The sequence below is a fragment of the Pseudomonas sp. Z5-35 genome, assembly GCF_051131945.1.
Taxonomy (GTDB): Bacteria; Pseudomonadota; Gammaproteobacteria; order Pseudomonadales; family Pseudomonadaceae; genus Aquipseudomonas; species Aquipseudomonas marvdashtae.
In genome coordinates this window covers 3,743,952-3,858,943 of the sequence record NZ_CP071640.1, presented here as the reverse complement: position 1 = coordinate 3,858,943, position 114,992 = coordinate 3,743,952, and the positions used below count along the sequence as shown (strand labels likewise).

101 protein-coding genes and 1 pseudogene (1 of these 102 only partly in view) are annotated in these 114,992 nt (G+C 58.3%); 63 read left to right on the top strand and 39 right to left on the bottom strand.

Annotated features, from left to right (window positions below):
* The 4 genes from J3P95_RS17550 to mnmC form a co-directional block, all read right to left on the bottom strand.
* Positions 1–569, bottom strand: partial view of an osmoprotectant NAGGN system M42 family peptidase gene (locus J3P95_RS17550; RefSeq protein ID WP_434558057.1) — the 5' portion only. The gene continues 622 nt to the left of window position 1, outside the view; the window shows 569 of its 1,191 coding nt (coding positions 1–569); the start codon lies at positions 567–569; its stop codon lies off the left edge, out of view.
* 179 nt (positions 570–748) lie between these two features.
* Positions 749–2,494 (bottom strand): N-acetylglutaminylglutamine synthetase, encoded by a 1,746-nt coding sequence (ngg, locus tag J3P95_RS17545; RefSeq protein ID WP_434580313.1) that lies wholly within the window; start codon positions 2,492–2,494, stop codon positions 749–751.
* A 4-nt stretch (positions 2,495–2,498) separates the two neighbouring features.
* Positions 2,499–4,271, bottom strand: a complete 1,773-nt coding sequence (locus J3P95_RS17540; RefSeq protein WP_434580315.1) for an N-acetylglutaminylglutamine amidotransferase — start codon at positions 4,269–4,271, stop codon at positions 2,499–2,501.
* 137 nt (positions 4,272–4,408) lie between these two features.
* The gene (mnmC, locus tag J3P95_RS17535) at positions 4,409–6,391 is read right to left on the bottom strand and encodes a bifunctional tRNA (5-methylaminomethyl-2-thiouridine)(34)-methyltransferase MnmD/FAD-dependent 5-carboxymethylaminomethyl-2-thiouridine(34) oxidoreductase MnmC (RefSeq protein ID WP_434580317.1); all 1,983 of its coding nucleotides are present in this window, start codon (positions 6,389–6,391) and stop codon (positions 4,409–4,411) included.
* Between the two features lie 150 nt (positions 6,392–6,541).
* Here mnmC and pap point away from each other — a divergent pair, with 150 nt between their 5' ends.
* Both pap and J3P95_RS17525 read left to right on the top strand, forming a co-directional pair.
* On the top strand, positions 6,542–8,053 hold the full coding sequence (pap, locus tag J3P95_RS17530; RefSeq protein ID WP_434580318.1) for a polyphosphate:AMP phosphotransferase: 1,512 nt from the start codon (positions 6,542–6,544) through the stop codon (positions 8,051–8,053).
* 104 nt (positions 8,054–8,157) lie between these two features.
* Positions 8,158–9,342 (top strand): thiolase family protein, encoded by a 1,185-nt coding sequence (locus tag J3P95_RS17525; RefSeq protein WP_434580320.1) that lies wholly within the window; start codon positions 8,158–8,160, stop codon positions 9,340–9,342.
* A 149-nt stretch (positions 9,343–9,491) separates the two neighbouring features.
* On the opposite strand, the pseudogene J3P95_RS17520 reads toward J3P95_RS17525, so the two are convergent.
* Positions 9,492–9,683: pseudogene (locus tag J3P95_RS17520) on the bottom strand (DUF6316 family protein); the annotation flags it as partial.
* Positions 9,684–9,871: 188 nt separating this feature from the next.
* Between J3P95_RS17520 and J3P95_RS17515 the strand changes: the two are divergent.
* Positions 9,872–10,834, top strand: a complete 963-nt coding sequence (locus J3P95_RS17515; RefSeq protein ID WP_434580322.1) for a DMT family transporter — start codon at positions 9,872–9,874, stop codon at positions 10,832–10,834.
* 58 nt (positions 10,835–10,892) lie between these two features.
* On the opposite strand, the gene J3P95_RS17510 is transcribed toward J3P95_RS17515, so the two are convergent.
* On the bottom strand, positions 10,893–12,287 hold the full coding sequence (locus tag J3P95_RS17510) for a class II fumarate hydratase (protein WP_434557991.1): 1,395 nt from the start codon (positions 12,285–12,287) through the stop codon (positions 10,893–10,895).
* 191 nt (positions 12,288–12,478) lie between these two features.
* Between J3P95_RS17510 and J3P95_RS17505 the strand changes: the two genes are divergently transcribed.
* The 5 genes from J3P95_RS17505 to J3P95_RS17485 all read left to right on the top strand — a co-directional run bounded on the left by J3P95_RS17505 (position 12,479) and on the right by J3P95_RS17485 (position 16,830).
* Positions 12,479–13,000 (top strand): DUF2059 domain-containing protein, encoded by a 522-nt coding sequence (locus J3P95_RS17505; RefSeq protein ID WP_030141033.1) that lies wholly within the window; start codon positions 12,479–12,481, stop codon positions 12,998–13,000.
* Between the two features lie 13 nt (positions 13,001–13,013).
* Positions 13,014–13,310, top strand: a complete 297-nt coding sequence (locus J3P95_RS17500) for a BolA family protein (protein WP_434580324.1) — start codon at positions 13,014–13,016, stop codon at positions 13,308–13,310.
* A 126-nt stretch (positions 13,311–13,436) separates the two neighbouring features.
* A complete protein-coding gene (locus J3P95_RS17495; protein ID WP_434580326.1) occupies positions 13,437–14,378 on the top strand; it encodes a rhodanese-related sulfurtransferase in 942 nt (313 codons plus the stop codon).
* A 36-nt stretch (positions 14,379–14,414) separates the two neighbouring features.
* Positions 14,415–15,017 (top strand): DsbA family protein, encoded by a 603-nt coding sequence (locus tag J3P95_RS17490; protein ID WP_434563881.1) that lies wholly within the window; start codon positions 14,415–14,417, stop codon positions 15,015–15,017.
* Complete coding sequence (locus J3P95_RS17485; RefSeq protein WP_434580328.1) at positions 15,010–16,830, top strand: ABC transporter ATP-binding protein; 1,821 nt, start codon at positions 15,010–15,012, stop codon at positions 16,828–16,830. Before J3P95_RS17490 ends, J3P95_RS17485 begins: the two co-directional genes overlap by 8 nt.
* A 40-nt stretch (positions 16,831–16,870) precedes the next feature.
* Here the strand turns inward: J3P95_RS17485 and J3P95_RS17480 are convergent, their stop codons facing one another.
* Positions 16,871–18,208, bottom strand: coding sequence for a deaminase domain-containing protein (locus J3P95_RS17480; protein WP_434580329.1), 1,338 nt, complete (start codon positions 18,206–18,208; stop codon positions 16,871–16,873).
* Entirely contained in the window at positions 18,199–21,414 is a 3,216-nt protein-coding gene (locus J3P95_RS17475; protein WP_434580330.1) for a hypothetical protein, read from the bottom strand. Before J3P95_RS17475 ends, J3P95_RS17480 begins: the two co-directional genes overlap by 10 nt.
* Positions 21,415–21,706: 292 nt before the next feature.
* Here J3P95_RS17475 and J3P95_RS17470 point away from each other — a divergent pair, with 292 nt between their 5' ends.
* Both J3P95_RS17470 and J3P95_RS17465 read left to right on the top strand, forming a co-directional pair.
* Positions 21,707–24,166: an EAL domain-containing protein gene (locus tag J3P95_RS17470; protein ID WP_434557986.1), complete on the top strand. Its 2,460-nt coding sequence runs from the start codon at positions 21,707–21,709 to the stop codon at positions 24,164–24,166.
* Between the two features lie 46 nt (positions 24,167–24,212).
* Entirely contained in the window at positions 24,213–25,016 is an 804-nt protein-coding gene (locus tag J3P95_RS17465) for a TenA family transcriptional regulator (protein ID WP_434557985.1), read from the top strand.
* An 80-nt stretch (positions 25,017–25,096) separates the two neighbouring features.
* On the opposite strand, the gene J3P95_RS17460 is transcribed toward J3P95_RS17465, so the two are convergent.
* The 5 genes from J3P95_RS17460 to J3P95_RS17440 form a co-directional block, all read right to left on the bottom strand.
* Positions 25,097–26,023 (bottom strand): GGDEF domain-containing protein, encoded by a 927-nt coding sequence (locus tag J3P95_RS17460; protein WP_434580333.1) that lies wholly within the window; start codon positions 26,021–26,023, stop codon positions 25,097–25,099.
* Between the two features lie 357 nt (positions 26,024–26,380).
* On the bottom strand, positions 26,381–27,121 hold the full coding sequence (locus tag J3P95_RS17455; RefSeq protein WP_186643084.1) for a YciK family oxidoreductase: 741 nt from the start codon (positions 27,119–27,121) through the stop codon (positions 26,381–26,383).
* Positions 27,122–27,159: 38 nt separating this feature from the next.
* Positions 27,160–27,831: an N-acetylmuramic acid 6-phosphate phosphatase MupP gene (gene mupP, locus J3P95_RS17450; protein WP_434557983.1), complete on the bottom strand. Its 672-nt coding sequence runs from the start codon at positions 27,829–27,831 to the stop codon at positions 27,160–27,162.
* A 4-nt stretch (positions 27,832–27,835) separates the two neighbouring features.
* Positions 27,836–28,534, bottom strand: coding sequence for a bifunctional 2-polyprenyl-6-hydroxyphenol methylase/3-demethylubiquinol 3-O-methyltransferase UbiG (gene ubiG / locus J3P95_RS17445; RefSeq protein ID WP_186610487.1), 699 nt, complete (start codon positions 28,532–28,534; stop codon positions 27,836–27,838).
* Positions 28,535–28,592: 58 nt separating this feature from the next.
* Positions 28,593–29,924, bottom strand: coding sequence for a TRZ/ATZ family hydrolase (locus J3P95_RS17440; protein ID WP_434557982.1), 1,332 nt, complete (start codon positions 29,922–29,924; stop codon positions 28,593–28,595).
* A gap of 106 nt (positions 29,925–30,030) precedes the next feature.
* On the opposite strand from J3P95_RS17440, the gene mtnA reads away from it, so the two are divergent.
* The 24 genes from mtnA to J3P95_RS17320 all read left to right on the top strand — a co-directional run bounded on the left by mtnA (position 30,031) and on the right by J3P95_RS17320 (position 60,677).
* Positions 30,031–31,107, top strand: a complete 1,077-nt coding sequence (mtnA, locus tag J3P95_RS17435; RefSeq protein ID WP_434557981.1) for an S-methyl-5-thioribose-1-phosphate isomerase — start codon at positions 30,031–30,033, stop codon at positions 31,105–31,107.
* A 375-nt stretch (positions 31,108–31,482) separates the two neighbouring features.
* Positions 31,483–34,137 carry a DNA gyrase subunit A gene (gene gyrA, locus J3P95_RS17430; RefSeq protein WP_186637058.1) on the top strand — a complete coding sequence of 885 codons (2,655 nt, stop codon included), beginning with the start codon at positions 31,483–31,485 and terminating at the stop codon, positions 34,135–34,137.
* Between the two features lie 338 nt (positions 34,138–34,475).
* A complete protein-coding gene (gene serC, locus J3P95_RS17425; protein ID WP_434580335.1) occupies positions 34,476–35,561 on the top strand; it encodes a 3-phosphoserine/phosphohydroxythreonine transaminase in 1,086 nt (361 codons plus the stop codon).
* Complete coding sequence (gene pheA / locus J3P95_RS17420; protein ID WP_003199233.1) at positions 35,561–36,655, top strand: prephenate dehydratase; 1,095 nt, start codon at positions 35,561–35,563, stop codon at positions 36,653–36,655. The genes serC and pheA overlap by 1 nt, the downstream gene beginning before the upstream one ends.
* Before the next feature lie 13 nt (positions 36,656–36,668).
* Complete coding sequence (gene hisC, locus J3P95_RS17415) at positions 36,669–37,781, top strand: histidinol-phosphate transaminase (protein ID WP_434580337.1); 1,113 nt, start codon at positions 36,669–36,671, stop codon at positions 37,779–37,781.
* 28 nt (positions 37,782–37,809) lie between these two features.
* The gene (locus tag J3P95_RS17410; RefSeq protein ID WP_186643322.1) at positions 37,810–40,017 is read left to right on the top strand and encodes a bifunctional prephenate dehydrogenase/3-phosphoshikimate 1-carboxyvinyltransferase; all 2,208 of its coding nucleotides are present in this window, start codon (positions 37,810–37,812) and stop codon (positions 40,015–40,017) included.
* A complete protein-coding gene (cmk, locus tag J3P95_RS17405; protein ID WP_030141014.1) occupies positions 40,014–40,703 on the top strand; it encodes a (d)CMP kinase in 690 nt (229 codons plus the stop codon). Before J3P95_RS17410 ends, cmk begins: the two co-directional genes overlap by 4 nt.
* A gap of 119 nt (positions 40,704–40,822) precedes the next feature.
* A complete protein-coding gene (gene rpsA / locus J3P95_RS17400) occupies positions 40,823–42,508 on the top strand; it encodes a 30S ribosomal protein S1 (RefSeq protein ID WP_016770920.1) in 1,686 nt (561 codons plus the stop codon).
* A 220-nt stretch (positions 42,509–42,728) separates the two neighbouring features.
* Positions 42,729–43,007, top strand: a complete 279-nt coding sequence (locus J3P95_RS17395) for a hypothetical protein (protein ID WP_434557977.1) — start codon at positions 42,729–42,731, stop codon at positions 43,005–43,007.
* A gap of 144 nt (positions 43,008–43,151) precedes the next feature.
* Positions 43,152–43,448, top strand: coding sequence for an integration host factor subunit beta (gene ihfB, locus J3P95_RS17390; protein ID WP_003199243.1), 297 nt, complete (start codon positions 43,152–43,154; stop codon positions 43,446–43,448).
* A 26-nt stretch (positions 43,449–43,474) separates the two neighbouring features.
* Positions 43,475–43,699, top strand: a complete 225-nt coding sequence (locus J3P95_RS17385) for a lipopolysaccharide assembly protein LapA domain-containing protein (RefSeq protein WP_434557976.1) — start codon at positions 43,475–43,477, stop codon at positions 43,697–43,699.
* A 189-nt stretch (positions 43,700–43,888) separates the two neighbouring features.
* Positions 43,889–44,932: an LPS O-antigen chain length determinant protein WzzB gene (locus tag J3P95_RS17380; protein ID WP_434557975.1), complete on the top strand. Its 1,044-nt coding sequence runs from the start codon at positions 43,889–43,891 to the stop codon at positions 44,930–44,932.
* Positions 44,933–45,219: 287 nt separating this feature from the next.
* Positions 45,220–46,503 carry an oligosaccharide flippase family protein gene (locus J3P95_RS17375; protein ID WP_434557974.1) on the top strand — a complete coding sequence of 428 codons (1,284 nt, stop codon included), beginning with the start codon at positions 45,220–45,222 and terminating at the stop codon, positions 46,501–46,503.
* Positions 46,500–47,666 carry an EpsG family protein gene (locus J3P95_RS17370; protein WP_434557973.1) on the top strand — a complete coding sequence of 389 codons (1,167 nt, stop codon included), beginning with the start codon at positions 46,500–46,502 and terminating at the stop codon, positions 47,664–47,666. Before J3P95_RS17375 ends, J3P95_RS17370 begins: the two co-directional genes overlap by 4 nt.
* Entirely contained in the window at positions 47,666–48,868 is a 1,203-nt protein-coding gene (locus J3P95_RS17365) for a glycosyltransferase family 4 protein (RefSeq protein WP_434557972.1), read from the top strand. The genes J3P95_RS17370 and J3P95_RS17365 overlap by 1 nt, the downstream gene beginning before the upstream one ends.
* Positions 48,869–48,879: 11 nt before the next feature.
* Positions 48,880–49,917: a polysaccharide biosynthesis protein gene (locus J3P95_RS17360; protein ID WP_434557971.1), complete on the top strand. Its 1,038-nt coding sequence runs from the start codon at positions 48,880–48,882 to the stop codon at positions 49,915–49,917.
* A gap of 3 nt (positions 49,918–49,920) precedes the next feature.
* Positions 49,921–51,036, top strand: coding sequence for a UDP-2-acetamido-2,6-beta-L-arabino-hexul-4-ose reductase (gene wbjC, locus J3P95_RS17355; protein ID WP_434557970.1), 1,116 nt, complete (start codon positions 49,921–49,923; stop codon positions 51,034–51,036).
* Between the two features lie 164 nt (positions 51,037–51,200).
* On the top strand, positions 51,201–52,331 hold the full coding sequence (gene wecB / locus J3P95_RS17350) for a non-hydrolyzing UDP-N-acetylglucosamine 2-epimerase (protein WP_434557969.1): 1,131 nt from the start codon (positions 51,201–51,203) through the stop codon (positions 52,329–52,331).
* Between the two features lie 17 nt (positions 52,332–52,348).
* Positions 52,349–53,548: a glycosyltransferase family 4 protein gene (locus tag J3P95_RS17345; RefSeq protein WP_434557968.1), complete on the top strand. Its 1,200-nt coding sequence runs from the start codon at positions 52,349–52,351 to the stop codon at positions 53,546–53,548.
* Positions 53,545–54,480: an NAD-dependent epimerase/dehydratase family protein gene (locus J3P95_RS17340; protein WP_434557967.1), complete on the top strand. Its 936-nt coding sequence runs from the start codon at positions 53,545–53,547 to the stop codon at positions 54,478–54,480. The genes J3P95_RS17345 and J3P95_RS17340 overlap by 4 nt, the downstream gene beginning before the upstream one ends.
* A gap of 92 nt (positions 54,481–54,572) precedes the next feature.
* Positions 54,573–55,541 carry an MraY family glycosyltransferase gene (locus J3P95_RS17335; RefSeq protein WP_434563877.1) on the top strand — a complete coding sequence of 323 codons (969 nt, stop codon included), beginning with the start codon at positions 54,573–54,575 and terminating at the stop codon, positions 55,539–55,541.
* A 94-nt stretch (positions 55,542–55,635) separates the two neighbouring features.
* Positions 55,636–57,645: a polysaccharide biosynthesis protein gene (locus tag J3P95_RS17330; RefSeq protein WP_434557966.1), complete on the top strand. Its 2,010-nt coding sequence runs from the start codon at positions 55,636–55,638 to the stop codon at positions 57,643–57,645.
* A 591-nt stretch (positions 57,646–58,236) separates the two neighbouring features.
* Positions 58,237–60,231 (top strand): polysaccharide biosynthesis protein, encoded by a 1,995-nt coding sequence (locus J3P95_RS17325; protein ID WP_434563875.1) that lies wholly within the window; start codon positions 58,237–58,239, stop codon positions 60,229–60,231.
* A 113-nt stretch (positions 60,232–60,344) separates the two neighbouring features.
* Positions 60,345–60,677, top strand: a complete 333-nt coding sequence (locus tag J3P95_RS17320) for a ComEA family DNA-binding protein (protein ID WP_434557965.1) — start codon at positions 60,345–60,347, stop codon at positions 60,675–60,677.
* A 110-nt stretch (positions 60,678–60,787) separates the two neighbouring features.
* Here the strand turns inward: J3P95_RS17320 and rffA are convergent, their stop codons facing one another.
* The 6 genes from rffA to J3P95_RS17290 form a co-directional block, all read right to left on the bottom strand.
* A complete protein-coding gene (gene rffA / locus J3P95_RS17315) occupies positions 60,788–61,927 on the bottom strand; it encodes a dTDP-4-amino-4,6-dideoxygalactose transaminase (RefSeq protein WP_434557964.1) in 1,140 nt (379 codons plus the stop codon).
* 247 nt (positions 61,928–62,174) lie between these two features.
* Entirely contained in the window at positions 62,175–63,137 is a 963-nt protein-coding gene (locus J3P95_RS17310; RefSeq protein WP_434580346.1) for a lysylphosphatidylglycerol synthase transmembrane domain-containing protein, read from the bottom strand.
* Between the two features lie 126 nt (positions 63,138–63,263).
* A complete protein-coding gene (locus tag J3P95_RS17305) occupies positions 63,264–63,500 on the bottom strand; it encodes an acyl carrier protein (protein ID WP_434557962.1) in 237 nt (78 codons plus the stop codon).
* 190 nt (positions 63,501–63,690) lie between these two features.
* A complete protein-coding gene (locus J3P95_RS17300) occupies positions 63,691–64,317 on the bottom strand; it encodes a hypothetical protein (RefSeq protein ID WP_434557961.1) in 627 nt (208 codons plus the stop codon).
* Entirely contained in the window at positions 64,317–65,213 is an 897-nt protein-coding gene (locus J3P95_RS17295) for a DapH/DapD/GlmU-related protein (protein ID WP_434557960.1), read from the bottom strand. The genes J3P95_RS17300 and J3P95_RS17295 overlap by 1 nt, the downstream gene beginning before the upstream one ends.
* 2 nt (positions 65,214–65,215) lie before the next feature.
* Positions 65,216–66,205 (bottom strand): glycosyltransferase family 2 protein, encoded by a 990-nt coding sequence (locus J3P95_RS17290; protein WP_434557959.1) that lies wholly within the window; start codon positions 66,203–66,205, stop codon positions 65,216–65,218.
* Positions 66,206–66,620: 415 nt separating this feature from the next.
* Between J3P95_RS17290 and J3P95_RS17285 the strand changes: the two genes are divergently transcribed.
* The 3 genes from J3P95_RS17285 (at position 66,621) to J3P95_RS17275 (ending at position 69,990) form a co-directional block, all read left to right on the top strand.
* Positions 66,621–68,264: a hypothetical protein gene (locus J3P95_RS17285; RefSeq protein ID WP_434557958.1), complete on the top strand. Its 1,644-nt coding sequence runs from the start codon at positions 66,621–66,623 to the stop codon at positions 68,262–68,264.
* Between the two features lie 203 nt (positions 68,265–68,467).
* Positions 68,468–69,121 carry a GntR family transcriptional regulator gene (locus J3P95_RS17280; protein WP_434557957.1) on the top strand — a complete coding sequence of 218 codons (654 nt, stop codon included), beginning with the start codon at positions 68,468–68,470 and terminating at the stop codon, positions 69,119–69,121.
* Between the two features lie 17 nt (positions 69,122–69,138).
* Positions 69,139–69,990, top strand: coding sequence for an urea carboxylase-associated family protein (locus J3P95_RS17275; RefSeq protein WP_434557956.1), 852 nt, complete (start codon positions 69,139–69,141; stop codon positions 69,988–69,990).
* A gap of 183 nt (positions 69,991–70,173) precedes the next feature.
* Here the strand turns inward: J3P95_RS17275 and J3P95_RS17270 are convergent, their stop codons facing one another.
* From J3P95_RS17270 to rfbB, 5 genes are all read right to left on the bottom strand, one after another.
* Positions 70,174–70,341 carry a DUF2897 family protein gene (locus J3P95_RS17270; RefSeq protein ID WP_003183831.1) on the bottom strand — a complete coding sequence of 56 codons (168 nt, stop codon included), beginning with the start codon at positions 70,339–70,341 and terminating at the stop codon, positions 70,174–70,176.
* A gap of 118 nt (positions 70,342–70,459) precedes the next feature.
* Positions 70,460–71,824, bottom strand: a complete 1,365-nt coding sequence (gene eat / locus J3P95_RS17265) for an ethanolamine permease (RefSeq protein ID WP_434580350.1) — start codon at positions 71,822–71,824, stop codon at positions 70,460–70,462.
* 220 nt (positions 71,825–72,044) lie between these two features.
* Positions 72,045–72,923 (bottom strand): dTDP-4-dehydrorhamnose reductase, encoded by an 879-nt coding sequence (gene rfbD / locus J3P95_RS17260; RefSeq protein ID WP_434557954.1) that lies wholly within the window; start codon positions 72,921–72,923, stop codon positions 72,045–72,047.
* Entirely contained in the window at positions 72,920–73,816 is an 897-nt protein-coding gene (gene rfbA, locus J3P95_RS17255) for a glucose-1-phosphate thymidylyltransferase RfbA (RefSeq protein WP_434563873.1), read from the bottom strand. The genes rfbD and rfbA overlap by 4 nt, the downstream gene beginning before the upstream one ends.
* On the bottom strand, positions 73,813–74,895 hold the full coding sequence (gene rfbB, locus J3P95_RS17250) for a dTDP-glucose 4,6-dehydratase (RefSeq protein WP_434563871.1): 1,083 nt from the start codon (positions 74,893–74,895) through the stop codon (positions 73,813–73,815). The genes rfbA and rfbB overlap by 4 nt, the downstream gene beginning before the upstream one ends.
* Before the next feature lie 280 nt (positions 74,896–75,175).
* Between rfbB and kdpF the strand changes: the two genes are divergently transcribed.
* The 6 genes from kdpF to J3P95_RS17220 all read left to right on the top strand — a co-directional run bounded on the left by kdpF (position 75,176) and on the right by J3P95_RS17220 (position 83,111).
* On the top strand, positions 75,176–75,265 hold the full coding sequence (gene kdpF / locus J3P95_RS17245) for a K(+)-transporting ATPase subunit F (protein WP_053155116.1): 90 nt from the start codon (positions 75,176–75,178) through the stop codon (positions 75,263–75,265).
* Between the two features lie 8 nt (positions 75,266–75,273).
* Entirely contained in the window at positions 75,274–76,968 is a 1,695-nt protein-coding gene (gene kdpA, locus J3P95_RS17240; RefSeq protein ID WP_434580353.1) for a potassium-transporting ATPase subunit KdpA, read from the top strand.
* A gap of 10 nt (positions 76,969–76,978) precedes the next feature.
* Entirely contained in the window at positions 76,979–79,033 is a 2,055-nt protein-coding gene (gene kdpB, locus J3P95_RS17235) for a potassium-transporting ATPase subunit KdpB (protein WP_434580354.1), read from the top strand.
* A gap of 88 nt (positions 79,034–79,121) precedes the next feature.
* Positions 79,122–79,667, top strand: coding sequence for a potassium-transporting ATPase subunit KdpC (gene kdpC / locus J3P95_RS17230; RefSeq protein WP_434580356.1), 546 nt, complete (start codon positions 79,122–79,124; stop codon positions 79,665–79,667).
* A gap of 45 nt (positions 79,668–79,712) precedes the next feature.
* On the top strand, positions 79,713–82,364 hold the full coding sequence (locus J3P95_RS17225; protein WP_434557950.1) for a DUF4118 domain-containing protein: 2,652 nt from the start codon (positions 79,713–79,715) through the stop codon (positions 82,362–82,364).
* A 48-nt stretch (positions 82,365–82,412) separates the two neighbouring features.
* Positions 82,413–83,111: a response regulator gene (locus tag J3P95_RS17220; protein ID WP_186636943.1), complete on the top strand. Its 699-nt coding sequence runs from the start codon at positions 82,413–82,415 to the stop codon at positions 83,109–83,111.
* A gap of 33 nt (positions 83,112–83,144) precedes the next feature.
* Here J3P95_RS17220 and J3P95_RS17215 read toward each other — a convergent pair whose 3' ends face one another.
* Positions 83,145–84,188 carry a patatin-like phospholipase family protein gene (locus tag J3P95_RS17215; protein ID WP_434557948.1) on the bottom strand — a complete coding sequence of 348 codons (1,044 nt, stop codon included), beginning with the start codon at positions 84,186–84,188 and terminating at the stop codon, positions 83,145–83,147.
* 208 nt (positions 84,189–84,396) lie between these two features.
* On the opposite strand from J3P95_RS17215, the gene J3P95_RS17210 reads away from it, so the two are divergent.
* The 3 genes from J3P95_RS17210 (at position 84,397) to J3P95_RS17200 (ending at position 86,507) form a co-directional block, all read left to right on the top strand.
* Entirely contained in the window at positions 84,397–84,687 is a 291-nt protein-coding gene (locus J3P95_RS17210; RefSeq protein WP_186636932.1) for a hypothetical protein, read from the top strand.
* A 108-nt stretch (positions 84,688–84,795) separates the two neighbouring features.
* Positions 84,796–85,557 (top strand): CHAD domain-containing protein, encoded by a 762-nt coding sequence (locus J3P95_RS17205; RefSeq protein WP_434580358.1) that lies wholly within the window; start codon positions 84,796–84,798, stop codon positions 85,555–85,557.
* Between the two features lie 152 nt (positions 85,558–85,709).
* The gene (locus tag J3P95_RS17200) at positions 85,710–86,507 is read left to right on the top strand and encodes an acyl-CoA thioesterase (RefSeq protein ID WP_434580360.1); all 798 of its coding nucleotides are present in this window, start codon (positions 85,710–85,712) and stop codon (positions 86,505–86,507) included.
* 14 nt (positions 86,508–86,521) lie between these two features.
* Here the strand turns inward: J3P95_RS17200 and J3P95_RS17195 are convergent, their stop codons facing one another.
* The 3 genes from J3P95_RS17195 to J3P95_RS17185 all read right to left on the bottom strand — a co-directional run bounded on the left by J3P95_RS17195 (position 86,522) and on the right by J3P95_RS17185 (position 89,314).
* Positions 86,522–86,884, bottom strand: a complete 363-nt coding sequence (locus tag J3P95_RS17195) for an Mpo1-like protein (protein ID WP_186610522.1) — start codon at positions 86,882–86,884, stop codon at positions 86,522–86,524.
* Between the two features lie 297 nt (positions 86,885–87,181).
* Entirely contained in the window at positions 87,182–88,399 is a 1,218-nt protein-coding gene (locus J3P95_RS17190; RefSeq protein ID WP_434580362.1) for a methyl-accepting chemotaxis protein, read from the bottom strand.
* 105 nt (positions 88,400–88,504) lie between these two features.
* Positions 88,505–89,314: a TatD family hydrolase gene (locus J3P95_RS17185; RefSeq protein ID WP_434580363.1), complete on the bottom strand. Its 810-nt coding sequence runs from the start codon at positions 89,312–89,314 to the stop codon at positions 88,505–88,507.
* A 233-nt stretch (positions 89,315–89,547) separates the two neighbouring features.
* Between J3P95_RS17185 and J3P95_RS17180 the strand changes: the two genes are divergently transcribed.
* The 3 genes from J3P95_RS17180 to J3P95_RS17170 all read left to right on the top strand — a co-directional run bounded on the left by J3P95_RS17180 (position 89,548) and on the right by J3P95_RS17170 (position 92,062).
* Positions 89,548–90,969 (top strand): transglycosylase SLT domain-containing protein, encoded by a 1,422-nt coding sequence (locus J3P95_RS17180; protein ID WP_434580365.1) that lies wholly within the window; start codon positions 89,548–89,550, stop codon positions 90,967–90,969.
* 97 nt (positions 90,970–91,066) lie between these two features.
* Positions 91,067–91,501 carry a DoxX family protein gene (locus J3P95_RS17175; RefSeq protein WP_434580367.1) on the top strand — a complete coding sequence of 145 codons (435 nt, stop codon included), beginning with the start codon at positions 91,067–91,069 and terminating at the stop codon, positions 91,499–91,501.
* Between the two features lie 252 nt (positions 91,502–91,753).
* Positions 91,754–92,062: a class I SAM-dependent methyltransferase gene (locus tag J3P95_RS17170; protein ID WP_434557942.1), complete on the top strand. Its 309-nt coding sequence runs from the start codon at positions 91,754–91,756 to the stop codon at positions 92,060–92,062.
* 157 nt (positions 92,063–92,219) lie between these two features.
* Here the strand turns inward: J3P95_RS17170 and greB are convergent, their stop codons facing one another.
* From greB to J3P95_RS17155, 3 genes are read right to left on the bottom strand one after another with little or no spacing between them, the layout of a single operon-like run.
* On the bottom strand, positions 92,220–92,717 hold the full coding sequence (greB, locus tag J3P95_RS17165; RefSeq protein WP_434557941.1) for a transcription elongation factor GreB: 498 nt from the start codon (positions 92,715–92,717) through the stop codon (positions 92,220–92,222).
* Positions 92,718–92,751: 34 nt separating this feature from the next.
* Complete coding sequence (locus J3P95_RS17160; RefSeq protein WP_434580369.1) at positions 92,752–95,256, bottom strand: ABC transporter permease; 2,505 nt, start codon at positions 95,254–95,256, stop codon at positions 92,752–92,754.
* Positions 95,256–95,939, bottom strand: a complete 684-nt coding sequence (locus J3P95_RS17155; protein ID WP_434557939.1) for an ABC transporter ATP-binding protein — start codon at positions 95,937–95,939, stop codon at positions 95,256–95,258. The genes J3P95_RS17160 and J3P95_RS17155 overlap by 1 nt, the downstream gene beginning before the upstream one ends.
* Positions 95,940–95,949: 10 nt before the next feature.
* On the opposite strand from J3P95_RS17155, the gene J3P95_RS17150 reads away from it, so the two are divergent.
* The 3 genes from J3P95_RS17150 (at position 95,950) to J3P95_RS17140 (ending at position 98,019) form a co-directional block, all read left to right on the top strand.
* Entirely contained in the window at positions 95,950–96,555 is a 606-nt protein-coding gene (locus J3P95_RS17150) for an arylesterase (protein WP_434557938.1), read from the top strand.
* A gap of 56 nt (positions 96,556–96,611) precedes the next feature.
* Entirely contained in the window at positions 96,612–96,905 is a 294-nt protein-coding gene (locus J3P95_RS17145; RefSeq protein ID WP_047226351.1) for a hypothetical protein, read from the top strand.
* Between the two features lie 142 nt (positions 96,906–97,047).
* Complete coding sequence (locus tag J3P95_RS17140; protein ID WP_434557937.1) at positions 97,048–98,019, top strand: L,D-transpeptidase family protein; 972 nt, start codon at positions 97,048–97,050, stop codon at positions 98,017–98,019.
* A gap of 124 nt (positions 98,020–98,143) precedes the next feature.
* On the opposite strand, the gene oprI is transcribed toward J3P95_RS17140, so the two are convergent.
* Positions 98,144–98,395 carry an outer membrane lipoprotei OprI gene (gene oprI / locus J3P95_RS17135; protein ID WP_003183784.1) on the bottom strand — a complete coding sequence of 84 codons (252 nt, stop codon included), beginning with the start codon at positions 98,393–98,395 and terminating at the stop codon, positions 98,144–98,146.
* A 635-nt stretch (positions 98,396–99,030) separates the two neighbouring features.
* Here oprI and J3P95_RS17130 point away from each other — a divergent pair.
* Positions 99,031–99,312, top strand: coding sequence for a GNAT family N-acetyltransferase (locus J3P95_RS17130; RefSeq protein WP_434557936.1), 282 nt, complete (start codon positions 99,031–99,033; stop codon positions 99,310–99,312).
* 85 nt (positions 99,313–99,397) lie between these two features.
* On the opposite strand, the gene J3P95_RS17125 is transcribed toward J3P95_RS17130, so the two are convergent.
* Positions 99,398–100,474, bottom strand: a complete 1,077-nt coding sequence (locus J3P95_RS17125) for a 3-deoxy-7-phosphoheptulonate synthase (protein WP_434557935.1) — start codon at positions 100,472–100,474, stop codon at positions 99,398–99,400.
* A gap of 218 nt (positions 100,475–100,692) precedes the next feature.
* On the opposite strand from J3P95_RS17125, the gene J3P95_RS17120 reads away from it, so the two are divergent.
* The 4 genes from J3P95_RS17120 to cysB all read left to right on the top strand — a co-directional run bounded on the left by J3P95_RS17120 (position 100,693) and on the right by cysB (position 104,251).
* Positions 100,693–101,646, top strand: a complete 954-nt coding sequence (locus J3P95_RS17120; protein WP_434563869.1) for a putative 2-dehydropantoate 2-reductase — start codon at positions 100,693–100,695, stop codon at positions 101,644–101,646.
* Positions 101,647–101,663: 17 nt separating this feature from the next.
* A complete protein-coding gene (locus tag J3P95_RS17115) occupies positions 101,664–102,569 on the top strand; it encodes a 5'-nucleotidase (protein WP_186636895.1) in 906 nt (301 codons plus the stop codon).
* A 95-nt stretch (positions 102,570–102,664) separates the two neighbouring features.
* Positions 102,665–103,171: a universal stress protein gene (locus J3P95_RS17110; protein ID WP_434557934.1), complete on the top strand. Its 507-nt coding sequence runs from the start codon at positions 102,665–102,667 to the stop codon at positions 103,169–103,171.
* Between the two features lie 105 nt (positions 103,172–103,276).
* Positions 103,277–104,251 carry an HTH-type transcriptional regulator CysB gene (cysB, locus tag J3P95_RS17105; protein WP_090284966.1) on the top strand — a complete coding sequence of 325 codons (975 nt, stop codon included), beginning with the start codon at positions 103,277–103,279 and terminating at the stop codon, positions 104,249–104,251.
* A 7-nt stretch (positions 104,252–104,258) separates the two neighbouring features.
* Here cysB and J3P95_RS17100 read toward each other — a convergent pair whose 3' ends face one another.
* Positions 104,259–104,741 carry a GreA/GreB family elongation factor gene (locus J3P95_RS17100; RefSeq protein WP_434580374.1) on the bottom strand — a complete coding sequence of 161 codons (483 nt, stop codon included), beginning with the start codon at positions 104,739–104,741 and terminating at the stop codon, positions 104,259–104,261.
* A 2-nt stretch (positions 104,742–104,743) separates the two neighbouring features.
* On the bottom strand, positions 104,744–105,127 hold the full coding sequence (locus J3P95_RS17095) for a hypothetical protein (protein ID WP_434580376.1): 384 nt from the start codon (positions 105,125–105,127) through the stop codon (positions 104,744–104,746).
* A gap of 121 nt (positions 105,128–105,248) precedes the next feature.
* Between J3P95_RS17095 and earP the strand changes: the two genes are divergently transcribed.
* Together earP and J3P95_RS17085 are read left to right on the top strand one after the other, a co-directional pair.
* Positions 105,249–106,382 (top strand): elongation factor P maturation arginine rhamnosyltransferase EarP, encoded by a 1,134-nt coding sequence (gene earP / locus J3P95_RS17090; protein WP_434557931.1) that lies wholly within the window; start codon positions 105,249–105,251, stop codon positions 106,380–106,382.
* A 48-nt stretch (positions 106,383–106,430) separates the two neighbouring features.
* The gene (locus tag J3P95_RS17085; protein ID WP_003199385.1) at positions 106,431–107,000 is read left to right on the top strand and encodes an elongation factor P; all 570 of its coding nucleotides are present in this window, start codon (positions 106,431–106,433) and stop codon (positions 106,998–107,000) included.
* 73 nt (positions 107,001–107,073) lie between these two features.
* Here the strand turns inward: J3P95_RS17085 and J3P95_RS17080 are convergent, their stop codons facing one another.
* Both J3P95_RS17080 and J3P95_RS17075 read right to left on the bottom strand, forming a co-directional pair.
* The gene (locus J3P95_RS17080) at positions 107,074–108,087 is read right to left on the bottom strand and encodes an alpha/beta hydrolase (RefSeq protein ID WP_434580378.1); all 1,014 of its coding nucleotides are present in this window, start codon (positions 108,085–108,087) and stop codon (positions 107,074–107,076) included.
* Positions 108,088–108,422: 335 nt separating this feature from the next.
* Complete coding sequence (locus J3P95_RS17075) at positions 108,423–108,884, bottom strand: MarR family winged helix-turn-helix transcriptional regulator (protein ID WP_434557928.1); 462 nt, start codon at positions 108,882–108,884, stop codon at positions 108,423–108,425.
* A 147-nt stretch (positions 108,885–109,031) separates the two neighbouring features.
* Here J3P95_RS17075 and J3P95_RS17070 point away from each other — a divergent pair, with 147 nt between their 5' ends.
* Positions 109,032–109,781 (top strand): sulfite exporter TauE/SafE family protein, encoded by a 750-nt coding sequence (locus J3P95_RS17070; RefSeq protein WP_434557927.1) that lies wholly within the window; start codon positions 109,032–109,034, stop codon positions 109,779–109,781.
* Here J3P95_RS17070 and J3P95_RS17065 read toward each other — a convergent pair.
* A complete protein-coding gene (locus J3P95_RS17065) occupies positions 109,771–110,625 on the bottom strand; it encodes a LysR substrate-binding domain-containing protein (RefSeq protein ID WP_030141879.1) in 855 nt (284 codons plus the stop codon). The two genes, J3P95_RS17070 and J3P95_RS17065, sit on opposite strands and share 11 nt — an antisense overlap.
* A gap of 97 nt (positions 110,626–110,722) precedes the next feature.
* Between J3P95_RS17065 and J3P95_RS17060 the strand changes: the two genes are divergently transcribed.
* Positions 110,723–110,944 carry a DUF1127 domain-containing protein gene (locus J3P95_RS17060; RefSeq protein ID WP_434557926.1) on the top strand — a complete coding sequence of 74 codons (222 nt, stop codon included), beginning with the start codon at positions 110,723–110,725 and terminating at the stop codon, positions 110,942–110,944.
* 64 nt (positions 110,945–111,008) lie between these two features.
* Positions 111,009–112,238, top strand: a complete 1,230-nt coding sequence (locus J3P95_RS17055) for a winged helix-turn-helix domain-containing protein (RefSeq protein WP_434580380.1) — start codon at positions 111,009–111,011, stop codon at positions 112,236–112,238.
* A gap of 54 nt (positions 112,239–112,292) precedes the next feature.
* Here the strand turns inward: J3P95_RS17055 and J3P95_RS17050 are convergent, their stop codons facing one another.
* A complete protein-coding gene (locus tag J3P95_RS17050; RefSeq protein WP_434580382.1) occupies positions 112,293–113,639 on the bottom strand; it encodes a class II 3-deoxy-7-phosphoheptulonate synthase in 1,347 nt (448 codons plus the stop codon).
* Positions 113,640–113,780: 141 nt separating this feature from the next.
* On the opposite strand from J3P95_RS17050, the gene J3P95_RS17045 reads away from it, so the two are divergent.
* A complete protein-coding gene (locus tag J3P95_RS17045; protein WP_434557923.1) occupies positions 113,781–114,536 on the top strand; it encodes a spermidine synthase in 756 nt (251 codons plus the stop codon).
* Positions 114,537–114,992: the final 456 nt, after the last annotated feature.

Sequence of the window (114,992 nt, the reverse complement as noted above, 5' to 3'; positions counted from 1 at the left end):
AGGTGCCGGGCGCTGATGTGGCCACTTTCGGTGAATTCGGGCAACGGGTCGAAGGCGACGTAATCGCCGATACCGACCCCCAGTGTTTCGCAATCGGCGCGGGTGGTGCAGTAGGCGTCCAGGCGCAGTTCGATGTGGTCCCAACTGATGGGCATTTCATCCACCGCGGTGTTGAACGCGTGCCCGGACGCCATCAACGGCAACACACTGCCGCGGATGACGCCTGTGTCGGTAAACAGGCTGACCCGGCTGCCTTCGGCAAACCGACTGGACCAGCAACCTACCGGGGCCAGCGTCAGGCGGCCGTTGTCCTTGATGGCTCGAACCGAGGCGCCGATGGTGTCCAAGTGCGCCGAGACGGCTCGGTCAGGGCTGTTCTGGCGGCCCTTGAGGGTGGCGCGAATCGTCCCGCGCCGGGTCATTTCGAACGGAATGCCCAGCTCTTCGAGTCGCTCGGCGACATACCGCACAATGGTGTCGGTGAAACCGGTCGGGCTGGGAATGGCGAGCATTTCCAGCAAGACTTTCTGCAGGTATGCGAGATCCGGTTCGGGAATTTTACTGATCATGGAAACTCCTCACGGAACGTTAAGTGGGGATAGCAAACCTTGTGGCGAGGGAGCTTGCTCCCGCTGGACCGCGAAACGGTCCCTCTGAGTTCCAGGTTGATGCACGAACCCGGAGTACTACGGAGAAGGGCCGCTTCGCGCCCCGGCGGGAGCAAGCTCCCTCGCCACGGAAAGATATTTCAGACCGCCGCCTGGCTATGGGGAAACAACATATCCACAAAGCGTTCTGCGGTAGGTTGCGGTTCGTGGTTGGCCAGGCCGGCGCGCTCGTTGGCTTCGATGAACACGTACTCCGGCTGATCGGCCGCAGGCACGAGCAGGTCCAGACCGACCATGGGAATGTCCAGCGCCCGCGCGGCACGTACGGCGGCATCGTTCAGGGTCGGGTGAAGAATGCCGGTCACGTCTTCCAGCACGCCGCCGGTGTGAAGGTTCGCTGTACGACGCACGAACAGATGCTCGCCTGCGGGCAACACGCTGTCATAGTCGTAGCCGGCCGCACGCAACGTGCGTTCGGTCTCGGCGTCCATCGGAATCTTGCTTTCGCCTCCTGTGGCAGCCTGGCGTCGGCGGCTCTGGGCTTCGATCAGCGCGCCGATGCTGTGTTGGCCGTCACCGATCACTTCCGCCGGTCGCCGGATGGCCGCTGCCACCACTTCAAAGCCGATCACCACGATTCGCAGGTCCAGCCCCTCATGGAAGCTTTCCAGGAGCACGCGGCTGTCGAATTTGCGCGCCGCTTCGATGGCGCCCTGTACTTCTTCGATCGTCTGAAGATCCACCGCCACGCCCTGGCCTTGTTCACCGTCCAGCGGCTTGACCACCACGCGCGCGTGCTCATCGAGAAACGCCAGGTTGTCGTCGGCATTGCCCGCCAGTTGTTGGGCCGGCAAATTCAGGCCAGCGTTCTTCAACACTTTGTGGGTCAGGCTCTTGTTCTGGCACAAGGTCATGCTGATGGCGCTGGTCAGGTCGCTCAGCGATTCCCGGCAGCGGATGCGCCGGCTGCCATGTACCAGGGTGAACAGCCCGGCCTCGGCATCATCCACCTGCACTTCGATGCCGCGACGGTGCGCCTCATCGACAATGATTCGCGCATACGGGTTGAATTCCGCCTCCGGGCCAGGCCCCAGGAACAGCGGTTGATTGATGCCGTTCTTGCGCTTGATGGCGAAGGTCGAGAGGTTGCGAAAGCCAAGTTTGGCGTAGAGGTTCTTCGCCAAGCGATTGTTGTGCAGCACTGACAGGTCGAGGTAGCTCAAGCCACGGCTCATGAAGTGCTCGATAAGATGACGCACCAGCACCTCGCCAACGCCGGGGCGCGAGCACTGCGGGTCCACCGCCAGGCACCAGAGGCTGCTGCCGTTTTCCGGGTCGTTGAAGGCCTTCTGGTGATTGAGGCCCATGACGCTGCCGATCACCGCGCCGCTGTCGTCGTCTTCGGCCAGCCAGTACACCGGGCCGCCCTGATGGCGCGGGGTCAATCGCTGGGGATCGATGGGCAGCATACCGCGGGCCTGGTAAAGCTGATTGATGGCTTGCCAGTCGGAATCGCCTTGGGCTCGGCGAATCCGAAAACCGCGAAACACCCGCGTGGCTTGTCGGTAGTCACTGAACCACAGGCGCAGGGTGTCCGAAGGATCGAGGAACAGATGCGCCGGTTCTAGCCCAAGCACTTGCTGGGGCGCGGCGACGTACAAGGCGATGTCGCGTTCGCCGGGTTGTTCGTTGAGCAGTTCCTGGGCCAGGCTCGCCGGGTCCGGGAAGGTATGGCCGATCAGCAATCGGCCCCAGCCACAGTGCACCGCGATCGGGGCGGCGCCCAGCTCGCTGCCGTCTTCGGCCAGGCGTGCTTGCAGGCGTTCATAGGACGGTGGCTGGCCGCGCAACAGTCGTTGGTTGTGAAGGGTCGGGTGGGGTTTCATGATTTCAGATTCCTTGCTCGCTGAGCCACAGGTTCAGCGCCGCCAATTGCCACAGCCTCGAACCGCGCAGGGGCGTCAGCTGGCCATTGGGGTCGGTCAACAAACGGTCGAGCATGGTCGGGTTGAACAAGCCACGATCCTGGCTCGGATCCAGCAGCAATTCACGAACCCAGGCCAGCGTGTTGCCTTCCAGATGTTTGAGGCCCGGCACCGGGAAATAGCCTTTCTTGCGGTCGATGACCTCGCTCGGGATCACCCGGCGAGCGGCTTCCTTGAGCACGTGCTTGCCGCCATCGGGCAGCTTGAATTCAGCTGGCACTCGGGCTGAAAGTTCCACCAGCCGGTAGTCGAGGAACGGCGTGCGCGCTTCCAGGCCCCAGGCCATGGTCATGTTGTCCACGCGTTTGACCGGGTCGTCCACCAGCATCACGGTGCTGTCCAGGCGCAGGGCCTTGTCGACTGCGGCATCGGCGCCCGGTTGGGCGAAATGTTCCTTGACGAAGTCACCGGCCGCGTCGTTGGCCGTCAGCCATTTGGGCTGCACGGTAGCGGCATACTCTTCGTAGCTGCGGTCGAAGAAGGCCGCGCGATAGGCGGCGTACGGGTCGCTGGCGCCGTCCACTTGGGGATACCAGTGATAACCGGCGAACAGTTCGTCGGCGCCCTGGCCGCTTTGCACCACTTTGCAATGCTTGGCCACTTCCCGCGACAACAGGTAAAAAGCGATGCAGTCGTGGCTGACCATCGGCTCGCTCATGGCGCGGAATGCCGCGGGCAGTTGTTCGATGATTTCTTTTTCATCGATGCGCAACTGGTGATGCCGGGTGCCGTAGTGCTTGGCGATCAGGTCCGAATACTGGAACTCGTCACCGCGCTCGCCGCCGGCGTCCTGGAAGCCGATGGAGAAGGTCGACAGGTCCTCGACGCCCACTTCGCGCAACAAGCCCACAAGCATGCTCGAATCCACACCGCCCGAGAGCAACACGCCGACATCGACGGCGGCGCGCTGGCGAATGGCGACGGCTTCGCGGGTGCTGTCGAGCACGCGGTCGATCCAGTCTTCCAGCTTCAGATTCTGCTCATCGGCCCGTGGGCCGTAGGGCAGCGTCCACCAGGTTTTCTGCTCGGTGGTGCCATCCGCCTCGATGCGCATCCAGGTCGCGGGCGGCAGTTTCTCGATGCCCGCCAACAGGGTACGCGGCGCAGGGACGACGGCGTGGAAATTCAGATAATGATTGAGCGCCACCGGGTCGAGCACCGGGTTGATGTCACCGCCCTTGAGCAGCGCTGGCAACGCCGAGGCAAAGCGCAGGCGCTGGCCGGTACGCGACAGGTACAGCGGCTTCACGCCGAGGCGGTCGCGGGCGATGAACAGCCGCTTGGCGTCGCGTTCCCAGATGGCGAAGGCGAACATGCCGTTGAGCTTGGGCAGCAGGGCTTCGCCCCAGGCGTGATAACCCTTGAGCAGCACTTCGGTGTCGCCGCCGGAATGGAAGGTGTAGCCCAGGCCTTCGAGTTCGGCGCGCAGTTCCGGGTAGTTGTAGATCGCACCGTTGAATGCCAGTGCCAGGCCCGATTGATTGTCGGTCATCGGCTGCGCCGAGCCGTCGGAGAGGTCCATGATCTTCAGGCGACGATGGCCGAGGGCAATCGGTCCCTGGCTATGGAACCCCCACGCGTCAGGACCGCGAGGGGCCAGGTGATGGGTAATTCGCTCTACGGCCGCAAGGTCCGCAGGTTGTTGATCGAAACGTAACTCTCCAGCTAATCCGCACATAAGTCCTTACCGGTTTTTCCGTTGGGGAGGGGTCAAGCCATACGCGCCAGAAGGGCGGGTACTCTGAAACTGACCGGTGGGATTGCTGTGAGTTTTATATCAATGCGTTATAAGCCGACGGGTGGGACAGGTTTGCGTCAAGCCTTGCCCCGAATCAACGCCCGTAGCGCAAATCGGTTCGGATGGCAGGCTTCGGCCACGCTTCGTGGCAATGGCAGCGGTTCGTTGTCCAGCCAGGCGGCGATCAGTTCGCCCGACAGCGGTGCGCTGATCAAGCCCCGTGAGCCGTGGCCGCTGTTGACGTACAGGCCATCGAGCCAAGGGCATGGATGGTCCGGCACTTGGCGGGCATCCTTGGCCAGGGCGCAATACGTTTCGGTGAACTCCCCCAGATCGGCCAGCGGCCCGACAATCGGCAGGTAGTCCGGACTGGTGCAGCGAAACGCCGCACGGCCTTCGAGGTGCTCAGGATCCAGGGCGCTGGCTTCCAGGCGATCCACCAGGTCGAGGGAGATCTCTTCGAGCATCTGCAGATTGCCGGCGTGCTCGGCGGCGGTGGGGGTCAGGTCGTCATTCTTGAAGTCGAAGCTGGCGCCGAGGGTGTGCTCGCCCATGCGCGGCGGGGCCACGTAGCCTTCGGCGCAGACCACTGTCGCCAGGCTTTGACTGCGGGGGGTTTGGGGCAGGCGGCTGATTTGTCCGCGAATGCGCTTGAGAGGAAGTTCGGCGGCCGGTGCGAAGCGTTTGATTTCGGCGGCACTGGCGAGGATCACCACCGGGGCGCTGGCCACGCAACGTTGCCCATCCCAGGCCTGCCACTGGTCGTCGACACGCCGCAGTTCCAGTACCTCATGGTGTGGTAGCAATGCAATTGCCGAGTCCGAGGCTTGCCAGCGACACAAGGCTGGCGGATGGACCCAGCCGCCCTCGGGATAAAACAGGCCGCCACAGGCCAGGCCGATCCCCGCCTGCGCCTGCGCCTCGGTGCGATCGAGGACCTTCAGCAGGTTGGTTGGGAACGCGTCGGCCAGTCGCGCCTGGCGCTCGGCTTCCTTGTCGTTGAAGGCCAATTGCAGGACGCCGCAACTGTCCCAGTCAATGCCTCGCTGCAAGTGTTCCAGCAATCGACGGGTGTAGCCGAAACCGCTGAGGATCATCTGCGACAACGCTGTGCCGTGGGCCGACAGCTTGAGGTACAGCACGCCCTGGGGATTGCCGGACGCTTCCTCGGCCAATCCGGCGTGGCGTTCCAACAACGTCACTTGCCAGCCTCGGGCCGCGAGACTCGCCGCGCTGGCGCAACCGGCCAGGCCGCCGCCGATCACCAAGGCCCGGCGTTCGCCGCTGTGGGGAGCGGGGCGGGCGTACCAGGGTTTGGCCAGCGCTGGCGCTGGTGCTTGCTCCGGCCAGCCGAGAAACACGCCGCGAAGAATCTCCCATTTATGACCGATGCCCGGCGTGCGCTTCATCTTGAAGCCCGCCGCGTTGAGCCGCCGCCGCACCCAGCCGGTGCTGGTAAAGGTGCTGAGGGTGGCGCCGGGCGCCGCGAGCCGCGCCAATTCGGCGAACAGCTCGGCGGTCCACATCTCGGGGTTTTTCGCTGGCGCGAAGCCGTCGAGGAACCAGGCGTCGATGGGCCCGTCCAGTTGCGGCAGTTGTTCCAGGGCATCGCCAATCAACAAGGTCAGCGTCACTCGGCCATCGGCCAGGGTCATGCGCTGGAAACCCTGGTGGATCGCGACGTACTGCCCCAGCAGTTGGTCAGCCTGAAACTTTAGCTCAGGCCACAAGGCCAAGGCCCGGCGCAAATCCTCGGGGCCCAGGGGGAATTTCTCGACGCTGACAAAATGCAGTCGCGCCCCGGCCGGTGCGCATTGCTCGAACAGTTGCCAGGCGCAGAGAAAATTCAGCCCGGTGCCAAACCCGGTTTCGCCGATCACCAGGCGCCCATCGTCCGCCAGCGCGGCAAAACGCTCGGCCAGGTTGTTCTGCGCAAGGAACACGTAGCGGGTTTCTTCCAGGCCCGACCGGTCGGAGAAATACACATCGTCGAACAGCCGCGAACGTGGAAGACCCTGGTCATCCCAGTCGAGTTGGGCGTGGTGCTGGATGGGCGTCATGGTGGGCTCGGTCAAAACAAGGTCGCCATTCTAGCCGATCGGCGGGGCAATGCTTGATCCACGGCAAGCGTGGGCAGGTCTGAAGGGAATCTGCTGCGCAGGGGCGAATCCAATCCGCTAGTCTTGCCCCATTCCTGGAAGGAGCTGCCCATGTTCGAGTCCGCTGAAATCGGTCACGTCGTTGATAAAGAAACCTTTGAAGCCGAAGAGCCGGCGCTGCGCGAGGCGCTGCTCGAAGCCCAATTCGAGCTGCACCAGCAAGGCCGCTTCCCGGTCATCATCCTGATCAACGGCATCGAAGGCGCGGGCAAGGGCGAGACAGTGAAGTTGCTCAATGAGTGGATGGATCCACGGTTGATCGAAGTGCGTACCTTCGACCAGCAGACCGATGAGGAACTGGCGCGGCCGCCGGCGTGGCGCTACTGGCGGATGCTGCCCGCCAAGGGGCGCATGGGAATTTTCTTCGGCAATTGGTACAGCCAGATGCTGCAAGGGCGGGTGCACGGCGAGTTCAAGGACCCGCGACTCGACCAGGCGATCAACGGTGCCGAACGCCTGGAGAAGATGCTCTGCGATGAAGGCGCGTTGATCTTCAAGTTCTGGTTCCACCTGTCCAAGAAACAGATGAAGGCCCGCCTGAAAAGTCTAAAGGACGACCCCTTGCACAGCTGGCGCATCAGTCCGCTCGACTGGCAGCAATCCCAGACCTACGACAAGTTCGTCAAATACGGTGAGCGCGTGCTGCGCCGCACCAGTCGCGACTATGCGCCATGGCACGTGATCGCAGGCGCCGATGCCTGTTATCGCAGCCTCGCTGTCGGTCGCATCCTGCTCGAAGGGCTGCGCCAGGCCCTGGACCGGCCCAAGGTCAAGCCGGAAAAAGGCAACGTGGCGCCACTGCCGGCGCTGGATGGCCAGGTCACGTTGATTGACAGCCTGGACATGACGCTGCGCCTGGATAAACCCGATTACGAAGAACAATTGATCACCGAGCAGGCGCGGTTCGCCGGTTTGCTGCGCGACAAACGCATGCGCCGGCACGCCCTGCTGGCGGTGTTCGAAGGCAACGATGCGGCGGGCAAGGGCGGGGCGATCCGTCGGGTCGCGGCGGCGCTCGATCCGCGCCAGTACAGCATCGTGCCGATTGCCGCGCCCACCGAGGAGGAGCGAGCCCACCCCTACATGTGGCGCTTCTGGCGACATATCCCGGCACGGGGCAAGTTCACCATGTTCGACCGCTCCTGGTATGGCCGGGTGCTGGTGGAGCGGGTCGAGGGCTTCTGCAGCCGCGCCGATTGGCTGCGAGCCTACGGTGAGATCAACGATTTCGAGGAACAACTGGCCGACGCCGGCGTGGTGGTGGTCAAATTCTGGTTGGCCATCGACAAGGAAACCCAGTTGGCGCGTTTCCAGGAGCGCGAGGAAATCCCTTTCAAGCGCTTCAAGATCACCGAGGACGACTGGCGCAACCGCGACAAGTGGGACGCCTATCGGTCGGCGGTCTGCGACATGGTCGATCGCACCAGCACTGAAATCGCTCCCTGGACCCTGGTGGAGGCCAACGATAAGCGCTGGGCTCGGGTCAAGGTGTTGCGCACGATCAATGAAGCACTGGAACAGGCCTTCGAGCGATCGGCCAAGCAGGCGCACAAAAAGAAGTAGCACGATGGGCTCGCATACGCGGGGTGAATGATTGTCGCGTTCGGTTATGCAGTGGATCTATCCTCGAATCCACTCTTAACCGATAACAACAATGAGGTGCCGCCATGCGTGAAGTGGTGATCGTCGACAGTGTACGAACGGGTTTGGCCAAGTCCTTTCGCGGCAAGTTCAACATGACCCGTCCGGACGACATGGCGGCGCATTGTGTCAACGCGCTGTTGGCGCGTAACGGGATCGACCCGGCCAGCGTCGAGGACTGCATTGTCGGCGCCGGCTCCAACGAAGGCGCCCAAGGCTACAACATCGGACGCAACGTGGCGGTGCTCTCGCAGTTGGGCATCGGCACGGCCGGTATGACGCTGAACCGCTTCTGTTCCTCCGGCCTGCAAGCGATCGCGATTGCCGCCAACCAGATCGCCTCCGGCTGCAGCGAGATCATTGTCGCCGGTGGCGTGGAATCGATCAGCCTGACGATGAAAAGCGTCAATACCGACAACCTGATCAACCCGCTGCTCAAGGAACAGGTGCCGGGGATCTATTTTCCGATGGGCCAGACCGCCGAGATCGTCGCGCGCCGTTACCAGGTCAGCCGTGAGGAGCAGGACCGCTACGCCTTGCAGAGCCAGCAGCGCACGGCCCGGGCCCAGGCCGCCGGGTTGTTTGACGATGAAATCGTGCCGATGACGGTGAGATACCGGGTCGAGGACAAGAACACCGGTGCGGTGCAGATCGTTGAAGGCGTGGTTGAGCGCGATGATTGCAACCGCCCCGATACCACCTACGAAAGCCTGGCCGGGCTAAAACCGGTGTTCGCCGAAGACGGCTCGGTGACGGCGGGCAACTCGTCGCAGTTATCCGACGGCGCCTCGATGACTCTGGTGATGAGCCTGGAAAAAGCCCTGGCGTTGGGGCTCAAGCCCAAGGCATTTTTCCGCGGCTTTACCGTGGCTGGCTGCGCGCCGGACGAGATGGGCATCGGCCCGGTGTTCTCGGTGCCCAAATTGCTCCAGGCCAAGGGTTTGCAGATCGGCGATATCGATTTGTGGGAGCTCAACGAGGCGTTTGCGTCCCAGTGCCTGTACAGCCGCAATCGGCTGGAGATCGACAACGAGAAATACAACGTCAACGGCGGCTCGATCTCCATCGGCCACCCGTTCGGCATGACCGGCTCGCGACAAGTCGGGCATCTGGTGCGTGAGCTGCAACGACGCAACCTGCGCTACGGCGTCGTGACCATGTGCGTGGGCGGCGGGATGGGGGCGACGGGGTTGTTCGAGGCGGTTCGATAGCCGCTGCTTCCAACGGCTCTTGTGGCGAGGGAGCTTGCTCCCGCTCGGCTGCGAAGCAGTCGTCAATGGGTCGATAGTTACGGATGGACAGCAGAGGGGCCGCTTTGCGGCCCCGCGGGAGCAGGCTCCCTCGCCACGGGGTTCTCAGTGACCTTGGCCAGTTGCATCATCCGCTGGATATACGACGCTATTTCCTGTTCCGCCTCCTCGCGGCTGTTGAACGGACCCTCCTGTGTGCCTTCGCGGGTACTGAAGTAAAACTCGCCATTGATCCGGCAGATCCGGTCGCTGCGGAAAATCGTCTTTGGGGCGTCGGTATCCTGCGCGCGCGTTCCTGGCATTTCGGGTCTCCATAGGGCCTGCTGGGTCGTCTCAACTGAGCATATGTGTTGGCATTGATTTGCGCCTGCCCAGCCGATCGACGGCTGCGACCCGTACAATCCCGGTAGCGGCGCAGATCTAATTGTCCCTGTGTCGCCGAGCGATCCGAGCCTAGAATGGGCGTTCATGTCTTGGCTTCGAGGGTTGCATGCACATTTCGTCCGGTCGCTGGGTCTATGGCCTGTTCCTCGCCCTGCTGACCGCTTTGTTGTGGGGAATCCTGCCGATCAAGCTCAAGCAAGTGCTGCAAGTGATGGATCCGGTCACGGTCACCTGGTTTCGGCTGTCGGTGTCCGGCGGCCTGCTTTTCGCCTACCTGGCGGCTACCCGACGCCTGCCCAGCCGCAAGGTGCTCGGCCCGCGTGGCGGCTGGCTGGTGGGCATGGCGGTGCTGGGGCTGGTAGGCAATTATGTGTTGTACCTGATGGGCCTGAACCGCTTGAGCCCAGGCACCGCGCAACTGGTGGTGCAAATGGGGCCGATCATGTTGTTGGTCGCCAGCCTGTTTGTGTTCAAGGAGCGTTTCAGCGTGGGGCAGGGCATCGGCTTGCTGGTGCTGCTGATCGGTTTCGCGCTGTTTTTCAACCAGCGCCTTGTTGAGCTGTTGACGTCCTTGAGCGAGTACACCGCCGGCGTTCTGTTGGTATTGCTGGCCTCGACTGTCTGGACGTTCTATGCCCTGGGCCAGAAGCAATTGCTGACGGTCTGGAATTCGTTGCAGGTGATGATGGTGATCTACCTGTTTTGCGCGCTGTTGCTCACGCCTTGGGTGCACCCGTTGGAGGCGTTGCAACTGAGCCCCTTGCAAGGCTGGCTGTTGCTCGCCTGCTGCCTCAACACCCTGATCGCTTATGGCGCGTTTGCCGAGGCGCTGGCCCATTGGGAAGCCTCGCGAGTCAGCGCGACCCTGGCGATTACGCCGCTGGTGACGTTCGCCGCCGTGGCAATGGCTGCCTGGTGGTGGCCGGACTACGTGCATGCCGAGCAGATAAATCTGCTGGGGTATGGCGGGGCGGTATTGGTGGTGTTGGGCTCGGCGCTGGTTGCGCTGGGTCCATCGCTGATCGCCGGGCTCAGGGCTCGGCGCGAGCGGATGGTTGCAGGACGATAGAGCGCCTGATGATCGTTCCCACGCGGGGCGCGGGAACGAACTCACTGGTCAGTAGGACTCAGCCCTGGCTACCGGCCTCCAGCATGTTCTCCGGCCTGACCCAGGCATCGAATTCCTCATCGGTCAGATACCCCAGCTGCAACGCAGCTTCGCGTAGGGTCAGCCCTTCGCCGTAGGCTTTCTTGGCGATTTCGGCGGATTTGTCGTAGCCGATGTGCGGGTTCAGTGCCGTCACTAGCATCAACCCACGCTCCAGGTGCGCCGCCATCTGCTCGGCATCCGGTTCGAGGCCGGCAATGCAGTGCTGCTGGAAGTTGCTGCAGCCGTCGGCCAGCAGGCGGATCGATTGCAGCAGGTTGTGGATGATCACCGGCTTGAACACGTTCAATTGCAAGTGCCCCTGGCTGGCGGCAAAACCGATTGTCACGTCGTTGCCCAGTACCTGGCACGCCAGCATCGACAAGGCTTCGCACTGGGTCGGATTGACCTTGCCGGGCATGATCGAGCTGCCTGGCTCGTTGGCAGGCAGTTTCACCTCGGCAAACCCGGCCCGTGGCCCGGAGCCCAGCAGGCGCAGGTCGTTGGCGATTTTCATCAAGGTCACGGCCAGGGTTTTCAGTGCGCCGGACAGTGTTGTCAGCGGCTCATGGCCGGCCAGCGCGGCGAACTTGTTCGGCGCGGTGACGAACGGCAAGCCGGACAACGCTGCCAATTCAGCGGCAATCGCTTCGCCGAAGCCATGGGGCGAGTTGAGCCCGGTGCCCACTGCGGTGCCGCCCTGTGCCAGCTCGCAGACCGCCGGCAATGCCGCGCGGATCGCCCGTTCGGCGTAGTCAAGCTGGGCAATGAAGGCCGACAGCTCCTGGCCAAAGGTGATTGGCGTGGCATCCATCATGTGGGTGCGACCGGTCTTGACCAGCTTCATATGGCGCGCCGCCAGTTCCGCGAGGCCGCCCGACAATTCGCTGATGGCCGGCAACAACTGCTGGTGCACGGCCTGGGCAGCGGCGATGTGCATGGCGGTGGGGAAACAATCATTGGAGCTCTGCGAGCGGTTGACGTGGTCGTTGGGGTGCACCGGGCTCTTGCCGCCGCGCGGGTTGCCCGCCAGCTCGTTGGCGCGTCCGGCGATCACCTCGTTGACGTTCATGTTGCTCTGGGTCCCGCTACCGGTCTGCCAGACCACCAGCGGGAACTGGTCGTCATGCTGGCCGGCCAACACCTCGTCGGCTGCCTGTTCGATCAAGCGGGCGATGTCGGCGGGCACGTCGCCATTGCGGTCGTTGACCCTGGCGGCGGCTTTCTTGACCAGCGCCAGGGCATGCAGCACCGACAGCGGCATGCGTTCATCGCCGATGGCAAAATTGATCATGGAGCGCTGTGTCTGGGCGCCCCAATAGGCTTCATCCGGGACTTCAACCTGGCCAAGGCTGTCGGTTTCGATACGGCTCATCGGGTCAAACTCCTGTTGGTCTGAATGCGCAGTTTAGGCCCAGACGGGCGACATGGGTTCCCTCAATCTAGGAAGGGACGGTTCGGTCCGTCAATCGGACCCTGCGAGGAACGGGGTTGAGCCCTGGCGTTTTTTAGGCGCAGAATGGTCGCCCTTGGGGTTTTGCCTCGCCTGTTAGATAAGGAAACTCGATGACCCGTCTTCGTGCCATCTGTACCGCAGTTGCTCTGGTGTGTGCCAGCGGCCCTGTTCTTGCCGATACCGCCAGCCACAACGCCAGTGCCGAAGCGTTCCTGACCCTGGCGCATGCCGACAAGCTGGGTACCCCGGTCTACATGCAAGTCCAGCAGATGTTCGCCCAGCGCTTTGAACAGACCAAGGCACCTGAGTCGAAAAAAGCCACCCTCGAGACTTACCAGGCCAAGGCCAACGCCGCGCTGGACCAAGCCATCGGCTGGAACAAGCTCAAGCCGGACATGGTCAAGCTCTACACCAGCAACTTCAGCGAGTCCGAGCTCAAGGACCTGGTGTCCTTCTACCAGTCGCCCCTGGGCAAGAAAGTCTTGGAAAAAATGCCCCAGCTGACCCAGCAATCGGCCCAACTGACCCAGGCCAAGCTGGAAAGCGCGGTACCGGTGGTCAACAAGCTGCTGGCGGACATGACCGCCGAGCTCGAGCCAAAAGCCGCCGCCCCGGCCAAGAAAAAGCCATAAGCGGAGCCCTGGCATGAGCATGCAACAACGCATCGAATCGACCCTCGGGCTGCTGCAGCCCGAGCACCTGCAAGTGTTGGACGAAAGCCACATGCACAGCCGTGGCCAAGAAACCCACTTCAAGGCCGTGGTGGTCAGCCAGCAGTTCGAAGGGCTCAACCGGGTCAAGCGTCACCAGAAGGTCTACGGCACGCTCGGCGAGCTGATGGGCGAGTTTCATGCGTTGGCGCTGCACACCTACACGCCCGGGGAATGGGCGCAAATCGACGCGGCGCCGGCTTCGCCGACCTGTGCCGGCAATCGGCAGTAGCCAGCGACAAGCTTCAAGCGACAAGCTATGCGTAGGGCTTGAGCTTGTCGCTTGAAGCTTGTAGCTTGCCGCTGCTTTCTATATCCGGTTCACCCTTTGCGAGGGTAGCCACCTGGAGAAATACCCATGACACCACCGATTGTCGTGGCGGCACTGTATAAGTTCGTCACCCTGGAAGATTACGTCGAGCTGCGCGAGCCCCTGCTCAAGGCGATGCTCGACAACGGCATCAAGGGCACCCTGCTGATTGCCGAAGAAGGCATCAACGGCACCGTTTCCGGCACCCGCGAGGGGATCGACGGCTTGATGGCCTGGCTCAAGAACGATCCGCGCATGGACGACATCGACCACAAAGAGTCGTATTGCGACGAACAGCCGTTCTACCGCACCAAGGTCAAGCTCAAGAAAGAAATCGTCACCCTCGGCGTGGAAGGCGTGGACCCGAACAAGCAGGTCGGCACCTATGTCGAGCCACAGGACTGGAACGCGCTGATCAACGATCCGGAAGTCTTGCTGATCGACACGCGCAACGATTACGAAGTCGCGATCGGCACCTTTGAAGGTGCCGTCGATCCGAAGACCACCAGCTTCCGCGAATTCCCCGAGTACATCAAAGCCAACTTCGACCCCGCCAAGCACAAGAAAGTCGCCATGTTCTGCACCGGTGGCATTCGTTGCGAGAAGGCTTCGAGCTATATGCTTGGCCAAGGATTCGACGAGGTCTATCACCTCAAGGGCGGCATCCTGAAGTACCTCGAAGAGGTGCCCCAGGAAGAAACCAAATGGCGCGGTGACTGCTTTGTGTTCGACAACCGCGTGACCGTGCGCCATGACCTCAGCGAAGGCGACTACGATCAATGCCATGCCTGCCGTACCCCGGTGAGCGTGGAAGATCGCGCGTCGCAACACTATGTGCCGGGCATCAGCTGCCCGCATTGCTGGGATAAGCTGAGCGAGAAGACCCGTCGTAGCGCCATCGACCGGCAAAAGCAGATCGAATTGGCCAAGGCACGCAACATGCCCCATCCAATCGGCTACAACTACAAGCAATCATCTTCCGAGGCTTGAGCCATGGCGTCGCGCCTGCTGTATGTAATGGACCCGATGTGTTCCTGGTGCTGGGGCTTCGCGCCAGTGGCCGAGGCGTTGGCCGAGCAGGCCCAGGCCGCGGGCGTGGAGTTGCACTTGGTCGTGGGCGGCTTGCGCACCGGCAGCGGTTCGGCCCTGGAGCCGACGACCCGGCGCTATATTCTTGAACATTGGCAGGCGGTCACCGAGGCCACCGGCCAGCCGTTCAAGCTTGAAGGCGCGCTGCCGGACGGTTTCGTCTACGACACCGAACCCGCGTGTCGGGCGCTGGTGACAGCGCGCAGCCTGGCGCCGGACCTGGCCTGGAAGCTGCTGAAGCTGATCCAGCAGGCGTTTTATGTGCAAGGTCGCGACGTGACCCACGCCAGCGTCCTGGTGGAACTGGCCGAGCAGGCCGGGTTGCCCCGCATTGAGTTCGCCGCAGCATTCGACCGCGCCGAACAACATGCAGCCACGGCCGCTGATTTCACCTGGGTACAAGATTTGGGCATTGCCGGGTTTCCCACGCTGCTGGCCGAGCGCGACGGCCAGTTGGCCTTACTGACCAACGGCTACCAACCCCTGGAGCAATTGTCGCCGTTGCTCGGGCGCTGGCTGGAGCGCGCGGCCTGTGCCTGACCTGCCCGATGATGGCGCACCCGCCACGCGCCGCATCGATCGCTTGAGCTGGGCGGAAATTCGTCGCCTGGCCCTCACGCACAAGAAAGCCCTGTGGATCGCCAACGGCGTCGCCGTGCTGGCGACCTTATGCAGCGTACCGATCCCGCTGCTGTTACCGCTGCTGGTAGACGAAGTGCTGCTGGGCCACGGCGATGCGGCATTGAAAATCATGAACAATGCGCTGCCGACAGCCTGGCAAAGCGCGGCCGGTTACATCGGGCTGATGCTGCTGGTGACGTTGATGCTGCGGTGCGGCGCGTTGCTCTTCAACGTCTTGCAGGCGCGACTGTTCGCCAGCTTGGCCAAGGATATTGTCTATCGCATCCGTATCCGGCTGATCGAGCGCCTCAAGCGTATTTCCCTCGGTGAATATGAAAGCCTCGGCAGCGGTACGGTGACCACGCACTTGGTCACCGACCTGGACACCCTCGACAAGTTCGTCGGCGAAACCCTCAGTCGGTTCCTGGTCGCCATGCTGACCTTGGTGGGCACCGCCGGCATCCTGATGTGGATGCATTGGAAGCTGGCGCTGCTGATCCTGTTGTTCAATCCCTTGGTGATCTATGCCACGGTGCAGCTGGGCAAACGGGTCAAGCACCTGAAGAAACTGGAAAATGACAGCACCTCGCGCTTTACCCAGGCCCTGACCGAAACCCTGGACGCTATCCAGGAAGTGCGGGCCGGCAACCGCCAGGGGTTCTTCATCGGCCGACTGGGGATGCGTGCCCGGGAAGTGCGCGACTACGCGGTGAATTCGCAGTGGAAAACCGATGCCTCGAACCGTGCCAGCGGTTTGCTGTTTCAGTTTGGTATCGATATTTTCCGCGCCGCGGCCATGCTCACCGTGCTGTTTTCCGACCTGTCCGTCGGCCAGATGCTCGCGGTGTTCAGCTACCTGTGGTTCATGATCGGCCCGGTGGAGCAACTGCTGAACCTGCAATACGCCTACTACGCGGCATCAGGCGCCTTGAACCGCATCAATGAATTGCTGGCCCGGGCCGACGAGCCGCAGTACCGCGGCGGCGCCAACCCGTTCAAGGGGCGCGACACCGTCGGCATCGACATCCAAGGGCTCAGGTTCGGCTATGGCGAGGAAATGGTGCTCGATCAACTGAACCTGTCCATTTCGCCGGGGGAGAAGGTCGCGATCGTTGGCGCCAGCGGCGGCGGCAAGAGTACCTTGGTGCAACTGTTGCTGGGCCTGTACACGCCGCAGGCCGGCAGCATCCGGTTCGGCGGCGCGACCCAGCAGGAAATCGGCCTGGAAACCATCCGGGAAAATGTCGCGGTGGTGCTGCAGCATCCGGCGTTGTTCAACGACACGGTGCGGGCTAACTTGACCATGGGCCGTGAACGCAGTGACGAGGCCTGTTGGCGGGCGCTGGAAATTGCCCAGCTGCACAGCACGATCCGGGAATTGCCCAACGGCCTGGACAGCGTCGTCGGGCGTTCCGGTGTTCGTTTATCCGGTGGGCAGCGCCAGCGTCTCGCGATTGCCAGGATGGTGCTGGCGGAACCCAAGGTGGTAATCCTCGACGAAGCCACCTCGGCGCTGGACGCCGCCACGGAATACAACCTTCATCAGGCACTGGCGCGGTTCCTGAGTGGACGCACGACGTTGATCATTGCGCACCGGTTGTCCGCGGTAAAACAGGCTGACCGTGTGTTGGTGTTCGACGGCGGACAAATCGCCGAAGACGGCGACCACCAGCAGCTGATTGCCGATGGTGGTTTGTACGCCAGGCTTTATGGGCATTTGCAACGGCATTGAATGCCTGGAATGTGATTCGGGTGAAGCGCTGGCTCAGCTCTCAAGGTTGACGGCGTTCACCCCATATAACGTTCAACGAATCTGCTCCACGCGAATGACCGAATTCCTTCATGACGATCGCACAGGAATCGCACGGAGGCAGCGTCGTGGCAATGGTCATTGAACGGATATCTGCGTTATTGGGATATTTTTCACGGATGAAACCGACCAGTTTGCTTTCGCTGTCAGCGGAGGTCACTTGACCCTGTACGTCCGAACGACTCGAGTGTGGTATCGATAGCACCCTGTTATCTGGGCCAATTGAAAGGGAGGTGGGCACAACAGGGCCCGCAATCTCATCCATGTTAAAGTAGTTGGTTCCATTGACTTCTACTTGTCTGGGATTGGAATTGAACAAGGGTAAATGCCGAGTAAAATCGTTGACGCCGGAGACGCTGACATAGACTTCGGTTTTTCCTGAAGCAAGGACAAGGTGGGCGAATGCTATATTTTTTTTATACCTTGGAAGGATATTCTGCAGCGCTGTCATGGCCTCGTTTATAGGGAGGGATTCTTTTTTGAAGAGTGCGCCGAAAACGGAAGTGGTCATGTTCGTCGCCTGCCTTGGGGCGGACGTGGCGGGTTTCCATAAGGAGGTGCCGTTGGGCAGTTCGACGACCATCATTCTCGTGCGATGATCAAATAGAAGTGCTTCGGCAGGGGAGGTGTCGACTGTTATCCATTTCATGTTTTTGGGCGGGGCTGGGGTGACGCCGATAGGGATCGAGAAATCGTCCATGTTTTTCAGCGCTTGTTCAACTTTTTCTATACCGTGTACCCGAGCCATGTTGTTTGCATTGAGTGAACCATCATAAATTCGTTTCAACTCCTCTCCGTATCCTTCTTTCCACGCACTGGGCTCCTGTTTTAGCAGTTTCAATGTTTTGGTATCATTCGTGGCCGAGAGTCTAAATGCGTAGTAGTTGTCATTTAGTCGGGTGAAGATGTAATTGAATTTCTCATCGAGAGAGGGCACGATGATTGCCCCGATTCGATGGACGTCGTTGATACCCTCTGCGGTGCCGGTGACCCTGATGCCGGCATATATACCCGTCTGAAATTCTATCGTTACGTCTATTGTTAGCTTAGGTTTGGGGGTTCTGGTAGGCAGGTAGATCCATTCTGGTTTACCTGTATATCTGATGTGCGTGCCATTTTTGAATTCATATATCTTTCCTTGATAATCGAATATGGCTCTATCTCTAATGCTCGCTGGTTCGACGAGAACGTCGCCAAACCAGGGTGCCCAGCTCTTTTCTGAACTGACTGTTCCCAAGACAGGGCGCTCGAAAATATCGCCGGTCAGCGAGTAAGAACTGCAAATTTTATTTAGCGGCATGGCAATTTCCTAAAGTTTTTAGTGATGTCCAAGGTGTCGACCCTGCGCAGGGCGCCGTCTTCCAATCGATAAGGAACGTCATCCAAATAGAAGGTCCGGCTACCGTCGACTTCCAGCACTTCTTTCACCTGGGTATTGCCAGGAATCTTGAAGAGACTATTGGATTCGGTTTTGCCCAACAGGTCGTATCGGGAAGGGCCCAACGACAATCCGGAATGTTCAGTCGTCAGGGCAGGCCCGTAGGGTTTGGTGGACAAAGGGTCGACCAAGCGAAAGTCGGATTTGCCGTGGGAGGCGATATTACGCACCGGGGCATCTTCAATTTCATAGACCGTGGCCAGTCGATCTTTTGTCGACAGAGGACGCCATCGGCCCGGATCGGTCGCTTGCGGCACGCCTTGCAAAAAGTCGTAGCGACCTGCTCGGCCGCTTAATGTCTTGAGGCTTAGATAACCTTTTTTGCTGAGTCTGAACAGGCTCAGGCCACCCGCCTTAAGCAGCGAGGGAATGCCATCAAGTGGATTCAAGGTGGAATTGAGGAGAACGCCTACGTTTTTTGCAAGTAAAGGCAGTTTTTTAGTGAAGGTAAGTTTGCCCCCCACTCTGATTATCTTCATGGAACCGGACGCAAATTTCCCAAAGGGAAATACGAAGGCTGCGAGGTCAAGGGTTAAACCCAACAAACCCTCATTTATTTTCTTTCTTTGACCTGAGCTCAGGTTCTCTATGCTTTCCCAGAATGGAATGAATGACTTTATTACGCTTATTAGCTTGTCAAGATTCGCCTGTTGGCGGTCAAATTCGGTTTGGCCGTAACAGGCGCGGCGCAACTCCGCTTCGTCAATAAAAAGGAGCCGGTCGGCAATGTGATTGGCGATCGACTGGATGGACGTTGATTCCAAAGTGGCAGGTGAAATGTCGGGGGGATCGCTATTCATTAATTTACCCAGCGTGCCGCCAATTTGATCCATGATAGCTTGGCATTGCATGTTTTTTTCGGGAACTGTTCCGTTGATGTGAGCGTTCCAATCAAAAGGCAAGTGTTTATTTTTATCTTGGAACGACCAAAAAATGCCGGGAGCTATTTGCTCGGCAGGGTTCATCTGTGGTCCGAACGTTGTCGTTGCGCCGATATGGTGCGGCGCGATATCCGGGCGGGGACGAATGACGCCCGCTCGCGGCACAAGTTCGTAGTAAGTTACCTTGCCATCGTAAGTGGCTTCTAAAATAAAACCGCAGCGGGCGCGCAGGGGTAGTGTTTCTTCTTCGACTCCTATGACGCCGCCCATATCACCGGTTGGTTGTCTGAGGCTGTAGAGCTTGATGGTGCCGTATTCCAATGCCCGCCGATCAATCAAAGGAAGCGAGGCGATTTGGTGAATGATCAATTGCTGGTAGGCGCTGCTAATGAGCTTGATATAATTTTTGAGTTGGGTGTCGAATAGGTTTTCTATGTTTGGCAGTGTCTTTCCTTTGAGCTGGCGACCGAAAAGATTGGTATCTACTATGCCCTCTTCGGATAGGGTCAACCACGCCGTCTGTGGCGGGTTGATGAACCACTTTGCCTTGCTCAACTCTCCAGATGCATACACATCAACAAGCGAATATCGGGAGTGGAATGACGGACCGGTTTTCCATGTACCACTCCCGATGGAGAAAGCGGACGCCTCTCTCTCCATTTTCCATCCCGTCAAGAAACGGCTATGCCCAAATAGCTTTGTCAGCTCTAGTGTCGCGATCTTCAGTCTGTCGGGCGGCCTTTTGTCGAGATCGGTGACAGCACGACTTAAATGGGCGATGGCCTCATCGAGTTTTCGCATGGCCTTTTCGATGGTCTGCACCGAGTAGTCTGCATCGGTACGTTCAGGAACGAAGCCGTTGGTAACCGCCCAGTCCAGAGCGGGTTGGAGTCTTGTGATTGAAGCGAGTTTAAGATCTTCGGCGTTGCCTTCATCAATGTATTCGTTGGGCAGGTCCATCAGTTGCTGGACGCTCAGTCGCAGCAGCAGCGTTGGATCAATGGCATTGGCAAGCTGGACGCCATGGACAAAGTTGACCCAAACAGTCGAGCTCCGGTAGGGCAGTTCCGCGGGAATGTCGGGGATCTGCAATTCCAGGGGAAACGATGAGCGATACAAGCAGGCCAGCAAGACCGACTCATTCACCGATGAAGCGCGTTCCGAGGTACGTAGATATGACTCGAACGCCAGCCATATCGCTTCGTAGCTCTTGCCCCAATTGGAGGGCGCCTGCCATTGATAGCCGGCGATAGCACCCTCTGGCTCGTTTTTCCCGGCCAATAACCAAAGATCAATGGCTTTGACCAGCAATTTGATTCGTACGCTTGGAGCACTGTCTTCGCCGTGATGACCGCCGTACCATTCCAAGGCTCGCAACAGCGCCTCCGTCAACGCCTCAGCCTTTTCCGACAGCAGGATTTTTTCGAGATAAAACGATGGTTTAGCTCGTAACTCCTCGATCGTCAGGCTGGCTATGTCTATCGGGCTAAGGTGCGCCAGTAACGATGTACGAAGTTGCGGAAGGTGTTCACCCATCGTCTCCATAATCAGATCGTCTACGGACTTGTTCTTGACGGCGGAGCCGTGACCCAGTTCGTCGAGACGGATTGCGTTGCCCAGTCCCAATGAATGACGGGCGCGCTTTTCTTCCAGTGCCAAGATCGCGGCTTCGCGTTGTTTATCATCCAGCGGATCGGCGAGCGGGATCCCGTAAAACCAGGCCATTCTTGCGAACGTAACCTCGCCATTCTGACGAATCTGGCCGCCAAGTTTTCGTACGGTTCTTTCAATATTTGAAAGCCACCCGTCCCATACGGGATGCTTGCCAAGTGGAATTGGAAGGGTGACTTCGCTGTTACTCGGACGTGTTTCGTAGACGGCTTTTCCGTCTTTCAATGTGACGGTTAAATTGTACGGGGAGGCTCCTACTGTTTTGCACAATGCCCGGTAGTCTTCATGTTGCGCCAACGCCTGTAGCGAGCGCTGTCCGGTCTCGTCCTCCAAGTACATGGGAGAGCAACGCGTCGGTTTAATCAAGGTACTGGCAAGCTTCTCGGGAGATGTGTTTCGGATCAGCGAGAGCAAAGAATCGTAGTCGCCCAATAAGCCTTCATGTTTTTCGGCAGGGGATGGGACTGGGCTCAGTGATGAGGCCGTTGGCGGTTCGGGCGTGAGCAGTGATGACATATCCATGGTTCTCGGTGGTTAATACGGGTCCCCGCTAGCGTGATAATTCGCAATGTCAGGGGGCGTATCAAAACACTCCGAAAAAGAGGGTTGTGGTACATATGTATATCGCGACAAAACTATCGGGGCGCGAGTGTCCAAAGGCGCTGCTCGCCCTTCTCTTGCGCCCGGTCCGTGGGGCTGCAGGGGATCAAATAAATGTGCCGCCTCTTGCGGGGAACCGCTGCGCCTCCTAGTCTTGCGGGGATGACCGGCGTCAACGCCGATCGCTGCTACTTGTGCAAGGGACCTCATGAAGCAAAAGCGGACTCTCGGAACGCCACGGTTGTTGGGCATCGTCTGGCCCTTTATTGCTGTTGTGCTATTTCAAGCATTGCTTGGGGGGGTCAGCCTTTACGTATTGTCTGCAGTTCGCGGTTACGTGGCGGGGGAGAGCCTTTGGTCCAAGGGCCAGAAAGACGCCATCTATTATCTCAATCTCTACGCCGACAGCCGTGACGAGGCGATTTTTCGCAAGTATCAACAAGCCATCGCCGTACCCGAGGGCGGGCATGATTTGCGCGTGGCCCTGGACCGCGAGCCGCCGGATCTTGAGGCGGCACGGACCGGGATTCTTCAAGGTGGCAATCACCCGGACGACGTGTCCAGCCTGATCTGGCTGTACCTCAATTTTCGCCATTTCAGTTACCTGGAAGAAGCCATCGATCTCTGGACAGTCGGCGATGGCTACTTGACCGAACTGGATAATGTCGCCCGGCAGATGCACCGCAGCATCACGGCGGGAGAGGTCTCGGACGCTGATGTCCGCGGCTGGAAAGCGCAGATTTTCGCGATCAACGATTCCGTCACCCCGGCCGCCAAGGCGTTCAGCGATGCGTTGGGCGAAGGGTCGCGGTTCATCCTGCGCCTGCTGCTGGTGACCAACTTCGCCACGGCCCTGGGGCTGATCGTCCTGGCCCTGTTGCGCACGCACAAACTGTTGGCCCAGCGGCAGGTCTTCGCCAATGCGTTGCAATTGGAGAAGGAGCGGGCGCAAATCACCCTGCAATCGATCGGCGACGGCGTAATCACCACGGACGTTGATGGCGCCATCGCCTACATGAACCCCGCCGCCGAAGCGATGACCCATTGGAAAGCCGAGCATGCGGCGGGCCTACCCCTGGCGGCGCTGTTCAATCTGCTCGACGACAACGCCCAGACCGAGGGGCTGACGCTGATCGAACACATCCTCAGCGGGCGACTGGGCGGCGGCAGCGAACATTCCAAGCTGATCCAGAGGCTGGACGGCAGCACCGTCTCGGTCACGCTGGTGGGCGCGCCGATCCGCCATGCCGGCAAGGTCAGCGGCGCGGTGCTGGTGCTGCACGACATGACCCAGGAGCGCCAGTACATCGCCAACCTGTCGTGGCAGGCCACTCACGATGCCCTGACCGGCCTGGCAAACCGCCGCGAATTCGAATACCGCCTCGAACAAGCCCTGCATAACCTGACGCGCCAAGTCGGGCGCCACGCCTTGATGTTCCTCGACCTAGACCAGTTCAAGTTGGTCAACGACACCTGTGGCCACGCGGCGGGTGATGAACTGTTGCGGCATATTTGTGCCTTGCTGCAATCGGGGCTGAGGGAAAACGACACGTTGGCCCGACTGGGTGGCGATGAATTCGGCATCTTGCTGGAGAACTGCGCACCGGAGGCTGCGGAGAAAATCGCCGAAGGCCTGCGCCAGACCGTGCAGAACCTGCATTTTGTCTGGAAAGGCCGGCCGTTCGTGACCACCGTCAGCATCGGCCTGGTGCACATCTCCCAGAGCCCGACGACGCTGGAGGCATCCCTGCGCGCTGCGGACATGGCGTGCTACATGGCCAAGGAGAAGGGCCGGAACCGGGTCCAGGTCTACCATGCCGACGATTCGGAACTGTCCCTGCGGTTCGGCGAAATGGCTTGGGTCCAACGCCTGCACATGGCGTTGGAAGAAAATCGTTTCTGTCTCTACGCCCAGGAAATTGCCGCGTTGGGCCCGGGTGACCATGGCGGCGGACACATCGAGATCCTGCTGCGCCTGCATGACGAGGCGGGCCGGATGATCCTGCCGGACAGTTTCATTCCAGCCGCGGAGCGTTATGGCCTGATGACGTCGCTGGACCGTTGGGTGGTGGAGAATGTCTTCAAGATCATTCGCCAATGCCTGAATGAATCGCGCCAGGGGCCGTTGGCCATGTGTGCGATTAATCTGTCAGGCACAACTATAGGAGATCAGGCGTTCCTGGACTTCCTGCGTAAACAGTTCGCGGCATACTCGATCCCCCCAGAAATGATTTGTTTTGAAATTACCGAGACCAGCGCAATTTCGAATTTGGGCAGCGCGATTCGATTTATCAATGAACTCAAAGGTTTGGGTTGTTATTTTTCGCTGGATGACTTTTGCGCCGGAATGTCTTCGTTCGCTTACCTGAAACATTTACCTGTAGACTTCTTGAAGATCGATGGGAGTTTCGTAAAGGATATGCTGGACGACCCGATTAACCGGGCAATGGTCGAAGTGATCAATCACATCGGCCACGTCATGGGTAAGCGTACGATCGCCGAGTTTGTAGAAACGGCACAGATCGAACAGGCGCTGTTGGAGATCGGCGTGGATTTCGCTCAGGGGTATGTCATCGAGCGTCCACAGTTGTTTACCTGTGACACCTTGCAATGCCGGCCGGCCAGGCCTCAACCGTTGTTATTCAAGGCCCCCGGCACGTTCCGCTGAAACTCTCGTTAGTCCGCAGAAAATCACAATCAAAAGGAGCCCGACAGTGATCGAGACATTCAACCGAACAGGCCCGCTCATGGACGCTGAAAGCTATCCAAAATGGGCACAACAGCTCATTGCCGATTGCAGCGAGAGCAAGCGCCGGGTTGTCGAACACGAACTGTATCAACGCATGCGCGATAACAAGCTCAGCGCCAAGACCATGCGCCACTATCTTATCGGTGGTTGGCCGGTCGTTGAACAGTTCGCCTTATACATGGCACAGAACCTCACCAAGACACGCTTCGCCCGCCATCCCGGCGAGGACATGGCGCGTCGCTGGCTGATGCGCAACATTCGTGTCGAACTCAATCACGCCGACTACTGGGTGAACTGGAGCGCCGCCCATGGCGTGACGCTCGAGGACCTGCAAGCACAGCAGGTGCCGCCCGAACTGCACGCACTGAGCCATTGGTGCTGGCACACCAGCTCGGCGGACGCGTTGATCGTGGCCATCGCCGCGACCAACTATGCCATCGAGGGCGCGACCGGGGAGTGGTCGGCGCTGGTGTGTTCCAACGGCGTCTATGCGTCGGCATTCGCCGAGGAAGACCGCAAGCGCGCCATGAAGTGGCTGAAGATGCACGCCCAATATGACGACGCTCATCCGTGGGAAGCGCTGGAAATCATCTGCACGCTGGCGGGCATGAACCCGAGCAAGGCGCTGCAAATGGAACTGCGCCAGGCTGTGTGCAAAAGCTACGACTACATGTACCTGTTCCTGGAACGCTGCATGCAGCTGGAGCAATCGGAAGCCGCCGGAAAACCTTCGGCCGCCCGTGAGCGTCTGGCATTAGCCGGAAGCTGATCCCCAATAGCGTCACCCCTGCGGAAGCGAGCAACCCGCTTGCGCAGGGGAAACGCGCTCCCATCAAACCAGCTCGGCTGTCAGCCCGCCATCGCCAGCCGGTTCCGCCCCTCACGCTTTGCCACATACAGCGCACTGTCAGCCCGACGCAACAGGCTTTCGGCTGACTCGGCCGGCAGCAACGTCGCGCATCCCAGGCTGACCGTCAATTCGATCCTCGTGCCAGCAGCAAAGTAATCCTGCGCCTGCGCCGCATAACGCAGCCGCTCACCGACCAAAGCCGCGGCATCCCGGCTGGTGTTGGACAGCAGGATCAAGAACTCTTCGCCACCAAACCTGAACACCATGTCCACGTTGCGCAATTGATGCTTGATCGAGTCGGCCACGGCCTTGAGCACTTCGTCGCCGACGCCATGCCCATGGCTGTCATTGATACGCTTGAAGTGGTCGATGTCCAGCATCAACAGCGACAGCGGTTGCATGTGACGCCTGGCCATGTCGATTTCGCGTTCCAGCGTCTGGTCCATGGCGATGCGGTTGCCGGTGCCGGTCAGCGGATCGCGCAGGGCACTTTGCGTGGCGGCGCGGTAAAGCAAGGCGTTGCGCAGCGGAAAGAACAGCGAGGACAGTATCGACTCGAGCTCGGTCTGTTCCGAGTCGGCGAAGCGTTGATTGCGGCGGAACACCAGTTCACCCAAGTGCTCGCCTTCATGGCTGAGGTGGTAAGTGAGCTGGTGATGGCCGCGCTGGCCAAACTCCAGGCGCAGGTCACTGGGCTTATGCTGATAGGTCAACGCGTCCAGAGGCACCAGTCGTTGAACTTCGCGAAAGAACAGGCCGAGGATCCTCTGCGGCTCCAGGCTGGTCTGCAACTGCTGGCTCAATTGCTGGCGCAATTGGGAAAGGCTGACGGGCCGCGCCATGAGCGGCGACGGCAGGGCCAAACCCAGGCGTTGCAACTTTGCGCTGTCGAAGTCGATCGCGTTGGTCTGTGTGGGCGTTTTCATATTGGCGTGAGCCCCTGAGCTGAATCGATCCTGGCCGGCGGGGTGAAGCGGCTCTAGGCTGCGCGTCGTACTGATCCATCAGTCCCGTTGGGCATCGCTCTGAGTTTAGTCCGCTTACTCGGCGGGCGTTTCCCATCGATGTCCACAACTCGCCGGACATGGCGTGTATGGAAGAGTTAGAGCGAAAGTCGTGCCATTCGGTTCATATTGAAAAAATCGGGCGACGAATCAATAAGTTGCGATCGGCAGGCGGGCTTCAGACGGGCGGAGGGCGGCGGGGGCTTGGCGTTTCGCCTGGGTGCCGCAGCGCAGAAGGGCGCGTCGCGACGGTAAATCGCCGCGACGCGGGGCAGGCGGTTATTGCGCGTTGAAAGCCTGGCCGTTGACGCCGAGGCTGTCCGGGCCCATCAGGTACAGGTACACCGGCATGATGTCCTCAGGCGTCGGGTTGTTGAGTGGATTCTCCCCCGGATAGGCCTGGGCGCGCATGCTGGTGCGGGTAGCGCCGGGGTTGATGCTGTTGGAGCGCACCGGCGCGACCGTGTCGACTTCGTCGGCCAGGGTTTGCATCAGCCCCTCGGTGGCGAACTTGGACACGCCATAAGCGCCCCAGTAAGCCCGGCCCTTGCGCCCAACGCTGCTGGAGGTGAACACCACGGACGCATCCTTGGACAGCTTGAGCAATGGCAACAAGGTACTGGTGAGCATGAACATGGCGTTCACGTTGACTTGCATCACCCGCATGAAATTCTCACCGGACAATTGCTCCAGCGGCGTGCGCGGGCCGATGATCGAGGCGTTGTGCAGCAGGCCGTCGAGGTGTCCGAATTCGGTCTCGATCATCGCGGCCAGTTCATCGTACTGATGGGGCAGGGCAGTTTCGAGATTGAAGGGGATCACCGCCGGCTGCGGATGACCGGCCGCCTCGATTTCATCGTAGACCTGGGTCAGGTTGGCCTCGGTCTTACCCAGCAACAGCACGGTAGCGCCGTGGGCTGCGTAAGCCTTGGCGGCAGCTGCCCCGATACCGCGACCGGCGCCGGTGACCAGGATGATCCGGCCTTCGAGCAGGTCGGGACGGGCGGAGTAGTCAAACATAAAAAACCTCAACAAATGAAAGCCGCACGTGAATCAGGTCAGCAACTGCACAACGCGTTATCCAGCACTTCGCGCAGCGCCAAAGGATGGTCGATCACCACATCCGCGCCCCAGTGCTCGGGGTTATCGTCCGGGTGGATGTAACCGTAGGTCACCGCACAGGTCTTGGTGCCGGCGCTGCGACCGGACTCGATGTCGCGCAGGTCATCACCGACGAACAGCACGCTGGCCGGGTCCAGGTCGAGCAGTTTGCACGCAAGGATCAGCGGCTCGGGATCTGGCTTGCTGTTTTTCACATGGTCGGGACAGACCAGCACTTTCGAGCGCTCGGCCAAGCCCAGTTGCTGCATGATCGGTTCGGCGAAACGCACCGGCTTGTTGGTGACCACGCCCCAGATCAGGTTGGCCGCCTCGATATCGGCGAGCACTTGCGCCATGCCGTCGAACAGGTGGCTGTGAACCGCGCAACCCTTGAGGTAACGGTCGAGGAATTCCTGGCGCAGCGCCTCGAACCCCGGGGACTCCGGGTCCATGGAGAAGGTCACCGCGACCATCGCCCGGGCCCCGCCGGAGATCTCGTCGCGGATGTGCTGCGTGTTCATGGGGGGAAGGCCACGGTCGGCGCGCATGGCCTGGCAGATGGCGATGAAATCTGGCGCGGTGTCGAGCAGCGTGCCGTCCATGTCGAAGAGAACCGCTTTGAGACGCATCGAGTCATTCCTCGCGCAGGGTCTGGATCATGTAGTTGACGTCAACGTCGGCGGCCAGCTTGTAGTGCTTGGTCAGCGGGTTGTAGGTCAGGCCGATGATGTCCTTGACGGTCAGCCCGGCCATGCGGCTCCAGGCGCCCAGTTCGGAAGGACGGATGAATTTCTTGAAGTCATGGGTGCCGCGCGGCAGCAGCTTCATGATGTATTCGGCGCCGATGATTGCGAACAGGTACGCTTTCGGGTTGCGGTTGATGGTGGAAAAAAACACCTGGCCACCGGGCTTGACCATCTGGAAGCAGGCGCGGATCACCGAGGAGGGGTCCGGCACGTGTTCGAGCATCTCCAGGCACGTGACCACGTCGAATTGCCCGGGCATTTCTTCGGCGAGGGCTTCGGCGGTGGTCTGCCGGTATTCGACGCTGACGCCGGATTCCAATTGATGCAGTTGCGCAACCGCCAGCGGCGCCTCGCCCATGTCGATGCCCATCACGGTAGCGCCGCGCAAGGCCATGGCTTCGCTGAGGATCCCGCCACCACAGCCGACGTCGAGGACTTTCTTGCCGGCCAGGCTGACCCGTTCGTCAATCCAGTTGACCCGCAGCGGGTTGATGTCGTGCAGCGGTTTGAATTCGCTCTCGCGGTCCCACCAGCGATGGGCCAGGGCTTCGAACTTGGCAATTTCAGCGTGGTCGACGTTGCTCATGTGCAGATCCTCGAAAAACTTGAAAAATCGGGTACCCGAGCCGTGGCTCAAGGGTGTGTCATTCGTTCTGGCCGCTGACGCGGCGTCCCCAGGCCTGGGCCGTGGCGATCAGTTGCGACTCGTCCATGCGCGTCAGGCGGCCATCCTCCAGCAGCGGCTTGCCGGCCACCCACAGGTGTTTCACGCAATGGCGGCCCGTGGCATAGATCAACTGCGAAACCGGGTCGTAGATCGGTTGCTGGGCCAGGCCGGACAGGTCGAAGGCCACCAGGTCGGCGGCCTTGCCGACTTCCAGCGAACCGACCGTCGCTTCGATGCCCAGCGCCCGGGCGCCATTGAGCGTGGCCATGCGCAGCGCCCGATGGGCGTCCAGGGCCGTGGCCGAACCGGCGACCGCTTTCGCCAACAGGGCGGCGGTGCGGGTTTCGCCGAGCAGGTCCAGGTCATTGTTGCTTGCCGCGCCGTCGGTGCCGACCGCCACGTTGACGCCGGCCTGCCACAGGCGTTCCACCGGGCAGAAACCGCTGGCCAGCTTCAGATTCGATTCCGGACAATGGATCACGCTGCAGTTGTTTTCTACCAGCAGCGCCTGGTCCTCGTCGCTGACCTGGGTCATGTGCACAGCCTGGAAGCGCGGTCCCAGCAGGCCCAGTCGCGCCAACCGGGCCATCGGCCGCTCGCCGGTGTTATCCACAGCCTGCTGCACTTCGAAGGCGGTTTCGTGAACGTGCATGTGAATGGCCGCATCCAACTCCTCGGCGATCACGCGAATCTTCTCCAGGTTCTCGTCGCCCACGGTGTACGGGGCGTGAGGACCGAATGCGACTTTGATCCGCGGATGATGCTTGAGGTCGCCAAATAACTCGATGCCCTGACGAATGGCTTCGTCGGCGCTGGCGGCGCCCGGAATCGGGAAATCGAGGATCGGGATGGCGATTTGTGCGCGAATGCCGCTGTTGTGCACGCGCTCGCTGGCAACCTTGGGATAGAAGTACATGTCGGAGAAACAGGTGATGCCGCCCTGGATCTGCTCGGCGATCGCCAGGTCGGTGCCGTCGCGGACGAAGTCCTCGTCGACCCATTTACCCTCGGCGGGCCAGATATGCTGTTCCAGCCAGGTCATCAGCGGCAGGTCGTCGGCCAGGCCACGGAACAACGTCATCGCCGCGTGACCGTGGGCATTGACCAAGCCCGGGCTGAGCAGCATGCCGGGCAGTTCGCGAACCTCCTTGGCAGCGCATTGCATGGCTTCGGCCCGTGGGCCGATGAACACGATGCATCCGTCGCGAATGCCCAGGCCATGATCCTTGAGCACCACACCGGCGGGTTCGACAGGCACCAACCAGGTCGGCAGCAATAATAAGTCGAGCGCAACGGCAGGCTTGGGCATCGTGGAACGGTTCCATGGGTTATAAAGGATGGCGAAGTATACCCGAGCGTCTTCGCGGAGGGATCGCTATAATCGGCGGCTTTTGTTCATGAGTGCGGGGTGAAGGATGCGCGATCGACTGTTGGCTGCGGAGAAGGTGAAGGCCATCGATTGGCGTGATGGCGCTCTTTATCTGCTGGATCAGCGTGTTTTGCCGTTCGAGGAAAACTGGATCGCCTACACCAGTGCGACCGGCGTGGCCGAGGCCATTCGTTCGATGGTGGTGCGCGGCGCGCCGGCCATCGGCATCAGCGCCGCCTATGGCGTGGTGCTGGCGGCGCGGGCGCGAGTGGCCGAGGGTGGCGACTGGCAGGCGGCGCTGGAGAGCGATTTTGCCTTGCTGGCCGACTCGCGGCCGACGGCGGTGAACCTGTTCTGGGCGCTGGACCGGATGCGCGATCGCTTGGCGCGTCTCAAAGAGCACGCCGAACCGCTGGCAGCCCTTGAAGCCGAAGCCATCGCGATCCACGAAAGCGACCGCGAGGCCAATCTGACGATGGCGCAGCTGGGCGTCGACCTGATCCGCAAGCACCAGGGCAACGCCCAGGCCATCCTGACCCATTGCAACACCGGCGCCCTGGCGACCGGCGGCTTTGGTACCGCCCTCGGGGTGATTCGCGGGGCGTTCCTCGAAGGCATGGTCGAGCGTGTCTACGCCGACGAAACCCGCCCGTGGCTGCAAGGCTCGCGCCTTACGGCGTGGGAGCTGGCCAACGAAGGCATTCCGGTGACGCTCAATGCCGACTCCGCCGCCGCCCACATCATGAAAACCAAGGGTGTGACCTGGGTCATCGTCGGTGCCGACCGCATCACCGCCAATGGCGACGTGGCAAACAAGATCGGCACCTACCAGTTGGCGGTCTGCGCCATGCACCACGGCGTGCGCTTCATGGTGGTGGCGCCGAGCTCGACCATCGACATGAGCCTGGCCAGCGGTGACGATATCCCCATCGAAGAGCGTGACGGCCGCGAGCTGCTGGAAGTCGGCGGCAAGCGAGTCGGGGCGGATGCCGACGCCTTCAATCCGGTGTTCGACGTGACCCCGGCGGACCTGATCGATGCGATCGTGACGGAGAAGGGTATCGTCGAGCGGCCGGACACCGCGAAAATGGCACAACTCATGTGTCGCAAGCGCTTGCATTGAGGCATTTGCGTTACCCGCCGCAGCATCGTCGCGAACAGGCTCGCGAGGGTGCTCGCAAAGGCCGCAAATGAGCTGAAATCGAGCCACGAAACTGCATTCGCAGCGCTTCTAAGCCTCTCTCGTCCAATATCAGCCTGTCATCGGTCAACTAACTACGCACCATGCGCATCTGGGGGATAGGTGCGTGGCGGCTCTTGTGATAACATCCGGCGGTTTCCAGGGCTGCCTCGCGAGGTGGCCTTTACTGCGCAGATCCATGGCATAACTCGTTGATTTGTCGTAAGTCGCTGCACGGCACTTGTCCTGCAGCGGCGAGCTTCGTTCGTCCCATCTGGACGTGACGAGGTTTCACCAGAAAAAGGAATCAGGCTTCTCATGGGCGAACTGGCCAAAGAAATCCTCCCGGTCAATATCGAAGACGAGCTGAAACAGTCCTACCTCGACTACGCAATGAGCGTAATCGTCGGGCGGGCGCTGCCGGATGCGCGCGATGGCTTGAAGCCCGTGCACCGGCGCGTGCTGTTCGCGATGAGCGAGCTGGGCAACGACTTCAACAAGCCGTACAAGAAATCCGCCCGTGTCGTCGGCGACGTGATCGGTAAGTATCACCCCCACGGCGACACTGCCGTGTACGACACCATCGTCCGGATGGCGCAGCCGTTCTCCCTGCGCTACCTGCTGGTCGACGGCCAGGGCAACTTCGGTTCGGTGGACGGTGACAACGCCGCGGCCATGCGATACACCGAAGTGCGCATGACCAAGCTGGCCCACGAGCTGCTGGCCGACCTGCACAAGGAAACCGTGGACTGGGTGCCGAACTACGACGGCACCGAGATGATCCCGGCGGTCATGCCGACGCGTATCCCGAACCTGCTCGTCAACGGCTCCAGCGGTATCGCCGTGGGCATGGCGACCAACATCCCGCCGCACAACCTCGGTGAAGTCATCGACGGTTGCCTGGCCCTCATCGATAATCCCGAGCTGTCCATCGATGAGCTGATGCAATACATCCCCGGCCCCGATTTCCCGACGGCCGCGATCATCAACGGTCGCGCCGGCATCATCGAGGCCTATCGCACCGGTCGCGGTCGCATCTACATGCGTGCCCGCTCGACCATCGAAGACATCGACAAGGTCGGTGGCCGCCAGCAGATCGTCATCACCGAACTGCCGTACCAGCTGAACAAGGCCCGCCTGATCGAGAAGATCGCCGAGCTGGTGAAAGAGAAGAAGCTTGAAGGCATCACCGAGCTGCGTGACGAGTCCGACAAGGACGGCATGCGCGTCGTGATCGAGCTGCGTCGTGGCGAAGTGCCGGAAGTGATCCTCAACAACCTCTACGCCCAGACCCAGTTGCAAGCGGTGTTTGGTATCAACATCGTCGCGCTGATCGACGGTCGTCCGCGGATCCTGAACCTCAAGGACCTGCTGGAGGCCTTCGTGCGTCACCGTCGCGAAGTGGTGACCCGTCGCACGGTGTTCGAGCTGCGCAAGGCCCGCGAGCGAGGCCACATTCTCGAAGGCCAGGCCGTTGCCCTGTCGAACATCGACCCGGTGATCGCCCTGATCAAGGCCTCGCCAACGCCGTCGGAAGCCAAGGAAGCGCTGATCAGCACGCCTTGGGAATCCTCGGCAGTGGTGGCGATGGTCGAACGTGCCGGCGCCGATTCGTGCCGGCCCGAGAACCTCGATCCGCAATACGGCCTGCGCGAAGGCAAGTACTTCCTGTCGCCGGAACAGGCGCAAGCCATTCTTGAACTGCGCCTGCACCGTTTGACCGGCCTGGAGCACGAGAAGCTGCTGGCCGAGTACCAGGAGATCCTCAACCAGATCGGCGAGCTGATCCGCATCCTCAACAGCGCCACGCGCCTGATGGAAGTGATCCGCGAAGAGTTGGAAGTGATCCGCGCCGAATACGGCGATGTGCGCCGCACCGAGATTCTCGATGCGCGCCTGGACCTGACCCTCGGCGACATGATCCCGGAAGAAGAGCGCGTGGTGACCATTTCCCACGGCGGCTACGCCAAGACCCAGCCGCTGGCGGCCTACCAGGCCCAGCGCCGCGGTGGCAAAGGCAAGTCGGCGACCGGCGTCAAGGACGAGGACTACATCGCCCACCTGCTGGTCGCCAACAGCCACACCACGCTGTTGCTGTTCTCCAGCAAGGGCAAGGTGTACTGGCTGAAGACCTACGAGATCCCGGAAGCGTCCCGCGCCGCCCGTGGTCGTCCGTTGGTCAACCTGCTGCCGCTGGACAGTGACGAATACATCACCACCATGCTGCCGGTGGAGGAATACACCGAGGGTCACTTCATCTTCATGGCCACCGCCAAGGGCACCGTGAAGAAGACCCCGCTGGAATCCTTCAGCCGCCAGCGCAGTGTTGGCCTGATCGCCCTGGAACTGGACGAAGGCGACGTGCTGATTTCCGCTGCCATCACCGATGGCGAACGCGAAGTCATGCTGTTCTCCGACGGCGGCAAGGTCACGCGCTTCAAGGAGTCCGACGTTCGTGCCATGGGCCGTACCGCTCGTGGTGTGCGTGGCATGCGCCTGCCGGAAGGGCAGAAGCTGATTTCCATGCTGATCCCGGAAGAAGGCAGCCAGATCCTCACCGCTTCGGCGCGTGGTTATGGCAAACGCACGGCCATCAGCGAGTTCCCTGAGTACAAGCGTGGCGGCCAAGGCGTGATTGCAATGGTCAGCAACGACCGTAACGGCCGCTTGGTCGGTGCTGTCCAGGTGCTTGATGGCGAGGAAATCATGCTGATTTCCGACCAGGGCACCCTGGTGCGTACGCGTGTGGCCGAAGTGTCGAGCCTGGGGCGTAACACCCAGGGCGTGACGCTGATCAAACTCGCCAGCGACGAAACGCTGGTCGGGCTTGAGCGGGTCCAGGAGCCTTCGGAAGTCGAAGGCGAAGCGCTGGAAGGCGAGGAGTTCGACGGTACTCTTGCTACCGATGTTGACGACATGACCGGCGACCAACCGCTCGACGCTGCCGCAGACGAAGAAGAACCGCAGGACTAAGCGGACATGCAGGGGGCGGATGAAGATTCGCCCCCTTGTTGTTTGTCCCGTTTGAAAATTTGCGACACTGCACATCTCCTGAGGGGTAATGCTGCTCTCTTAAGGTTTGTTTGATTCATTGTGGCGAGGGAGCTTGCTCCCGCTGGGCTGCGCAGCGGCCCCTGTTTTTTGTGAGCGCTTCGCACTGGAGCGCCAGCCCGGTCAAGCGGGAGCAAGCTCCCTCGCCACGGATTCATCCATGCCTGAAGTGAATGGTAACCCTGTGGGGGCGAGCTTGCTGGCTCCCACAGTGCAGACCCAAAGATTTAAGTGACCACCAGATCAGAGCGAGATTGGATGTGAGCAAGAGAGCCTATAACTTCTGTGCCGGCCCGGCGGCGCTTCCTGAAGCGGTCCTGAAGCGTGCCCAGGGTGAACTTCTCGACTGGCATGGCAAGGGCCTGTCCGTCATGGAGATGAGCCATCGCAGCGATGAGTTCGTGTCCATCGCCACCAAGGCCGAGCAGGACCTGCGTGATCTGCTGAATATTCCGTCCAATTACAAAGTGCTGTTCCTCCAGGGCGGCGCCAGCCAGCAGTTCGCCCAGATTCCGCTGAACCTGCTGCCGGAAAGCGGCAAGGCCGACTACATCGACACCGGTATCTGGTCGCAGAAAGCCATCGAGGAAGCCTCGCGCTACGGCCACGTCAACGTTGCCGCCAGCGCCAAGGCCTACGATTACTTCGCGATTCCCGGCCAGAACGAGTGGAGCCTGTCCAAGGATGCGGCCTACGTTCATTACGCGCCGAACGAAACCATCGGCGGCCTGGAATTCAACTGGATCCCGGAAACCGGTGACGTGCCATTGGTGGCCGACATGTCTTCGGACATTCTGTCGCGCCCTGTGGATGTCTCCCGTTTCGGCATGATCTACGCCGGTGCGCAGAAGAACATCGGCCCGAGCGGCATCCTGGTCAGCATCATCCGTGAAGACCTGCTCGGTCGCGCCCGTTCCCTGTGCCCGACCATGCTCAACTACAAGGTCGCGGCCGACAACGGCTCGATGTACAACACGCCGCCGACCCTGGCGTGGTACCTGTCTGGCCTGGTGTTCGAATGGCTGAAAGAGCAGGGCGGTGTCGAGGCCATCGGCAAGCTCAACGAAGTGAAGCAGCGCACGCTGTATGACTTCATTGACGCCAGCGACCTCTACAGCAACCCGATCAACAAATCCGACCGCTCGTGGATGAACGTGCCGTTCCGCCTGGCGGACGACCGTCTCGACAAGCCGTTCCTGGCGGGCGCCGATGAGCGTGGGCTGCTGAACCTCAAGGGCCACCGCTCCGTCGGCGGCATGCGCGCCTCCATCTACAACGCCGTCGACATCAACGCCGTCAATGCGCTGATTGCCTACATGACAGAGTTCGAGAAGGAACATGGCTGATGTCTGAGCAAGAACTCAAGGCGCTGCGCCTGCGCATCGACGCCCTGGACGAGAAAGTCCTGGAGTTGATCAGCGAGCGCGCACGCTGCGCCCAGGAAGTGGCCCGGGTAAAAATGGCTTCGTTGGCCGAAGGCGAAGTACCGGTGTTCTATCGCCCTGAGCGCGAGGCCCAGGTGCTCAAGCGCGTCATGGAGCGCAACAAGGGACCGCTGGGCAACGAAGAGATGGCGCGGCTGTTCCGCGAAATCATGTCCTCGTGCCTGGCCCTTGAACAGCCGCTGAAAGTCGCCTACCTGGGGCCGGAAGGCACCTTCACCCAGGCCGCCGCCATGAAGCATTTCGGTCATGCGGTGATCAGCAAGCCGATGGCCGCCATCGACGAAGTCTTCCGCGAAGTGGCGGCAGGCGCGGTGAATTTTGGCGTGGTGCCGGTGGAAAACTCCACCGAAGGCGCGGTCAACCACACGCTGGACAGCTTCCTTGAGCACGACATGGTGATTTGTGGCGAAGTCGAGCTGCGCATCCACCATCACTTGCTGGTGGGCGAGAACACCAAGACCGACAGCATCAGCCGCATCTATTCCCACGCCCAGTCCCTGGCCCAGTGCCGCAAGTGGCTGGACGCCCATTACCCGAACGTCGAGCGCGTGGCGGTTTCGAGCAACGCCGAAGCGGCCAAGCGGGTCAAGGGCGAGTGGAACTCGGCGGCGATTGCCGGCGACATGGCGGCCGGCCTTTACGGGCTGACGCGCCTGGCCGAGAAAATCGAGGACCGCCCGGACAACTCCACGCGGTTCCTGATGATCGGCAGCCAGGAAGTGCCGCCAACCGGCGACGACAAGACCTCGATCATCGTCTCCATGAGCAACAAGCCCGGCGCGCTTCATGAGCTGCTGGTGCCGTTCCACGACAACGGCATCGACCTGACGCGGATCGAGACCCGTCCGTCGCGCAGCGGTAAATGGACCTACGTGTTCTTCATCGATTTCGTCGGCCACCACCGAGATCCGCTGGTAAAAGGTGTGCTGGAGAAAATCAGTCAGGAAGCAGTGGCACTCAAGGTGCTGGGTTCCTACCCCAAGGCAGTTCTTTAAGGGCGGATAGCTAATGAGTGGCAACTTCCTCGCACTGGCGCAGCCAGGCGTGCAACAACTCTCGCCTTACGTTCCAGGCAAGCCTGTGGACGAACTGGCCCGAGAACTGGACCTCGACCCGGCCAGCATCGTCAAGTTGGCGAGCAACGAAAATCCGCTGGGGGCGAGCCCCAAGGCGCTCGCGGCGATCCGCGACGAGTTGGCCGAGCTGACTCGTTATCCCGACGGTAACGGTTTTGCGCTGAAAAGCCTGCTGGCCGAGCGCTGCGGCGTCGAGCTGAACCAGGTAACCCTGGGCAACGGTTCCAACGACATTCTTGAGCTGGTCGCCCGTGCCTACCTGGCGCCGGGCCTCAACGCCGTGTTCAGCGAGCACGCGTTTGCCGTCTATCCGATTGCCACCCAGGCTGTCGGTGCCGACGCCCATGTGGTTCCAGCCAAGGATTGGGGGCACGATCTGCCGGCCATGTTGGCGGCCATCGACGCCAGCACCCGCGTGGTCTTCATCGCTAACCCGAACAATCCAACCGGCACCTGGTTCGACGCCCAAGCGCTGGACGACTTCCTGCAAGACGTGCCCGAGCACGTGCTGGTCGTGCTGGACGAGGCCTACATCGAATATGCCGAAGGCAGCGACTTGCCCGATGGCCTGGATTTCCTCGCGGCCTACCCGAACCTGCTGGTCTCGCGCACGTTCTCGAAAGCTTACGGCCTGGCCTCGCTGCGGGTCGGCTATGGCTTGTCCACTGCGGTGGTGGCCGATGTGCTGAATCGTGTGCGCCAACCGTTCAACGTCAACAGCTTCGCCCTGGCCGCCGCTTGTGCGGCAATGCAGGACGAGGTCTACCTGGCTGAAAGTCGCCGCTTGAACGAGGCCGGCATGCAACAACTGGAAGCCGGGTTCCGTGAACTGGGCCTGAGCTGGATCCCCTCCAAGGGCAACTTCATCTGCGTCGATCTGGGCCGTGTCGCGGCGCCAATCTTCCAGGGCTTGCTGCGCGAGGGCGTGATTGTGCGTCCGGTGGCCAATTACGGCATGCCGAACCACCTGCGTATCACCATTGGCCTGCCAGCGGAAAACAGCCGTTTCCTCGAGGCGTTGAGCAAGGTCCTGGCTCGTGGTTGATGTCACCTCGCTGCAACCTGCGGGACCTATGATCGGTCGCCTGGTGGTGGTCGGCCTGGGATTGATCGGCGGTTCGTTCGCCAAGGGCCTGCGTGAAAGCGGGCTGTGCCGTGAAGTCGTCGGCGTCGACCTTGATCCGCACTCGCGCAAGCTGGCGGTAGAGTTGGGCGTGGTCGACCGCTGTGAAGACGATTTGCTGAGCGCTTGCCAAGGCGCGGACGTGATCCAGCTGGCGGTGCCGATCCTGGCCATGGAGAAATTGCTCGCCCGCTTGGCTAGCATGGACCTGGGGCAGGCGATTCTCACCGATGTCGGCAGCGCCAAGGGCAATGTCGTGCGCGCGGCCACCGAGGCATTTGGCGGCATGCCGGCGCGCTTCGTGCCCGGTCATCCGATTGCCGGTTCCGAGCAGAGCGGGGTGGAAGCGTCCAATGCCGAGCTGTTTCGTCGTCACAAAGTCATCCTGACGCCGCTGGAGCAGACCGATCCGGCGGCGCTTGCGGTGGTGGATCGCTTGTGGCGCGAATTGGGGGCCGATGTCGAGCACATGCAGGTCGAGCGTCACGATGAAGTATTGGCCGCCACCAGCCATTTGCCGCACCTGTTGGCGTTCGGTCTGGTGGATTCATTGGCCAAACGCAATGAAAATCTTGAGATCTTCCGTTACGCTGCCGGCGGTTTCCGCGATTTCACGAGAATCGCGGGTAGCGACCCGGTCATGTGGCACGACATCTTCCTCGCCAACCGCGAAGCTGTCCTGCGCACACTTGATACATTTCGCAGCGATCTCGACGCCTTGCGCGACGCGGTCGATGCAGGGGACGGGCACCAATTGCTGGGCGTTTTTACACGCGCCAGGGTGGCCCGCGAGCATTTCAGTAAAATCCTGGCCCGTCGGGCCTATGTGGACGCTATGAACTCCAACGATCTGATTTTCCTGGCACAACCTGGTGGCTCCTTGAGTGGGCGGATTCGTGTACCGGGCGATAAATCGATTTCCCACCGCTCGATCATGCTCGGCTCCCTGGCCGAAGGCGTGACCGAGGTGGAAGGTTTCCTCGAGGGCGAAGATGCCCTGGCGACGCTGCAAGCGTTCCGCGACATGGGCGTGGTCATCGAAGGCCCGCACCACGGTCGCGTCACCATCCATGGTGTCGGCCTGCACGGCCTCAAGCCCGCGCCGGGCCCGATCTACCTGGGCAACTCCGGCACCTCGATGCGCCTGTTGTCCGGCCTGCTGGCCGCCCAGGATTTCGACAGCACCCTGACCGGTGATGCCTCGTTGTCCAAGCGTCCGATGAACCGCGTGGCCAACCCGTTGCGGGAAATGGGCGCGGTGATCGAGACGGCCGCCGAGGGTCGTCCACCGATGACCATTCGCGGTGGCAACAAGCTCAAGGGCCTGACCTACACCATGCCGATGGCCAGCGCCCAGGTGAAATCCTGCCTGCTGCTGGCCGGTCTCTATGCCGAAGGCAAGACCACCGTCACCGAGCCGGCCCCGACCCGCGACCATACCGAACGCATGCTGCGTGGCTTCGGCTACCCGGTCACGGTCGAAGGCGCCACGGCGTCCGTCGAGTCTGGTAATAAGCTGACCGCGACCCACATCGAAGTGCCGGGTGATATCTCATCCTCGGCGTTCTTCCTGGTGGCGGCGTCGATTGCCGAAGGCTCCGACCTGGTACTTGAACACGTTGGCATCAACCCGACCCGTACCGGCGTGATCGACATCCTGCGCCTGATGGGCGCTGACATCACCCTGGAAAACCAGCGGGAAGTCGGCGGCGAGCCGGTGGCTGACTTGCGCGTAAGAGCGGCTAAACTCAAGGGTATCGAGATTCCCGAGGCGCTGGTTCCGCTGGCCATCGACGAATTCCCGGTGCTGTTCGTGGCGGCTGCGTGCGCGCAAGGCCGCACCGTACTGACTGGCGCCGAAGAGCTACGGGTCAAGGAATCGGATCGCATCCAGGTGATGGCGGACGGCCTGCTGGCGCTTGGCGTCAAATGTGAACCGACGCCGGACGGCATCATCATCGACGGCGGCCAGATTGGCGGCGGCGAAGTACATGGGCACGGCGACCATCGCATCGCCATGGCATTCAGTGTTGCGTCCCTGCGCGCCAATGCGCCGATCCGCATCCATGATTGCGCCAACGTCGCCACGTCGTTCCCGAACTTCCTGGCGCTCTGCGCGCAGGTTGGTATTCGAGTAGCACAAGAGGCACAGTCGTGAACATCAAGGCACCGGTCATCACCATCGATGGCCCAAGCGGCTCGGGCAAAGGCACCATCGCCGGCATGCTGGCCAAGCAATTGGGCTGGAATCTGCTCGATTCCGGTGCCCTGTACCGTTTGCTGGCCTTCGCTGCCGCCAACCATGGCGTCGACTTGACCAACGAGGAATTGCTCAAGGCACTGGCCGCGCACCTGGACGTGCAGTTCATCGCGGCGACTGATGGGCAGTTGCAAAGGATTATCCTGGAGGGTGACGAAGTCAGCGACGTCATCCGCACCGAAAGCGTCGGCGCCGGGGCTTCCCAGGTTGCCGCGCTGCCGGCGGTGCGCGAAGCGCTGCTGCAGCGCCAGCGGGCGTTCCAGGAACCGCCGGGGCTGGTGGCCGACGGCCGGGACATGGGCACGGTGGTGTTCACCGATGCGCCGCTGAAGATTTTCCTCACGGCCAGTGCCGAGGAGCGGGCTCGCCGCCGTTATTTGCAGTTGAAGGGCAAAGGCGAGGATGTTAGTCTGTCGAGTCTGCTAGATGAGATCCGTGCACGCGACGAGCGTGATACCCAGCGCGCAGTAGCCCCGCTAAAGCCGGCGGCCGATGCGATACAGCTGGATTCCACGGAGTTGTCCATCGATCAGGTGCTGCAACGCATCATGAGCGAGATCGCGCTTCGCGATATCGCCGGGTGACAGGAAGCTTCGCAGGGGACCAGTCATAGTCCTGCGGCGCTTCTTTTATATGAAACTAACCCACATTGTCTGGGGTGTGGAGATGGGCGTTTACTTCGCCCTAATCAACAGGAATTAAAATGAGCGAAAGCTTTGCGGAACTCTTTGAAGAAAGCTTGAAAACCCTGAACCTTCAGGCAGGCTCCATCATCACCGGCGTCATCGTTGATATCGATTACCAAGCTCGCTGGGTAACCGTCCACGCTGGTCTGAAGTCTGAAGCGCTGATCCCGCTTGAGCAGTTCTACAACGACGCTGGCGAACTGAACATCAACGTCGGTGACGAAGTTCACGTGGCGCTGGACTCGGTTGAAGACGGCTTTGGTGAAACCAAGCTGTCCCGTGAAAAAGCCAAGCGTGCCGAGTGCTGGATCGTTCTGGAAGCGGCCTTCGCAGCTGAGGAAGTGGTCAAGGGCGTTATCAACGGTAAGGTTAAAGGCGGCTTCACTGTCGACGTTAACGGCATCCGTGCGTTCCTGCCAGGTTCCCTGGTTGACGTCCGTCCAGTGCGCGACACCACGCACCTGGAAGGCAAAGAGCTGGAATTCAAGGTCATCAAGCTGGACCAGAAGCGCAACAACGTTGTCGTTTCCCGTCGCAGTGTCCTGGAAGCCGAGAACTCCGCCGAGCGTGAAGCTCTGCTGGAATCGCTGCAGGAAGGCCAGCAGGTCAAGGGTATCGTCAAGAACCTCACCGATTACGGCGCATTCGTCGATCTGGGTGGCGTCGATGGCCTGCTGCACATCACCGACATGGCCTGGAAGCGTATCAAGCATCCTTCGGAAATCGTCAACGTTGGCGACGAGATCGATGTCAAGGTTCTGAAGTACGATCGCGAACGCAATCGTGTTTCCCTGGGCCTCAAGCAACTGGGTGAAGATCCATGGGTCGCTATCAAAGCCCGTTACCCAGAAGGCACCCGCGTCACCGCTCGTGTTACCAACCTCACCGACTACGGCTGCTTCGCTGAGCTGGAAGAAGGCGTTGAAGGCCTGGTACACGTTTCCGAAATGGACTGGACCAACAAGAACATCCACCCTTCGAAAGTCGTACAAGTCGGCGACGAAGTGGAAGTCATGGTTCTGGACATCGACGAAGAGCGTCGTCGTATCTCCCTCGGCATCAAGCAGTGCAAGTCCAACCCATGGGAAGACTTCTCTGGCCAGTTCAACAAGGGCGATAAAATCTCCGGCACCATCAAGTCGATCACCGATTTCGGTATCTTCATTGGTCTGGACGGCGGTATCGACGGCCTGGTTCACCTGTCCGACATCTCCTGGAACGAAGTGGGCGAAGAAGCCGTACGCCGTTTCAAGAAGGGCGACGAGCTGGACACCGTTATCCTGTCGGTTGACCCAGAGCGCGAGCGCATCTCCCTGGGCATCAAGCAACTGGAAAGCGATCCGTTCTCCGAGTACGTCTCGGTTAACGACAAGGGCGCTATCGTGACCGGTACCGTGAAAGAAGTTGACGCCAAAGGCGCCATCATCGTTCTGGCCGACGACATCGAAGCTACCCTGAAAGCCTCCGAAATCAGCCGTGACCGCGTTGAAGACGCGCGCAACGTTCTGAAAGAAGGCCAGGAAGTTGAAGCCAAGATCATCAGCGTTGATCGCAAGAGCCGCGTAATCCAGCTCTCGATCAAGTCGAAAGACGATGCTGAAGAGAAAGAAGCCATCCAGAGCCTGAAAGCAGCTCCGGAAGGCGAAGCAGCTGACACCACTATGGCGGCACTGCTGCGTCAAGCAATGGCCAAACAGAACTGAGTTCTGTTTGATCATTAAAAAGGGCGACTTCGGTCGCCCTTTTTTGTGGGTGTGATTTCAGAATTTTCCGACTCCCATAAGTGCTGCGGAACTGCGATCATTCGGAAGGCTACGAAACCAACCCCTCAGCCTGGCTGTCTCTTTAATGAAGAAGATCAATAATCTATCCGGGGGCGTCGGCCTGTGCCGGTTGGGTTGAGGCTCTACCTAAAGGATCTGAATGAACAAGCTCTTTCTTGTATTGATCGTCTTGGTTCTGACAGCGTGTTCTACAAGCGCCAAGACCCATGCAGTGCGTGGTGTCAGCGGTATCGAGGTCGACTGTTCTGGGTTGGGTTCTGGTTGGGAGAAGTGCCAAAAGCGGGCTGCGAGGGAGTGCAAGGGCGCGGGCTACAAGGTCATTACCCGATCCGACGACGCGAAGGATGAAGATCAATACCCCTTTGGTTTCAACCCCGCGGGTTATCTGACCCGAACAATGTTGGTCATCTGTCGATAGCTTGAGGAAGTCACGCTATCTGCATGGGAAGAACAGCAGGGGGAATGAAGAAGAATGTCAATACTTGGGCTGTTCAAAACCCTTCGACCATGCTAAAACCTTTTCAAGCGATTTTCCTAGCTGCTTGAAAAAGAAGGGAAAAATATGACGAAGTCGGAGTTGATCGAACGTATTGTCACCCATCAAGGGCTACTCTCATCCAAGGATGTAGAGCTGGCTATCAAGACCATGCTTGAGCAAATGTCCCAGTGCCTGGCTACGGGGGACCGTATCGAGATCCGTGGTTTCGGCAGCTTCTCACTTCATTACCGTGCGCCGCGAGTAGGGCGCAATCCAAAGACCGGTCAGTCTGTCAGCCTCGACGGCAAATTCGTTCCGCATTTTAAGCCAGGCAAAGAACTTAGAGATCGTGTGAATGAGGAGGAGGGGGATGAGCTCTGAGGAAAAGGCCGCAGAGGAAGCCATTTATGAGGGGTTTTAAACGGGTAGCTTTTTTCGTAGCCGCGCTGTTGGTGGCTTTGACGATTATTCTGTTTGTAATTGAAAATACACAACCTGTATCCTTGGCGTTCGCCGGCTGGTCAGCACCTCAGCTTCCTGTTTCGGTTTTGATACTTCTTGCGCTTCTCGCAGGGTTGGTTATCGGCCCGTCACTCGCTTGGTTCTTGAGGGTAGGTGTACGGCGAGAATAAGGTTACATGATTTCCAGTCACCTCGGTGAGGGGATCGCCGTTAGCAATTGTTTTTACTTTGGATGTGCTTTTCCATGTCAAAATCCCCACGGTCTACCGAGGTTTCTTTAGGGGCCTCTCAAGCCTTAGCCTTTAGTGCATTCTGTACGTTGAAGGGAAATTTTTCGCCAGCCGCAATTGAGAGCTCGTATGCATAATAATCGTGTAGATGCACATGACGCTCAGGAAATTGACTTGATTGCGCTCCTCCGCAATTTTTGGATTCAAAAGTGGTTGGTTGTGGGAGTTATGTTCGTCGTAACGGTTGGAGCTGGAGCGTTTGCCTATCTTACCAAACCAATCTATGAGGCTAGATTTTATATTAGCCCTCCAACTCAAAATGGTATAGCTGAGTTAAATTATGGTCGTGACTCAAGCACTGAGTTGGAGCCCTATTCAATCAAACAAGTTTACGATCTGTTTGCTCGCAATCTTCAGAGTGAAACCCTTCGTCAAACTTTTTTCCGTGATGTCTATTTGCCTTCGCTTGAAGAGTCCCAGCGCAAGGGACCGCTTGACCGTTTATATGAGAATTTTTCTCGCGTATTTATGGTCGGAGGTCCGGGTAAGGACACTCCCGAAAGATTCTCGGTCATCGTCCAGAGTGACGACGCGGCAGAGGCGACAGAGTGGGTCAGAGTTTACGTTCAGCGTGCCAGTGAAATCTCCAAAGCAGAGCTGATCAAAAACGTTACAAGCGAGGCCGCGGTTCGGGCCAGGAATCTAGAGCAGCGAATCGTAAGCTTGCGGGACAATGCTCAAAGGATTCGTGAAGACCGTATCCAGCAGCTTCGCGAAGCCTTGAAAGTTGCTGAAACAATTGGTTTGAAGACGCCTGTGATAAACTCCTCCGCTGCAGTTGATATCACTGTCGATACAGGCAGTAAGATGGATTATCAGCGAGGAAGCCTAGCCTTGGCAGCGGAGGTGTCCGTTTTGGAGGCAAGAGCTTCTGATGATGCATTTATTCCAGACCTACGTACGCTACAGATGCGTTACAATTTCTACCGTATGCTTAAGGTCGAACCTGATCAGGTGTCGGTTTACAGACAAGATGGTAACGTAGAGGTGCCACAAACCCCAATTAAGCCAGATAAGCTGGCGATCTTATTGAAAGGAATGATCTTGGGCCTTATTTTGGGGTTAGGGGCCGCGCTGATGAGGCAGATAGTTCAAGTACGTGTTGAAAAATAATCGATACATTGCTTCAGGTCCGTATCGATAGGTTCCAGGCATATGCAAGCGATTCCTATCTCTTCATGGAAGCAAGACTGGTGGGCTTGTAACGGCAGCAGATATTTTGACAGGGTGGGTGTTAAGTCATAAATGTGCGGGTCATCAATTTAGATGAAGTGGTATTTTGGATATGGATCCCACCAGGTTTTAGGTCCGACCGGCTCTGGCGACATAGAAAATTATTTCTAGTTTCGAAATTGATGTCGTTATAGTTTTTTTGTGTCGCTCGTGTTAGGTGTTGCGCTATGGTTGGCAGTACGGCAATAAGAAAGGGAATGCTTCGGCCGATCATAAATATTGCCGTTCAGGCTGTATTTAAATTGATGTTTTCTATCGCCTCGCTAAAGGTAGTTGCATTTTATGTTGGGCCTAGTGGAATGGCTGTGGTTGGGCAAATTCAATCCTTTCTTCAAATATTAAGTGCCGGCGTTTCATCGGTTACTACAACTGGTGTGGTAAAGCTGATTGCAGAAGATAAGCACTCTAAAGAAAGTATAGTGCGGGCTTCTGCATTTTTGTTGGTTTTCTTGAGTTTGATTTGCTTTGTTGTTCTGCTTCTTTCAAGTAGGGAGATAGCAAACTACTTTCTGCAAGGGGGTTGGGTCGTAGTACTGCTGCTGCTGCCGCTGGGAAGTTTTTTTATAGGGCTGAATAATTTATTTGTGTCCTATTTTAATGGTATGCAGAAATATAGCGAATATTTTTGGTACTCAATGATCACCGCTTTTATAACGGCGCTTTCAATTTGCGTTATTTCATTTTACTTTGGAAAGGTTGGGGCGGTTTATTCTGTAGTAGTGGCACCAGCTGTTGCTGGGATATGCATTTTGTTTTTGCCAGAAAGATTTCGTCTGCCGCGAATTCGAAGTGTCTTTAAAAAAATTGATGGTGGAATACTAAGGATATTGGTTTCTTATTCCTTCATGGCGTTGGGGTCCGCAGTGGTCGTGTATGGAGGGCAAATCTTCCTGAGGAACTATATTGCAACGAATAGCACAATGGCTGAGTCCGGTCTGTGGTACGCGGCAACACGTCTGTCAGATATTTATATGGGTATCTGTAGTGTGTTGTTTTCTACTCTTTTATTGCCAAGGTATAGTGCAATGGAAGGACAAAGTCTGGACGGTTTTGTTTGGCGAATGGCAGTAGTTGCGTTAGTTTCTGGCGTTGTTCTGGTTCTTATGGTTGGCCAGTTGGCAGGGTTTATTGTTTGGCTGATTTATGGTGAGGCTTTCGCAGTCTCTTCAGAAGTGCTGGAGATATATGTCATAGGGGATGGGCTGAAATGTTTGGGCTGGGTATTCCTTTATGTGATGCTCGCCAAGCAGCGCGTTCGAGCTTATCTCGTTTATGAAGTGACTACGGCATTTTTGTATTTGGTATCGTGCATTTTTTTCTACAGGCTGTATGGGCTTGAAGGTATGGCTTACGGCTACGTTCTGCAAGGCTTGATTTCGCTGTTGTTAGTGCTGCTGTGGTTTTTAATTAGCCGAAATAGAGCGATGTCTGTAGAGGAGGTCGCGTCATGATGCAATATAACGTTATATATGCATTGATTTGGATGTTGGCTCTCTTGTCCTTGAAAAGGACAACTTCGCCATCGACGGCAATATACGCACTCCAAGTGGCGCTTCTGTCCTTGTTTGCTGGTCTGAAATTTCAGACCGGCTACGACTGGCCAATCTACGAATCACATTACAACGCAATAAGAAGTGGTGAAGAGTTTTATCTGAGGTTTGAATTTGGATACGAATGGCTTGTTCATATTTCATCGTTTCTTGATCTGACGTTTGAGCATTTCTCCACATTTATTTCTATTATAGAGATTGTATTCATTTCGACCGTAGTGAGGAATTTTTTTCCTAAGCATTGTTTGCTGGTGTTGGCTGTAATGTACTCTGTCCCGGATTTTTATCTGATTCCTACATTTTCATTACTTAGGCAGGGATTGGCGGTTAGTATTTTTTTGCTTGGGGTGCATAAATTTTTGTCGGGAAGGGGAGGGCTCGCTTTTGCACTGTTTGTCGTCGCTGCCTCTATTCACTACTCAGTATTGGGTGGGGTGCTGCTGGTGCTACTAGTTTATTGGCTCCCCTTAAGTCGAACGACGTTCTTAATCGTCTTCCTGGCCTCGATGGCACTGTACTTGACTTCGATGGATGTTGTCCGTGCCGGTGTAGAAATACTTATGGTGTATGTGAATCCCAAATACATGATTTATCTGGATAGGGATGTGTTTAACGCTTCTTTTGCCTACCGTGCAGCCTATACCCTTGTGTCAATTGTGATTTTTTCAAGTATTTATTTAGCATGGGGTAGTCGTGGCGCCCAAAGCCATACAGATCAGTTAGCAACTCCAATGCTCTATCGCCTGGCATTTGTAGGCCTGCTTATCCCTCTGATAATATTTGGCTTCCCCACGCTGTCTACTAGATACCAGTATTTTTTTGCAGTCTTTTTAATCGGCGCGGCAATGAATACATTGTTGCGTTTGAATTATACAAGCCGACTGCTTACGGTTTTTGCAATTGCAATAGTCGCGTATTTGCCATTCTATCGATTCCTTTCGAGTCCGCTTTCCATCGTTTATATTCCTTACCAGAGTCAGATGTTTTATGATGTGCACAATTCGACAGGGCAGGAGCGGACAAGTAACCTACTCAATCAACTTGACGAACTGTGGTCCAAATGATGAGCTTGCGTAAAGATATTGTACTGCTTACCACGAAGTATGCTGACGACAAAAAAGACGCTTGGCTCACTAATGAGCTGGCCTATTCTATGAGCGAGGAGGGAAGTGAGGTTGCGGTCGTCGTATTCTCTTGGCTGAAAAACGATCCAGAATCAGTCACGAAAGTTATCGATGGAATTAAAGTAATACGGATCAAGCTCCCCGCCATATTTTATAATTCCGGCGCCATAGGGACGGCTTTGAAAGTATTCATATTTCCCTTTCTGGCAAGATACAAAATTGCCAAAGAGATAAAACGCTGTGATTTGCTCATAGCGAACACGCCTTGCGTCACAATTTTAGGAATGTCCCGATTCTTTAGAAAACGATATGACTCTAAAAGTTTTCTTGTGTTGTGGGATTTTTTTCCTTTCTATTTAAAAGATCTCGGTGCGATCAGGAATAAACTATTCTTCGGTTTTTTTCGGTACCTGGAAGAACTAATGTATACCAGTTTTGATCGAATTGGCTGTATGACTGAAGGAAACGCTCGGTTTCTTTTCGACAATTTTTCCTCCATTTCAAAGGAAAAAGTAGAACTTTTGCCGATCTGGGCAAAAATCAAAAAGATTGAGCCGATCGATAAAATTGAAGTTAGGAAAAAGTATAATTTGCCACCTGAGGGGTTTATTGCGATATACGGTGGTGCGATGTCAATCGTACAAGAGTTGGAAAATATTCTTGATCTGGCAGCGATGTATTCGAAAGATGAAGTGACTTTCGTTTTTATTGGTAAAGGCACTGAAAAAGAAAACTTGCAAAAAGCGGTTGCGACCCGTGGGTTGCAGAATATTATATTTATTGATTATGTTCCTCGCGAAGAATATGAGCACGTTGTTCAGTCGTGTGATGTTGGTCTGATATCGCTGTCTAGGAAGTTAACAGTGCCCAGTTTTCCTTCTAAATCTCTTGATTACTTTAAAGTCTCATTGCCGATTCTGGCGTCGCTGGATTCGGTTACGGATTTTGGCAATATATTGGAAAACGACGTTCGTGGTGGTTATGCTGTGGTGGCTGGTGATGCGGCGGCGCTGAAGGCAAAGCTGGATTTGCTGATTGAGGATTCAGCGCTCTGCGCTGAGCTGGGCAGAAATGGTCGACATTATTATGAAAAAAACTTGAGCGTAGAAAACGCGAGAAGTATCATTATTTCATTATTGTAAAGGAGGTTTTTATGCCTATTTCGTTCAAGGATTCTACGCTTTTAATTACCGGGGGAACAGGTTCCTTCGGAAACGCAGTGCTCAAGCGATTCCTGGATACCGATATCAAAGAAATACGAGTATTTAGCCGGGATGAAAAAAAGCAAGATGATATGCGTAAAAAATATGCCAGTAGTAAGTTAAAATTTTATATTGGTGATGTCAGAGATTTTCAAAGCGTTCTGAACGCTACACGCGGCGTAGACTACATATTTCATGCGGCTGCCTTGAAACAAGTGCCCTCTTGCGAATTCCATCCTATGGAAGCCGTTAAGACGAACGTACTGGGCACGGATAATGTGCTTGAAGCAGCAATCCAAAACAACGTGAAGCGCGTCGTTTGCCTCAGTACTGATAAAGCCGTTTATCCAATCAACGCAATGGGGATCTCCAAAGCGATGATGGAAAAGGTGATGGTTGCCAAGTCGCGTAATGATAACAATACCGTGATTTGTGGTACGCGTTATGGGAATGTAATGGCCTCAAGAGGGTCGGTGATTCCTTTGTTTATTGGTCAAATTAGATCAGGCACCCCTCTGAGTCTGACTGATCCTAATATGACTCGATTCATGATGACCCTTGCGGACGCTGTTGATCTGGTATTGTATGCGTTTGAGCATGGCTCGAATGGCGACATGTTCGTTCAGAAAGCTCCGGCAGCTACGGTTGAAGTCTTAGCACAAGCATTGACTAGCATGCTTGATGTGCCAAATTACCCTATTCAGGTTATTGGTACGCGGCACGGCGAGAAACTGTTTGAAGCTTTGCTTAGTCGCGAGGAAATGGCATGTGCTGAGGACCGTGGTAATTATTTCCGTGTGCCTCCTGATCTACGAGATCTGAACTATGCTAAGTTCGTAGAGCAAGGTGAAACAAAAATTTCTCGTACCGAAGATTATAACTCCCATAATACTGAGCGTCTCGATGTAAAAGGTATGCAAGAACTGTTGCTCAAATTGGACTTCATGCGTGCGATTCAGCGCGGTGAGCACGCGATGCCTGAGGAGTAATCAATGAGAATTCTGATCACAGGTGCTAACGGCTTTATTGGCCGTAATCTCGTATCGCACTTTAATGTTAAATCAGATATTGAGGTATTATCATTCACACGTAATGATTCTATCGCGAGCCTCCCAGCTTTAATTGATCAAGTGGATTTTATTTTTCATTTGGCTGGGATCAATCGCCCTCAAGATCCTCTGGATTTTCGAAAGGGTAACACTGATCTTACTGGTGCTCTTTGCAATGCGATCCGAAAATGTGGTCGTTCGGTACCTGTGGTCTATACCTCGTCTATTCAAGCGCCCCTGGATAACTCCTATGGAAGCAGTAAGCTTGGGGCTGAGCAATTATTAGTCGATTTGCAAAATGAAACCGGGTCACCGGTACATATATTTCGTTTGCCTAATGTCTTCGGCAAATGGGCGCGGCCTAACTACAATTCAGCCGTAGCTACATTTTGCCATAACATTGCTCATGGATTGCCGATTACAATAAATGATTCAAATGCACCTCTGAATCTTACGTATATCGATGATGTCGTACAATGCTTTATGGATGTTCTAGAGGGAAGGAAGGAAGGAACGCCTTTTGTAGAGGTACCTCAGTACGATACCACTGTAGGAGCCCTTGCTGAGCAGCTGAAATCCTTCCGTGACAGTCGCGATACGATGATCTCCGAACGTGTTGGAACGGGATTGTGTCGGGCCTTGTACTCTACGTACCTCAGCTATCTGTCCCCAGATCAATTTGTTTACGAAGTTCCAAGGCACGTTGATCCTCGGGGCGCTTTTGTTGAGATGTTAAAGACTAAGGATTCTGGCCAGTTTTCTTATTTTACGGCACACCCGGGCGTTACTCGTGGCGGACACTATCATCATTCGAAAACGGAAAAATTTCTTGTTATCAAAGGCACTGCGTATTTTCGATTCCGTCATATAGTGTCAGGTGAGTTTTCTGAGTTGACCACAACAGGTGAGCGTTCGGAAATAGTTGAAACTGTGCCAGGGTGGACACATGACATCACGAATATTGGCACCGATGAAATGATTGTGATGCTTTGGGCTAACGAGATTTTTGATCGTGCTGCACCGGACACTTACGCACTGCCAGTTGGTACAGAGGCTTAGCATCGAATGTTCAGAGATGGCGCGTCAATAGACGCGCTAAATGAAGTCTCAGAATATTTCAGCTCATACCGAGACCTTGGGTGGCCATCGTTGACTTTGCAACGCGGTGGAAACCCGGCTGATATGTTAAGCAAGTTTAATTTATTCAAAAATGGCCTTAGCAAATGAAAAAACTAAAAGTCGTAACAGTTGTCGGGACTCGTCCGGAAATCATTCGCTTGTCGCGCGTCATGGCCGCGCTGGACCAGTATTGTGAGCATATCCTTGTTCATACTGGGCAGAATTACGACTACGAGTTGAACGAAATTTTCTTTCAGGACTTAGGCATCCGAAAGCCTGACCACTTCTTGAATGCAGCCGGGAGCACCGGCGCGGAAACCATCGGCAATGTAATCATCGCGGTTGACCGGGTGCTGGCTTCCATCGAGCCTGAAGCCGTGCTGGTACTGGGCGATACAAACAGTTGCATGGCGGTTATTCCCGCCAAGCGGCGCAAGATTCCCACGTTCCATATGGAAGCGGGAAACCGTTGCTTTGATATGCGCGTCCCCGAGGAAATCAATCGACGCATCGTTGACCATACGGCAGACATCAACCTGACCTATAGTACTATCGCCCGAGATTATTTGCTAAGCGAAGGTTTGCCTGCCGATCGTGTCATCAAGACGGGCAGTCCTATGTTTGAGGTGCTTAACCATTATCGCGACAACATCGAGGCTTCAAGTGTCCTGGAGCGACTTGGCTTGGAGCCGGGTAAGTTCTTTGTGGTCAGTGCTCACCGCGAAGAGAACGTCGACTCGGATAAGAACTTCCTCAAATTGGTCGAGGTACTCAATACCGTTGCCAGTACGTTTGGCCAGCCCGTTATCGTCTCTACCCATCCGCGCACTCAAAAGCGTGTTGATGCCATGGGCATCGTGTTTCATGAAAATGTCCGATTGCTCAAGCCCTTGGGATTCATGGACTACAACAAGCTGCAGCTCGAGTCGCGTGCGGTTCTGTCCGATAGCGGTACAATCAATGAAGAGTCTTCTATTCTAAATTTTCCCGCTTTGAATATCAGAGAAGCGCATGAACGCCCTGAGGGTATGGAAGAAGGTGCTGTGATGATGGTGGGGCTGGATGTGGATAGGGTGAGGCAAGGTTTGCATATACTACAAGTACAAGGTCGCGGCGAAGAGAGAACCTTGCGCTTGGTGAATGATTACAGTATGCCCAATGTTTCCGAGAAGGTTGTAAGGATTATCCACAGCTATCGCGATTATGTTATGCGGGTTGTTTGGAGACAATATTAATCTAGGCGTGATACGAGATGTCGAATGTTTTTATTGTTACAGAGTACGTGAGTGCAACACAAAACTCTACGGGTTTCTTCTGGTCGAAAATTGTCAAGAAAATTGGCGACGAACTAGGTAGAGTTGCGGTTATCTATCCACGGACAGGCGGTGCTTCAGGAAATTTTGAGCATCCCGCTGTGGTGGAGATGCCATTCACTTCTTTGAGGTTCAATAAGAACATTTTACTTCTTAGAATGCTAAGCCAATTGTTACAGGTGCTAGGTTTCTGCTGGTATATCATCAAACATGTCCGAAAAGGAGATGTCTTGTTAAGTGGCACAAATCCAGCATTTCTGTTAATGGCAATTCCCGTGTTGAAATTGTTTCTGGGTTTTAGATGGGGGGTGCTAGTTCACGATGTATTCCCTGAAAATCTGGTTCCTGCGCAAATTATAAGCAGCTCCAATCGATTGTACCCAGCTATTAGTAGATTGTTTTCCAAAATTTATGATACAGCTGAATTGTTAATTGTTATTGGTCGCGATATGCAGGAGTTGATGAACTCTAAGATAAAAAATCCATCCAAAATTGTGTTCGTGCCCAATTGGGCGGATGAACTTGAGGTATACCCCTTAGCGCGTCATCAGGCGCCGTTTATTGAGGAACTGGGATGGCAGGATAAGCTCGTTTTCCAGTTCTTCGGCAATATCGGACGACTTCAGGGCGTAGGAAATATATTGGATGCTATTGCTTTGGTTGAGAATGAGCGCGCTGCGTTCCTGTTTATGGGGGATGGTGCTTTTGTCGCGAAGGTCAATGAATTCATTGTTAATCATCCTGAAAAAAATGTTGCATACGCCGGTGCGATTCCGCTTAAGGACAAGAACTTAGGGCTTGCCGCAGGGGACGTTGCATTGATTACGCTGGAGGAGGGGATGCTTGGATTAGGTGTGCCCAGTAAAGCGTATTTTTCTCTAGCGGCAGATAAACCGCTTTTAGCCGTGATGGATGAGAACGCTGAGATCGCTAGAATGATTCAGGAGACTGGGGTGGGATGGCAGTGCAAACCAGGCGATCCGCGAGCTTTAGCCGAGTTAATACTTTCGATATGTAATACGGATCTAGGCGCACTACGCGGTCGCTCTATTGCTGCTTTCCGCGAAAGTTATTCTGAATACGTCGTATTGAACAAATTCTATATTGCTGTTTCCAAACTTATCAGGTTGAAAAAATGAGGGTTCTCATAACCGGCGCCAACGGTTTTATTGGTAGACAGCTAGCACAGGTACTACAATCCGAGCACGAAAAAGTAGTCTGCTGCTCGCGTAAAGCTGATGATGCTCCAAATTTTGTTATTTGTCCTTCCTTAAGCGGTACTGCGGACTGGGCATCCTTGTTACAACAAATTGATGTGGTAATTCATCTTGCCGGTAAGGCCCATAATCTTTATGAGTCGAAGAAAGTTGCAGCGCGTGGCTTCAGGCAAGCGAATGTTGATGGCACACTTCGCTTGGCCCAGCAGGCGCTTGCGGCAAATGTAAAGAGATTTATTTTTATAAGCTCTGTCGGCGTCAACGGTTTGTCATCTGCCGGAGAAGCATTTAGTGAGTCTAGTCCGGCGGCGCCACACGCTGATTATGCTAAGTCTAAATACGAGGCCGAGCAGGGGCTTGAAAAGCTGACTTCCGGTACGTCTATGGAGCTAGTTGTCATCCGACCTCCTTTGGTTTATGCAGCACATGCCCCTGGCAATTTTAAGCGTTTACTAAAACTGGTTTCGTCAGGCTGTCCGTTGCCCTTTGCCAGCATCAGTAATCGTCGTAGTATGATCGCGTTAGAAAATTTGGCCGATTTTATTAAGCTTTGCGTGACTCATCCTCAAGCGGCCAATAATTTGTTTCTGATATCGGATGGGTCGGACTTGTCAATAGGTGAAATAGTTTCATTGCTTGCTACTGGAATGAATAAAAAAGCAAGGCTCTTTGCAATGCCTGCGGTTTGCCTACTTTTTGGTGCATTGCTGATAGGGCGAAAATCTACTTATACACAACTTTGCGGATCCTTGCTTGTTGATTCCTCTAAATCACGGTCCTTTTTAAATTGGGTTCCTGTAATCAGCTCTCAACAGGCTCTATTGAAGGCTGGTCAGCAATTTATAATGCTTTAATTATTTTCGGTATTAATACAATGTTGACTGGATTTGTTTCTGATGGTTTCTTTTGGTTCACCCTGCCAGTTGTGGTGTTTTTTTCTTTTTGCATGACAGGTGGACTCCGTCGTTACGCACTGAAACACAGTTTGATAGATGTGCCGAACAGTCGAAGCTCACACTCGATTCCAACGCCACGGGGTGGGGGCGTCGCCATCGTCGTGGCGTTTCTGCTGACACTGCCCGTGTTGGGCCAACTGGGTTTGGTACAGCTTCACTATCTGGTCGCGTTGGGTGGGGCAGGTGCGTTGGTCGCTATCGTGGGTTTCATGGATGACCATGGACATATTGCGGCGCGGTGGCGATTGCTTGGGCATTTCAGTGCAGCTGTCTGGGCCTTGGCATGGCTTGAAGGCTTGGCGCCCCTGAACCTATTTGGGGTCAGTGTTGATCTATCCTGGATAGGACATGCCCTGGCTGCGCTTTATCTTGTCTGGATTCTCAATCTGTATAACTTCATGGACGGTATTGACGGTATCGCCAGTATAGAGGCTGTGCTGGCCTGCCTGGGGGCGAGCGCACTCTACGCACTGTCGGGTTTCACCGACCTGATCTGGCCTCCGCTGGTCTTGGCCGCTGCCGTTCTGGGCTTTCTGTTCTGGAATTTTCCACCCGCGAAAATCTTCATGGGAGACGCGGGCAGTGGCTTTCTGGGCATCGCACTCGGGATCATGTCCCTGCAAGCCGCCTGGGTTTCCCCGGCCTTGTTCTGGGCGTGGCTGATCCTGCTGGGAGTGTTCATCGTCGACGCGACTGTCACCCTGATCCGGCGGTTTTTGCGAGGTGATAAAGTCTACGAGGCCCATCGTAGCCATGCCTATCAGTTTGCCTCGCGCTATTATGGGCGCCATCGTCCTGTCACGTTGGCAGTGGCGACGATCAACGTGCTGTGGTTGTTCCCCCTGGCGTGGTGTGTCGTGGTCCTGAAGCTGGATGGGTTGACGGGTGTTTTGCTGGCCTATGCGCCCCTGGTGTTATTGGCTTTCAAGTTCAAGGCCGGCCAGTTGGAGGTCGGCTGAATATTCCGGGCAAAGATGTCAAATGGGTCATGGACGGCTGTTGGGAAGCTGGACATAAAGACAATGGGTACGAGCAAAGGTGCTGGAAACATTCATGGATAGACTTCGCGTTGCATTGCTGGGCCTGCCACGTCGGCAGAAGCGCCTGCTTCAGGTCATGACCGATGTGTTGCTGGTCTGGACCGCTCTGTGGTTGTCGTTCGCAGTGCGCCTCGGCTTCGACGAGATGATCAATCCGTTTAGCAGTCATCCGTGGCTCCTTGTCAGTGCTTCTTTAATTGCTATTCCACTGTTTGTTCGTTTTGGTATGTACCGTGCCGTCATGCGTTACCTGGGTAATGATGCCTTGATCGCGATCGTCAAGGCCGTCAGCCTGAGCGCGTTGGTATTGGCGCTCGTTGTGTACTGGGGTGCCTCTTATATGGCGCCTGTGCCGCGTTCGGTTATTTTCAATTACTGGTGGCTCAGCCTGGTGATGGTCGGCGGACTTAGATTGCTCATGCGCCAGTATTTCATGGGCGATTGGTTCGCTCCCTCCGGTCAAGTGCCCTTCGTCAACCGTGGTGCCGGTCTTACCAAAGTGGCGATCTACGGAGCCGGAGCCGCCGGTAATCAGCTTGTAGCGGCCTTGCGTATTGGTCGGGACATGCAGCCGGTAGCTTTCATCGATGACGACACCGGTATTGCGAATCGAATGATCTCTGGATTGCAGGTGTTCAAGCCCAAGCATATCCAGAAGATGATTGAACTCACTGGCGCTCAAGAAGTGCTGTTGGCCGTTCCTTCGGCGAGTCGTGCGCGAAGGCGTGAAATCCTTGGGTATCTGGAAGGCTATCCACTGCACGTACGTAGTGTGCCGGGTTTCATGGATCTGGCCAGTGGCCGTGTGAAAGTTGACGACATCCAAGAGGTCGATATTGCCGACTTGTTGGGACGCGATGCGGTGCCTGCACAACCCGAGCTTCTGGCCCGTTGTATCAGCGGAAAGGTCGTTCTGGTCACTGGAGCGGGTGGGTCGATCGGTTCTGAACTCTGCCGTCAGATTCTCGCCTTGCAACCGTCTACTTTGCTGTTGTTTGATCATAGTGAGTTCAACCTCTACAGTATCTTGAGTGAACTGGAAGAGGCCATTGCCCGACAATCGATTCCGGTGAACTTATTGCCAATCCTGGGCTCGGTGCGTAGTGCGGCTAAATTGTTTGACGTCATGACTTCCTGGAACGTCGAGACGGTGTATCACGCAGCAGCCTATAAGCATGTGCCCTTGGTGGAGCACAATATTGCCGAAGGTATGCTTAACAACGTCGTTGGTACGTTGAATACCGCGCAAGCGGCGTTGAAGGCCCGGGTCGAGAACTTCGTGCTCATTTCCACGGATAAGGCCGTGCGCCCTACCAATCTCATGGGCAGTACCAAGCGCCTGGCAGAAATGGTCTTGCAGGCATTGAGTCAAGAGCTCGCGCCGGTGCTCTTTGCGGACAGCGGTAATGTGGCCCGGGTCAATAAGACCCGTTTCGTCATAGTGCGCTTCGGTAATGTGCTTGGGTCGTCCGGCTCGGTTATTCCGCGTTTCCGCCAGCAGATCAAATCCGGCGGTCCCATCACCGTCACCCATCCCAATATCACCCGTTATTTCATGACGATTCCAGAAGCGGCCCAGTTGGTGATCCAGGCGGGTTCCATGGGGCGAGGCGGTGATGTGTTTGTGCTGGACATGGGGGAACCGGTGAAAATCGCCGAGCTGGCCGAGAGAATGGTCCACCTGTCTGGCTTGAATGTGTGCTCCGAGAAGAACTTGTATGGTGATATTGCGATTGAATTCACCGGTTTGCGGCCCGGCGAGAAGCTTTATGAAGAGTTGCTGATCGGTGACAACGTGGTCGCGACCCAGCACCCGATGATCATGAGCGCCAATGAAGACCATTTGCCATGGGAACAACTCAAGCTGAAACTGGATGAGCTGATGGTCGCCGTTTCCGAGGATGAGTATTCACGGGTCCGAATGCTGCTACGCGAAACCGTAAGCGGTTACGCGCCCGAAGGCGAGATCGTCGATTGGATATTCCAGCAACGACGCTTGATTCCGAAACACAAGGATCGTTAAGGGAGCATGTTGGCGGTTGCCAGGAGGATCGGTATGCGGTTCAACAGCGAACAACTGCAACCCGCAAAATAGTTCGTTTGGGTTGAGGATCTAACTTTAGGATTGGGCTTTGGATATCGTGTTGTCAGGGATAAAAAACTTCTTTAATTTTCTGTTGGCCTGAGGACGTCATTATGGGCATGCTCCATTACATGACGGGCCTTGCTGACGCGCGATGGCGTTTTGCTACAGGCGATCAAAAGTCCCGAAAAGAGGCGGCGGCGTTGAGGGTTCGTCCGGGCACTTTGATTCATCAAGCAGTACACGGATTTCGACTGATTGCGCAATGCCACTGCGTCCCCGGGCAATGCTGCTGATGCATGAAAGTTTCTTCACGATCCGCGACTATGGTAGGTTGCCCGCCTCAGCCATCAACATACGGGCACCCTCTGCCATGGCTTCAGCTCACGCTAGGATGACCAGAGAAGGTCTAATCTTTGAAACTGATACAGGTAATCTTTTTTGAAGAGTGTTTATCAGTGATGCGTGACGTCGACCGGTTCAATAAAAACGGAATTGCGCCAGAGGCAGGTCAAGATGGGTAAGGGATTTATGGATAAGTTAAGAATCGCCCTGCTGGGATTGCCGCGACGCCACAAGCGGGCGTTACAAGTGGCAACAGACATTCTTCTTGTCTGGATCGCGCTCTGGCTGGCGTTCGTCGTTCGTCTGGGCGTTGAAGCAATGGCCAGCCCGATTGCAACGCATTTATGGCTTTTCGGCTCCGCCCCGCTGGTTGCCATCCCGATCTTCATCCGTTTTGGCATGTATCGCGCTGTCATGCGTTATTTCGGTAATGATGCGTTGATCACGATTTGCAAGGCGGTCAGCCTTTCGGCCTTGTTGCTGGCCCTTGTGGTGTATTGGTACAGCAATCATAAAACCGTGGTGCCACGCTCCATTATTTTCAATTATTGGTGGTTGAGTCTGATCATGATCGGCGGTTTACGCCTGATGATGCGGCAGTATTTCTTGGGCGACTGGTTCGCCGCAGTTCAACATGTTCCATTCACCAATCGTGACGATGGCCTGCCCAAGGTTGCTATCTACGGGGCCGGAGCCGCTGGTAATCAATTAGTGGCCGCGCTACGCATGGGGCGGGTGATGCGACCGGTTGCATTTATCGATGATGACAGCAATATCACAGACCGCGTGATCGCTGGGTTGCAGGTCTACGCGCCCAGAAATATTCAAAAGATGATCGATACAACCGGCGCAGAAGAAGTTCTGCTGGCGGTGCCTTCCTCATCACGTGGCCGTCGTCGGGAGATATTGGCGCTGCTTGAAGGTTTCCCACTGCATGTGCGCAGCGTCCCGGGCTTTATGGACCTGGCCAGCGGTCGGGTCAAGGTCGATGACATTCAGGAAGTGGACATCGCGGACCTTCTCGGGCGCGATTCGGTACCTGCCCAAGCTGACCTGCTTGAGCACTGCATCGCTGGGCAGTCGGTCATGGTCACAGGGGCAGGTGGTTCGATTGGTTCCGAGCTTTGTCGGCAGATCCTCGCACTGAAGCCGACTACGTTGCTGCTGTATGAGCATAGCGAATTCAATCTATATAGCATTCTGTCTGAACTCGAACCGCGAGTCATTCGAGAGTCGTTGTCGGTTCGGCTGTTGCCTATCCTTGGATCGGTACGAGACCAGACCAAATTGCTGGACGTGATGAAGACCTGGAGTGTCGATACGGTCTATCACGCCGCCGCTTATAAACACGTCCCGATGGTCGAGCACAACATCGCCGAAGGCATCCTGAACAACGTGATTGGCACATTGAACACAGCACAGGCTGCGTTACAGGCGGGGGTATCGAATTTCGTCCTGATCTCCACCGATAAAGCTGTGCGCCCGACCAATGTAATGGGCAGCACCAAGCGGCTCGCGGAGCTGACATTGCAAGCCCTCAGTCGTGAGCTAGCCCCAGTGTTGTTCGGCGACAAGGGCAACGTCTCGCGGGTCAACAAGACGCGTTTCACCATGGTCAGGTTCGGCAATGTATTGGGCTCGTCCGGTTCGGTTATTCCCTTGTTCCATAAGCAAATCAAAGCCGGCGGGCCGTTGACGGTTACCCATCCAAAGATCACCCGCTATTTCATGACCATTCCCGAGGCCGCACAGTTGGTGATCCAGGCGGGCTCCATGGGGTTGGGCGGAGATGTGTTTGTACTGGACATGGGAGAACCAGTGAAGATTGTCGAGCTGGCAGAAAAAATGATTCATCTGTCCGGCCTGAGCGTTCGATCGGAAAAGAACCCCCATGGCGACATTGCAATCCAGTTCACAGGCCTGCGCCCGGGCGAGAAGCTTTACGAAGAGTTGTTGATTGGTGACAACGTCGTCGCGACCCAGCACCCGATGATCATGAGTGCCAACGAAGACTACCTGCCTTGGGACGTCCTTAAGAGCAAGCTGGCTGAGTTGCTGGCCGCGATTGGGCACGATGACTATACCAAGATCCGCCAGCTTCTACGGGATACTGTCAGTGGTTATGCCCCGGATGGAGAGATTGTCGACTGGATCCATCAGCAGCGGCGTCTTGAGCCCTGATTGTCACACAACCAGTAACGTATACATTTTTGACAGCGATGCATCATCGCCTAAGTTTGAGAGGCAGCTTGGAAAAGCTGTTTCTTTCTTAACGATGTCATGGAGCTTCACTGATGCGTACACGCTATTTTTGTTCCTTGGTTTTTGCCCTTCTGACAGGCGGCTCGATAGCTGCTGTCGCTGCACCCACCGCCAAATTGGAAACCGTAGCCTCGCAGCAGGCCATTGAGGTGGGAGCATCTCAACGCGCAAAGATCGATCTTAATGGTGCCGATGCCACGACTTTGCAACGAGAGCTGCTGGGGGTAGGAGAGGCCAAGGCCAAAGCGATTGTCGCTTATCGGGAGAGTAATGGGGCGTTTTCCTCGGTTGAGGAGCTGTTGGAGGTCAAGGGAATTGGCAAGGCTATCGTGGATAAGAATCGTGACAAACTGGAAGTGAAGTAAGGGTTAAGTAAACGAAAAAGGCCGGTCTCGATGTCCGGCCTTTTTTGCATTCCGCACCATAGTTCTAGCGCTACACAAAACATTCGAACTCATCGCGCACGCGTTTCTTTTCAGGAAACGGCGCGCTGTAGCGAGTCGACGATATGGGTGAGTTGGTCCTCACTCAGTCCCATCCAGAGTGGCAGGCGGATCAAGCGCTCCGACAAGGTAACTGTATTTGTCATCGCGCCATGGGTACGACCGTAACGTAGCCCTGCTGGCGAGGAATGCAGCGGTACGTAGTGGAACACCGAATAAATATGGTCGAGCTTGAGTTTATCTAGCGTGCGCTGGCGGTCGGTGCCGGGAGCGAGCAAAACATAATACATGTGCGCATTGTGTGTGCAATTCGCCGGGATGATCGGACGGCGCACCGCGCCAGTCAGCTCGAGCCCCTCGAGCGCCTGATGATAGCGGTTCCAGCTATTAAGGCGATTTTGTGTAATCGATTGTGCCTCTTCCAGCTGTGCCCAAAGAAACGCGGCGGTCAATTCCCCTGGTAGATAGGATGATCCGACTTCCTGCCAAGTGTACTTGTCGACTTCCCCTCTGAAGAATCGGCTTCGGTCCGTACCTTTCTCGCGAATAATTTCGGCGCGCAATGACATGGTGGGGTCGTTGATTAATAGCGCGCCGCCTTCACCGGAGATGACGTTCTTGGTTTCATGGAAGCTATACGCACCTAAATCACCAATACTGCCTAACGCTCTTCCTTTATACGAGGCCATGACCCCTTGAGCAGCATCCTCCACCACATAGAGGCCGTGCCGACGGGCGATCTCCATTATCGTGTCCATTTCGCACGCAATGCCAGCGTAGTGAACCGGAACGATTGCCTTGGTGCGAGATGTAATCGCGGCTTCAATTAACCTTTCGTCCAAGTTTAAGGTATCTTCTCTGATATCCACAAATACGGGTATCCCGCCGCGCAACACAAATGCATTAGCGGTGGAGACGAATGTGTAAGACGGCATGATGACTTCGTCCCCAGGTTGAATATCCAGCAGTAGCGCTGACATTTCCAAGGCCGCAGTGCATGAGTGTGTTAATAATGCTTTATCACTGTGGCTATACTGCTCCAGCCACTGATGGCAACGCCGAGTGAAGGGGCCGTCACCAGAGAGTTTATTGAGGAACTTTGCTTCGGCGATATAGTAAAGCTCTTTACCCGTCATGTAAGGGCGATTAAAGGGGATTTTAAAGTCGCTCACTGTATCTCTCCGGATTATTGTTTTCAGGTAACAACAGGACGAGCCCGCCAAAGGGGAACGTGATACCTGCCTTCAAAGAACCAAGCTCTATCTTCATGTGGAATTCCAAGATCCGATTGGGTCGCTCAGAAACATTGAATTCGCTGCTCACTTCTGCATCCTTTTTCCTGGACGTTGCTGGTCAGCCGACTTCGAAGGCAGACTTGGGAAACGGGGTGCGATCTGAGTTCATTGACCAGGCTCTCTGTTAATGAGTGCGCTTTAGGCGATTGTTCCTGAGGGTATCCCACAAATAAATAAATCCGCCGAAAGCGGCGGGGATCAGTACCATCAGCGTGTAATTTGCAAGGGAGGCTCCTACGGCTACGTTGGCGGGTACATCCAGCAAACCATAAAAATATACAAAAAATCCTTCTCGTACGCCGAGCCCGCCAATGGTTAATGGAACCATGGTCAGGATAGCGATGACCGGATACAGCGCGAAGTGTTGGATGAACGGGATATCGTAACCATACGCTCGAAATACTAGATAGACCACCGATATTATCGATATTTGGTAGCAAACAATATAAGGCAAAGAGCTCTTAAGTGCTCTTCGATAAGGAAAGATAACCGTGCTGGCGTGAAGTTTTTCTAGATACCCTAGTAAGCGAGACAGCAGGGAGCGTCGGAGGACGAGATGGCTGTAGAACGCATGGATTTTTCTACTGCTGAATAGAAGTTGGGCGCCTATCGCTATGCAACTGATAACGAGGACGGTAATGATGAGAGAAGTATAGTCGTCTGAGCTAGGCAGGAAAGGTAGAGCGCAAAGCGTAAAAGTGCATAGCACCAATAGGCCGATCATCCTTTCGATGATGACGGTACTGCCGGCAGTTCCCCGCTTATCCGGATGACGCTGTTCGATGTGAAACATACGAAAAACGTCTCCGCCTTGCGACGATGGAAAGATCAAACCTTGAAACTGAGAGACCAAGCTTATCTTCCATAGACTTGGTAGCGCCTCGTCAATTGAGTTAAATCGTAAAAATACCTGCCAGCGGCTGATGGAAAAAAACGAGCTTAGCGTCAGGGGAATTCCCGCAGCCAGCGCAAGATAATGCCATGCTTCAATATCATCGATTAATGATATTGGCTGGATATCAAGTGTTTTTGCCAGGAAGACACAGATTAAAATGGCAAAAATCAACTTTAAGAGCGTTGCTGGCATGCGGGCTGCTCAATGGTTGAAGAAGACGAACACGTTGCTAGACACAGATGAGGTTGCCTGTGCAATGGGTGAAAGTGCAGGATGATCGTTTGCACGATGCTTCACCTTGAGTGATAAAAATATCGCTTATGATTGTTTCGTGTCTATATAGTTGACCAAGTCGTTTACTGTTTGAAGGCTTTCAATATCGACGTCAGGTATCTGGATCTGGTAATGATCCTGAACAGCAAGCATGATGGCGAAAATATCCATGGAGTCAATTCCTTGGTCGGTCAACTTCAGGTTGTCACGTAATGACGAAGCGTCAGCCACAACATTAGCCTTGCCGATGAGTTCGATGATCGTTTCTTTTGTAGTGGGCACGGTGGGTGCTTCCTTATACTGGTTTCTGGTGTCATTCCGGTCAGGAGTTTTTCTGCCGGGATTGAATGGCGCAACGGGTGACAGGTGAGTTCGCGACGAGCGCGAAGCTCAAGGCCGAGGATTTTGCCACAATCCGCGTAACAGAGGGGGGCGTCCTGAATGTAGTTCACGACCTTATCTCAGGTGGCCGTCAATCGACGTTGAGGGCGCTAAAGTAAATGGTGCCGACCTGTTCCGCACCCAGTTCGATGCGAGTACGGCTCAATCGGGTGCCCAGCGTTTGTTCGATCGTCAGCTTTACTCCGGCCAAGTCATGGCTCAGCGGCCACTTGGGGCTTTCCCAGCGACAGAAAACCCATTGGCTGCCACTGGGTAGGCACAGTTCTTTTAGATGCAACGCCTTGTTCAGCGATACCAGTACCTCTATCGAAGAAAAGTCCTCTGGCATGTTCCTCAAGCCAATCGAATGCTCGGCGGGGGAATAATGGCTGTTGCTGTTGATCAGCGACTCGTCATAGACGCGTCGAGCTTCGGCAAGTCCTTCGGCTTGAATCAATTTGCCTTCATGTTCAACGCCGTCGAGGTGAAAAGTGAAGCTGGCAATATCTTTACCCGCCAGCGCCCGGGGAGTGGACCTGGGCCACCAGTGACAGCTAAGCAAATGGCTGGTCATTGTGCCTATTTTGAAGTCGAGCTTTTCGATCCTTGCGTCCGGCGCATGATCCATGATGGATTGCATCGTGGCAAAGAGCATGTCGGCTCCCTGTATGTAAGTCCGTTCGCCCTTGAAGCCCAGTGAAAGCTCGGTGGAATGCATTACTTCAATTTCCCCAGATGGGCCGTCATGTTCGCCCTATGATTGATCGCGAAGTTTCCGGACACAACGCTATGTGGTGCAATGTCGCTAATGACCACTGAGCCCATTTTTATTTGTACCGCGTCCCCGATCACCAGACCCTGGGCGATAGAGCAGGAGGCACCGATCCATACGCCTGCGCCCAAGCGAGAGCGCCCGGCGACCACGGAGTTGCCAGATACCACGCAATTTTCGCCAATCACCGCGCCGTGACCAATATTGCTCATGATGCCAATCTGGCAATTATTGTGGATGGTGGTCGGTTGCTGGAACAACGAACGCGCGATCACCGCGCCAGCGAGTATTTGGCAGCCCGATCCGATGCGTACACCACCTTGATGCTTGACCATCATCAGTGTGCCGTCGCTGTTGCGCAGAGTGATGAGGCCCTCAGCGCCCACCACTGCATTCGAACCGATGAAAACGTTGTTTCCGATCTCGACAGGGCCTTCAATGACAACATTCGCCGAAACTTCGACGTTGTTGCCCAGTCTGGCCAATGGCGAGATAACGGCGCTGGGATGTAGCCTGCAGTTGTCTCCGATGATGGGGGTAGGCAAAGTTCCGCATCCAGTATCTTGGTTGAAACTATTGTAGAGACGGAAAAAGGAGGTGCGAGGGTCGACGCAGAATACAACTGTTTTTTCTGTCTGCAGTACTTCATCTTTCAGATTTTCGGGGCACAGGATACAGGCCACGTTAACGACGGCCAGCGCTTTATGCAGGTAATGAATGTTCTGACAGTACACTAGTGCGCCCGGCGCCTGTGCTTCAATTTCGTCGAGGTGCGTAAAGGAGCCGCTATTCAGAATATTTTCGGCCGGAAAATAATTCATGACTCGGTAGCTGGAGGTCATTATTAATCCACGCGCTCTTCGATAATGGGGAACTGGCTAAGATGAGTTGCATTTTCTACCAGCCTCCCGAGGTACTCTCCTTGTACGCCCAAAGCCAGGAGTATGTTGCCGGCGAGAAAGGACACGAGGATAGCCAGTGACGCCCAGCCGGGCACGATATGATCAGTCAGGAGGGTACGCAGCAGCACATATACGGCGAAGAGAATGCTCGACGCACTGACCATGAAGCCCCAGATCACCACATAGCGCAATGGCAGGAGCGAATAATTGATGATAAGAAACGACAGCGTTTTGAACATCTTGCCCAAAGTGTAGGTGCTTGGACCGCCGTCGGCGCGCGGTGCGTGACGGATGGTCACATTTGCCATCATGCTGATGGGTACCGAGTTGAACAGCATTGCGGCGATATGGGGATGTGATCCTTGATACCTGGCCAGCTGTTTCGCCACTTGCTGGCTCATCGCCCTGTAGCTCGAAAGGCCGAAATCGGTCGGTTTGCCCAACACTTTGCTGACTAGTTTATGGTTAAGCCAGGAGGCCAGGTTACGCCAGGCACTGTGTTGTTTTTCGGCCATCGGTATCTTGCCGATTACGACATGCTTGCCCGCCTGAAGCTGGTCGATGAAGAGTGACAGGTCTTCAGGGAAACACTGCAGGTCATCGTCGATCGTCACAACATAGCGTTTGCACGCGTAGCTGATACCACACAGGGTGGCATGTTGTTGCCCTTTGTTCCTTGCGAAGCGAATGGCTTTGACCCGCGGATCCTGTTCGTGGAGCGCGAGTGCGGCAAACCACGTCTGATCCGGGCTCGCATCGTCCACAAGAATAATTTCCCAGTCGTCGCAAATCTGCCCAAGGGCTGCTCGTGCGCGTGCGTAAAACTCCGGGAGCGTATTCATGCTCTTGTAAACGGGTACAACCAAGCTAACTGAAACGGTTCTATCGATCACCTTGAGCTTCATCCTGACCATTGGATTGAACGATGACACAGGCTGCCGACGCGTCCTGCATGGATGTTACGGGCTTGTAGATTCGTTGCTTTCCGCTTGGTCGTGCACGCCATGCTGCAACCGATTGGGTGGGGTATCAAGCTTTACGGGTCATCGGTGTCGCTCGACTTCAAGCAGGCTTTGATGGAGCCTCAGTGGATCCTCGGTAAAAAAGGGAAAGATTTTAAGCCATTGAAGAGACGGTGTCACGGCACGGGGAGCCTGATGTTTCTTCAATGGGGGAGGGCCAGGTTGGTGTTCGAAGCGTTACCTCGAATGGATATCACGCCGAACAGTGGGGCTCGACGGATACGTGATAGGTTCGGTGTCGGGATTCGGCTATCATCGGCACCGACGAGTAAGCCTCTATTGACTAAGATGGACAGCCCATCTTGATTCGACCGGATGTTGATTAATGAGAGAAGTGGTAATAAGAAAATTCCAGCTCCTTCACCTGATATTATTTTTTACAGTATTACTGGGTGGTATATTTCTCCCGATTTATTCCGATGAAGTGGTGACAAAGTTCAGAGTTGCGCGGCTTTTTCTTGAGGAAGGCAATGCCGTTACCTTGTATCCACAATGCACGGCCACCGCCGGGCGAGCGGTCGCTTGGATATTTTATCCAGCTGCGATGTTGCTGTCGGCCGTGTATGCCCAACTGGGGCCGCTTGGCCTTAGGGTAAGCGGTATTATTTTAGCGCTGATCTGGTTCGCTTTGCTGGCTTATTGGTGTTTGCGACAAGCGCACGACTTGGGAGCAGGGCTCCAGCGTTTTACTGGATTAGTCGCAGTGGCGTCACTGGGTGTCTTGCCTTTTTTGTGGGTGATGTCGCGTCCGGAGCATCTTTTGGTGCTGGCGATTCTGCTGCTGTGTTTGTCTGCGCTGTTCTTGAAGAAAGGAAAGTCTCCACGTGCCCAAGCGGCAATGGCGGTAGGGTTAGCCTTTTTGCTGTCTCTCTTCTTCTATGCTCATCCCAAAAGTCTGTTTTACATGCCGTTCGCGCTGGCGGCCATCTGGTCGGCGACGGCTACCTACCATAAAGTGGTTCGCTATGGCCTGCTGCTATTCGTCCTTGCCCTATGCGTTCAAGTCTTTCTGTATTTCAGCGCACTGGGGGGCTGCCAGGACGCTCCCTATATTCAACAGATGTTAGCGGCTAACACCCTATTGCCGGGCATGTTGTTCAATGCCCCCTTTGAGTTCATCAGTGCTGCCTATAACAATTTAATAAGCTTTCCTGAGCGGATGTTGCCACATCTGACATTTAATGCCACGTACCAATCCGGTTGGCTGCCTCCGATGGCGGGCAGCTTTGGAGCGTTGCCATACCTTAATTTGGCCATTGAATACGTCCTGTACGCATTTATAGTCGCAACTCACGTTCTAAGTATTTTGGTATTTTTGTTACAAGTATTTCGCCGACGAATCACTGTTTCGGTGGTGTTGGCGCTATTGTTGGCTGGCGCCAATGTGATTAACGCATTCTTTTACAATATCCAAAATTTCTACGCGGGCGTCCAATTCGTGCCTGTCTCCATCATTATCGCGGCTTTATTGATGCATACCCGGCGCGCAGCGAAGCTGAACAACGCATCTGTATTGGCAGCTTATTCACTTCTATTGATCCTGGCGACGGCGTCGCTGATAACATTATCGGCACTCGTTACGCCAGGTCTCGTTGGTAATGCAGCCTTTACCCAGTCAAGCTTACCTGGGCAACCACTGTCGATTCCGGTGCTTGGTGTACAACCTCATTTGGATTCAATTATAAAGTTGGGGGCTTCATGCAATATTCCTACGCAGTCAGCAGAGAATGTTGTCGTCGATCACATGACATACTTTGCCTATCTGCGCGATAAGCAACCGATCCACGTGCTTTATGTGTCCGAAACTGGTTATGGCGGCGACTTGAGCAACGGAAAGTTGTTGCCGTTTCTCAAAGGACTGAACAGTCCGGGGCTAATCACCCGGTGCGAATGGGTACCGTATCCATTCAGGGAAGCGCAGGAAAAAGATGATAAAGGTTATTGCTGTGTCAATTTTGGTAAGCTCTGACTCGTACTGGTCTTGATTACGGTCGCCCGGAAGTCGCTGGTGGGAAAAGAGGCCGGTCGCAATGACCGGCTCCGCGCTTTCCGGCGGGTTTGACTTCGGCGGGGTGACGTGAGCAAGCTCTGCAAAATGCAGGCGTGATTGAACTTGGCATGAAAAGTGAGCATTCGATAACCATCGATTGCTGAACATTCGAGGTGTCGAGCATGAACGATGGACTTGGCCTCGCCGACCAAATCACCCTCGAGCTCCGCGCCGACATCATCGGCGGTCGCCTCATTCCAGGCATGGCGCTGATCGAAAACAACCTGGTCTGCGCCTACAACGCATCCCGCAACACCATCCGCGAGGCATTGCACCGTCTGGGTCAGGAAGGGCTCACCCGTTACGTGCGTAACAAAGGGGTGATGGTTCGCAGGTTGGATGTCGATGACGTAAAGGATTTGTTCAAGGTCCGTCGCACGTTGGAGCTACAGGCCATTCTTACGAGCAAGCCGCTGAGCGAGTACCAGTCCGACCGGATGCTCGAAGCCTTGGAGGCTGCGGATCTGGCTCGGGAGCGTGAGGACTGGCGTGCGGTCGGCACCCATGGCTTGGCGTTTCATCAGCATGTCGTTGGTTTGATGCGCAGTCCTTTGCTCGATGAGTTTTTCACCAACGTGGTCGCGCAGCTACGCTTGGTGTTTTGTTCCGCTCCCGATGAGGCGCGCTTCCAGGCGCCGTGGCTTGCCCGTGACCGGCAGATCCACGACTGGCTGGCCGAAGGCGACAAGCTTGCGGCCCATGAGGGCATGAGCCTTTATCTCGACGATTCCGAGCAGTTGCTTTTGCACTTGCTGACTTCCGCTAACGCCCACTGATCAAAGGACCCGCCGCCATGTACAAAGACTACCCAGCCGCCTACCAGGTCAGCAAAGGTTCCGCCCTTCAAGTGGACAAACCCTTCTACGACCGCATCCGCACCGCTCAAGACAAGCGCACGCTGATCGAGCAGTTCGAGGTTCCCATCCGCACCGGCCGGGCCTGGCATGTACCGGCTGGGCATGTCTTCCGCGTGACCACGCCGGTAGGCCCGCAGGTGGGCGACTTCAACGTCTGGAACGCTCACGATCCGCGGGAGCGGTTGTGGGCGGCGCGTACGCGGCAGCTTCAGGGCGCGCATGTCAGCACCCACGATCGGTTGTGGTCGAACCTGCCATTTCTGCGACCGTTGGTGACGATCACCGATGACAGTTTGGCCGGTTATGGGATCGATGAGCATGGCGGGCGTTTGCATGATTTGTTGGGGACGCGGTGTGATCCGTATGTGAACAAGATGCTGACTGGCGAGGATTTCCATCATCATTGTCACTCGAACCTGACCCGTGCGGTGTTGCCTCATGGTTTGACTGAGTTTGATGTGCACGACGTGCTGAATATCTTCCAGTGCACTGGGCTGAATCATGACGACATGTATTTCATGAAGGCTTGCCCGGCGCAGAAGGGCGATTACCTGGAGTTTTTTGCCGAGATTGATTTGCTCTGCGCGTTATCGACTTGCCCAGGCGGGGATTTGTCGTTGGCGATGTGGGGGCCGGATGCGCAGGATCCGCTTAGCGTTTGTCGTCCGCTGGGGGTGGAGATTTATCGGTTGGAGGATTCATTGCTGCAAGGCTGGAGTCAGCCGGAGCGGGCGGCTTACAAGGGGCAGCATGGGTTGCATATTGCCAAGGCGGATTGGGAGAAGTAACGCGGTTGGCGGGCAGGGCTCGGCCTTCTGTGGCGAGGGGATTTATCCCCGCTGGGCTGCGTAGCAGCCCCAAACTCTGCCCCGGCGTGCCTGACCAACTGGGTGAGTTTGTGAAAAGGGGCCGCTGCGCAGCCCAGCGGGGATAAATCCCCTCGCCACAAAGGTGCTGAGTCAGCTAGGCGATCAGCGGTCCTTAGCCTCTTTCGCATCCATTTCCGCGTTCCGTTCGGCTACGCGTTTGCGCTGTTCGTCCGTCAGTTCCACCTTGTTGGCAGTATCGCGCAGCATCATCAAACCACCCACGATCGAGCCGATGGCGACGATCAGGATTAACCAGGCATACCAGGGCATAGGGCTCTCCTTGAGAGTGCAACGGTCAGTCGAACATTCGCTGACCCTTGCACTTACCACTTATGAGCGAACGCTGTTCGCAGTGGTTCCATACTACGCCCGTTATGCCGGCTTCACCTTATAGCCCGGTCAACATCGCATCGGCCGGAGCGTCTGCGCGCAACTGGGCGGTCAGGACGAAATAGACGAAACCGACGGCCATGAAGCCGAGGAAGATCAAGCCGATCAGGGCGTTGAACCAAGCCATCGCTACCAGGCAGACCACGGCGAGGACCAAGGCGATGCCCGGCACGATGGGGTAGCCGGGGGCGCGGAAGGTGCGCTCGAGGTTGGGTTCGGTTTTGCGCAGTTTGAACAGGCTGAGCATGCTCATGATGTACATGACGATGGCGCCGAACACGGCCATGGTGATCATCGCCGCGGTCAGGGTCATGCCGCCGAGGTTGATCAGGCCGTCGCTGTAGATCGCGGCGATGCCGATCAGGCCGCCGGCGATGATGGCGCGGTGCGGGGTCTGGAAGCGTGACAGTTTGGCGAGGGAGGCAGGCAGGTAGCCGGCGCGGGCCAGGGCGAAGAACTGGCGCGAGTAGCCGAGGATGATGCCGTGGAAGCTCGCCACCAGGCCGAACAGGCCAATCCACACCAGCATGTGCAACCAGCCGGAGCTTTCGCCGACCACGGTTTTCATGGCTTGGGGCAGCGGGTCGTTGATGTTGGACAGGGTGCGCCAATCACCGACGCCGCCGGCAAAGAACATTACGCCCATGGCCAGGAATACCAAGGTCAGGATGCCGCTGATGTAGGCCTTGGGGATCGTGCGTTTCGGGTCCTTGGCTTCTTCAGCGGCCATGGCCGCGCCTTCGATGGCGAGGAAGAACCAGATCGCGAAGGGGATCGCCGCGAACATCCCGGCGATGGCCGGTGCGCCGAATACGTCGGAACCGGCCCAGCCGTTCAGGGCGAAGCTGCTGAAACTGAACGCCGGCGCGACGACGCCCATGAACACCAGCAATTCGGCCACCGCAAGCACGCAGACGACCAACTCGAAGGTCGCCGCCAGTTTCACCCCGAGGATGTTCAGGCCCATGAACACGATGTAGGCACCGACGGCGGCGTGTTTCGGGTCGAGCGCCGGGAATTGCACGTTCAGGTAGGCGCCGATCGCCAGTGCAATTGCTGGTGGGGCGAAGACGAATTCGATCAGGGTGGCCAGCCCGGCAATCAAGCCACCTTTTTCACCGAAGGCTCGACGGCTGTAGGCGAACGGCCCGCCGGCGTGGGGAATCGCGGTGGTCAGCTCGGTGAAGCTGAAGATGAAACAGGTGTACATGGCCGCGACCATGAACGACGTCACCAGGAAGCCCAGTGTCCCGGCCACGCCCCAGCCGTAGCTCCAGCCGAAGTATTCCCCGGAAATCACCAGCCCGACGGCGATGCCCCACAAATGCAGGGTGCCCAGGGTGGGTTTGAGTTGTGTGTTCATCAGTGGCTCCCCTCGATCAATAGCAAAAAGCGCTGGGGAGGGGCAGTGCAGCGGGCGTGCCAGGAAGGCCGTTGCGGTCGTTATGGATGAAATCAGGTCGTATCGGGGATGTTTCACCCCGAATTGTGGTGTTCGATGCCCCAGTTCAGCGCCACGGATTCATGGCTTGCCGTGATCTCGTGCAGACGTGTGGCACCGCTGACTTCTCCAGATGGACGCCCTACGAAAGAAGCTCAGTTTGTTCATCAAGGCATTCAAGCAGCGCCGATTTCCAATAAGGCTGGCTGATTCCCCAATCCCGTTCCAACCGGCTGCAGTCAAGCCTTGAATTGAGCGGACGTACCGCTGCTGCCTGATATTCGCTGGAGGAAATAGGCAGTAACGTTGCACAAGGCTTGCCCTGTTGATGCAACACATCGACGATAGCTTGGGCGAACCCAAACCAGGAAATCTCGCCTTGAGCCGTCAGATGATAGGTTCCCCACGTCTCCTCTCCACCTTGCCACCGCTCAATGATCGCCAGCGTACTGTTGGCGACGGAGCCCGCCCAAGTCGGCGCTCCTATCTGATCATCGACGACTCGTAGCTCTGATCTTTCCTGGAGAAGCCGCTGCATGGTCAAGAGGAAATTACGTCCATGGGTTGAATACACCCAGCTGGTGCGAAGAATCAGATGCTTGCCATTAACCGCAGAGACGGCTTGCTCACCTGCCAGTTTGCTCTTGCCATAGATCCCCTGTGGATTGGGTGTGTCGGCTTCGTTGTAGGGCTCGCTTTTATTTCCGTCGAATACATAGTCGGTGGAGTAGTGAATCAGCGGTATATCGAGCGCGAGCGCTTCTTCCGCAAGAATGCCAGGCGCCACGGCATTCAGGGCAAACGCTGCCTCTGGCTCGCTTTCCGCTTGGTCGACGCCTGTGTGGCCGGCAGCGTTGATGATGAGATCGGGACGAATGTTTCGTACCGTTTTGCGGATCAGGTCTGGCTTTGTCAGATCGAGTTGATCCCGCCCCATGACGATCAACTCACCAACATTGCGTAGTCGCTGCTGTAGCTCAAGGGATAGCTGGCCATGCCGGCCATTGAGGAGAACTCTCATGGTCGCAGACCGACGGGATTGATTTCCTCTCCGGCGATCTGGGCGAGATATTGACCGTACCCAATCTTGCCGAAATAACGTGCGCGCTCAAGCAGCTGTTCGCGGCTGATCCAGCCGTTGTGATAAGCAATTTCTTCCAGACAGGCCACCTTGAGGCCCTGGCGATGTTCGATTGTCTGCACGTATTGTGAAGCGTCGAGCAGGCTGTCGTGGGTCCCAGTGTCCAGCCAGGCAAAGCCTCGACCGAAGCGCTCGACCTGCAAGTCACCTCGCTCAAGGTAGGCATTATTGATATCAGTGATTTCCAGCTCGCCACGGGCCGAAGGCTTGACTGCCTTGGCAATTTCGATCACGTCGTTATCGTAGAAATACAAACCTGTAACTGCGTAATTGGATTTGGGCTTCGCAGGTTTTTCTTCGATTGATATGGCGCAATTGTTGCTGTCGAAGTCGATCACCCCGAAACGCTCCGGGTCCTTCACCCAATAACCAAATACAGTGGCGCCTGAAGGGCGTTCGGCTGCCCGTTGCAACTGTGCACCGAAATAAGCCCCATGGAAGATATTGTCGCCAAGAATCAGGCACACCGGATCCGTGCCGATAAACTCTTCGCCAATCAGAAAAGCTTGGGCCAGGCCATCCGGTGAGGGTTGGATTGCGTAGCTGAACTTAACGCCGAACTGGCTACCGTCGTGCAGCAGATTCCGGTATTGCGGTAGATCCTGCGGAGTGGAAATAATCAATATTTCCTTGATGCCAGCCAACATCAGTACCGATATTGGGTAATAGATCATCGGTTTGTCATAAACCGGCAGCAACTGTTTCGAAACACCAAGAGTAATGGGATGCAGACGCGTGCCGGAGCCACCCGCTAATACGATGCCTTTCATTATGCGAGGAGTTCCTTTTTATTGATGAAGCCAAGGCGTTCGCCTTGATAACTGCCGTCCTGAACGCGACGGCACCATTCCAGGTTGTCCAGATACCATTCGACCGTTTTGCGCAGCCCGGACTCGAACGTTTCTTGGGGTACCCAGCCCAGCTCCTGCTCGATTTTCCCGGCGTCGATGGCGTATCGCTGATCGTGACCCGGGCGGTCCTGCACAAAAGTTATCAGGTCGGCATAGTGGGCGACGCCTTCAGGCTTTTGCGGTGCGAGCTCTTCCAGCAACTGGCAGATCCCGCGAACCACATCGATATTCTTTTGCTCGTTGTGCCCGCCAATGTTGTATGTCTCGCCAATCTTGCCCGTGGTGACCACTTTGAGTAACGCTCGGGCGTGGTCTTCAACGAACAGCCAGTCACGAACCTGCATGCCGTTGCCGTATACCGGTAAGGGCTTGCCAGCCAACGCGTTAAGGATGACAAGCGGAATGAGCTTTTCGGGGAAGTGGAACGGACCATAGTTGTTTGAACAATTGGTCAACAGGACCGGCAGGCCGTATGTGCGATGCCAGGCGCGGACCAGGTGGTCGGAGGCTGCTTTGCTGGCCGAATAGGGCGAGCTTGGCGCGTAGGGGGTGGTCTCCGTGAATAAGTCATCGACGCCGTGCAGGTCGCCGTAGACCTCGTCGGTGGAAATGTGATGAAAGCGAAAGGCGCTTTTCTCCGGCTCGGCAAGGGTTTGCCAGTAGGCGCGGATGGCCTCCAGCAAACTGTAGGTGCCGACGATGTTGGTCTGGATGAAGTCCGATGGTCCGTCAATCGAGCGATCGACATGGGACTCCGCAGCGAGATGCATGACCGCATGGGGCTGGAAGCGCGCCAGCACCGCGCTGACAGTCGTCTGGTCGACGATATCGGCTTGAACGAATTCGTAGCGACTGTTACTGGCGACGCTGACAAGCGATTCGAGGTTGCCAGCGTAAGTCAGTTTGTCCAGGTTAAGGACTTCATGACCCGAGTGCTCAATCAGCTCGCGAATCAGGGCAGAGCCTATGAAACCGGCCCCGCCGGTGATGAGGATACGCATATGAGTCCAGCCTTTTCCCAATAAGTCGATGACGCATGAACCGTAGCTTGTCGGCATGAGTCGGGTAGTGCAATAGAAGTGTCGGCCCAATTCTGGATTTGTAGAGCCTAGCGCATGGGAAAATAACTGACGCCGTCGGACGGGCTCTCAAGCCGACTCCGATCAACCGTCTTCTTTACACATTCTTTATCCTCAACTCCCACTCTCGATCTCGTCCCTTTACACCCTTCCTGCCGACAATCACCACACGCGGCAAGACGCCGTACCACGGAGAAATCCCATGAGTGTTCTGGACGGGGTGTCGCTGCTGCTGGCAGTGGCGCTGTTCATTTATCTGCTGGTTGCGCTGTTGCGCGCGGACCGGAGTTAGGAGCGGCTATGCACGGTTATGACTTCGGGCTGATCCTTGGCTTTTTCGCGCTGGTGCTGATTCCGGCACCGTTTCTGGGGCGTTTTTACTATCGCGTGATGGAAGGTCAGCGCACCTGGCTTTCACCGATCCTTGGCCCGGTGGAGCGCGGCTGTTATCGCGTGTCGGGCGTCGACGCCAGCGCAGAGCAGAGTTGGCAGAAATACACCTTGGCCTTGCTCGCCTTCAACTTGGCGGGGTTCGTGTTGTTGTTTGCGATCCTGTTGCTGCAAGAACATTTGCCCCTCAATACCCAGCACCTGCCCGGCATGGAGTGGACCCAGGCCTTCAACACCGCCGTCAGTTTCATGACCAACACCAATTGGCAGTCCTACAGCGGCGAAGCGTCGCTCAGTTACTTGAGCCAGATGGTCGGCCTGACGGTGCAGAACTTCGTCAGCGCCGCCACCGGCCTGGCCGTGCTGGTGGCGCTGTGTCGCGGAATCGGGCGCAAGTCCGCCACGACCCTGGGCAACTTCTGGGTCGACATGACCCGCGCGACGCTCTATGGATTGCTGCCGCTGTGCCTGTTGCTGGCGCTGGTTTTGGTCTGGCAGGGCGTGCCGCAAACCTTCGCGCATTACGTGCACGGGGTGACGATGCAGGGCGTGGATCAAGTGATTCCCCTCGGCCCGGCGGCCAGTCAGATCGCGATCAAGCAACTGGGCACCAATGGCGGCGGTTTCTTCGGTGTCAATTCGGCGCATCCGTTCGAGAACCCGACGGCCTGGAGCAATCTGTTCGAAGTGGCTTCGATCATCCTGATCCCGGCAGCGCTGGTGTTCACCTTCGGGCATTACGTCAAGGACCTGCGCCAGAGCCGGGCGATCATCGCCTGCATGCTCGCGCTGTTCCTCATCGGCGGTGCGACTTCGCTATGGGCCGAGTTGCAGCCTAATCCGACCCTCGACATCGCGGCCGTTGAACAAGCCGCACCGCTGGAAGGTAAGGAAGCGCGTTTCGGCACCACCGCCACGGTGCTCTGGTCGGTGACCACCACGGCGGCGTCCAATGGCTCGGTCAACGCCATGCACGACAGCCTCAACCCGTTGAGCGGCATGGTGGCGTTGATGAACATGATGGTCGGCGAAGTGATCTTCGGCGGCGTCGGCGCCGGGCTCTACGGGATGCTGCTGAATGTGCTGATCGCGGTGTTCCTCGCTGGGTTGATGATCGGTCGCACCCCGGAATACCTGGGCAAGAAGCTCGGTGCCCGAGAGGTGCAGTTGCTGGTGGCGACGTTGTTGGTGATGCCGGTGAGTGTGCTGGTGTTGAGTGCCATTGCTGCGAGCCTGCCCGGGCCTGCCGCCGCGGTGAGCAATCCCGGTGCCCACGGTTTCAGCCAATTGATCTACGCCTACACCTCGGCGGGGGCGAACAACGGTTCGGCATTCGCCGGTTTCGGCGCCAATACGCCGTTTCATAACTTGATGCTGGGCCTGGGCATGTTGATCGGCCGGTTCGGCTACATCCTGCCGGTGCTGGCGTTGGCCGGCAGCCTGGCGCTGAAGAAAACCGCACCCATCGGCCAGGACAGCTTTCCCACCCACGGCCCGCTGTTCGTGACCCTGCTGACCGTGACCATCCTGTTGGTGGGCGGCCTGACCTTTCTGCCGACCCTGGCCCTGGGCCCGATTGCCGAACACCTGAGCTTGGGTTTCTGAGGAATTGATGATGAACATGCCGATGAGCAAGACCGTCGTCGCCAAGGCGCCGGAGCAACCGAAAACCAATCTGTCGGCGCTGTGGCGTCCGGCGTTGGTGCAAGCCTTCGTCAAGCTCGACCCGCGCCAATTGCACCGCGCGCCGGTGATGCTGGTGGTGGAACTGACCGCCATTCTCACCACCGTGCTCTGCTTTATTCCCGACAACGCCGTGCCAACCTTCGTCGCCGCGCAAATCGCCCTGTGGCTGTGGTTCACCGTGCTGTTTGCCAACTTCGCCGAAGCCTTGGCCGAAGGGCGCGGCAAGGCCCGTGCCGACAGCCTCAAGGCCGGCAGCGAAGGCTTGAGCGCCCGCCGTCAGGTTGCGCAGGGATTTGAAGTGATACCCGCCACCCGCCTGCGCAAAGGTGATGTGGTGCGCGTCGCGGCGGGGGAGATGATTCCCGGCGACGGTGAAGTGATCGAAGGCATCGCGGCGGTCAATGAGGCGGCGATCACCGGGGAGTCGGCGCCGGTCATTCGTGAGTCCGGCGGCGATCGCTCGGCCGTCACCGGCAATACGCGGCTGGTGTCGGACTGGCTCCTGGTGCGCATCACCAGTAACCCCGGCGAGTCCACCCTGGATCGCATGATCGCCCTGGTCGAAGGGGCCAAGCGCCAGAAGACGCCGAACGAAGTGGCGCTGGATATCCTGCTGATCGGCTTGACGCTGATCTTCCTGCTGGTGGTGGTGACGCTGCAACCGTTCGCACATTTCGCCAACGGCAGCTTGCCGTTGGTGTTTCTCGTGGCGCTGTTGGTGACGTTGATTCCGACCACCATAGGCGGCCTGCTCTCGGCCATCGGCATCGCCGGGATGGATCGGCTGGTGCGCCTGAACGTCATCGCCAAGTCCGGCCGCGCGGTCGAGGCGGCGGGGGATGTGCACGTGCTGATGCTGGACAAGACCGGCACCATTACTTTTGGCAACCGTCGGTGCTCGGCGGTTTATGCAGCGCCAGGGGTGAGCGCGAAAGAGTTGGCCGAAGGCGCGCTGTTCGCCTCGCTGGCCGATGACACGGCCGAGGGCAAATCCATCGTCGAATTCTTGCGCGGCTTGCATTCGCAGCCCGAGCCAGCGGCGCAGTTGCTCACCACCGTGCCGTTCAGCGCCGAGACTCGGTTGTCCGGTGTCGATTACCAGGGCCGTGTCTATCGCAAGGGTGCGGTGGATTCACTGTTGAGTTTCATCGGCCTGCCTCGCGCTGAATTGCCGGCGGCGCTGGCGCGGGAAATCGACAAGATCGCCCAGAGCGGCGGCACTCCCTTGCTGGTTTGTGTCGACGGCAAACTGCTCGGTGCCATCCATCTCAAGGACGTGGTCAAGCCCGGCATACGCGAACGCTTTGCCGAGTTGCGCAAGCTGGGGATCCGCACCGTCATGGTCACCGGCGACAACCCGCTGACCGCCGCCGCCATCGCCGCCGAGGCGGGTGTCGACGACGTGCTGGCCGAGGCCACGCCGGAGAAAAAACTGGCGCGCATTCGCCATGAGCAAAACGATGGCCGGCTGGTCGCCATGTGCGGCGACGGCGCCAACGACGCTCCGGCCCTGGCCCAGGCCGATGTTGGCATGGCAATGAACGACGGCACCCAGGCGGCGCGCGAAGCGGCCAACATGGTCGATCTCGACAGCGATCCGACCAAACTGCTGGACGTGGTGCAGATCGGCAAGCAATTGCTGGTGACGCGCGGGGCGCTGACAACGTTTTCCATTGCCAACGACATCGCCAAGTATTTCGCGATCCTGCCGGCGCTGTTCGCCTCGATTTATCCACAGCTCGGCGTGCTCAATGTCATGCACCTGGCCAGCCCGCAGAGCGCAATCCTCTCGGCCATCGTCTTCAACGCCTTGATCATCGTCGTGCTGATCCCCCTGGCCCTGCGCGGCGTGCGGGTGCAGGCGGCAAGCGCGGCGGCGTTGCTGCGACGCAATCTGTTGATCTATGGCCTGGGCGGAATCGCCGTACCGTTCGTGGGGATCAAGGCAATTGACCTGCTGCTGACGGGGTTGGGGCTGGTTTGAGCCCCGAGGAAATTTCAGACACGACTGTTTTCGTGGCGAGGGAGCAAGCTCCCTCGCCACGGTGTGTACACCCTGAGGATCTGGAAAAATGTTCACTTTCGTTCGTCCGGCCCTGAGCCTGTTACTGCTCATGACCCTTATCACCGGCGTCGCCTACCCCTTGCTGGTCACCGGCGTGGCGCAACTCGCCTTCCCGGACCAGGCCAACGGCAGCCTGGTCCATGACGCTGACGGCAAGGTTCGCGGCTCTCGGTTGATCGCCCAGGATTTTGTCGGCGATCGCTGGTTTCATCCGCGTCCCTCGGCGGGCGCCTTCGCCACGGTGGCCAGCGGCGCGAGCAACTTTTCGCCGAGCAATCCGGCGTTGGCCGCGCGGGTGAGCGCTGACGCCCAAGCGCTGCAAGTGCCCGGCCAGGGACCGGTGCCGCTGGCGCTGCTCACCACCTCCGGCAGCGGGCTGGATCCGCACTTGCCTCCAGCCGCGATTGCCTATCAACTGGCGCGTGTCGCGGCGGCCAGGAACCTGCCGGTCTCGACGTTGCAGCAGTTGCTCGATAGCCACATCGAGCGGCCCCTGGTCGGGCCGCCCGTGGTGAATGTGCTGGCGCTGAACCTGGCGCTGGAAAAGCTCTGACCCGATGTCAGGGTGTTTTGATCAAATCTGGAAGAGACCCGCAGCATGAGTGACTCCGGCCGTGCCGATGCACTGTTAGCCAACCTGCCGCGCCACGACCGTGGTCGCCTCAAGGTCTTCCTCGGCGCCGCCCCGGGCGTCGGCAAGACCTACGCCATGCTGCAAGCGGCCCACGCCCGGTTGCGTCAGGGCACGGAGGTCCTTGCCGGCGTCGTCGAGACCCACGGGCGTGCCGAGACCGAAGCCCTGTTGAATGGCCTGGCACAGCAGCCGCTGCTGCGTTCGGAATATCGCGGGGTGATGCTCGAGGAAATGGACCTCGACGGCCTGCTCGCGGCCCACCCGAGCCTGGTCCTGGTGGATGAACTGGCCCACAGCAACGCACCGGGCAGTCGCCATGCCAAGCGTTGGCAGGATATCCAGGAGTTGCTCGCCGCCGGCATCGATGTCTACACCACCGTCAACGTCCAGCACTTGGAAAGCCTCAACGATCAGGTGCGCGGCATCACCGGCGTGCAGGTGCGCGAAACGCTGCCGGACTGGGTCTTGCAGGAGGCCGATGAGTTGTTGCTGATCGACCTGCCGCCGCGCGAGCTGCTCGAGCGTCTGCGCGATGGCAAGGTCTACGTGCCGGAGCAGGCCCGCGCCGCGATCGATGCGTTTTTCACGCAGACCAATCTCACCGCGTTGCGCGAACTGGCCATGCAGACCGCCGCCGCGCAGGTGGACAACGACTTGGCCCAGGGCTATCGACAATTGGGCCAGTCGGCTCCGGCGGTGCGGGGCCGGTTGTTGGTGGGCGTGGACGGCGACCTCCAGGCCGAACGGCTGGTGCGCCACGCCAGCCGCGTCGCCCAGCGTCGGCATTTGCCCTGGAGCGTGGTGCACGTGGACAACGGCGACGCCCAGGACGAATCATCCCGCCAGCGTCTGCAAAGCGCCCAGCAACTGGCCGAACGCCTCGGCGGCGAGGTGGTGTCGCTGCGCGCCGGGGAGGTCGCCAAGACCTTGATCCAACACGCTGCACAACGTCGTGCGACGTTAGTGCTGGTCGGCCAGTCCCGGCGGCGTTTGCGCAGGCGCCTGTTTGGCGGCGGCCTGGCCTCGCGGTTGTTGCGCGATGCCCGTGGCTTGGAAATCAACGTGCTGGACAGCGAAGAAACGCCGGCGCCCGCTCGCCTGCGCCCGAGCACCGCCCAGAGTGGATTCGACTACGCGCTGGCGCTGGTGGCGACGGCGACTGCCAGCGCGCTGGCCTGGGGAATCTCCGGGTGGCTGGCGCTGCCCAACATCTCTTTGGTGTTTCTGATGGCGGTGCTGTTGGTGGCGGTACGCAGCAGCCTCGGCCCGGCATTGGCTTGCGCGGCACTGTCGTTCCTTGCTTATGACTTTTTGTTCATCCCGCCGAATTTTTCCCTGACGATCCAACGCGAAGAAGACGTGCTGACGCTGGTGTTCTTCCTGCTGATGGCCGCCCTGACCGGTAATCTCGCGGCTCGTCAGCGTCGTCAATTGCAGGCCCTGCGCGACACCCAGCAGGAAACCGGTGAGCTGCTCGACCTGTCGCGCAAACTGACCGCCGCCACTGATCGCCAAGCCGTGATCAGCGCCGCCGTGCTGCACCTCAACAGCGAGGACGATGTGCAACTGTGCCTGCTCAACCGCGACGGCCAGCACGGTTGGAACGTCGAGACCGCCGAGCCGTTGACGTTCACCGAGGCCGAGCGCGCCGCCGCCGACTGGTCCTGGCAACACGATCAACCGGCCGGCGCCGGCACCGCCACGTTGCCGTCCGGGCGTTGGTGGTGGTGGCCGTTGTCGACCGAGGGCGGTCCGCTGGGCCTGTTGGGCATTTGCCCCAAGGACGGCAAGCCGTTGAGTGGTCAACGCCGACGTTTGCTGGCGGCCCTCAGCCAGCCGCTCGCCCAGGCCCTGGCGCGGGCGCAATTGGCACAGGACCTGGAAGCGGCGCGCCTGCATGGCGAAACCGAACAACTGCGCAGTGCCTTGCTGGCCTCCGTCTCCCATGACCTGCGCACACCGCTGACGTCCATGCGCGGCAGCATCGACAGCCTATTGGCGCTGGGCGAAGCGATCCCGCTGGAGGATCGGCGTGAACTGCTCGAAGGCACCCGCGACGAGGCCGAGCGCCTGGATCGTTATATCCAGAACCTGCTCGACATGACCCGCCTCGGCCATGGCGCGCTGAAACTTGCCCGCGATTGGGTGTCCCCGGCCGACATCGTCGCCAGTGCCTTGCACCGGCTTCGGGCGGTGTTGGCGCCGCTGGCGGTGGGCGTTGAAGTGCCGTCCGACTTGCCGTTGCTGCATGTCCATGCGGCGCTGATCGAACAGGCCCTGGTCAATGTGCTGGAAAATGCCGCGCGATTTTCCCCCGCTCACGGACGGCTACTGCTCACCGCTGGGGCGAAGGAGGATGAGGTTTTTTTTGCCGTGGCCGACGAAGGTCCAGGCATTCCCGAGCCAGAGCGCGAGAAAATCTTCGACATGTTCTACACCGCTGCGCGCGGTGATCGAGGCGGGCAGGGCACAGGGCTGGGCTTGGCGATTTGCCAGGGCATGGTCGGAGCCCATGGCGGGCGGATCAGCGTGGCTGACGGCCTCGACGGCCGCGGCACCTGCATCACTTTGCACCTGCCCTTGCAGGCACAACCGGGGATGGACGATGAAGCCTGAACGGCGCTGCGTTATGCTCTCGCCACTTGACTGTGATGAACGGACCCCATGAGCCAGAGCGCGACCCTTTTGGTCATCGATGACGAACCGCAGATCCGCAAATTCCTGCGCATCAGCCTGGCCTCACAAGGCTACAAGGTGCTCGAAGCCGACACCGGCGCCGCGGGCCTGGCCCAGGCGGCGCTGAACAAACCCGACCTGTTGGTGCTCGACCTGGGCCTGCCGGACATGGACGGCCAGCAAGTGCTGCGTGAGTTTCGTCAATGGTCGACGGCGCCCGTCCTGGTGCTCTCGGTGCGCGCCAGCGAGGCGCAGAAAGTCGAGGCGCTGGACAACGGCGCGAATGACTACGTGACCAAGCCGTTCGGCATCCAGGAATTCCTGGCCCGCGTGCGCGCGCTGCTGCGCCAGGCACCGGCAGGCGAGGCTCAGGAAGCGGCGCTGACGTTCGGCGCGCTGACCGTTGACCTGGCCTATCGCCGGGTGTTGCTGGACGGCACCGAAGTGGCCCTGACCCGCAAGGAGTACGCGGTGCTGGCGCAACTGGCCCGGCATCCGGGACGGGTCATTACCCAGCAGCAACTGCTCAAGGACATCTGGGGACCGACCCATGTCGAAGACAGCCACTACCTGCGCATCGTTGTCGGTCACCTGCGCCAGAAACTGGCCGACGATCCGACCCGGCCGCGGTTCATCGTGACCGAGCCGGGGGTGGGGTATCGGTTGTTGGAAGAGGCGGGTGCTTAACCCAAGCTCTCAGGTCAGCCACAGCAAGCCTGCTCAACTCTGGTTCTGCTCGCGCTCATACCGATCCAAGGTATCGCTGGCAATCTCCCGCCCCAACGCGATCAGCTCCGGCGCCTTGTAGAACTCGAAGAACCGACACACCCGTTTTGGCACGTTGATCAACACATCCGGCGGGTAACCGGCAATCTTGTATTGCGCCAGCGAAGTCTGCATCACCTCGAAGCTCTGGTTGATCAAGTCCAGCAACGAGGCCGGCCCGACGTTATCGATGATGAACGAGCCGGTGGCGGATCTTGGCGCACCTTCGGTCTGCGGCGCGGCGGCCGGTTGCTGGCCTTCGGGCTCGGCGGATTCGATCCACGGGTTGATGTCGGCGGCCTCGGCCTTGAGGGCTTCCTGCTCCAACAACAACAATTGCTCGGCTTGTTTGCGGCGAAACGGCAGCCGTGAACCCAGGGAATTGACCAGGGTGTCGAAGCGCCGTCGGAACGCGGCGGGGCGCTGGATCACGGGCAGCTTGTATTGTTTCTGGTTGGTGGCATTGAGGTTGACCGCAATGATCAGGTCGCAATGGCTCGACACCACCGGCACGATCGGCAGCGGATTGAGCAGGCCGCCATCCACCAGCATGCGATTGCCTTGCATGACGGGGGTGAACAGGCTGGGAATCGCCGCCGAGGCACGCATCGCCTGGTGCAGGCAGCCTTCCTGGAACCAGATCTCCTGCTGGTTGGTGAGGTCGGTGGCGACCGCCGTGTAGGGAATGCGCAGGTCTTCGATATTGAGTTCGCCGACAATCTTGCGGATCTGCCCGAAGACTTTTTCACCGCGAATTGCCCCGAGGCGGAAACTGACGTCCACCAGCCGGAGCACGTCCAGGTAATCGAGGCTCTCGATCCAGTCACGGTAATCCTTGAGCTTGCCCGCGGCGTAGATCCCGCCCACGACGGCGCCCATGGAGCAACCCGCGATGCAGGCAATGTCGTAGCCGCGTCGCTCGATTTCCTCGATCACTCCGATATGGGCATAGCCCCGGGCGCCGCCCGAGCCCAATACCAATGCAACACGTTTTGTCATGAGCTGGCCTCTTGTCGAACAGACACCAACAATGCACGTATCGAAGGCCAGGCTCAATCGTTGTGGCGCGGACGTCGTTTTTTGACACGCCGCGACGGCATATGCGTATGCTCCGTCCACACTTGAATATGGCGGCCGAACCGAGGCACTTTTTGCCGGCGAAACCGTCTTACCAGCACAACTGTTGACCTGACTTGAGGTGTTATCGATGAAAGCCCGGATCTGCCTGCCCTTGGTGGCATCCCTGATGGTTCTGGCCTTGGCCGGTTGTGCCGGCAAGACCGCTTACCGCGACAGTTGCGGCAGCCAGCTCGACAGCGCCTGGCGGGAATTGGACCTGGCCAAGGCCGAAGGTTTTGCCGGTACTGTCAGCTATTCCAAGGCCCTGTCGTTGCTGACCGGCGCCAAGACCCAGCAGCAATTCGAAGCGTTCGAAGGCTGTGCCAATAAAGCCGAGAAGGCGCGCTTCTACATCCGCGAATCCCGCGCGGGAAGGTGATAAAGGCAGCTGCAAGCTTTAAGCTTCAAGCTGCAAGAGGACGACCCACGCCGCCTCTCGCTTGAAGCTTGAAGCTTGCAACTCGAAGCTGCGCACGGAGTAAGTTCCATGATCGATCGCCTGGTGGCCCGGATAGTGGGCCTGGAAGTTCGCTTGTTGGCCTGTCAGGCCCGCTTGAATGCCCAAACCGACAGCGAAGCATTGCACGACCTGCGGACCACGGTCCGGCGGTTGCGCAGCCTGCTTCGCCCGTTGCGCGGTTTGCCCGGTGTTGAACAGCTGGAAAAAGCCGCGTCGGCGGTCGGTACCCTGACCACGCCGTTGCGCGATCGCGAAGTACTGGCCGCCTACCTTGAGCAGCACGGCAAGGTCGAGGCGGCGCAGCGGCGCCAGGTGCAAATGGCCGAAGCCTATCCCGCCGTAGCCAGCAGCCAGGAGTTGGCGCGCTTGCTGATGATTCTCGACGCGTTCCCGCGCTTCATCCGCGCCGCCCAGCGCCAGGGCTTGCTCGCGGGGTTGCGCAAACGCATCGAAAAACGCCTGGACAAACAATGGAAGAAACTCGGCGAGGCCTTGCGCGACCCCGCCCATGATCGCCACCGATTGCGCCTGCTGATCAAGCGCGTGCGCTACGCCATCGAAGCCTATCCCGAACTCGACCGCTTGCCGAAAGCGGCCATGCCCCGACTCAAATCCGCCCAAGGCGCGCTGGGCGACTGGCACGATTGCTGGCAATGGCTGGCGCGGGCCGAGCAGGAGCACGACCTGCGATCCCTCATACCAGGCTGGCGGATCACCATGGAAAAGGCTGAGGCCAAGTCCGATCGGGTGCTCGATAAACTCATCGCCAGTTGCTTCGATAAATCCTGAACCCTGGCAAAAACAACCCTGCGCTCGCAAGGACTGAGGGTGGATTGGGGGGTTACGGCTTTTCTGTCAGTCTCTTTGGCCGGAATGAGCGCTGTACTGCCCGCTCGGGATAGTTAAGATCCTTCATCGTTTTCCCTGTCTTCGAGGTTGCCATGCGCTTTTCCGATTTGATCGATGCGGTGCGTCATCAGCCAGAGGCCGTGACGATCCCGCCTGAATGGGGCCAGGGGCGTGCCAGTTTTGGCGGCCTGGTGGCGGCGTTGCAATACGAGGCGATGCGTGCGCGGGTTCCGGCGGATCGCCCGGTTCGCTCGCTGGCGATTACCTTTGTCGGCCCGGTCGCGCCCGACGTGCCGGTGAGTTTCCAAGTCGACGTATTGCGTGAAGGCAAGGCCGTCAGCCAAGTGTTGGGGCGCGCCGTGCAGGGTGGGCAGGTGGTGACGATCGTCCAGGGCAGTTTCGGCGCGTCACGATCCTCGGTCGTGGCGGTGCAGGCTGATCCTGCGCCGGCATTCAAGGCTGTCGAGCAGTGCCAGGAGTTGCCCTATGTCAAAGGCGCCACGCCTGAGTTCATGCGGCACCTGGCGATGCGCTGGAGTGTCGGCGGATTGCCCTTCACCGGCAATAAATCCCGGAGCATGGGCGGCTGGGTGCGCCTGCGCGGCGATGTGAAAGAGGAGCCGCTGGACGAAGGCCACATTCTGGCGCTGGTCGACGCCTGGCCGCCGGCGTTGTTGCCGCACCTCACGCAAATGGCGCCGGGCAGCACGCTCACCTGGACCATCGAGTTCGTCCAGCCGCTGCTGGAACTCACCACGCTGGATTGGTGCCAGTACCTGGCCGAGATCGAACACGCCCAGGACGGTTATGGCCATGTCGCGGCGAAATTCTGGAGTGCCGACGGTCGTCTGATTGCCATGAGCCGGCAGACAGTCACGATTTTCGGCTGAGGCGGTTCGGCGATTCAGTGACGGTGGCGTTCCCGCCAGGCGCGCCACCAGCCACCGCTGAGGAAAAATCGAGGAAAGGTCAGGAATTGTTCCACCAGCAGGCGCGACATTGCGTCTTTGCGGTCGCTGAACGGCTCGGATGCTTGCTTTTCCAGGCTATGGCCGTGGCGCTGCAACCCCAGTGCAGCGAGCAGCCCGATCACGCCGATGGCGACATCGCCCAGGCTCAGGCTGAAGACGCCCGATACGATCAATAGAAAGGCGATGATGAACAGCGGCACCGCGATCAAGTGCAGGACCAGGTTGGTCGGGTGGCGATGATTGTCGGGGTAGGCGCGCCATTGCCAGGCCGGAAGGTTGGGGTGACGTTTGCCCATGATGCTGTTCCTTGAGTCTGTGAAGTCCGAATAACCCAAGAATAGGCCCGGCCGGGCAGGGCGGCGAATCGCGGTTGACTATCGCAACGATAGGCGGCTATAGCGTATTTATGTCGACAACTGCCTTTGTGGCTATGTTGACTGCTTTTGTGGCGAGGGAGCTTGCGCCCGCTGGGCTGCGGCCCCAAACGGCTAGCGCGGTTTATCAGGCGGATGGAGAGGGCTTCAGAGGGGCTGCTGCGCAGCCCAGCGGGAGCAAGCTCCCTCGCCACGGAAAGCAAACCGAGTCGCCAATAGCTAAAGCTTCAACTGCCCAATCGCCTTGTTCAACGCCCCCGCCAGCGTCGCCAGTTCATGGCTGGTGGTGGCCGAGTCCACGGTCTGGCGCACGGTGTTTTCGGTCACGTCGCGAATACTCACCACCACTCGGTTCATTTCTTCGGCGACATGGCTTTGCTGCTCGGCTGCGACGGCAATCTGCGTGTTGCTCTCGCGCATCTGCGCCACCGCCTCGGTGATCTGCGCCAACGCGTCGCCGGCTTCACACGCCTGTTGCACGCAATCGTCGGCCTTGAGCGAACTCTCTTGCATGAAATCCACCGCGTCGCGGGTTCCTGCCTGCAACGCCGACACCATCGTGGTGATTTCATCGGTCGAGGCTTGGACCCGCTTGGCCAGGTTGCGGACCTCATCGGCCACCACGGCAAAGCCCCGGCCCATTTCCCCGGCCCGCGCCGCTTCGATGGCGGCATTGAGGGCCAGCAGGTTGGTTTGCTCGGCGATGCTGTGGATCACGTTGACCACACTGTTGATCTTCTGGCTGTCTTCGGCCAGCCGCTGGATCATCTCGGCGGTCTGCTGCACGCCGGTGGACAATCCGGTGATTGACTGCTGTACGCGGCTGACGACTTCGCGCCCGTTGCCGGCCAGCGTGTCGGTGGTTTTCGACAGGTCGCGGGTGGCGCCGGCGTGCTGGGCGATGTGATAAACCGTGGCGGACATCTCGTTGATCGCAGTGGCGGCCTGGTCGGTCTCGCTCTGCTGACCAAGCATGCCTTGGCGCACTTCGTTCATGCTCGACGCCAGGCGCGCCGCGCCGCTGTCCAGTTGCCGAGCGGTGCTGGCAACGGTGTCGACCACGCGCTGATACCCGGCCTGCATGGCGTTGAACGCGGCGGCCATCTGGCCCACTTCGTCCCGGCAGGCCAAAGGCACGCGGGCGGACAGGTCGCCGGTCCTTTCCACATGCAGCATCACGTCTTTCAAGGTGTTGAGCTGACTGAGCAGAAAGCGGATGAGTAATTGCGACGCACCGAGCATCGCCAGCATCAGCACAAACACCGCCACTGCATATTGACTGAAGCGTTCGCCGAACACTTGGCCCAGGCTCACGCCTCGGACCTGCTGTTCAAGGTGCATGGCATAGAGCACTAACAGCAACGTGGTGACAAAGGCGACCGCATTGACCGCCCAGAATTTATACTTCAGCGAGATATTGCTAAGCCAGGCACCCATGGAAGGTTTTCTCTGATAGCGGAAACAGCATTGGCAAGGTGCCAGTATTGTGCAGCTATCCAGGTGCCGGGGTTTTGATGTGGGTCAACGGACAAGGGATTCGGTTTATTCGCTAAGGACGGGCAAGCCGAAAAACGCCCGGGCGCATGCTGTGCTGTGGGCCGCCAGGTCTTCCTGGGTTTCGCCCCGGTGCAGGGCCACTTCACGCAAGACTTCCGTCAGGTAGGCTGGCTCGTTGCGACCGTGCTTGGGTTTGGGCCGTAGCGTGCGCGGCAACAGGTAGGGCGCGTCGCTTTCGAGCATGAGCCGGCCTCGGCGGATTTCTCGCACCAATGGGTGCAGGTGCGTGCCTCGGCGTTCGTCACAGATCCAGCCGGTGATCCCGATATGCAAGTCCAGATCGAGATAGCTGAACAGCGCTTTCTTCTCACCGGTAAAGCAATGCACCACGGCGGCAGGCAACTGGTCACGAAAATCCCGGAGTATCTCCAGCAAGCGTTGATCGGCGTCGCGCTCGTGGAGAAAGACCGGCAATTGCAACTCCACCGCGAGGGCAAGGTGTTCTTCCAGGACTTTTTCCTGCTGCGGGCGCGGGGAGAAATCGCGATTGAAATCCAACCCGCATTCACCCACCGCGCGGACACGATTTTGCTTGAGCAGGTCTTTCAAATGCCTGGCGCTGTCGGCCGTCCAATCGCTTGCGCTGTGGGGATGAATGCCGGCCGTGGAAAATAGTCGATTGCCGTCCTCGTCAAGCTGCTGGCAGAGTTCAAGGGCCTGTTCGCTGCCCTCGATGCTGGTGCCGGTCAATACCAGTTGGCAGATCCCGGCTTCATAGGCGCGCTCGAGCACCGCCTGGTGTTTGTCGGCGAAACTGGGGTTGGTCAGGTTGACGCCGATATCGATGAGTTGCATGGTGCTACCTCGGCCCAAAGGCCGCCCAGCATATCAGAGCTGTAGATTTATAAGAAAAGCCAAGAACTACAATGAGTTGCGGCTGTCTGTTGAGGCCACGAGACAGGTTGGGGTGGTGTCGTTGCCATCGTTGTGCCAGTCTTTCGCACTTTTCAGCGCCCAAGGTGCTCTGTTTTGTCCGGTCCAGCCTCGGTTTCCACAGGATGGCTCGGCAATACCCATTCGGAGAGTGGATGACACGTCCCCAGGTGTTGCTTTTGCTGTGTGGTTCGTTGCTGTTGCCGATGCCGGCCGAGGCGCGGCTGCCCGGCCCGGTGCAGGTGGTGGCGCCGGGCACGGTGCGCGACCTGGCGCAAATCCGCAGCAGTCGGGTCTTGAAAGTATTGGTCAACCAGAGCCGCAACAGTTCCGGTGAAGTCCAGGGCCAACCCATCGGCGTCGAATATCATCGATTGCGGGCTTTCGAACAATACCTCAACGGGCATGCCCGGGATGGCCAGGAAATCACCCTCAAGATCATTCCCAAGGCCAAGGATCAGCTGCTTGGCGCCTTGCAGCGTGGGGAAGGGGACCTGGTGGCGCCAGGCGAGTTGCTTGAGCCGCAACCTGGCCATGCGGTGAGCGCCAGTGATCCGATCCGCACCGATGTGCCCTTGCTGTTGGTGGGTATCAAGGGCGAGAAGCGCTACACGCGCGTGGAACAATTGTCCGGCAAGACATTGGCCTTGCCCAACGGCAGCGCGGCGGGCGACGCCGTCAGCCAGATCAACCAGAAGCTGGCGCTGCTCAAGCTGCAGCCCGTCAAGATCGAGTGGGTCGATCCAACCCTGGCGGTCGAGGATGTGTTGGAGATGGTCCAGGGCGGAATCTTTCACCTGACCATCGTCGAGCAGCCCATCGCCGAACGCTGGGGCAAGATTCTTCCCAAGCTGCGTTTCGACCGGCAATTGCTGATTGGCGAGCCAAGCGACGAGTATTGGTTCGTACACCGCGACGCCGCGATGCTGCGGGCGAGTATCGATCGATTCCTTGCCGACTATAAGGCCCCGTCCAACCCGGATGCCGCGTTCCTGCGTATCTACCGCCGCTTGTATCAAGTTCACTATCCGCTGGCCCGGGCCAATCGCCAGCGCCTGGAGAAACTCCGCCCGGTGCTGCAAAAGCATGCCCAGGCCCAGGGCATGGACTGGCTCAACCTGGCGGCGCTGGCGTTCAAGGAATCGGCCCTGCAACCCAATGCGCGCAGCGGCAGCGGCCCGACGGGCCTGATGCAGATCACGCCGTCCGCGGCGCAGCGGGTCGGGGTCAATGATATCCATAACCTCGACGCCAATGTGCAGGCCGGCGCCAAGTACCTGGCGATGATCCGCCGCAAGTTTTTCGCCAGCCCCAAGCTCAACGAGCGCGAACGCATGGCGTTTGTCCTGGCTGCCTACAACATGGGGCCCGAGCGGGTCCAGGGTATGCGCGCCGAGGCCCGGCGACGGGGCTTGAACCCCAACCAGTGGTTTTTCCAGGTCGAACGCATCGCCATGGAGCAGGTGGGAATGGGCGCGGTCAGCTACGTTAATAGCGTGAACAAGTACTATCTGGCGTTTGATCGCGAGCGGGAATCGCTGGAGCCCCAGGGCCAAGCGGTGGTCGTGCGCAAATAATCAAATAAACCGATTGTTATGGCGGAATATTCACGCTTTTCAAATTGGATTATTTGATTAATATGGCGTCCAACCCCACCTTACCAAGGAATGCACCATGAGCACCTTCGTCAACAAAGTTTTCTTTTCCCGCGCTGGCTACGGCCTGACGATCCTGCGCATCGTTGTCGGGATCATTTTTGCCGCCCACGGTTCGCAGAAACTGTTCGGCCTGTTTGGTGGCTATGGCTTGGCGGGTACGGCACAGTGGATGGAAAGCATCGGCCTGACGCCGGGGTATCTGATGGCGACACTGGCCGGCGGCACCGAATTCTTTGCCGGACTTGCACTGATCATCGGCCTGCTGACGCGTCCGGCGGCACTGGGTCTGGCGATTCTGTCGCTGGTGGCGATTTTCTCCGTGCACATCGGCAATGGGTTGTTCATGGCCAACAACGGTTATGAGTTTGCCTTGGCTTTGCTGGCCGGTAGCATCGCGGTGCTGATCGAGGGTGCGGGCAAGCTGTCCGTCGATAACGCCATCGCCCACTGATTACCTGCTTGAATCATCGAAGGCCCGTCTTGTACGGGCCTTTTTGATGGAGGCCAATTCTTGACACTGGCCAGTCAGCTTCTCTAGGATGCTGCTCATGCGCCGATTTAAACAGCTACTTGCGGGGCGCCAGGCGACTCATTTCAGTTGCCGTCAGAAGCCGGTAATCCAGGCTTCGAAATACCGCTAAAGCGCTGGTTCGGTGTTGCCTCTCACCTGCCATGCAGACTTTTGAGGCAGAGACACGACACAATGAACGCACCCAGCCCCCTCGTACGTCTTGCGCCAATCACGGCGAACCTTGTCCAACGCAATCCGAAAATTCTCCTGGGCGGTAGCCATCAGCCGACGCTGTTGCGTTATCTGGACGGCTGGCCGCGGCGCAGTCATGGACCCGCGGCCTTCCTGATCCAGTTTGTCGAAGACGGTGAATCGCTGGCGCGTTTTGCCAATGACAGTTTCGACCTGGCGGTTATCCAGTCGCCAGGGAAGGCGGATGCCCCCGAAATGATCCGGCAACTGACCCGCGTAGCCAGGCAAGGGCTGATTACCCGCCGCTAGCGTCGTTAGCCTTGGCTGCCGCCCTGAACTGGTTGGCGTGCATGCAATTGAGCACGATGTCGCTTCGCGTCGTTTCTTGCATGAACGAATTGATGTCAAATGCAAAAGCGGGTTGTATTGTGCCGCGTTGTTTCATTGTTGGGTGAGCGTGCAGTGCTCATAAGTACTCGATGCAAGTTATATATATTAGCTGCTCTCCGGCAGGGGTATGAACCTTGACTTCTGCATCTAGCGCTTTTCCAATCAATGCCCGCGCCAGCGGTGAATCGATACTGATCAGGCCCAGTTTCAGATCCAACTCATCGGGCCCGACGATGCGATAGCGCGATTCTTTGCCTTCCACATCTTCCACGGTCACCCAGGCACCAAAATAGACTTTGTTTGGGTCGCTGGGCCTTTCACTGACAATCTTGAGCGCTTCGAGGCGCTTGGTGAGAAAGCGCACGCGGCTGTCGATTTCTCGAAGCATTTTCTTGCCATAGGTGTATTCGGCATTTTCCGAACGATCGCCTTGGGCCGCCGCTTCACTGACCGACTGGGTCACCTGGGGGCGGCGTACATGCCATAGCTCATGCAGTTCAGCGCGCATCCGCGCTTCCCCTTCGGGAGTAATCAGCGCGGTGCCGGCGGTGCGGGGAGGGCGGTAGCGGCTCATGGCAACTTCTTGTCAGGGCAAAGCCGCCAGTCTATCAACCCTCGCGTAACACTGTCAGGGGGCTGGCGTTGAGCGCTCGGCGGGTCCCGAACACGCCTGCAGCACCAATCAGCAATGCCCCTACCAGAGGCAGGATCAACAGCCACGGATGCGGATGCCAGGGCAGATCGAAGGCATACCGGTAAAGCACGAGGCTCACCAGTTCCGACCCCAGTGCCGCGAGCAAACCGCTGACCGCCCCGAGCAGGCCGAATTCGATGCGCCGGGCCTTGATCAGCAACTTCCGCTCGGCGCCCAGGGCACGTAGCAGCGCGCCTTGGCGAATCCTCTCGTCGAGCGTGGCCTGCAAGCCCGAGAACAGCACGGCCATTCCCGCCGCCAGTACGAACAGCAATACATATTCCACCGCCAGCGTTACTTGGGCGAGGATGCTGCGCAGTTGTTCGAGCAGAGCTTCAACCTGCAGGATTGTCACGGCCGGGAAGGCCCGGGACAGGTCGACAATCTGCTGGTCGTGGCCGGCTGCCAGGTAAAAACTGGTGAGGTAAGTGGCGGGCAGGTCCTTCAACGTTCCCGGCTGGAAGATCATGAAGAAGTTTGGCTGGAAGTTGTCCCAGTTGATCTCCCGCAGGCTGGTGACCTTCGCTTCCCGATTCAGGCCACCGACACTGAACACCAGGCGGTCGCCCAGCTTGATCTTGAGATTGTCGGCGACCTTGCCTTCCACCGAGACCCCTGGAATATCGTCCGGCGGCTGCTGAGGCCACCAGCTCCCAGCCGTGACGACGTTGCCCGCGGGCAGGTCCGCCGCCCAGGTCAGGCTCAGGTCACGCTGCAATGCGCGGTCGCCGGCCGAGTCCTTGGTGACGAATTCCTTGGCCGGCTCGCCATTGATGCTGATGAGCCGTCCCGGTACCACGGGGTACAGTGGAGCTGACTGCGCCGACAATTGCATCAACTTGTCGCTGAACGCCTGCTTGTCATTGGGCAGGATGTTCAAGGCGAAGTAATTCGGGGCGTTTTTTGGCAGCTGGTTCTGCCAGGTATCCAGCAATTCGCCGCGCAGCAGCGCGATCAGTGCCATCGACAAAAGGATCAGGCCGAACGCCAGGGCCTGGCCAGCCGCCGCCAAGGGATGACGCAGCAACTGGCCCAATCCCAGCCGCCAGGGCAACGAGGCGCGAGCCAACATCCGGCGCAGGCTTTGCAGCAGCAATAGCAGCAGCCCGCCAAGCACCAGCGCCGCAATCACGCCGCCGCCGAGCAGGGCGAACGTCAGCACCAGGTCCAGGCTCAAGCGCCACATGATCAGCCCGAGCGCACCCAATGCGGCACCGTAGACGACCCAGGTACTCGAGGGGATCGGCAGCATGTCCCGGCGCAGCACCCGCAACGGCGGTACCCGACCCAGTGCGGCCAGCGGTGGCAAGGCGAAACCCGCCAATGCCACCAGCCCGGTGCCGATCCCGGCGACCGCCGGCAACAGGCCGCCCGGCGGCACGGTGGTGGGCAACAGGTCATGCAGCAAGGCGAACAGCCCCAACTGCGCGATCCAGCCGAGCAGCGCGCCGCTGATACTGGCTAGCAGGCCCAGCACGGTCAGTTGCAGGCTGAACAGCACCATGGTTTCGCGGCGCGACAGGCCAAGGCAGCGCAGCAGCGCACTGGCGTCGAAGCGCCGCGTGGCGAAACGGTTGGCGGAGAGGGCGACGGCTACACCGGACAGCAACACGGCTACCAGGCTGGCCATGTTCAGGTAGCGCTCGGCCTTGCCCAAGGCGCCGCCGATTTGGCGGTTGCCGTCGCGGGCATCCTGCAGGCGCTGGTTGGGCTCAAGGCCAGGCTTGATCAGGTCGCGATAGGTCTGCAGTGCCGGCGCCGGGCCTCGCCACAGGTCGCGATAGCTGACGCGGCTGCCGGGTTGCACCACGCCCGTGGCATCCAGGTCCTTGAGGTTGATCAGCACGCGGGGGGTCAGGCTGTAGAAGTTGCCGGCGCGATCCGGTTCATAAGTCAGCACCCGGCTCAGGCGAAGCGTCTGGTTGCCGACATCGATGCTGTCGCCGATCTTCAGCTCCAACGCCGTCAGCAGTCGAGCTTCGACCCAGGCCTCTCCCGGAGCGGGGCGCCCGCCGGTTTCTTCCTGGCCGAAGGGCGCCGGGGCGCTTTTCAGCTCGCCACGCAGGGGATAGATGTCATCGGCCGCCTTGACGCTGGACAGCTGGATGCCGTTGTCGGTAGCGATAACGCTGGAGAACTCCACCACGCGGGCGTGTTCCAGGCCCAGCTCAATGCCGCTGCGGATCTGTTCCGGGCGGGCAGGGGAACTGCCTTCGAGCAGCAGGTCGGCGCCCAGGAATTCGGTAGCGCGCATCATCATCGCGCCGTTGAGCCGGGCGCCGAAGTAACCGATTGCGGTGCTCGCCGCGACCGCCACCAACAGGGCGAAGAACAGCACGCGCAGCTCGCCGGCGCGGGCATCGCGCAGCAACTGGCGGACGGCAAGACTGAACAGACGCAACAGGGGCAAGCGTGCCATCAAGGCTCCAGGGGCGCGACCATCTGGCCGGCTTCAAGTCGGATCAGGCGCCGGCAGCGATGGGCCAGGCGTTCGTCGTGGGTCACCAGCACCAGCGTCGTGCCGCGTTCCTTGTTCAGCTCGAACAGAAGGTCGCTGATGCGTTCGCCGGTGTGGCTGTCGAGATTGCCGGTCGGTTCGTCGGCAAACAGCACGTCGGGTTCGGCGGCAAAGGCGCGGGCGATGGCAACGCGCTGTTGTTCGCCGCCGGAGAGCTGGCGTGGCGAGTGGGTCAGCCGCTGCCCGAGTCCGACTCGTTGCAACAGTTGCGTGGCGCGTTCCCGGGCGTCCTTGCGACCGTCCAGCTCCAGCGGGAGCATGACGTTTTCCAGTGCATTGAGGCTGTCGAGCAATTGGAACGACTGGAAGACAAAACCGACATGTTCAGCGCGGATCCGGGCTCGCTGGTCCTCGTCCAGTGCGCTGAGGGCCTGGCCGGCAAGTATCACTTCACCGCTGCTGGGCAGGTCGAGGCCGGCCAACAGGCCAAGGAGCGTGGATTTGCCGGAACCGGACGCGCCGACGATGGCCAGGCTGTCGCCCTGGTTCAGTTCCAGGCTGAGTTCGTGCAGGATGGTCAGTTCACCTTCCGCGCTGGGTACCACTTTGCTAAGGTCCGTCGCGGTGAGAATGCTTGAGCCCATGGAGAATCCGATGCGTGTGTGGTTTTTGAGTGCCGGCCTGGCCTTGATGTGCATGGTCCAGAACGCAGCGGCGGGTACTGTCCTGATCGTTGGCGATAGTATCAGCGCGGCTTTCGGCCTGGATACCCGCCAAGGCTGGGTGTCGTTGCTTGACCAACGGCTCAAGGCCGAGGGTTTCGACGATAAAGTGGTTAATGCGTCTATCAGTGGCGACACCAGTGCGGGAGGCCTGGCGCGCCTGCCGACGCTGCTTGCAGCCCATAAGCCGGACCTGGTGATCCTGGAGCTGGGGGGCAACGATGGCTTGCGCGGACAGCCGCCAACACAATTGCAACAAAACCTTGCAGCGATGATCGACAGCTCCCGTGCCAGCGGTGCCAAGGTGCTTTTGCTGGGCATGCAGTTGCCTCCCAACTATGGGCGGCGCTACACCGATGCCTTCGCGCGGGTCTACAGCACCTTGGCCGAAGAGAAGAACGTGCCCCTGGTGCCGTTTTTCCTCAAGGACGTCGGCGGCGTACCCGGGATGATGCAAGGCGACGGATTGCACCCGTCCGTCGCGGCCCAGGGCAAGTTGCTGGAAAATGTCTGGCCGGCGCTGAAACCGCTGCTTTGACGCTTTTCTACAGGCGGTGTTTCGGCTAATGTGGCGCCCCCGATTTGGAGCCCCCGATGCCGCGTCCCGCCTGGTCCCTGTTTGCCTACCAACTGATCGAGCCTGACGAGCAGTTGGACCTGTTCGCCTGCCAGGAAGTGCGGGTTCATCTGGTGACCCGGCAGTTGGAACTTGGCGGCTCGGCCGACCGGACCCTTTGCGGCAGTCTTTTGCCGGCCCAGCCACGCTGGTCGGCGGTCGATCGCAAGATATTCCAGGACCATCGCCTCTGTTCGTTGTGCCGGGCGATCCTCGAATCACAGAAGCGTGGCACTTCGCCGATCTGGCCGGAGCTGCGGTTCGAGTTGTAACCCGCTCGCTTCCATAGGATTTCATTTCAGTTCCCAGACCTGCTGCGCATCGGACGCCTCAGCGCCGCTCTCCCCGAACTAACCGACGGCAGTGTACAATCGCCGCTTGACCCCTCTGTTCGATCTGCGAAGGATTTCCCGGATGTTGCCGCGCTTGCCTGCCGTCGCCCGCTGCCTGTCTCTTGCCGCCCTGTGTATGGCTGGGCCCGTTGCCGCATTGGAGTTGCCCCTGCCACCACCGGGTGAAGACATTGTCGGACAGGTGCAAGTCATCAAGGCCAAATACGAAGACACCTTCGCGGACCTGGGCACCACCTACGACCTGGGCTACACCGAGATGGTCGCCGCCAACCCCGGGGTCGATCCGTGGTTGCCGGGCGCTGGCACTGAAATTGTCTTGCCGACCCGTTTCATCCTGCCGCCGGGCCCGCGCGAAGGCATCGTGATCAACCTCGCCGAATACCGCCTCTACTATTTCCCCAAGGGGCGGAACGTCGTCTACACCTTCCCATTGGGGATCGGTCGTGAAGGTTGGGGCTCGCCCATTGCCCACACCAGCATCATCGCCAAGACGCCGAACCCGACCTGGACTCCTCCGGCGTCGATCAAGGCCGAGCATGCCGCCGATGGCGACCCGTTGCCCAATGTCGTGCCGGCCGGTCCCGATAACCCGCTGGGCCCGTTCAAGTTCACCCTGGGGACGCCGGGTTACCTGATCCACGGTTCGAACAAGAAGTTCGGCATTGGCATGCGCACCAGCCACGGCTGCTTCCGGATGTTCAATAACAACGTGCTGGAGATGGCCGGCATGGTGCCGGTGGGTACGTCGGTACGAATCATCAACGACCCGTACAAGTTGGGCCTGAGCGGCGGCAAGGTGTATCTGGAAGCGCATACGCCGCTGGACGACAAGGGCAACCCGTCCGTGGTGGACAAGCACACGGCGGTCATCAATGCGATGCTCAAGCGTGAAGACATCACCAGCAACCTGCGCATGAACTGGGACGTGGTGCGTGACGTAGTGGCTGCCGAAGACGGCTTGCCGGTGGAGGTCGCTGTTCCCAACACGTCGGCCCCGATGGTCTCCAGCGCGCCGATTGACCTCACGCAATAGCCTGTCCGAAAGCAACCCGCCGACGTCTCACGAGGTCGGCGGGTTTTTTATCGCCTGTAAAACGCCGGGCAATAAAAAAGCCGACCCAGTGATGGGTCGGCTCGATAACAATCCCGAAGGACTATTACTTGCGGCTAGCTTTTTCCAGCATGCGCAGAGCACGCTCGTTAGCTTCGTCAGCAGTCTGTTGTGCTTTTTGAGCAGCAGCCAGAGCTTCATCAGCTTTACGGTAAGCTTCGTCTGCACGAGCTTGGGAGCGAGCTGCTGCGTCTTCGGTAGCAGTCAGACGTGCTTCGGTTTCTTTCGATGCGCTGCTGCAACCGGTAGCCAGAACTGCGGCCAAGGCCAGAGCAGAGAATTTCAGAACGTTGTTCATCGTGTTCCCCTTCAAGGACTTTCTATTTAGTGACTGTCTCCCCAGAGTGAGGAGTTAGCCGGCGTACATACTACTCATTACTTGTAGTAAGTAAACTGACGTAGCGCAAGAAGCAAAAAAATTGTAGGCGGTGATTCTTTTTCAGGCAACTTTTCTGAGTGCTGTTTAAAAAACACACAGCCGCCACCGTCGGAATGGAGCGCGTGGTTGAAGAAAAGTTCCGTTGACGCGCTAACTCACCCGAGCACACTAAAGTCGCTGCTTATTGATTCGCCTAGACTTTTGCTCATTTTTTGCACAGCCGTCCAAGGTATCTTTTATTGCTGCAGACGGTGACTTTAACAACCGGCGCTCGTCTCAAGACTCAACAACTGGCGATGTTCAGCTATTGCGCCGTGACCGACTACCGCGTGAAAGTGACGCTCAATCGATAAACCCGTCGGGTTTATCCCTTCAGTGACAGGCGTGCCTTGAGCATTTGCGTCATTGGTGCCTACTATTCACGACGTGCTCGGGTTTGAGCGATTGGTTTTTTTGCGCTCGGTGACCAGACAGGCACGGGGTGGCGTAGATGTTCCTTCGCCGGAAAAACATCGGTAAGGTAGGGTCAGCATTCAGACCCGCGAGGAGTAGTGATGAGCGAGGCGGTTTCCATCCACCATGACCAGGCTGGTCATCAGTTCGAGACCAATGTGGACGGTCATCGTGCCTATCTGACCTACATGGACCTGGGCAAGCAGACCCTGGACATCTATCGCACGTTCGTGCCCAACGCGCTGCGTGGCAGGGGCATTGCCGCGAAGTTGACCGAGGCGGCGCTCCACTACGCTGAAGAAATGGGCTACACCGTGATCCCGTCCTGCTCGTATGTGGAGCGCTACATGGAGCGTCACCAGCGGCACGCGGCGAAACTCTGACGCATGAAGATTTCAATAAAAAACGCCGGACTGCGAAGCCCGGCGTTTTTTATTGCGTTGACTTTTTATAGGCGAAGCAGGCCGATCAGCTGCGCTGACGCTTTGGCAGCACGTCCTTTAGCTTGGCGTGCATGCCGCGCAAGGTCTTCTCGGTCGCGCTCCAGTCGATGCAGGCATCGGTGATGGAGACGCCATACTGCAAGTCGGCGAGGTCCTTCGGGATTGCCTGGCAGCCCCAGTTCAGATGACTTTCGACCATCAAGCCGATGATCGACTGGTTGCCTTCCAGGATCTGGTTGGCGACGTTCTCCATGACCAGCGGTTGCAGCGCCGGATCCTTGTTGGAGTTGGCGTGGCTGCAATCGACCATGATGTTCGGCTTGATCTTCGCCTTGTTCAGGGCCTGTTCGCACAGCGCGACGCTGACCGAGTCATAGTTCGGCTTGCCGTTCCCGCCGCGCAGCACCACGTGGCCGTAGGCGTTGCCCTTGGTCGTCACGATCGATACGCCGCCTTCCTGGTTGATGCCCAGGAAACGATGCGGGCTGGAAACCGACTGCAAGGCGTTGATGGCGACGGTGAGGCCGCCGTCGGTGCCGTTCTTGAAGCCTACGGCCGACGACAGGCCGGAGGCCATTTCGCGGTGGGTCTGGGATTCGGTGGTGCGCGCGCCAATGGCGGACCAACTGATCAGGTCCTGCAAATATTGCGGCGAGATCGGGTCGAGGGCCTCGGTCGCGGTGGGCAAGCCCATTTCCGCCAGGTCCAGCAGCAGCTGGCGACCAATGTGCAGGCCGTCTTGGATCTTGAAGGAGTCGTCCAGGTACGGGTCGTTGATCAGGCCTTTCCAGCCGACGGTAGTCCGAGGCTTCTCGAAATACACGCGCATCACCAGGTACAAGGTGTCGGAAACTTCCGCCGCGAGCACTTTCAGGCGCTCGGCATATTCGTGGGCAGCCTTGATGTCATGGATCGAACAGGGCCCGATGACGACGAACAGGCGGTGGTCGGTGCCGTCGAGAATGTTGCGGATGACTTCCCGGCCCTTGGTCACGGTGCGCAGGGCAGTGTCGCTCAGGGGGATATCGCGCTTGAGCTGGTCAGGCGTGATGAGGGTCTCGTTGGAGGCGACGTTAAGGTCATTGATCGGTAAATCAGCCATCGTGTTACTCGTCAGGTCACGGGTGCCGGCCGCCAGCGATTCCCCGCGCGGCGGTGCACAGCGGATTTAAGCGCGTCGGGGAGCCGAACCTTAGCGCGTTAGGAGGTGGCTCGACAATGGGCAGGGGCCGGTTTAATTGCGGCAGGCAAGCTCCCTGGCCACGGGCGTCAGGTCTTGTGTAATGATGCGCAGGGATTGTTCAACGGGGGATTTGCATGATGCAGGCAGGCGCTACAACCAGGATCGGCATGATCGGCACCGGGGCGATTGGCGGGTTCTATGGCGTCATGCTGGCGCGGGCCGGTTACGACGTGCACTTTTTATTGCGCAGCGAGTTTGCCGCCGTGGCCGAACGCGGCTTGCAGGTCGCCAGTGAAGTTCATGGGGCGCTGACCCTCAATCCGGTCCAGGCGTATCGCTCGGCAGCCGATATGCCGCCTTGCGACTGGCTGCTGGTCGGTGCCAAGACCACCAGCAATGCCGACCTGGCCCCGGCCATCATTGAGGCTGCCGCTGCCGGGGCAAAAGTCCTGTTGCTGCAGAACGGCCTCGATGTCGAGGACGAACTGCGACCGCTATTGCCCGATTCACTGCATTTGTTGGGCGGCCTGTGCCTGGTCTGCGTGCATCGCGTCGGCCCAGGCGTCGTCGCCCACCAGGCCCTTGGCGCGGTCAATATCGGTTACCACAGCGGTCCTGGCCGGGATCAGGCCGAACGCATGGCTATTGTCGAAGAGGGCGCGGAGCTGTTCCGTACCGCCGGTATCGACTCCCAAGCCATGCCCAACCTGCAACAGGCCCGTTGGCAGAAGTTGGTGTGGAACGTACCGTACAACGGTCTTTCGGTGCTGCTGGGCGCCAGCACCACGCCGTTGATGGCTGACGACCACAGCCGCGGGCTGATCCAGGCGCTGATGGAGGAGGTGGTACGCGGTGCGCAGGCCTGTGGTCATCCTATTGCGCCGGGTTACGCCGAATACCTGTTCACCATGACCGAGAAGATGCCCGACTACTGGCCGAGCATGTATCACGACTATTCCCACAAGCGACCGCTGGAGTTCGATGCGATCCATGGCCGGCCATTGGCTGCGGCCAAGGCGGCAGGATGCGAACTGCCGAAAATCGAAGCCTTGTATCAGGCGCTGGCGTTTTTGGATCGCCACAACCGCTGATGGCGAAAGAGGGAAACATGGCCAATAACATTGATGACAAGCTGGTGCTGGCAATCTCCTCGCGGGCCTTGTTCGACTTGAGCGAAAGCCACAAGGTCTATCTGGCGAGTGGCGTCGAGGCCTATCGGCAATACCAGATCGAGCATGAAGACGAAGTCCTGGCACCTGGCGACGCGTTCGCCCTGGTGCAGAAATTGCTGAACCTCAACCAGCACCTCGGGCGTGCCCGGGTCGAAGTCATCCTGGTTTCGCGCAACAGCGCCGACACTGGCCTGCGTGTGTTCAATTCGATTCATCACTATGGCCTGGCAATTTCTCGCGCAGCATTCGTCGGCGGTCGCAGCCCTTACCCTTATCTGAAGGCGTTCGGCTGCGACCTGTTCCTGTCCACTCACGCCGAAGACGTGCGCAGCGCCCTCGAGGCAGGATTCGCGGCGGCGACCATCCTGTCGGGCGGTGCCAGCCGTGCCGCCAGCGAGGAACTGCGCATCGCCTTCGACGGCGATGCGGTGCTGTTTTCCGATGAGTCGGAACGCGTCTATCAGGCTGGCGGCCTGGAGGCATTCCAGGCCAGTGAACGGCAGGCTGCGCGCGAACCGCTGCGAGGTGGACCGTTCAAGGGGTTCCTGGCGGCGCTCAACGCGTTGCAGCGCGAATTTCCCGAAGACGCCTGCCCGATCCGCACGGCGCTGGTTACCGCCCGTTCGGCACCGGCCCACGAACGGGTGATCCGGACCTTGCGTGAGTGGGATATTCGCCTGGATGAGTCGCTGTTCCTCGGGGGGCTGACCAAATCCGCGTTCCTCGAAGCCTTTGCTGCCGACGTGTTTTTCGACGACCAGACCGGTCATTGCGAACTGGCCCGGGAAGTGGTCGCCACTGGGCATGTGCCCCATGGCATCAGTAACGAAGTGAAGCTTTGACTGCCTGCTGTTCGGGCGTTACGTCGCACGTCGAACTCCTCGGGGCGCTGCTAAGCTGAATCAATCTCCGCCATCCTGGCACTCGAGGAGGTCACATGATTCGTTCGATGCTGTACGCCACAGACCTGGGCCTTTATGCCCCCTATGTGATGCAGCATGCCTTGGCGTTGGCACGGACGTTTGCAGCCGAGTTGTATGTAGTGCATGCGGTGGAACCGATGGGGCTGTTCGCCGAGTCGGTGTTGCAGAGCTATCTGGACGAGCAGGCGTTGAACGAATTCCATCGTCAGGGTCTGAGTACGGTGATGGCCAATATCGAGCAGCAGGTGCTCGACAGTTTTCGAGAAGAACTGGGGGAGGGCCAGCAAGACTTGCAGCTGATCAAATCGGTCCGGGTGTTCCAGGGTGATCCTTCCCAGGTCATTCTCGAACAGGCGGCAAAACTCTCCGTTGATTTGCTCATCGTCGGCAGCCATTGTCAGGGGGCAAGCGGCGAAACCCCTTTGGGCAGGACCGCCGCACGGGTTTTGCAGTTATCCCGTGTGCCGGTGTACCTGGTGCCGCTGGTGCAGCATCGGCGTCAGGGAGAGGCTCGAGGCTAAATGATGGCTTTTTATAAAAAAGTTCTAGATTTCTTCATGCAACCATTCATATAGTTATATGCCGTCGCTGATGCCCGTCGCATCCAACTGCTTTGAGGGATACATATGAAGCTTCAACAACTGCGCTACATCTGGGAAGTGGCGCACCACGACCTCAACGTTTCCGCTACCGCCCAAAGCCTCTACACGTCGCAACCTGGCATCAGCAAACAGATCCGCCTGTTGGAAGACGAACTGGGCGTCGAAGTCTTCGCCCGCAGCGGCAAGCACCTGACCCGCGTGACCCCGGCCGGTGAGCGCATCATCACCACGGCTGGCGAAATCCTGCGCAAGGTCGAGAGCATCAAGCAGATCGCCCAGGAGTTCTCCAACGAGAAAAAAGGCACCCTGTCGATCGCGACCACCCATACCCAGGCCCGTTATGCCCTGCCGCCGGTGATCAGCAATTTCATCAAGCAATACCCGGACGTGGCGCTGCACATGCACCAGGGTTCGCCGATGCAGATCGCCGAAATGGCCGCCGACGGCACCGTGGATTTCGCCATCGCCACCGAGGCCCTGGAGTTGTTCGGCGATCTGGTGATGATGCCGTGCTATCGCTGGAACCGCTGCGTGGTCGTGCCCCACGGCCATCCGTTGACCAAACTGCCGAAGCTGACCCTCGAGGCCTTGGCCGAATACCCGATCGTTACGTATGTATTCGGTTTCACCGGTCGTTCCAAGCTCGACGAGGCTTTCAGCCATCGCGGCCTGACGCCGAAAGTGGTGTTTACCGCCGCCGACGCCGACGTCATCAAGACCTATGTGCGCCTCGGCCTGGGCGTGGGCATCGTGGCGAAAATGGCCGTCGACACCAAGCTCGATAATGACCTGGTGGTATTGGATGCCAGCGAATTGTTCGAATCCAGCGTGACCAAGATCGGCTTCCGCCGTGGCACGTTCCTGCGGGGGTTCATGTGCGACTTCATCGAGAAGTTCGCCCCGCACCTGACCCGTGAAGTCATGGCCAAGGCCATCCAGTGCCACAACAAGCAGGAACTTGAAGAGCTGTTCGACGGCGTCGAGCTGCCGGTGCATTGAGCAACGTCTAAATAGCCTCGGTGACAGCGAACTGTTGCCGGGCGCCCGCCACGACGATCTCCACTTCATCCCCTTCGAATTTGCCCAGCAGGCTGCGCCCCAGCGGCGAGCGAGGGGTGATGACGGTGATCGGTTGCCCCACCAGCGAGACCTTCAGCCCCGCCGCGTCAGGTCCCAGGAACAGCCATTGCTGGCGGCCCTCGTCATCCTTCAAGCCGATCAATGTGCCGACCTCGATTCCACGTTGTTCGTCGTACGGCCTCAACGCCAGATTCTGGCAGAGGCTGAGCGACTGGCGGATCTCCTCGACGCGCCTGGCTTGGCCTGCGGCAAGATAAGACGCTTCGAGGCCCAGGGTGTCGTATTTGTTTTCGGCGATGTTTTCTTCGTGGGTCGCGGTTTCGTAGGCGGTTTGCGCGGCGCGCTCGGCGATGTCGAGGTCAATCTTGAGCTTGTCGAGAATCAATTGGTGGACGGTTTGTTTGTTCATGATCATTCGCAAAATTGCAGGACGTTAGCGCGGCTTTTCTCGCTCGGCGCGTTCTGGTCCTGCTGCAGCCAGAACTGGCATTTGGGATTGGACAGGTTGCGCGGATTGTTGCGGGCCTGATCGAGCGCCTGGCGTTGCTCGTTCCTTTGCAGGTTCTGCTGGTACTGCTCGAACATCGGCGCAGGCGGCTCGGCAGCCGGCGGCACGGCCGGTGGTTGCGCCAGCTGCTGCACAGCGGCCGCCACCGGGGCGAGTTGCTCATCGAACAGAAACTTCGACATCAGCCATCCCGTCAACACGATAGCAAGGAAGCCCAGCCACAGGCCCAAGGCGATACTGACGGTCAATTGCAAGGCGGTAAGGCGCGACGAGGAATGATTGGGCATGTCTGCTTCCTGGCTGAACACGGGATAGGCGGCAATTGTCGCATGAAGATTAATCGCCGTCGGCTCTTCTGCATCGACGTTGCAATGCGGGACAATCGGGTTTTGCCACAGGGAGTCGGGAATGACCGTGCGTTGGGATATTTTTTGCACCGTCGTCGATAACTTTGGCGACATCGGCGTCACTTGGCGCCTGGCGCGGCAATTGGTGGCCGAGCACCAATGCGCGGTGCGCCTATGGGTTGATGACTTACGTGCCTTCGAGCGCCTGTGCCCGGCCATTGACATCACGCTTTCCGAGCAATGGCAGCAGGGCGTGCAGGTGCGCCACTGGCCCAAGGACTGGCTCGATACCGAGGCCGCCGAGGTGGTGATCGCCGCGTTCGCCTGCCAGTTGCCCAGCGCCTATATGGATGCGATGGCCGAGCGGCAGGTAACGCCGCTGTGGATGAATCTGGATTATCTGAGCGCCGAGGACTGGGTGATCGGTTGTCACGGCCTGCCGTCGGTCAAGTACAAGCACGTGCAGAAATATTTCTTTTTTCCCGGCTTCCAAGAGGGCACCGGTGGCCTGCTGCGTGAGGCCGGCTTGCTGGAGCGTCGTCGGCAATTTCAGCAGGACGACGCGGCGCAGGGAATTTTCCTGCAAGGGTTGGGCGTCGACCGGGCGCCGGATACGCGCCTGATCTCGTTGTTTGCCTATGAAAACACCGGCCTGGCGAGTTGGTTCGACACAATGGCGGCCGGGCCCGAGGCGTTTCACGTGCTGGTCCCGGAAGGGCGGGTGCTGGCGGATGTCCGGCGCTGGCTGGGTGACGAGGGCATTGAGGTCGGTTCGGTGCATCGGCGCGGAGCCCTGACGGTACAGGTTCTGCCATTCATGCGGCAGGATCAGTACGATCAGTTGCTATGGTGTTGCGACTTCAACGCCGTGCGCGGCGAAGACTCCTTCGTGCGCGCCCAATGGGCCGCCCGGCCAATGCTCTGGCACATCTACCAGCAGGAAGAAGACGTCCATCTGGAAAAGCTCGAGGCATTTCTCCGGTTGTATACCGAGGGGCTCTGCGGGCCTGCGAAAAAAGCGATCAGCGGTCTCTGGCGGGCGTGGAATGCCGGCCAGGATATGACTGAACATTGGAAATTGTTCTGCGAACAACGCCAGGAACTGGCCGAACACGCCCAGGCGTGGTGTCTGGAACAGGCCTCGCGACCCGATCTTGCCACGGCGCTGGTGAAGTTTTACCGAAATTGGATATGATACGCGGCCTAGATTTTTGTAAATCCCATCCAAATTCGGATATTCGCAATGAAAACTGGTAAAGAACTGAAACCCGGGACCGTGATCCGTCTCGAAAACGATCCTTGGCTGGTTCAGAAAGCTGAGTTCACCAAGTCGGGTCGTAACAGCGCGATCATGAAGACTAAGCTGAAGAACCTGCTGACCGGTTACAAGACCGAGATCGTCTACAGCGCCGACGACAAACTGGACGATGTGATCCTCGACCGCAAAGAAGCGACCCTGTCCTTCATCAGCGGCGACACCTACACGTTCATGGACACCACTGACTACACCATGTACGAGCTGAACGCCGAAGACATCGAAAGCGTTCTGCCGTTCATCGAAGAAGGCATGACCGACGTCTGCGAAGCGGTGTTCTTCGAAGAGCGCCTGGTTTCCGTAGAACTGCCGACCACCATCGTGCGTCAGGTTGACTACACCGAAGGCTCCGCTCGCGGTGACACTTCCGGCAAGGTGATGAAGCCTGCCAAACTGAAGAACGGTACCGAGCTGTCGGTTGCTGACTTCATCGAGATCGGCGACATGATCGAGATCGATACCCGCGAAGGCGGTTCCTACAAAGGCCGCGCTAAGTAAGCGAAGTCTTTTGTACGAAAAAGCCCGACCATTGAGTCGGGCTTTTTTATTTCTGCTTTCTACCTGATTCCTGTTACTTCAGGTGCTGCTTGAGCTCCTGGGATGCCTGCAACATCGCCGAACGCACCGCTGGCACCTGGCTCACCACGTTGAGCAAACCATAGTCGTGAATCATTCCGTTGTAGCGCACCGCTGTGACCGGCACGCCGGCCGCGTCCAGTTTGCGGGCGTAGGCTTCGCCTTCGTCGCGCAGCACGTCGGCTTCGGCGGTCTGTACCAGCGCCGGCGGCAGGCCCTTGAGTTGCGCGGTGGTCGCCCGCAACGGCGAGGCGTAGATCTCGTTGCGTTGCCCAGCATCGGTGGTGTAGTTGTCCCAGAACCACTTCATCATGTTCTTGCTGAGGAAGTGCCCTTCGGCGAACTGGTTGTAGGACGCCGTCTCGAAGCTCGCGTCGGTCACCGGCCACAACAGGGCCTGGAAGCGAATCGCTGGCGTACCCTTGTCCTTGGCCATCAGCGCCACGACCGCGGCCATGTTACCGCCGACGCTGTTACCCGCTACAGCCAGGCGCTTGCCATCGACGTTGATTTCCTTGCCATGCTCAGCCACCCATTTCGTCGCGGCGTAGGCCTGGTTGATAGCCACCGGGTAATGCGCCTCGGGTGACGGCGTGTAGTTGACGAACACGGCGACGGCCCCTGAGCCCGCCACCAAGTCACGGACCAGCCGTTCGTGGGTCGGGAAGTCGCCCAGTACCCAGCCGCCGCCGTGGAAGAACATGAACACGGGCAGCTCGCCCTTGACCCCGGCCGGACGAACGATCGTCAGGCTGATCGACTGGCCATCGACCTGGATGGTTTTCTCGCTGACGTCGGCCTTGGGCAGGGTCAATTTGACCCCGGCCTGGGCGCCGACCAGTACGGCGCGGGCGTCCTTGGGCGACAGTTGTTCCAGCGGCTTGCCAGTCCCGGCATTCAGCGCATCGAGAAACGCCTGGGTGTTGTGTTCGACGATGCCGTCGGCGAAGGCGCTGCTGACGCTCAGGGCGAGAAGGGTGCCGGTCAATGCTTTGCTGATCGTGTTCATGGGTATCTCCTTAAGTTGAAAAGTACGTTGCCGCGAGTAGCGTTGGAGTGAGGGCGAACCTGAGTCGCATCGACATGTTTTGCGCTAAATGTTTGCGCGCTAAGCAGGTGTGAAGAGAATGTAATGCGCAAATAATTTGCGCGCAAGATATATTTCCGGAGCAATGCTGATTGCATCACCTGAAAAGGCTTGGAGGCCTTGATCTAGAGCGGTTCAGGCGGGGTAAATTTTTTTGAAGGCGGTGTTTGAGCAGGCGGATCATGAATCCGGGAAGGTAGGTGCAGGCGCCTCCGCAAGCATGCTCGCTCTGCGGAGGGCTGGTGGTGTGCCTTTGATCAGAGACTGTCTTGCAGATGCCCGCGCAGTTCTTGCAGGTCACGTTGCAGCTTTTTCAATTGCTCCAGCGTCTGGCCACTGGCGGCGAGGATGCATTGCGGAATGTCCAAGGCCTTCTTCTGCAGGGCGCGGCCTTGTTCGGTGAGTTCGACAATGACCACGCGTTCGTCTTCGCGGCTGCGGGTGCGACTCAACAGGCCTTCGGCCTCCAGGCGTTTGAGCAGCGGCGTCAGCGAGCCTGGGTCGGTGAGCAGGCGCGTGCTGATTTCACCGACGGTCAAACCGTCTTTTTCCCACAACACCATCATCGCCAGGTATTGCGGATAAGTCAGGCCCAATGCCTGGAGCAGCGGCTTGTAGACCTTGGTCATCAACAGTGAGGTTGAATGCAGGGCGAAACAAACCTGATTATCCAGGAGCAGGGCTTCGCAAGGGTCGGGGGTATCGCGTTGGGTGCTCATGGCAAAACCTTTCATCAATGATCGTTACAAATCTAGCGGCCAAACCTTTAATGCGCCAGATAATTCTGACGTGCCGAGCAGGCGCTGCGTTTCCTCGTTGTCGCCAACTGCGTAGGATAGGCGCCCTGATTAAAGGGGGAATCGTCTGTGATCGAGGTCGTGCTGTATTTGCTGCTGGGCGCTGCGCTGGGCACCTTGGGAGGATTATTCGGCATTGGTGGCGGCTTGATCGCGATTCCGGTGTTGGGGGTATGGTTCGGCCTGGACCAGCAGATCGCCCAAGGCACGGCATTGGTGATGGTGGTCCCGAACGTGATGCTGGCGCTGTGGCGTTACCACCAACGCAATCGCATCGAATTGCGCCATGTCTTGCCGTTGGCCTCCATGGGGTTCTGCTTCGCGTGGCTCGGTTCCCTCTGGGCCGTAGGCGTTGATGCAGAAAGCATGCGGATTGGCTTCGTGGTGTTCCTGATTGTTCTGGCAGCCTACAACCTTATCCGAATGTTCGCCGCGACGGCGCCGGCTTCGGCACAGATGCGTCATGGCTGGCCATGGCTTGGTGTGCTAGGAGCAGCGTCGGGGACAATGGGCGGGCTGTTCGGCGTTGGCGGGGCCGTTGTCGCCACGCCGATTCTTACCAGCGTATTCGGTACAAGCCAAGTGGTCGCCCAGGGCTTGTCCTTGTCTCTGGCGCTGCCGAGCACGGGCGTGACGCTCGCCACCTATGCGTTTCACCATGAGGTGGACTGGTCGATCGGCCTGCCGCTGGCAGTCGGCGGGTTGATGAGCATCAGTTGGGGCGTCAAGGTCGCCCACGCCTTGCCAGAGCGATTGCTGCGTGGGCTGTTCTGCGGTTTCCTGGTGCTGTGCGCGGTGTTGCTCTTGTTTAAAGTTTGAAGCCTTCGACGATGTGCTCGGCCAGGCATTCAGTGATCGGCGACGGATTGTGCAGGTTGCGGATCAGCATGATGCTGGCTTCGGGCAGCTCCGGCAGGTTTTCGGCCTCGCCGAGGACCCGCATGTCAGGTGTCAGCAGGCTTTCCAATTGCGCGGTGATCGCCAGGCCCGCGCCGACCACCGCCATGAGCGCGGAAAGGCTCGAGCTGTTGTAAGCCACGCGATAATCGCGGCCCATGGCATCCAGCGCGTTGCAGGCCCATTGTCGACAGAAACAATCACTGTTGAACATCGCCAGCGGCAGCGGTGTTTGTTCATGGACATTGAAGCAAGCGGCTTCGGCCCAGACAAAACGCTCCTTGCGCAGCAACTGGCCAATTTCATCGCCTGGCTTGCGGGTGACGATGGACAGGTCGAGGTCCTGGCGCAGCAACAACTGCTTGGACGATTCGCAGTGCACTTCGATCTCGATCAGCGGATAGAACTGGGCGAAGCGTTGCAGGATCCCGGGCAGGAAGCGCATGACGTAATCGTCCGGCGTGCCGATGCGCACGGTACCAACCATGTGCGGTTCGCGCAGGGTATTGAACACTTCGCTGTGCAGCTTGAGGATCCGCCGGGCATAACCCAACAAGACCTGGCCTTCAGCGGTGAGCTTGACCTGGCGCCCGTCGCGCTCGAACAGGCGGCGCTGCAACACGTCTTCCTCCAGGCGCTTCATCTGCATGCTGACGGCGGACTGCGTGCGGTTGACCAGCTCACCGGCGCGGGTAAAGCCGCCCTGGTCGGCGATGGCGACGAAGGTACGCAGCACTTCCGTGTCGATGCTCGGGTAACTCGACAATTGATCAATCTCCGAGATGTATTGCATAAGAAACATTCGTTGGATTGATCTTAGCCTTGGCGCGAGACTAGAGCCATACCCAACGGAGGACATCACGATGAAAGGTCAAAAAGGTTATCTACTGATCGATAAATTCTCGTCCCACGGTTTTTCGCTCGGCGCGCTGTTGCACAAGTTTAGCCGCTGGTACGAATTGCACCACGAGCGCGAATTGCTGGCTTCGATGAGCGACGAGGCGCTCAAGGACATCGGCGTCAGCCGTGCAGATGTAGAAAAGGAAGTGGTTCGGCCATTCTGGGATGACCCGATGCACAAATGAGCCATCCTTCCCTACACAAACCGCTTAATGGTGAGGTAGGTTGCGAGCAGAGAAGGAGATCTCCATGCCCGCGACTCTGTCCTTTACCCTCAAACAGGCCCGGCGTCTGGCGTTGGCCGCCCAAGGATTCAATGGGCGGTTACCGCCAGCTTCGGTGCAAGCCTCGCACGTCAATCGCTTGATCGAACGCCTCGGCGTGCTGCAAATCGATTCAGTCAATGCACTGGTGCGCTCGCACTACCTCCCGCTGTTCTCACGCCTTGGTCCCTACCCACGCGATTTGCTCGACCAGGCCGCCTGGAGCCAGGGACGTCGCCGCACGCTATTTGAATACTGGGGTCACGAAGCGTCGCTGCTGCCGATGTCGATGTACCCGCTGATGCGCTGGCGCATGGAGCGAGCGGCCCGTGGCGAAGGGATTTATCAGCAGCTGGCGCGTTTCGGCCAGGAGCGCCAGGACGTGATTCGCCGAGTGCTGCAATCGGTTCGTGAACAAGGTGCGGTCGGCGCGGGCAGCTTGTCCACGCGCCAGGAAAAGGCCGGTCCCTGGTGGGATTGGAGCGCCGAGAAACACGCGCTGGAGTGGCTCTTTGCGGCAGGTGAAGTGACAGTGGCGGGGCGGCGTGGCTTCGAGCGGCTGTATGACTTGCCGGAGCGGGTGCTGCCGGATTCGATTTTGCAGTTGCCGCAGCCGGACGAAGCCCAGGCGCAACGCGCTTTGCTGCTGCACGCGGTGGATGCCTTGGGCATCGGCAGCGAAAAAGATTTGCGCGACTACTTCCGCCTCGGTCCGGCCGAGAGCCGTGCCCGGCTGGCCGAACTGGAAGAGACCGGTGAGCTGGTGCGTTGCCAGGTCCAGGACTGGAAGCAGCCGGCCTGGTGTCGACCGACTGCGACAATCCCTCGCAAAGTGGCATCCAGTGCGCTGCTCTCGCCGTTCGATTCGTTGGTCTGGGAGCGCAGCCGCACCGAGCGCTTGTTCGACTTCCGTTATCGCCTGGAAATCTACACGCCAGAGCACAAGCGAGTGTATGGCTATTACGTACTGCCGTTCCTGCACAACGAACGGATCGCCGCTCGGCTGGACCTGCGGGCAGAGCGGGCCTTGAGTCGCCTCGCGGTGCATGCCGTGCACGAGCAAGCGCCTGGGCTGGACGAAGAGGCCTTGCAGGCGCTGGCGCTGAATGTGCGGCGCATGGCCGATTGGTTGGGGTTGGAGAGGGTTCAGCTCAATTGCCGGCGGGACGAGGGCGTTCGATTGGCCAGCGCCTTGACGCAGGTCGGCGGCGCTTGAGCGGGCGCTATCGCGAACGTGCTCGCGATAGCGGTTTGACAGGCAATGAAGCGCCTAGCGCTTGACCTGCTTCAACGTCTCGGCGATCAAGAAGGCCAACTCCAGCGACTGGTCGGCGTTCATCCGTGGATCGCAGTGAGTGTGGTAGCGGTCCGACAGGCCGTCCTCGGTAATCGGTCGCGCGCCGCCGATGCATTCGGTGACATTCTGCCCGGTCATTTCGATATGAATGCCGCCGGCATAGGTGCCTTCGGCTTCATGGACCTGGAAGAACTGCTTCACTTCGCCAAGAATCTGCGCGAAGTCCCGGGTCTTGTAGCCGCTGCTGGCCTTGATGGTGTTGCCATGCATCGGGTCGGAGCTCCACAGCACTTGCTTGCCCTCACGCTGCACGGCGCGCAACAGCGGTGGCAGGTGCTCAGCCACCTTGTTGGCGCCCATCCGCGCGATGAGGTTCAAGCGACCGGGGTCGTTGTCCGGGTTGAGCACATCGATCAGGCGGATCAGGTCGTCAGGGTTCATGCTTGGGCCAACCTTGACCCCGATCGGGTTGTTCACCCCGCGCAGGAATTCGACGTGGGCGCCGTCCAATTGACGGGTACGGTCGCCGATCCACAACATGTGGGCCGAGCAGTCGTAATAGTCATTGGTCAGGCTGTCACGGCGCACGAAGGCCTCTTCGTAATTGAGCAGCAGCGCTTCGTGGGCGGTGAAGAAACTGGTTTCGCGCAATTGCGGCGAGCTGTCCATGCCGCAGGCGCGCATGAACGCCAGGGTTTCATCGATGCGGTCGGCCAGGTGGCTGTATTTTTCCGCCAGGGCCGAGTTGGCGATGAAGTCCAGGTTCCATTTGTGCACCTGGTGCAGATCGGCAAAACCGCCTTGGGCAAAGGCCCGCAGCAGGTTCAAGGTGGCGGTGGACTGGTGGTAGGACTGCAGCAACCGCTCCGGATCTGGAACCCGGCTTTTTTCATCGAAGCCGATGCCGTTGGCGATGTCGCCCCGGTAGGCAGGCAGTGTCACGCCATCGATCGTTTCATCGTTGGCCGAGCGCGGCTTGGCGAATTGCCCGGCCATGCGCCCGACCTTGACCACCGGGCAGCCGGCGGCAAACGTCATGACGATCGCCATTTGCAGCAACACCTTGAAGGTGTCGCGAATCTTGGCTGCCGAGAACTCGACGAAGCTTTCGGCGCAGTCGCCGCCCTGCAACAAAAAGGCCCGACCCTGGGTGACCTCGGCAAACTGGCGGCGCAACTCCCGGGCTTCACCCGCAAACACCAGCGGCGGATAGCTGGCCAGGGTCTGCTCGACCCGCAGCAAATGCGCCGCATCAGGGTATTGGGGTTGTTGCTGGATCGGCAGGGCGCGCCAGCTGTCAGGGCTCCAGGGTTGGCTCATCGTGATCTCTAGGTGGTTTACGCTCGGACGCTCATGTTATCAGCAAATTAGTGCGTGACCTGTTCCGCTTGCTTCGCCGACAATCGCGCTTTTGCCCCGTATGCGTGGGCTCAAGCCGGCCCGGCAACCACAGGAGATGAAATGACAGAGGAGCGCGTCGAGCATTTGCTCGCCGAGGTGCATGACCAGTTCGGCATGATTCGCGTGTTCGAGGTGGCCGACTACCGGTTTCTCGAATTCGGCGATGCCATCGAGCAGAGCTGCGTGTTCACGGCCGATCCGAGCTGGCTCGAATATGACTACACCCGCGCCATGCTCATCGGTGCGTTGTGTCACGAGCAGCCGGAGAGTGCGCTGTTCCTGGGCTTGGGCGCCGGTACGCTGACCCAGGCGTGTCTCAAGTTCCTGCCATTGGAAGACGTCGAGGCCATCGAGCTGCGGCCCGATGTGCCGCGCCTGGCTATCGAATACCTGGGGTTGGATGACGATCCGCGGTTGTACATCCGCGTCGGCGATGCCTTGGAGCTGCTCGAAACAGCGGAGCCGGCGGACTTGATCTTCGTCGACCTCTATACCGATGTCGGTCCCGGTGTCGGGCACCTGGCGTGGGGTTTCCTGGAAAACTGTCAAAAACGCCTCAATCCGGGCGGCTGGCTGGTGATCAACCAATGGGCCACCGACGATGGCAAGCCTCTGGGCGCGGCGCTGTTGCGCGGCCTGTACCATCGGCACTATTGGGAATTACCGGTGAAGGAGGGCAACGTGATCCTGATCGTCCCGGCGGATCTGGATCAGGAACTGGATATGGACGCACTGATATCCCGAGCCGAAGGGCTGGCGCCGCGATTGGGTTATTCATTGCATTCATTGATCAAGGCCATTCGCCCGGCGACCTGATCAGGCAAAGCAGTTCCCCTGTGGCGAGGGAGCTTGCTCCCGCTGGGTCGCGAAGCGGCCCCCTTCGATTTCAGATATCAACCCAAGCGTCTGCTTCGCAGCCGAGCGGGAGCAAGCTCCCTCGCCACAAGGGCCAAGCCGTCTGGAGATGAACCGTTTTAGCTGGCGGCCCAAGGCCTTTTGGCAGAGAGCCCCATAACGGGGTTTGCCGATAAAAAAAGCTCCCTTTTTGGGCAAATTCCGGTATAGTGCGCGCCGGCCTTTAGCCGGGCCGCGTCAAGGTAGCGCAATTCTCCGAAGTCAGCTTCGGTTGCATGTCCGCACAACGGATGCTTCCAAGACGTTCTTTATTCATTCATTCGTTTTCGCAAATCCCCGCCGACAAAGCAGCCAGGGCGACTCTTGAGTCTCAACACGGCATGCGCAGCTTTGGAGCATGGGTCTTTGCGGATGCAC

Bases quoted from the DNA above. Each gene is read 5' to 3' on its own strand.
- ngg (WP_434580313.1), bottom strand. From the start codon at position 2,494: ATGAAACCCCACCCGACCCTTCACAACCAACGACTGTTGCGCGGCCAG.
- J3P95_RS17540 (WP_434580315.1), bottom strand. From the start codon at position 4,271: ATGTGCGGATTAGCTGGAGAGTTACGTTTCGATCAACAACCTGCGGAC.
- mnmC (WP_434580317.1), bottom strand. From the start codon at position 6,391: ATGACGCCCATCCAGCACCACGCCCAACTCGACTGGGATGACCAGGGT.
- pap (WP_434580318.1), top strand. From the start codon at position 6,542: ATGTTCGAGTCCGCTGAAATCGGTCACGTCGTTGATAAAGAAACCTTT.
- J3P95_RS17525 (WP_434580320.1), top strand. From the start codon at position 8,158: ATGCGTGAAGTGGTGATCGTCGACAGTGTACGAACGGGTTTGGCCAAG.
- J3P95_RS17515 (WP_434580322.1), top strand. From the start codon at position 9,872: ATGCACATTTCGTCCGGTCGCTGGGTCTATGGCCTGTTCCTCGCCCTG.
- J3P95_RS17510 (WP_434557991.1), bottom strand. From the start codon at position 12,287: ATGAGCCGTATCGAAACCGACAGCCTTGGCCAGGTTGAAGTCCCGGAT.
- J3P95_RS17505 (WP_030141033.1), top strand. From the start codon at position 12,479: ATGACCCGTCTTCGTGCCATCTGTACCGCAGTTGCTCTGGTGTGTGCC.
- J3P95_RS17500 (WP_434580324.1), top strand. From the start codon at position 13,014: ATGAGCATGCAACAACGCATCGAATCGACCCTCGGGCTGCTGCAGCCC.
- J3P95_RS17495 (WP_434580326.1), top strand. From the start codon at position 13,437: ATGACACCACCGATTGTCGTGGCGGCACTGTATAAGTTCGTCACCCTG.
- J3P95_RS17490 (WP_434563881.1), top strand. From the start codon at position 14,415: ATGTGTTCCTGGTGCTGGGGCTTCGCGCCAGTGGCCGAGGCGTTGGCC.
- J3P95_RS17480 (WP_434580329.1), bottom strand. From the start codon at position 18,208: ATGCCGCTAAATAAAATTTGCAGTTCTTACTCGCTGACCGGCGATATT.
- J3P95_RS17475 (WP_434580330.1), bottom strand. From the start codon at position 21,414: ATGTCATCACTGCTCACGCCCGAACCGCCAACGGCCTCATCACTGAGC.
- J3P95_RS17470 (WP_434557986.1), top strand. From the start codon at position 21,707: ATGAAGCAAAAGCGGACTCTCGGAACGCCACGGTTGTTGGGCATCGTC.
- J3P95_RS17460 (WP_434580333.1), bottom strand. From the start codon at position 26,023: ATGAAAACGCCCACACAGACCAACGCGATCGACTTCGACAGCGCAAAG.
- J3P95_RS17455 (WP_186643084.1), bottom strand. From the start codon at position 27,121: ATGTTTGACTACTCCGCCCGTCCCGACCTGCTCGAAGGCCGGATCATC.
- mupP (WP_434557983.1), bottom strand. From the start codon at position 27,831: ATGCGTCTCAAAGCGGTTCTCTTCGACATGGACGGCACGCTGCTCGAC.
- ubiG (WP_186610487.1), bottom strand. From the start codon at position 28,534: ATGAGCAACGTCGACCACGCTGAAATTGCCAAGTTCGAAGCCCTGGCC.
- J3P95_RS17440 (WP_434557982.1), bottom strand. From the start codon at position 29,924: ATGCCCAAGCCTGCCGTTGCGCTCGACTTATTATTGCTGCCGACCTGG.
- mtnA (WP_434557981.1), top strand. From the start codon at position 30,031: ATGCGCGATCGACTGTTGGCTGCGGAGAAGGTGAAGGCCATCGATTGG.
- gyrA (WP_186637058.1), top strand. From the start codon at position 31,483: ATGGGCGAACTGGCCAAAGAAATCCTCCCGGTCAATATCGAAGACGAG.
- pheA (WP_003199233.1), top strand. From the start codon at position 35,561: ATGTCTGAGCAAGAACTCAAGGCGCTGCGCCTGCGCATCGACGCCCTG.
- hisC (WP_434580337.1), top strand. From the start codon at position 36,669: ATGAGTGGCAACTTCCTCGCACTGGCGCAGCCAGGCGTGCAACAACTC.
- J3P95_RS17410 (WP_186643322.1), top strand. From the start codon at position 37,810: ATGATCGGTCGCCTGGTGGTGGTCGGCCTGGGATTGATCGGCGGTTCG.
- rpsA (WP_016770920.1), top strand. From the start codon at position 40,823: ATGAGCGAAAGCTTTGCGGAACTCTTTGAAGAAAGCTTGAAAACCCTG.
- J3P95_RS17395 (WP_434557977.1), top strand. From the start codon at position 42,729: ATGAACAAGCTCTTTCTTGTATTGATCGTCTTGGTTCTGACAGCGTGT.
- ihfB (WP_003199243.1), top strand. From the start codon at position 43,152: ATGACGAAGTCGGAGTTGATCGAACGTATTGTCACCCATCAAGGGCTA.
- J3P95_RS17385 (WP_434557976.1), top strand. From the start codon at position 43,475: ATGAGGGGTTTTAAACGGGTAGCTTTTTTCGTAGCCGCGCTGTTGGTG.
- J3P95_RS17380 (WP_434557975.1), top strand. From the start codon at position 43,889: ATGCATAATAATCGTGTAGATGCACATGACGCTCAGGAAATTGACTTG.
- J3P95_RS17375 (WP_434557974.1), top strand. From the start codon at position 45,220: ATGGTTGGCAGTACGGCAATAAGAAAGGGAATGCTTCGGCCGATCATA.
- J3P95_RS17370 (WP_434557973.1), top strand. From the start codon at position 46,500: ATGATGCAATATAACGTTATATATGCATTGATTTGGATGTTGGCTCTC.
- J3P95_RS17365 (WP_434557972.1), top strand. From the start codon at position 47,666: ATGAGCTTGCGTAAAGATATTGTACTGCTTACCACGAAGTATGCTGAC.
- J3P95_RS17360 (WP_434557971.1), top strand. From the start codon at position 48,880: ATGCCTATTTCGTTCAAGGATTCTACGCTTTTAATTACCGGGGGAACA.
- wbjC (WP_434557970.1), top strand. From the start codon at position 49,921: ATGAGAATTCTGATCACAGGTGCTAACGGCTTTATTGGCCGTAATCTC.
- wecB (WP_434557969.1), top strand. From the start codon at position 51,201: ATGAAAAAACTAAAAGTCGTAACAGTTGTCGGGACTCGTCCGGAAATC.
- J3P95_RS17345 (WP_434557968.1), top strand. From the start codon at position 52,349: ATGTCGAATGTTTTTATTGTTACAGAGTACGTGAGTGCAACACAAAAC.
- J3P95_RS17340 (WP_434557967.1), top strand. From the start codon at position 53,545: ATGAGGGTTCTCATAACCGGCGCCAACGGTTTTATTGGTAGACAGCTA.
- J3P95_RS17335 (WP_434563877.1), top strand. From the start codon at position 54,573: ATGACAGGTGGACTCCGTCGTTACGCACTGAAACACAGTTTGATAGAT.
- J3P95_RS17330 (WP_434557966.1), top strand. From the start codon at position 55,636: ATGGATAGACTTCGCGTTGCATTGCTGGGCCTGCCACGTCGGCAGAAG.
- J3P95_RS17325 (WP_434563875.1), top strand. From the start codon at position 58,237: ATGGATAAGTTAAGAATCGCCCTGCTGGGATTGCCGCGACGCCACAAG.
- J3P95_RS17320 (WP_434557965.1), top strand. From the start codon at position 60,345: ATGCGTACACGCTATTTTTGTTCCTTGGTTTTTGCCCTTCTGACAGGC.
- J3P95_RS17310 (WP_434580346.1), bottom strand. From the start codon at position 63,137: ATGCCAGCAACGCTCTTAAAGTTGATTTTTGCCATTTTAATCTGTGTC.
- J3P95_RS17300 (WP_434557961.1), bottom strand. From the start codon at position 64,317: ATGCATTCCACCGAGCTTTCACTGGGCTTCAAGGGCGAACGGACTTAC.
- J3P95_RS17295 (WP_434557960.1), bottom strand. From the start codon at position 65,213: ATGACCTCCAGCTACCGAGTCATGAATTATTTTCCGGCCGAAAATATT.
- J3P95_RS17285 (WP_434557958.1), top strand. From the start codon at position 66,621: ATGAGAGAAGTGGTAATAAGAAAATTCCAGCTCCTTCACCTGATATTA.
- J3P95_RS17280 (WP_434557957.1), top strand. From the start codon at position 68,468: ATGAACGATGGACTTGGCCTCGCCGACCAAATCACCCTCGAGCTCCGC.
- J3P95_RS17275 (WP_434557956.1), top strand. From the start codon at position 69,139: ATGTACAAAGACTACCCAGCCGCCTACCAGGTCAGCAAAGGTTCCGCC.
- J3P95_RS17270 (WP_003183831.1), bottom strand. From the start codon at position 70,341: ATGCCCTGGTATGCCTGGTTAATCCTGATCGTCGCCATCGGCTCGATC.
- eat (WP_434580350.1), bottom strand. From the start codon at position 71,824: ATGAACACACAACTCAAACCCACCCTGGGCACCCTGCATTTGTGGGGC.
- rfbD (WP_434557954.1), bottom strand. From the start codon at position 72,923: ATGAGAGTTCTCCTCAATGGCCGGCATGGCCAGCTATCCCTTGAGCTA.
- rfbB (WP_434563871.1), bottom strand. From the start codon at position 74,895: ATGCGTATCCTCATCACCGGCGGGGCCGGTTTCATAGGCTCTGCCCTG.
- kdpF (WP_053155116.1), top strand. From the start codon at position 75,176: ATGAGTGTTCTGGACGGGGTGTCGCTGCTGCTGGCAGTGGCGCTGTTC.
- kdpA (WP_434580353.1), top strand. From the start codon at position 75,274: ATGCACGGTTATGACTTCGGGCTGATCCTTGGCTTTTTCGCGCTGGTG.
- kdpB (WP_434580354.1), top strand. From the start codon at position 76,979: ATGAACATGCCGATGAGCAAGACCGTCGTCGCCAAGGCGCCGGAGCAA.
- kdpC (WP_434580356.1), top strand. From the start codon at position 79,122: ATGTTCACTTTCGTTCGTCCGGCCCTGAGCCTGTTACTGCTCATGACC.
- J3P95_RS17225 (WP_434557950.1), top strand. From the start codon at position 79,713: ATGAGTGACTCCGGCCGTGCCGATGCACTGTTAGCCAACCTGCCGCGC.
- J3P95_RS17220 (WP_186636943.1), top strand. From the start codon at position 82,413: ATGAGCCAGAGCGCGACCCTTTTGGTCATCGATGACGAACCGCAGATC.
- J3P95_RS17215 (WP_434557948.1), bottom strand. From the start codon at position 84,188: ATGACAAAACGTGTTGCATTGGTATTGGGCTCGGGCGGCGCCCGGGGC.
- J3P95_RS17210 (WP_186636932.1), top strand. From the start codon at position 84,397: ATGAAAGCCCGGATCTGCCTGCCCTTGGTGGCATCCCTGATGGTTCTG.
- J3P95_RS17205 (WP_434580358.1), top strand. From the start codon at position 84,796: ATGATCGATCGCCTGGTGGCCCGGATAGTGGGCCTGGAAGTTCGCTTG.
- J3P95_RS17200 (WP_434580360.1), top strand. From the start codon at position 85,710: ATGCGCTTTTCCGATTTGATCGATGCGGTGCGTCATCAGCCAGAGGCC.
- J3P95_RS17195 (WP_186610522.1), bottom strand. From the start codon at position 86,884: ATGGGCAAACGTCACCCCAACCTTCCGGCCTGGCAATGGCGCGCCTAC.
- J3P95_RS17190 (WP_434580362.1), bottom strand. From the start codon at position 88,399: ATGGGTGCCTGGCTTAGCAATATCTCGCTGAAGTATAAATTCTGGGCG.
- J3P95_RS17185 (WP_434580363.1), bottom strand. From the start codon at position 89,314: ATGCAACTCATCGATATCGGCGTCAACCTGACCAACCCCAGTTTCGCC.
- J3P95_RS17180 (WP_434580365.1), top strand. From the start codon at position 89,548: ATGACACGTCCCCAGGTGTTGCTTTTGCTGTGTGGTTCGTTGCTGTTG.
- J3P95_RS17175 (WP_434580367.1), top strand. From the start codon at position 91,067: ATGAGCACCTTCGTCAACAAAGTTTTCTTTTCCCGCGCTGGCTACGGC.
- J3P95_RS17170 (WP_434557942.1), top strand. From the start codon at position 91,754: ATGAACGCACCCAGCCCCCTCGTACGTCTTGCGCCAATCACGGCGAAC.
- greB (WP_434557941.1), bottom strand. From the start codon at position 92,717: ATGAGCCGCTACCGCCCTCCCCGCACCGCCGGCACCGCGCTGATTACT.
- J3P95_RS17160 (WP_434580369.1), bottom strand. From the start codon at position 95,256: ATGGCACGCTTGCCCCTGTTGCGTCTGTTCAGTCTTGCCGTCCGCCAG.
- J3P95_RS17155 (WP_434557939.1), bottom strand. From the start codon at position 95,939: ATGGGCTCAAGCATTCTCACCGCGACGGACCTTAGCAAAGTGGTACCC.
- J3P95_RS17150 (WP_434557938.1), top strand. From the start codon at position 95,950: ATGCGTGTGTGGTTTTTGAGTGCCGGCCTGGCCTTGATGTGCATGGTC.
- J3P95_RS17145 (WP_047226351.1), top strand. From the start codon at position 96,612: ATGCCGCGTCCCGCCTGGTCCCTGTTTGCCTACCAACTGATCGAGCCT.
- J3P95_RS17140 (WP_434557937.1), top strand. From the start codon at position 97,048: ATGTTGCCGCGCTTGCCTGCCGTCGCCCGCTGCCTGTCTCTTGCCGCC.
- oprI (WP_003183784.1), bottom strand. From the start codon at position 98,395: ATGAACAACGTTCTGAAATTCTCTGCTCTGGCCTTGGCCGCAGTTCTG.
- J3P95_RS17130 (WP_434557936.1), top strand. From the start codon at position 99,031: ATGAGCGAGGCGGTTTCCATCCACCATGACCAGGCTGGTCATCAGTTC.
- J3P95_RS17125 (WP_434557935.1), bottom strand. From the start codon at position 100,474: ATGGCTGATTTACCGATCAATGACCTTAACGTCGCCTCCAACGAGACC.
- J3P95_RS17120 (WP_434563869.1), top strand. From the start codon at position 100,693: ATGCAGGCAGGCGCTACAACCAGGATCGGCATGATCGGCACCGGGGCG.
- J3P95_RS17115 (WP_186636895.1), top strand. From the start codon at position 101,664: ATGGCCAATAACATTGATGACAAGCTGGTGCTGGCAATCTCCTCGCGG.
- J3P95_RS17110 (WP_434557934.1), top strand. From the start codon at position 102,665: ATGATTCGTTCGATGCTGTACGCCACAGACCTGGGCCTTTATGCCCCC.
- cysB (WP_090284966.1), top strand. From the start codon at position 103,277: ATGAAGCTTCAACAACTGCGCTACATCTGGGAAGTGGCGCACCACGAC.
- J3P95_RS17100 (WP_434580374.1), bottom strand. From the start codon at position 104,741: ATGAACAAACAAACCGTCCACCAATTGATTCTCGACAAGCTCAAGATT.
- J3P95_RS17095 (WP_434580376.1), bottom strand. From the start codon at position 105,127: ATGCCCAATCATTCCTCGTCGCGCCTTACCGCCTTGCAATTGACCGTC.
- earP (WP_434557931.1), top strand. From the start codon at position 105,249: ATGACCGTGCGTTGGGATATTTTTTGCACCGTCGTCGATAACTTTGGC.
- J3P95_RS17085 (WP_003199385.1), top strand. From the start codon at position 106,431: ATGAAAACTGGTAAAGAACTGAAACCCGGGACCGTGATCCGTCTCGAA.
- J3P95_RS17080 (WP_434580378.1), bottom strand. From the start codon at position 108,087: ATGAACACGATCAGCAAAGCATTGACCGGCACCCTTCTCGCCCTGAGC.
- J3P95_RS17075 (WP_434557928.1), bottom strand. From the start codon at position 108,884: ATGAGCACCCAACGCGATACCCCCGACCCTTGCGAAGCCCTGCTCCTG.
- J3P95_RS17060 (WP_434557926.1), top strand. From the start codon at position 110,723: ATGAAAGGTCAAAAAGGTTATCTACTGATCGATAAATTCTCGTCCCAC.
- J3P95_RS17055 (WP_434580380.1), top strand. From the start codon at position 111,009: ATGCCCGCGACTCTGTCCTTTACCCTCAAACAGGCCCGGCGTCTGGCG.
- J3P95_RS17050 (WP_434580382.1), bottom strand. From the start codon at position 113,639: ATGAGCCAACCCTGGAGCCCTGACAGCTGGCGCGCCCTGCCGATCCAG.
- J3P95_RS17045 (WP_434557923.1), top strand. From the start codon at position 113,781: ATGACAGAGGAGCGCGTCGAGCATTTGCTCGCCGAGGTGCATGACCAG.